This window comes from Clostridium sp. UBA4395 (assembly GCF_002390995.1).
Classification (GTDB): Bacteria; Bacillota; Clostridia; order Clostridiales; family Clostridiaceae; genus Clostridium_J; species Clostridium_J sulfidigenes.
In genome coordinates this window covers 57,672-144,051 of the sequence record NZ_DGRF01000016.1, presented here as the reverse complement: position 1 = coordinate 144,051, position 86,380 = coordinate 57,672, and the positions used below count along the sequence as shown (strand labels likewise).

The window sequence follows — 86,380 nt, the reverse complement described above, 5'->3', positions numbered from 1 at the left end:
AAGTTAGTTTTTCATTCAACGGTTTTAAGCTTAAATTTTATAATTCTCAATTAAACTTTAATATTAAAATAATATTCAAAAATGATAATATTAGAACCATTGTCCATAACTTGATATAATAATATACTAATAAATTTCCATATTTTCTTAATGTACAAATAATTTTAACTCCTGCGTTTCTATTAACCTTTACTCATGATTAATATAAGTAATAAATAGTATATTATTTTTATCAAAAAAGAAAACGCCGCTAAATTACCTTTAGCGACGTTTTTATTTTTTACAATGTAATTAAAATCCTATTTTGCAACTTCTTTAGAAGATGGAAGAATTACTTCAACCTCAGAATGTGGACGTGGGATTACGTGAACTGATACTAATTCTCCAACACGTTGTGCAGCAGCAGCTCCAGCATCTGTAGCAGCTTTAACAGCTCCAACATCTCCTCTAACCATAACAGTTACAAGTCCGCCTCCAACATATTCTTTACCTATTAAATATACGTTAGCTGCTTTAACCATAGCGTCAGCTGCCTCAATTGATCCTACTAAACCTTTTGTTTCTATCATTCCTAATGCATCGTATTTCATTTTATAATCCTCCTAAATATCTTTTATTTATATTATAATTTTTAATTATAACCACTTATTTTGTTACTTTTTTACTTTACAATTGTTATTTTTGATTTTGAGTTAATGCCCATTGCATTAGCTTCTTCTATATCAAGATGACATTCAAGTTTTGAAGCATCATTAGCTCTAATAGCTACATTACTATATATTCCGCCTCTTAAATCGTCAAATTTTATAGATACTATATCTCCATCACAAACTCCTAAGTTTTTAGCATCTTCAGGTGTCATGTGAATATGTCTTTGAGCAACTACTAAGCCTTCTTCAATTTGAACTGAACCTTTTGGTCCTACTAATGTAATTCCAGGTGTTCTACTTAAATCTCCAGATAGTCTTACATTTGATGCTGCTCCAAGTTTAATGCAATCTCCATTTAATACTTCAACTTGAGTCTTACTTCTTACAGGTCCAAGGATTCTAACTTTCTCGATTGCACCTTTTGGTCCGCAAATTGTTACAAGTTCCTTGCATGCATATTGACCTGGTTGAGATAAGTCTTTAAGTTTTGTAAGACTGTAATCTGCACCAAAAAGACTCTCTAAATCCTTTTGTGAAAGATGTACATGTCTATTGGAAACTCCTACTGGAATCTCAGATGAATTTCCCTGACATGCAGTTTTTTGTCCATCGTTTTTCACAGCTTCTAGTAAAAGCTTTAATACTGCTTCACAATTATCCATTAGTTTGCCCCTTTCATAGCGGCAACTATTTGGTTAACTAAGTCTAAAATCTCTTCATTTTTTGTGCTATCAGTATTGCATTCAGTGCAAGTATTAGTATTGTTAACGCAAGCGTTATCTTTATTTAAAGCCGCTGCAGCTGCTGCAATTTGAGCTGGACTCATATTCATAAGTTGATTTTGTACGCTGTGACAATTCTCAGCAGTTTTTATACAGTTGAAAGTTGGGTCATTAGATGCTAATGTTGCGCAATCTTTTAAACCATAAGCAACTCTCTTAATGTTTATAAGGTGCTCAGGAGTAACATTTTCAGATACTGAGCTTCCTCCCCATGTACCACAACCTAAAGTGAATGAAGGATTAAGACCTGTGCTTGCACCTGTTCCACCTTGTGTTCCACCAGTGTTAACAAGGATACGAGAAGCTGGCTTTTTAGCAAACTTCATAACTATATCTTTATTTTCAGTATGGATACTCATTGTGTGACCAATTCCATTTTGAAGTAATTCAATACTTAAATCACATGCTTGGTAACAATCTTTTACTGTATAGAATCCAAGAACTGTTGTAAGTTTTTCAAATGATAATGGATTACCTTCACCTACTCCATTTTGTCTTCCTATAAGTACTTTAGTTCCTTGAGGAATTTCAATTCCTGCAGCACTTGCAATAACTTGTGGACTTCTTCCTACAAATTTAGCATTCATTGCATGTCCATTTTTGAATAATAATTTACAAACTTTATCAGTTTCTTCTTTAGTCATGAAGTATCCACCATGCTTTTTGAACTCTTGAATAACTGCAGCTTCATTACATTCTTCACAGATTATTGATTGTTCTGATGCACAGATTGTACCATTATCAAAAGTTTTACTTGCCATAATATTTCTAACAGCTTGTTCTATGTTGGCAGTTTTTTCTATGTATGCTGGAGAGTTTCCTGCACCAACACCTAGAGCTGGTTTTCCTGCACTGTAAGCAGCTTTAACCATTCCTGGACCACCTGTAGCTATTATTATAGCAACTTCTTTGCTTTTCATTAACTCATTTGTAGCTCCAATTGAAGGTGAAGTTACACATGTTATAACATTCTCTGGTGCACCAGCTTCAACAGCTGCATCGTGCATTAATTGAGCTGCTTCAATTGTACATTTTGCAGCAGATGGGTGTGGTGAGAATACTATAGCATTACGAGATTTAATTGAAATCATAGCTTTAAAAATAGCAGTAGAAGTTGGGTTTGTTGAAGGTACTATACCCATAACTAAACCAACCGGCTCAGCAATCTCTATTAGCTTGTTTACCTCATCTTCTCTAATTATATCGATAGTTTTCATATCTTTAATTGATTCATATAGTATAGTAGCTGCTAAATGGTTTTTAAAAGTTTTATCTTCAACTTTACCAAAACCAGTTTCTTCAACTGCCATTTGTGCTAAACAAACTGCATTTTCTTCTGCAACTCTAACCATGTTACGTAAAATTTTGTCGATTTGCTCTTCAGTATAATCAGCAATTTTATTAGCTGCTACCTTTCCAAGTCTAGCAAGATCTCTCGCTTCTTGTATTGAACGTAAATCTTTATCAAAGTTCTCCATTGGTCATTACTTCCTTTCGTAAACCTTACAATATCTAATTTTTCTCGTAATACAACTTGAATTTAGCAAGTAATTGATTTTTACCTGCTTTTGAAATTACTCTACCTGTAATTCCAAAATCTTTATATTCACGAGCTAGATTTCTAAGCTTAACTACCTTTAGCTTAGATAATATTAAAACGGTTTTTTCAATACCATTTTTAATAACTAAATTATCTACATCATCTTTATGTAGATTCTCTAAACTCCCTTTATGAAGTTTATCTAAATCATTGTCTAAAGCATCACTATTTTGAATTTCTTCTACAACTTCTAAGTCTTCTGCATCTTGGATCTGCTGAGTCTCTTGAATCTCTTCAGGTTCTTCAACTTTTTCATCAGATACTAAAGCCTCTTGAGTTTCCACTGAAGATTTAGATCCAATTATGCTTTCCAACTCCTCATGAGGACGTGGAATTACATGTTCTGATACTAAAGCTTCTTCATTAAGATTTTTAACAGCTGCTACTCCAGCTTCTATAGCTGCTTTTACTGCACCTACATCACCTGTAACTGCAATTGTAACAAGACCGCCACCTACATAGGTCTTTTCAATAATACTTACATCTGCGGATTTCACCATTGTGTCAGCTGCCTCAATAGATGCAAGTAATCCTTTTGTTTCTATTAAACCAAGTGCTTGCATAGGTCAATCCCCCTAATTTATAAAAGATCTGCCCAGTTAGCTGGATATGTTGTGTAGAATACCCTTGCTTTATCTGGAGAACCCCAAACTACTTTAGAACCAGATGGAACAAATAGCACATCTCCAGCATGAGCTGTATATGTTTTTCCATTGATTTCAACTGTTAAAGTTCCCTCGATAACATAGTCAATCTCTTCATAAGTTAATTCCCAATCAAATTTTGAATTTTCAATAACTAAAAATCCAGCACTCATTTTTGATTCTTCTTTGCTTACTAACTCTTGAAAATAAGCTTTTGCATTTGGATTTCCAGTGTCGAATACGTCCATTTTTACTGTTTTTCCTCTAACAACTTTAAGTCCATTAGGATCACTTTCAGCTTCAAATAGAAGATTCTTTGGTTTTAAGCATTCAAGCATTTCTTGTAAAAGACCCTTGTCCATCATTGCTCTGAAGAAATTAAGCATCATTTCACTATCCATACCTTCTATGCTTGGGACCTTTTTAGCTTCTAAAGTCTCTACCTTAGGTGCAGGAGCTTCTGTAGTAAATAGTATTTCATTGTTCTTTGCAAGATCCTTAGCTGATGGTGTAACTATTTCACTACCATCTATATAAAATACTTTTTCACCCTTTAATATTAATTGTTCAATATCTTTTGCACAGATTAATTTTTTCATATTTTCACTTCCTTTCAAATAATATTGGTATCTATAAAAAACCTAAAATCCTATGATTATTTTTAAGAAAGATTGTGTTTAACCAAAGTTACAATCATTATCAACTATTCCAACAACAACTGCATCTACAGGTATATTATCATCGCCTAACATTCTACGAGCAGATGATCCAGTACTAACGATAACTCTATCACCAATACCTGCACTGATATTATCAACAACAATAAATCTACGTCCTTCATCTACTCCACCAATTTCCTCAGCAAGCATAAACTTAAGTCCGTTAAGTGATTCAGCTTTTCTAGTTGCCCATACATTATCAATAAGTCTTGCTACTATCATATTGTTTTTCCTTCTTTCATTTTCAGTTTAATCTCATTTATTGCAGATTCAACTGATGATGTGTCGCCAAAAATTCCAATTAAAACCATATGTTGGGGACATGTGCCCTTTATATCTTCAACAGTGACACCAGCACTTTTCTCAGCAATATCTGTAGCATATATCATATCGATAAGTTTGCCTTGAACAAGTCCTATTGCATCAACACCGTCTAATTTGGTTTTACAATTTCCACCAATTCGTCTTATAAGAATATCTTTAGTGCTCTGGGAAGGTGATTTTATAATTCTAAAATCCACTTTTAAACACTCTCCTTATTATTCCATAATATCTTGTGTACAACTTAATGCTATTCCAAGTGGTGTAACAAACATAGGATTCTTAGGTTTGTGAGTATAAACTCCAGTCTGTTTCTGAATAATCTCTTCAATTCCAGTCAAACAACAAGTACCACCAACTAAAGAAATTTCATTCACATCATGATTCTTGATATGCTGGTTAATAATTGATGACACCTTTTCAACTACTGGCTTTAACACAGGTAAAATTTCCTTGTGGTTTTCATTATCTCTTTTAAACTTATCTGCCTCTTTAAAGGGCATTCCATAAGCACCAGAAATAACTAATGAGAAATGAGTACCTCCTGTTGGTTCATCAACAACATAAACAACCTTTCCATCTTTTAAAATTGATATTCCAGTTGTACCACCACCGATATCAACAACTGCACCATTTTCAATTTTAAGTACAGCATTGGCAGCAGTAGGTTCATCTAACAGATTTGTCAATTCAAATCCTGCTGACTGAACTACGTTTTTAATTGCTCCAGAATCTAAAGCATCCGTTCCAGGTGGAATTGCAGCAGCTGCATAAAGAAGCTCTGTATTCAATTTTTCCTCAATTTCCTGCTTAAGTTCTCTAACAATTCTTATGGCACCAATATAGTCTACAACCATACCATCACGAACCACATCTGCATACCTATATGCACCAGCCACTGGCTTATAGTTTTCATCTAAAACAGCCAATACTACACAAGCAGTACCTAAGTCCACACCTGTATAATAAACAGAAGATCCATTAAGGATTGGCTTTTCTATAACCTCTTCAAAATCTTGAACCATCTTATCACAATATTCAAAAGTTAAGTTTTTCTTTGACATTCTTTTCCTCCTACTGCTGAACAAATCAATTGAGACAGCGAATTAATTATTGAATTAGTGTTCTCCATAATTCTATTTTTTAAACCGTCATCATCATTTTTGTAGGTATCAATTATATCAAATTGTAATTCTCGCATATCACAACGTAGTGCGTTCATTTTTAAAATTGCATTGCTTTTTTCAAGCTGCATATGAAATTCTGTTATTTCAAAACAATCATCAAGGTCAGTCATGAAATTTAATGGATTAATTCCAGTGCATTCTTTGCAGCAAATAGGCTCAAGAACACCTTTTCCTTCCACAACATTTCTGATGTTTGATATTTTTCTACCTAAATTCATAACATTTTGTGCTAAAATGATATCTTCTCTTAATATTTCACTACTAGTAACAAGAAATACTGCCTCCATAGATTTCAACTTACAACAAAGTTTCTTCAAATATAAATTAGTGTTTCTCTCTGGTTTTACTGCTTCAGTCTTATTTTCTTGAGAAACATTTTTATCTTTTTTAGAATCATTATTATTCATTGTTATTCTCTTATCAGACAAATATTGAGCTGCTCCAGGTGTAAGGCGCTGTCCTTGCTGTAACTTGTAGGTATTAAAAGGTTCTTTTCGATATAAATCTCTCAAATACTCTTCGGTAATAAATTTCATCATTGACCTTTACTCCTCACCTTTTTCAAATAAACAGAGTTCTTAGTTTCAGGTGGAGTTTTTTCGCTCCACCTGAAGCTTAGAAATCGTTATCCAGGGACGTAGCCGCCCTTATCTCCCACTTTGATAGAAACTGGGAGTATTAGAGCGGGTAGTCATCGGATAAATACTTTTTCAAAGCATCAATTCCTGTTCCCATTGGAAAACTAATATTAAAATATGGCTTTGATACTCCTATGTTCTTCAACTGTCGTAAACATTTTTCTTCATTTTCAGGTATCAAGTCACATTTTGTAATAACTCCAATCACCGGGCATCTAAAAGACTTTGCAAATCCATGGGAGTATATTTCATTGCAATTAGACTGATCAACCAATATAAGCACATGAGATGCATCTTGAGCTGCTGCTATTATATGCTTGTACATCCATGAATTTTCTAAATAAGCACTTGGAACATCAATAGTGTTTTTACCATAAATTAAATCTGGTGTTCGTTTTAGCGGACCATCATAATTATTTAGAGTATTAACTAATGTGGTTTTACCACATCTTGAAGGTCCAATTACCATTATGCGCTTTTTTCTCATGTCCTTGTAATGGGTGCCGGAGTAAATCCAAGCATATCTCTTAACGTATCGTTTACTGCTCCAAGTGCTGTTTCCACACTTTGAACATCGCCATTTATTACAACAGAACCTGTAAAACGATCAAGAAACCCAATTTCAACATTAGAAGACTTTGTAGCAATATCTGCTGCTATTATTGCAGTTTCATATGGAGAAAGAGTTAAAATCCCTATAGCTCCTTTTTCATCGATTCCAAGACGTTCATATATATCAGACATAGGTGACGCAATGATATGTGCTATTGTAATCTGCTTTCCTGGCACTGACTCTTGTATAACACGCTGTATGTTTCTATCAAGAAAATCTCCCATAAACCTTACCTTCCATCTTATTATCTATTTGAAAATTATTTAATGACGGATTACTTTTACATGTAAATCGTACTTTTTAATCCATCCTTCTATTCTATCTAAATCTTCATTCTTTAAACTTGGATCATCCTTTATAGGATATTCCATTCCTAATTGATTGTATTTATTTACCCCCATTTTATGATATGGAAGTAAGTCAATCCCTTTAAAATTTTTATAATCTTTGTATGGTGTTAAAAACTCCATAGTCTTTTCAATCTCATCTTGAGAATCATTTATACCTTTAAGTAAAGGCATACGAATCTTAACATTATATTTGCGGCGAAGTAGTTCTTGCAGATTTTCTAAAATCTGTTCATTCCTCACACCTGTTAACTGAAAGTGTCTATCAGAATTAATATGTTTAACATCAAATAGGAATAAATCTGTAAACTCCGCAACCTTAAGTACTGATTCAAGTTTTGCATAACCACAAGTTTCAATTGCAGTATTTATCCCTGATTGCTTACATGCCATTAACAGGCTGCAAGCTGCTTCAGGCTGCATTAAAACTTCACCACCGCCTAATGTAACACCACCACCAGAAACTTCATAAAAAGTTCTATCTTCCTCTACAATCTCCAACAGTTCAGAAATAGTTTTTAATTCTCCAACTATTGTTAAAGCAGATTTAAGACAAGCTTCTTTGCACTTACCACATCCGATACAATCAATATCACGATTAACTTCATGCTTTAAAGTTTCATTAGATATGGTATGTATTCCAACAGGACAAACAGAAACGCAAGCCCCACAATTAACACATGAATTACTTTTAAACATAACTCTATGCTTTTTAACTAGGCCTTCAGGATTTGCACACCATTTACAACGAAGAGGACAACCTTGAAAGAATATTAAAGTTCTTACTCCATCTCCATCATACATGTTATATTTCTGTATATTAAAAATCGTCGCTTTTCGTTCGATTATACCTAAGTTTTCATTACTCATATTTTTCATTCTCCAGTTTCATTACCTTGATTTTTAATATATATCTTATTTATAATCTGTAATCTACAGAACACTGCTGCAGATTACAGATTTTATACAATTCTTTAATTAAAAGTGTGTAAGCACAGTTCTGCTGATAATTTCATCTTGAACGTCTTTGCATAACTCAACAAAGAATGCACTGTATCCAGCAACACGAACAATTAAATCACGGTATTGCTCTGGGTGTTTTTGTGCTTCAAGTAATGTTTTGTTATCTAAATAGTTGAACTGCATTTCTCCAAGCTGAAGGGCACATGCACTACGTAGTAATGTAATGATTCCATTTTCACCTTCAGGTGTATCAAGAAGACCAGCTACTAACTTGAAGTTATGAACCATACCTATATTCATATCCTCGCAAGACATTTTAGAAACAGATTTAATTATAGCAGTTGGTCCTTTAAAGTCAGCTCCTTGAGTTGGACTTATACCATCTGATAAAGGCATCCATGCTCTACGTCCATTTGCTGTAGCTCCTGTAAGTTGTCCAAATGGAGTGTTGTTTGAGATTGATAAAGTACCATGGCTAAGAACTGAATATAATGTCTTATACTTACGATGTTCTTGCTCAGTAAAGTTAATTAAATCAGCGGCAATTAAATCTGCATAATCATCATCGTTACCATACTTAGGTGCTTCTAAACAATCCTTTTTAAGTTGTTCATATCCAACGAAATCCGCTTTTAAAGCTTCATTCATTTCTTGTAGCGTATATTTTTTATCTTCAAATACTAATTTCTTTATAGCTGCCATAGAGTCTGCATAAGTAGCAAGACCACTCCATACTACTCCTGGTCCGAAGTTATACATAGCTCCGCCTGCTTCTACTCCTCTACCATTTTCCATACATCCTTCATACATCATAGACATAAGTGGTTTTGGTGCAAGGTCTCTGTGAACACGTTGAGAAATTACTGTAGCAACACTTGTCCATTTAGTAATGAATTTAATTTGCTCTTTAACAGCTGCTTCAAATTGCTCGTAAGTTTTGAAGTTGCTTAGATCTCCCATATCTGGGCATACTTGCTTACCATACCATAGTGGTACACCATGGTTAAGAGTAAGTTCTATACATATAGGCCATTGAGTATATCCTGTAGAAGTCCATTGATATAATCTTCCTGACTTCTGTGGCTCAACACATCCCATTAAGCAGTAATCTCTTGCATCTTCTATAGAAACTCCCTTAGCTAACATCATTTTTATATGAACGTCATCAAAGTGACATGCTGGGAATCCCATACCTGCACGGATAACATCAACTATCTTTTTAAGATATTTTTGAGGTGATGCTTTGTGTATACGACAAGCTAATGTTGGTTGATATATCTTAACATGACGAACTGCATCCATTAGAAGGTATGTTAATTCATTTGTAGCATCTCTTCCTTCTCTAGTAACTCCACCTAAACACATGTTAACAAATGGTTGGTAACCTGCGAAGAATTTAGAAGCTCCTTCACTTGTAAGCCACATCATCTCAGACATTTTTATAAGCATACAACCAGATAACTCAAATGCTTCAAAATCAGTCATACGACCAGCTTCAATATCCGCTTTGTAGAATGGGTACATATATTGGTCAACACGTCCTATGGACATACCTGTTTGGTTTTCTTCAACTACAAGTAATGATTCTATAGTCCAAACTGATTGAATTGCTTCCCAGTAAGTGCTTGGCTTATGAGCTGGAACTCTAGCATTTACTTCTGAAATTTTTAATAACTCAGCTTTACGAGTAGGATTAGTTTCTTTTGCAGCTAATTCTGCAGCATAATCTGACATACGTTTAGCATATATCATAACACCCTCTGCAGTATCGATTAGAGATTTATAGAAGTATATTTTCTCCATATCTTCTGGTCTTTCATAGCTAAGGTCAGCTAATTTCTCATTACATTCCTTTACTATGTCAAGCATACCTTTTTTCATTAAGATAACGTCATATCCTGGGTTAGAGTCTCCTCCTCCGTTTAATGCATGGTATGAACAATCTGATACGAAAGATTCTCCAGAAAGTTCCCATACTCCAGCTTCTCTGTATTGACTCTCACAGTATTCATCAATTGATTTACCTTCCCAGAATGGGAATAATTCTTCACGCATGATCTTCTTATCTTCTTCTGATACGTAGAATGGGTCTTGAGCACGAGTTCCTATTGTATCAAGTTCGTCTCTCATCCATCTCCAAGATATATCAGGAGAGAAAGATCCAGCACGTGGTTGTCCATTTGGTGCACCAACGATAAGCTCATTATCTTGAATTACTAATGGTGCAGTTTCACAGCAACGCTTGAAAGACTTACCACGTAAAATTGCCTTAGGTATACCAGGGTTTTCTCTTGCAATTTGAGTAATAACTCTTGCTTTGTGAGTAGTGATTGTTGGTACATGAGTTAAGTATTTTTCCTTTAACTTAACTAAACGTTCTGTTATTCCATCTGGAATTTGACCATTATTGTCACACACAACACAGCTAGTAGTTGGTTCTTCCTTTGTTATTTCTTTGGAAACACTAGAAAACATCTTCATTAAACTAGCACGTTCTTCATCAGACATATTTTGAGTTGCTTCCATAAATTTATTTGAAAATTCACGAATATCCAATTTATTCCCTCACATTCTTTAATATATTTCATACATTTAGTATGATCTATTATTTTAAGTCATTTAAAACTTTTTTCAAAATATTCTCTAATAGCTTAACACTATCAATTTCATTTGCATTTAATTTATCTTTTAAAACTTCATAGTTAGAATCCTCTTTATTGTCCATCATGCCAACAATTTCATCTGCCTTACGAACCCCATATCCAACTTTACGTACATATATTAAGTTCATAGGTGAAACATTATCTGAAGTCATTCCATGCCCTGCAGATCCACTGCCTAGAGTCATTGATGGAAACAAGTTTGTGGTTGCTCCCATACTTCCAAAAGTTCCTGGAGTGTTAACAAGTACTCTTCCAACAGGTTTTTTTAATGCAAATTGACGAATAACCTCTTCATCCTTTGAATGTATAATAAGTGTATGTCCATGTCTCTCACTAAGTAATAATTCTATACACTTTTCACAAGCATGCATCCAGTCATCTTCTATATAAAAAGCTAAAACAGGACAAAGCTTTTCTCTTGAATAAAGATTTTTTTGAGATACAAATTTTTGCTGAGAAATAAGAACTCTTATATTTTCAGGAACACTGAATCCAGCCTTTTTCGCTAAAAATTGTGGTGATCTTCCGATCATATCCATGTCAGAACTTCCATCTTTGTAATATAAGATTGATGCCAATTTTTCAGCTTCTTCTTCTGTCATAAAGTATCCACCATTTTTAATAAGTTCTTGTTTTACTTCAGCTACTATACAGCTATCCACAACAATTGATTGCTCAGCAGCAGATACAACTCCATAATCGAAGCTCTTACTGTCAATAATATCTTTAGCAGCTTGCTCAATATCAGCAGTACGTTCTATAAATGCTGGACCATTTCCATTGCCACCATAAATTACTGGTTTGCCGGATTTATAAGCTGCATCAAGCATTTCTGGAACTCCTGTATTCATTATAAGTGATGTATCTTTATGATTCATAAGTTCTAATGAACCACTTGACGTCACTGTATGCAAATATGCAAGTGCACCTTCTGGAAGTCCTACCCCTTCTGCAGCTCTAATTAAAATATCAATTGTTTTAGAAATTGTATTTTTAGCTCTTGGATGAGGTGAAAATATAATTGCGTTTCCTGACTTAATTGCAATTAACGCCTTATATATGGTTGTAGAAACAGGACTCATTGATGGAGAAAAGGCTATAATAACCCCCATTGGTACTCCTATATCCTTTGTCTTATTCATTTTATCTTCACTAATGATACCTACACAATTCATACCTTTAAGTCTGTTTTTCAGATACTTACATACAAAGTGATTTTTAATATGTTTATCTTCCCACTTTCCATATTCAGTTTCCTCATTAGACATTTTTGCAAGTTCTTTTAAATGTTTTTCAATCTCTTCGGTCATACGTTCAACTATCTCATCAAGTTTTTCTTGTGGGAAAGCTGCTAATTTTCTTTGTGCCTCACGAGCATTTTCAACAAGAATTCTCGCTTCCTGCATGGAGAGTAAATCATTATCAATAATATTCATTTTTCTCTCTCCTTTTCCTTATAAAAAGTTTTTCTATTTATTATTCTGTTACAAGATTTGTAATTGCATAACGTTTTATTATTTTTTCTAGATCTTGGTGTGGTCTTGGAATAACTATTGAACTATAAAGGCTTCCACCTTCCATTCCTTCAACTGCTGCAACACCAGCATCTACTGCTGTTTTGCAAGCACCAACATCACCACGAACTAAAACAGATATATAACCTGACGCAACGTTTTCATATCCTATTAGTTCTACATCTGCTGCTTTGCACATAGCGTCTGCTGCTTCTAAAGCAAAAACCAGACCAAAAGTTTCGATTAATCCTAAAGCTTCATATCTTGACATATGTAAATCATTTCCTTTCTATGCTTTATGCGTCGATATCGTGTACTGAAACGATATCTCCAACTTCTCTAATTGGACGTGGCATAACATTGTGTGCTGTTAATTTACCAATTGCTGCTGCTGCTTCAGCACCTGCTTCTACAGCAGATCTTACTGCACCAACATCACCTTTTACCATAATAGTTACAAGTGTTGAACCAATATTTTCATATGAAATTAATTCAACATTAGCTGCCTTAAGCATTTTGTCTGCAGCCTCAAGTGCAGGAACCAATCCTATTGTTTCTACAAGGCCTAAAGCCTCATCTCCATAATATCTCATTACTAATTCCTCCTTCCTATTTTTAGCTCAATATACTTTAGCTTAACTACATAACTTCTATATATTATATCTATTTTTGCATGCATCTTTTGTTTGTTATTATATATTGATTATATCCCTTACCCTTTGGGGGAAAGTCAATATATTTCTTGCATTAAAATTCTTAAATATTTTTACAAGAAATTATGCTGTTAAGAGTAAAGTCTTTTCTTAATGTTTAATAAGAATAACTATTTTACTAAATACATAAGAGATTTTTCCTTATAAGCATTACCCTATGGGTAATGTTAAAAATTAATCTCTTATGTATTTGTTAATTGTTGCTGCACCATCTTCATGGGCATGATAATAAACCTTTAATTGGTTGTTTTTATCTAATTCAAATCTTGTTTCCTCAATAAGACCATTTGCTTCTGCTGTCATTAACGCAGTAATTACAGCGTTCTTTTTTAAAGCTTTAAAACTTCCATATTGTCCCTTTAACGCTTCTATAACGTCATCTGCGCAAGCTTCTTCTACTTTAGTGAAATATTTTAATATTGCATAATTAAGCGGCTTCATCTATTTTATCCCCCTCTTTTTTTCCTCTTAATAAATCAAGTGGATTCATAGATATTGTAAGGATACCAAACATCATTATTACAGCTCCAATCCAAGCAACTGAAGGTAATGACCATCCATCCATTCCACCATATACTCCTAATAACAATAAGCAGAATAATGGTCCAAAGAATGAATATGTACCGTTACATGCAGTTCCAAGCCCTGCTCCACACATACTGTTTCCAGCATACCATGTCATAAATGTGATAAATGATAAAAGACCACTTAATGCAAACCAAATCATTGCAGGACCACTTGTAAATGCTTGTATAGCAAGGTCAACAGAAATGTTCATTCCACCAGCCATAACTCCAAAAACAGGAACTAGGATGAATAAATTTGCTATACCTGATGTAACTTGACGAATACAAATACCAATTTCAGGATCGATCATTGATGTACCATATCCAGCTACACAACCTTCAAATCCCCATGCAAGAGCTGCAATAATAGCTATTAAAATACCGATTAAAGTATTCGCTGAAGCTCCACCACTAAAGCCTGTACTACCAATTAAAAAACTAGCAAATACACATACCGCAATACCTAAAGCCATACGTTTATTTAATTCCTGCTTATATAAAATTTTTCCTAATATAGCAGCAATAGCAGGGCAAAGAGCTGATATTGGAACAACTATTGGTCCAGCCATTTGAAGAGCTATAACATAAGCAGTACCAGCTATAGGTCCTCCAATAAGAGCTGCTAATATCATAATTCGTCCCGGAGTAGTGTTAATACATCTTACAAAGTCTTTAAATTTACCTTTTACTAATGCAAATGAAATAGCCCAAACTGCACTACATGTATCATTTATTGCATTACCAAGTGCAGCAAGTAAGTATGCTATAACAAATGCTGATAAACCTGCTGAATTAATGCCATACCAGTCACCCCATACTCCTTTTGTCATACCCATAGTCAGGAATGCTGTATATAACCCATAGGTAAGTCCTGAAAATAAAGCTAGAGATATACCCTTTTTGAAGAAATCACTTGATAATTTCTTCTTTGCAGCCATAGCTTGTGGGCTTACTGCTTTTGAAACTTCCTTCATAAAATAAAACTCCTTTCAATTAACCATATCTTTTGTATATTAATAAATAATTATGGCTCATCCCTATGAAACATAAATTATAGCAATGAGCCTTTTAATTAATTAATTCAAAAATTTTTCTTAGTCTTTTATATATTTGTTGATTGTAGCAGCACCATCTTCATGGGCTCTATAATAAACTCTCAACTCACCATTTTTATCTAATTCAAATCTTGTTTCTTCAATGAGACCATTTGCCTCCGCTGTCATTAACGCCGTAATTACAGCTTTCTTTTTCAAAGCTTTAAAGTTGCCATACTCACCTTTTAGAGCATTTATAACATCATCAGCGCAAGCTTCATTAATTTTTGTAAAATATTTTAATATTGCATAATTAAGCGGCTTCATTATCTTATACCTCCTTCTTTTTAAACAAATCCATTGGATTCATAGCTATTACAAGGATACCGAACATCATTAATACCGCAGAAATCCATACGATTGGAGGTAATGCCCATCCGTCCATACCACCTATCACTCCAAGAATTATCCAACAGCAGAATGGACCCCAGAAGGAATATGTACCATTACAAGCCATACCAAGAGCAGCACCACACATACTATTGCCGTTATACCAACTCATGTATGAAACAAAAGCACAAAGACCACTTAGTGCAAACCATATCATTGCAGGACCACTTGTAAATGCTTGACTAACTAAATTAGTTGAAAATTTAATCCCATCTCCAAATATCATTCCAAATAAAGGTACTAATATTATTAAATTTGAAAGCCCAGATGTAGCTTGACGAATTGTAATACCAATCTCTGAGTCAATCATAGATGTACCATATCCAGCTACGCAACCTTCAAATCCCCATCCAAGAGCTGCAATAAATGCAATACAAATTCCAAGGAACATTCCAGCTGGAGCATCTCCACCAATACTAGTACTTCCAATCATAAAGCTAGATACAACACAGATGAATATACCAAGCATCATACGTTTGTCTAGTTTTTGTTTGAATAATATTCTTCCTAAAATAGCACCAATAGCTGGACAAAGAGCTGTAATTGGAATAACAATTGAACCTGCCATTTGTAAAGCCACAACAAAAGCTGTACTTGAAATTGGTCCTCCGATAAGAGCTGCCAATATCATTACAGCACCTGGTTTGGTTTTAAGACATCTGAAGAAATCTCCAAGTTTACCTTTAACAGTTGCATAAATTACTGCCCAAACAGCACTACATGTATCGTTTACGGCACTACCAAGGGCACCAAGCACATATGTAATAGCTACTGCTGATAAACCTGCTGTATTAGCACCATACCAGTCACCCCATACTCCTTTAGTCATTCCCAATGTTAAAAATGCTGAATAAAATCCATACATAAGACCTGAAAAAAGAGCAATTGAAATACCTTTTTTAAGGAAATCAGATGATAATTTGTTTTTTGCAGTAATGGCTTCTAAACTAACCGTTTTCGAACCTTCCTTCATAAAATAAATCCCCTCCACTTATTTGATAATAACTTTTAAATTTATATTACTAAATAAAAATTTACAATGAGTACGTTTTGCGATTGTTATAATTTGGGATATTTCATTTTAAAACTATTGAATAACTTTTCATTTGATATCTTGTGGTTATTTTATTAACAATTAAATTATATGCCTTTCCCTATGGGGTAAAGTCAACATGTATTTGTCATCAAAATTCAAAAAAAATTAACACAACTAACTTAATAAATAATTATAAGTTAGTTGTGCCAGTTGTTTTAAGTGCTAAATACTAGTTTCCGTCAATATCATAGAGTAGAAATTTTATTTTATAAAAGAAATATATGTATTTTTTTTAAAAGATATATTTGTATTTTTTTACAAACCGAGTTTTATCGACATTTTATCCCTTACCCTAAGGTCAACGTTTTCAGTATTTTCAGTTTAATGAATCTATCTCTTTCTTCTAATTTTAATCAAAATTTCCGTTACAAACTTGTCAGTGTTTTTAGTTGTCCAATAATCTGTTACATATCTTTCATAAGATTCTTCAGAACATATGTAATCATGTTCCTTAGCCCATTCTTTTATTTTTTTATATGTTTCATTAATTGTTTCATGAGTACCTATATGATAGCAAGAAGCTGCTAACCATCCACCAAATTCAATACTTTCTTCGTCCTTACACTTTAAAATAGTCTCTTGCATTATTTTCATCTTACTACATTTCCCATTAATCTTATCCTCAAAAGATGGAAAACATATAATTACAGGACCTGTTATTGCATTATTTATACTATCAATGTAATTGTTAAACTCTATGTTAATTATACACTCCATATAATCATAATTAAAATTTTGATTTAAGAAGATTAAATTGCGCTCATCAATATATTTTATAGAGACATCACAAACATTATTTTCAATTACCATCTGTGCCTCAACTATAAGTGTATGCCAATCTCTTACAGATCTTATCTTTAAATTTATTTCCTTTTCAAGTTCTCTTAATTCATCAATTTTTGTTCTAAAACTTTTATCAAAAAAATCATAAGTTGTTCCTTGTAAAAAAGCTCTCATTTCTTCTAGCTTAAATCCACTTTGCTTATAATATTTTATTACTGGTACAGATAGTAAGTTTTTCTTGCTGTAATATCTATAGCCACTTTCATCAGCTACTTTATCAGGTGATAATATACCCATTTTATCATAATATCTCAGTGCTTTTTTTGTTATTTTACATATCTCTTCCACTTTTCCTATGGAATATAATTCTTCTCCCATACTAAGTTCACCTCTTTTATAATATTTTTAGCCGTTTTTAAAATCTAAATCATTTTATTCCAAAGATTTTAAAACTTTATTAAAAAGAATTTCCCCCACTAAATGTAAAGAATATAATGAGGAGTCCTTATAAGCATTAAAAAACAACTTCACCTTTATAATATTTATAAACATTTTAAATTTATTCTAAGAGCCACGAACTCTTTGCAATTTTCAAAATGTTTATCATAAACTTATATATAATAAAAATCCTAATGAAATTTTATCTAATTGTTATATCGAACTTTTTGTATAAATAAATGGATATTATTACGATTATGATGAGAATTATAAATACTTAATTATGTGATTTTGAATAAACAGAGTTTTATAATATTCAAAAATAATTGAAGAATAATATTTAACCTTAAAATGAATATTTTACCATGTAAAATTAAAGAAAAAATATATTATTCGTATAAATAATATTACATATTATAGTCAAACTGTAAAGAGGAAATTTATTACATCAAGTTAAATGTATAACATTTCAGCCTAAATTTAAGGAATTTAACAGAACCAATAAAAAAACCACCCATTAATGAGTGGTATAAAATACAAAATTTTATCCAAAAACTTTTTCTAAAATTTTTGATAAATCTTCTCCCGTTACTTCTTTAGGATTTGCTGTTGTACATATGTCATTAAGAGCTGCTTTAATGATTTCTTCTTTTGATGCTTCAGCTAGCTCCATATCAGCGCCTTGTTCTTTTAATGTTGTTGGAATCATCAAAGTCTTTTGAAGTTCTACAATACTTTTAATTAAATTATTAACACCAATATTTACATTTGGCGCATGCAACTTCAATAATTTTGCAACTCTTTGATACTTTTTAGATGCTATGTCATATTCTACATTGAAAGCACCCTTATTTAAATTGGCATTATATTCTATTACATAAGGAAGTATCATTGCATTACTTCTTCCATGAGAAATATGTAATTTCCCACCTACAGCATGAGCTAAACTATGAGTAATTCCTAAGCCAGCAGCATTAAAAGCCATTCCAGCAAGACATGATGCATTGTGCAGCTTTTCTCTTGCCACTACATCATTTCCATCAGCATAAGCTAGTGGTAAAAATCTAAAAGCTAAAGTAAGTGCTTTCTCTGCAAGAGCATCTGAAAAATCAGTAGCATTCTTTGAAACATAAGCCTCTAAAGCATGTGTAATAACATCCATTCCTGTATCAGCAGTTATAGCCTTAGGTACAGATTTTACTAGTTCCGGATCAAGAATTGCAACTGTTGGAAGAAGAGATTTATCTGCAAGAGCATACTTTAATCCTTCTTGTTTATTAGTGATTACCGCATATTCAGTTACTTCAGACCCTGTACCACTTGTAGTAGGTATAGCATAGAATTCTTCTATAGAAGAAACTCCTCCAGTAATTTTTTTTGCATATTCTCTCATAGCTTTAGCTCCATCAATTGATGAACCTCCACCAAGAGCTATCATAACCTGAGCATCACAATTTTGTAATTTCTGAATGCCTTCAGCAATAACTTCTACAGATGGATCAGGTACAATATCACTAAATACAGCTACTTGACAATCAATAAGCTTTTGCTTTACTTTCTCAGCCATACCTGATGTTTCCATGAATTTATCACATACAATTAGCACTCTTTTATTCTTGATTTCATTTAGTTTTTCTAAAGAGCCTTGTCCAAAATAGACCTTTGTGTTGATACTAAATTCTTTCATATACAATCTCTCCTATTTTAAAAATATTCAAGATATGAATGAATTAGTTTTCTTTACTTTAAAATAAAATTAACCCACAATTATAACAATCAAAAAAGTTTATAATAAACTTTACTTGATTCATTATATCAATAATAAAATACTATTGCAACAGAAGGTTCGGTCAGTTTCAGTAAAGTAAAGTTTTTCAAGTTAACTTCTTAAAAATATATTAAAAATTATACTTTTTAATTATATAAATATAAAATAATAACAATTATATTTCTACCGATTTAACATTAAAAAACAAACTTTTTTAATTTGTTATTTACTTTATTTAACGTAGATACAAGAATTTTTAGGATACTTGGTAAAAATAAAGAAACTACAAAGCCCACAGCACATAATACAAATATCTTATATTTAATAGCATGTCCAATATAAATTTGATATCCATGGATAGCACATATAGCTATAGCTGCTATTATTATAATCTTAGATGCAATCCAAGATATTATATTTAATATTTTACATAGAAATATTATTATGGATAATATAACTACCACAGGCATGAGCAATATCTTAAGTGGCAATTGAGTAAAGGAAGATTCACTACTCTTTTTATTACTTCCTGCTTTTCTACTACTATCCCTTTTGCTTTGTTTTTCAGATTTAATATTGTCTCTATCTTCTGTATACTTCTTTTTAGATTTTTTTTGTTTTCTTATTGATGTACTCTTTGAAGATGATCTCTTCTTTTCTTTACTAACTGTAGATTCTTGTTCATATTCATTAAAACTTTCATAGCTATTACTATCATTTTTATGAAAATTATTATTTAAATCTTTCACTTGATTATCTATAATCACAGTTTGCTGACTTTTATTTTTTTCTCTCTCTTCCTTTATTTTTTCATAAGCTTCATCAAATACTTTTATAAAGGATTTTGCTCTTTTTTCATCTTCTATCTCTTCTTTAAATTTATTTATCCTATCTTCATACGCCTTTGTTATCTCTTCCATAGATGCATTTTTATCAACACCTAAAATTTTATAATGTTCCATATCTCTCCTTCTCCAACTATAAGTTTAATTTTTTCATTTGTAATCTAATATTTCAAAATCGAAGTAGTCTAAATATTACTTAATTATCTAATACCTTATTTTTAGTTTATTAGTATATTTATAATTCTATCTTCTTTAAATACAGGATTTGTTTTAAAAATCTCTGCCAAAGTGTCTATATTCTCCTCTAAATGTTCAACGTCTTTAGAATATGTATGACTTATATCTACGATATCCTCATCACTAAGCTCTCCGCTTTCTACCCATCTTGCTATACATAACTGCTTAATTACTAAGTAACTCACCACGGCAGTCTTCACTTTAGCATCCACATCATAATCAAAGACAGCCTTCATAAAGTATCTAAACACAAAATAAACTAATATATTTTCAAACTTATACATATTATCTTTATAAAAATTGTTAAATTCCTTATATTTATCTAGATAAATATCTTTATTCTCAACACTACTCTTAATAAAAGATAACACCTTATCTAAGCCTAAGGGATCATTGTTATTTATATGCTTTAAGCCTTTAAATACATAAAAATACTCTTCTATATCAGTATACCATTGTTCTTTATCTCTAATAGTTTTATTAAGATCATCACTAGTCTTGTTTATAAAGTTTTTATCCATATATCTTTCTTTAATGGTCTTTAAACTAGTTAGATCGTCCTCATCTATCTTATCCTGAACTTCCTTTGCAAAATCAAGAATTATAGCAGCTCTTATATTTAAATCAATACTACGATTCTGAAGTATATTAAAAATTATACTTCTGCACTGCATAAGGTCGATAAATAACATGGCATCAATATCGTTATAAGAAGTTATAAACTCATCATTTTCACTTAACTCAAATTCAACCTTATTAGAATCACTTAGTATTATCCTTGCTGCCTCTGGACAGGAAAGTGATATACCTATTTCTCGTAAGTTCCCAAACTCCTCCATATACCTAGGATACTTCTTGCAAGTATAGCAAAGGCTATCTTCTCCAAGTTCATTATATATATCACATAATTTGTTTTCATTTAGAAATGCACAGTTGCCATTTTTCAATACAAATATATTATCTTCTCCATCATTAACCATCTCACTTCTTAGTCTTTCTCCAAAGCCACCACTAAGATTTTCATAGTAATCATAAGTTTCTTCATCAATAACAATTTCCCAACCAGCACAACATGTATCCTCGCACTTATCTGCTATACATTTGAATTTATTAAGATATTTCGGTACTCTTATTTTCATTTTTCACCTCAAAGTTTTTGTTATATATTTAAGGTATCTGAAAATAAATAATAAGTCAAAGATGAGAAGTATATTTTGAGTTAGACAAGGAAACAGGTTCCGCAGATAGTAGCACTATCTAAGGGTTCTGTTGACACAGTATAGCACAAAACAGACGAACATTCTGACTTATTTATTTTTCGAAGATGCCTTATATTAAATTCCATTTTATCATATTCTCATAATTTTATATTGTAAATATACTTTTACTTATTCTAACATCATTTTTTTCTTCTCCCACTCTTACTTTTTTTGAAAAACTATATGCTTTACCCTAAATTATTCATATAAAAATAAAAACCACGCATAGCTTGATATCTACCATTTAAACTATGCAGTAGTTGTCCTTATAAAAATAATTTCATTGAATAATTCAAGTTAATATATTAAAATATCTTATTAACTGATTAAAAAATAAAGTTATAAATAACTATAACAAATAAAGTACTAAATAATGTTCCAATTAAATAATACTCACCAAATTCCGCATCCTCAGAAATCTTATTATATCTAGCAATTGACTTTGCTGTTAAAATGAATCCTATAGCTGAGTATTGATTACTATATAAAAACATAGCAATTATTATACGTTCTAAAAAACCTATAATTGCACCATTATTACTACCATTATTAGCAACGCTGTTATTGATGCTATTATTAACTACCGAATTATTACTACTAGTAACTAAGTTTCCCTTAGGCTTACATCCTGAAAATATTATTTTAAAAGTTATATTTGCCGGCTTATGCATACATAACACCATCAATACCCATTTTAAAACCATTAATCCATTGATACCTAATATACTATATCCAATATACAATGTATCTATTGGATAATATAAATTCTCCCTAAAACAAACTATTACGGCTATAAGTAAAATTATATGTACCACTTGATCAAATATATATATAATCCATGGTTTAATATACTTCTTTACTTTATTCTTTTTACATGCAGTATGAAATATTTTTAAATATCCCTTATATAAATAATATTTTACTACATCTATCAATAAATGAGCTAAGCATAATAATAGTATTAATCCTGTTATCTTATAACTTTTTTTAAACAAAAGTAAAATTAAAATAAATGGAATGCTATAGAATACTGAATGTTTAAATACGCCACCTATTTTTTCCTTCTTTAGCTCTGACATTTCATCATCTTGCAAATAATAATCCCCAACTACATGTGCTATCAAGCACAGTACAATAAATTTAATCTGCATATTTATATTCTCCCCACACTTCTATCAAAACTCTATTCAAACTATGTTTTACATAAATATAATTATAATATCCTGAGCTTTTTAATCTCCTTTGTACGCTTGATTGAGCTAAGTTTAATTCATTAGCAATTTCTCTTTGAGTTTTATTTGAAAACATTATTTTTTCAATAAGTTCTCTTTGCTTATCTGTCCACTTCTCTTCTATAAAGTAACATAAACATAAATTATTATTAATTAAACTAACTATATCCGTTTTATAAATTGAACTAACCCCTATATCTGTATTATATTGTGATTTACTGTTTATTTTATTTAATATTTTAATCTCCTCTATCATTTTTCTAGCATAATGATATGCTGGACCGTCAGCCCCTAATGCCATCTCTTTATTTATATTAGTATCAATATTACCAATCCCAACTCCAAATCTAATTTTTATAGGATACATTTTAAACTTAATTTTATCAATAATATCAAATAAATGAATAGGATTACTTAATAAGCCTTGAAATTCATCTCCTAATGTAATAATAAATTTTGCAGCAATGTTTCTTTCATATTCAATATTTATATCTTTTAATATATGATTTAATTTTTCCTGAGCTTCGTTTCTATTTAATATCTTTTTTGACTCAACTATATCACCTATAATTGCAAAGTACATGCTTATTACCTCATAATTTCTTAAATATTTCTTTAATTTTAACATTTATTAGATACTTTTTCAATGATGATGCATTTACAATAGCATCATTCCTTTTGATGCATTCATAATAGCATCATCACCTTTGATGCACTTATAATAGCATTATTACTTTTGATGTACTTATATTATATTCTACATTTTTCCTTTTTGGGTCCACTAATTTTACTTATTCAATATTTTAAAATTTAAAAAAATGAGGTGTAAAATAACACCTCACCCAACAACATAACTTTAAATATGCATTATACAATCTTCGTCGTCCAATCCTCACAATTCCATATATCAGTTACTACATCTTTATAAAACTCTGGTTCATGGCAAACTAGTAATATAGTTCCTTTATACTCTTGTAATGCTCTCTTTAACTCATCCTTTGCTTCTACATCTAAGTGATTGGTAGGCTCGTCTAGGATTAGTATATTGGTTTCCCTATTTATAAGCTTTGCAAGTCTTACTTTTGCAGCTTCTCCTCCTGATAGTACCATAACCATACTTTCTATATGCTTAGTAGTTAAGCCACACTTAGCTAATGCCGCACGGACTTCATATTGAGTACAGCTAGGGAATTCCTTCCAGTATTCTTCTATACAAGTATTTTTATTTCCTGATTCACCTTCTTGCTCAAAGTATCCTATTTGTTGATAATCACCTAGGGTAACTTCTCCACTTATAGGTTTTATGTCTCCCATAAGGCTCTTAAGTAGAGTTGTCTTTCCAAGTCCATTGGCTCCTACAAGGGCAATCTTTTGTCCTCTTTCCATAGAAATATTAAGAGGCTTTGTTAATGGACTATCATATCCTATAACTAAATCCTTAGTTTCAAAAATAACCTTACCTGATGCTCTTCCCGTTTTGAAGTTAAATGTTGGCTTTGGTTTTTCCTTAGAAAGCTCTATTCTATCTATTTTATCCAACTTCTTCTGCCTTGATTTAGCCATGTTAGATGTGGCAACATTGGCTTTATTTCTCGCAACAAAATCTTCAAGTTTTGCAATTTCAGCTTGTTGCCTTTCATATGCTCTTTCAAGCTGTTCTTTTTTTGCTTCATATATTCTCTTAAACTCTTCATAGTCTCCTACATATCTACTTAACTTTCGATCTTCCACATGGTATATAAGATTAATTACAGAATTTAAGAAAGGAATATCATGAGATATTAGAATAAAGGCATTTTCATAGCTTTGCAGATATCTCTTCAGCCACTCTATATGTGCTTCATCTAAATAGTTTGTAGGCTCGTCTAAAAGTAATATATCTGGAGTTTCAAGTAGAAGCTTTGCAAGTAAAACCTTAGTTCTTTGGCCTCCACTTAAAGCCGTTACATCTTTATCTAGCCCTACATCTAAAAGTCCTAATCCCTTAGCAACTTCTTCAACCTTTGCATCTATAACATAAAACCCATTATTATCTAGCATATCTTGAATAACAGCAGTTCTTTCTAATGCCTTATTCATTTGTTCTTCATCCATTTCACCCATTTTCCCATAAAGTTCATTCATTTCAGTCTCTAAATCAAATAGGTATTTAAATGCATCTCTTAGTACATCTCTTATAGATAATCCTTGTTCTAAAGCTGCATGTTGATCCATATATCCTACTCTCACATTATTAGACCAAATTACTTGACCTTCATCAGGCATAAGTTTACTAGTTATTATATTCATAAAAGTAGATTTACCCTCACCATTAGCTCCAATTAAACCTACATGTTCCCCTTTTAATAATCTAAAGGATACATCTTCAAATATTGCTCTATCCCCAAAACCATGACTTATATTTTTAACTGTAAGTATACTCATACATTTTCCTCCTATATCCTTCTGACTATCACCATTAAATGGTATGCGTTAAAAAATTCAAACCAAGAATATTATACTTTACTAACAAAGATTTTTCTATGGTAAAAATTAAATAATTTATTTGCAAAATTCTCTCTATAAATTTATACTATAAGAGGTCTAAATAAAGTTTAGTAAATTTATTTTTTATATAGAACAATTTTAAATTTGACAATATAAATTATTATTAATAATTTATTGTTTTGATAATAGGAGGATGTAAATGGCTTGTAAATTCTATCTACTAAAGGGAAAAGGAAAAAGTGTGGAGAATGGTCACCTTTGGGTTTACTCTACTGATATAGAAGAATATGATGGTGAATATGAAAATGGAGACATTGTAGAAGTATATAATTGCAGAGAGGAATTCATCGGAAAAGGTTATATTAATGATGTTTCTAAAATTACTATAAGAATTATGACTAGAGATATTGATGAAGAAATTGATGAAGAATTTTTTAGAAAAAGGCTTAGAGCTGCATGGGAATATAGAAAAAAGATAATAGATACTTCTAGCTGTAGGTTTTTGTTTGGCGAAGCTGATTTTGTGCCTGGACTTATAATTGATAAATTAGAAAATTACTACGTTATTCAATCTCTAGCTCTAGGCATTGATAAATATAAAGATATCATTGTAAAAATTCTAGTAGAAGAATATGATGCTAAAGGTATTTATGAGAGAAGTGACGCTAAGGTTAGAATCCTTGAAGGAATGGAACAGATTAAAGGCTTTTTAACCGAACCCTTTGATACTATGATTCAGATAGTTGAAAATGGCGTTAAGTACTATGTTGATGTTGAAAATGGTCAAAAGACAGGATTTTTCTTAGATCAAAAGGAAAATAGAGCTGCTATACATAAGCTTTGCAAAGATGCCACTGTGCTAGACTGCTTTACTCACACTGGTTCCTTCGCATTAAATGCCGGTGTTGCTGGTGCTAAATCAGTATTAGGAGTAGATATATCAGAGCATGCAGTAGAATTCTGTAGACGTAATGCAGAGCTTAATAATCTACAAGATGTAGTTAAATTTGAATGTCACAACGCCTTTGATGTACTTCGTGAGTGGTCTGATGAAGGCAGAAAATATGATGTGGTTATCCTTGACCCACCAGCCTTTACTAAATCTCGTTCTACTATTAAAAGTGCTACAAGAGGCTATAAAGAAATAAACCTTCGAGGAATGAAATTAGTGAATAAAGGTGGTTATTTTATAACATGTTCATGTTCTCACTTTATGAATCCTGAACTGTTTAGAGATACCATTGCCAGTGCAGCTAAAGATGCAAGGGTTACCCTAAGACAAGTAGAATTTAGAACTCAAGCTCCTGATCATCCAATTCTTTGGAATAGTGATGAATCATACTACTTAAAATTTTATATCTTCCAAGTGGTTTAATTATTTACAAAGAGCTATATAATTTATAATCTTAGTTGATTTATAAATTATATAGCTCTTATATTTAAATCTTCTTTACTCTTTCTTTTGACTTTGTTTTACTAGTTGGTTAGCATATACACTAGCCCCAGTGACTAAAACACCCTGAATTATTGCATCAGCACTAAAACTGTGCATAACTCCCATAGATAACAGTATGCCTACAGGAAGCAAGATTACTGGTATATATTTATCATTTATCTTCTCTATTCCTTTTAAAATCATACCAATTATATATAGCACTGGTATTAGTATCAATGCATTCTCTGTAATATAACTAAAGAATTCCATAAATATTCCCCCTTTATATATTTTATTCATTTTATCCTTACATGAGTACATTATTTTATATAAATTCAATAAAATTTTAGTTATTTACTACTAGGTATACTTATGCATATCATTTAACATTTCCCTTATTTTTACATAATGTAATTTTATTCTTTTATTTTTTTGAATTATAAGGATAATGAGATATAAATTTGTTGTACAGATTTTATTGAATATTAGTTCTAAAAGTGTAACAATAATAATATAGTAATATTTGGTAAAAGGTGATGTTATGAAAGGCTTATCCATTCTAAGATTTGTTCAGATTGTTTTTTGTTTCCCTATAATAATATTGTTTGCTACCTCTAAAATGAATGGTATTGAGCAAATCATTTTCATAGCACTCTTTACCTTATATACTGTAGTATATGAAGTCATATTTTTAACTTTAGCTAAAAGAAAAAGAACTACTAAAAACAGCAGTTTTTAAAATAGAGTTCTTTGCTTCAGTAGGAGTAAAACTCCCTCTGAAGCAAAGAACTCTGTTCATTAATATACCTTTATTTCTCCATCCTTGTATTCTGGAACTATATTTATTAAATCTTTTGAAAGACAATATCTTAAATCTTCATTATACCTAAGATCCTTCATCCTTTTATAATGAAGTGCATCTTTTACAAAACTTATTATACTAGGATTATTTATATATACATATTCTGAAGTTTTTGCTATATCTGTTAAGGTGCAATGGTTTTTCATTATATCTCTTAAACAGTTGATTATATACCCACTTGTTATAAAGTCATCCATAGAAAACTCTCCATCGGTTCCTGCATTTACAAAGGTTACATCCTTATTTAACTTAGCTAATTTTTCTGCTACTACTCTTCCATTTATTAAAGCACCTATAAATATCTTCTCTGCTTCCTCACTATTTTTAATAGCTCTAGTCCCATTTGTGGTAGTCATTATAAGACTCTTACCTTTTACTATATCCTCAATGTAGTCTAAAGGTGAATTGGAAAAATCAAATTTATCTATTTTTATCCCCCCTCTTTCTCCTCCTAAAAGATATTTATTTTTATCTTTACTTGCAATATCTATAGCTTCTTCTATCTCTTTTACAGGAATTATTTTATCACAACCATTATTTAATGCTGTAACCATTACTGAAGTTGCTCTTAAGACATCAATAACAACCACTATCCTATCTTTAAATTTTTCTGGCTTAATATGTTGTGCAGATATAACTACATCAATATTCATGTACTATTCCCCCTGATTATACATTTAATTAAATTAATATTCTTTATAATATTTTCCTTGATATAGGTCTTCAGTGACTAACTTATTATCTATAGCATTTAAGACTTCCCACTTTTTCAAACTCCACATAGGACCTACTAATAAATTTCTTGGAGCATCTCCTGTAAGTCTATGAATTACTATATCCTGTGGTAACATTGTTATAGCCTTAGTTACAAGGTCAATATATTCATTCATTTCTAGTAATGTAATCTTACCTTCATCTAGCAGCTTTTCTAGCCTTGTATTTTTCATTACATGAAGAAGATGAATCTTAACACCTTTTATGGGAAGCTTAGAAATATACTTAACAGTTTTTAACATATCCTCTTTACTTTCTCCTGGAAGTCCAAAGATTATATGTGCCACCACATCTATTTTCCTTTTATGTAGTTCCTCCACTGCTTTTTTAAATATTTCTAACTTGTAGCCTCTATTTATTAGGGTAGCTGTAGTATCATTGCTAGTTTGAAGTCCAAGTTCTACCCAAGTATATACCCTTTTTGAATAGTCTTCTAATAATTCTAACACATCCTCTTCTAAACAATCTGGTCTTGTAGCAATGGCAAGTCCAACCACATCCTCTTGTGTTAATGCTTCATCATACTTTTTCTTTAATACTTCTACAGGCGCATAGGTATTTGTATAGGCTTGGAAATAAGCTATATACTTACCATCTTTCCACTTTTTATTCATCATTTCCTTTATATCAATAAACTGCTCAGTTATAGACGATAACCTATCTCCAGCAAAATCTCCTGAGCCACTCTCAGAGCAGAATATACACCCACCTTTTGATAATTTTCCATCTCTATTAGGACATGTAAATCCACCATCTAATGATATTTTAAAAGTTTTTTGCCCATTAAACTTTTTTCTTAAAAAATAATTTAAACTATGATATCTCTTTCCATTAAAATCTTTTCTCATTTCTAATCTTCCTATCCTATTCTTCTGTTATCTATTTTAAATATATCCATATAGTAATCTTCTATATTCAATTATAGTTTAACTCTTTTATCTTTCAAAATCCACTAACAATACTTTAAAAAGTTTTCCACATATTAATAGTTTTCCACATATTCTTGTGTGGACTTCAATATAAATATACAAGCTATCATAATTTTTGGGGGGATAACTTTGAAGAATCTTAAATTAATTTTTCAAGCTGCCACTGTTTTTATTGGCACCATTGTAGGAGCAGGCCTTGCTTCTGGTCAAGAAATAACTCAATTTTTTTCTACCTATGGGTTTTCAAGTTTTTATGGACTTCTACTCTGTGCAGTATTTTACATAATAATAAGTTCCATTATAGTGTCTATAAGTTTAAAATATGACTTAAATTCTTATACTGATTTTATAACCCTTGTAAGCCCTGGTTTCTTTGGAAAAATAACAGATTATCTTACTAGCTTCTTTTTAATCTCAGGAGCTGCTATAATTCTTGCAGGTAGTGGTGCTTTACTTTATCAACACTTTGGAATTCCAAGACTTGTTGGAGTGTTTCTAATGGCTGGAATTGCACTTATTACCTTATTAAATGACACTAAGGGCCTAATAGCTATTAATTCCATAATAGTACCTAGCCTCACTACTATAATTATTACTATATTTGTCCTTTATCTTCTCTTTTCAAAGGATACTATATCTATGGACTATATGAAACAAGTACCAGTATATAAAAACCTTATTATAGATAAACAGTGGATTATATCATCACTTCTCTATGCAGGATTTAACATGTTATCCTGTAGCGGAGTTCTTGTACCAATTAGTAAGGAAATTAAAAATAAGCGTCTTATTATTTCTGGATTAACCATTGGCGCTCTTGTCCTTACTCTACTTGCTTTCTTAATTAATTCAATGTTAATGGCAAATATACCTGAAATATTTAAATATGAAATTCCACTACTCTTTGTAGCTAGTAAGTTTATCTCTTTAATGCAAATTCTTCTTTTATGTATTATTTGGTGTGAGATGTTTTCTACGGAAGTTTCAGATATATATAGTGTTGGTAAAACCCTTGAAAATAAATACAACATCCCTTATAAAAGAGGTGTTGTACTCATTCTTTTAATAGCCATTCCTATATCTCAAATAGGCTTTAAACAGCTTATAACTTTCTTATATCCCGGTTTTGGAATAGTTAGCTTGGTATTTATAGCTCAATGCATTGGGTTCTACTTTAAAATGAATAAGGTAAAAAAATAATTAAAACTTATATATGCTACTTCACTTTTTGCTCCTCTTTAATTATACTGATATTATATAAGATGAACACTACTATGTTAGTAGTGTTTATTTACTTTGAAATATAAATATAATATTTGCTATGTTTATTATGTAAGGAGATAATTAATTATGAAAGATTTGACTTCTCTCAATAATTGTAATATATGCCCTCGTAATTGCAGTATAAATCGAAACTCTGCAAAGGTAGGCTTTTGTAAAAGTGGAGCTAAAGTAAAAGTTGCTAAGGCCTATGGTCATATGTGGGAAGAGCCCTGTGTGTCTGGCACTAATGGTTCTGGTACGGTTTTCTTTTCAAATTGTAACCTTAGATGTGTATTTTGCCAAAATCATGATATTAGTCAGTCTGACATAGGTAAGGAAGTTTCTATAGAAAGATTAAGTGAAATATTTTTAGAGCAACAAGCTAAAGGATACCATAATATAAACTTAGTTAACCCTACTCACTATATACCTCAAATAATAATTGCTTTGGATAAAGCTAAAGAAAATGGACTTAATATCCCTGTAGTCTATAATTCCAATGGCTATGAAAACGTAGAAAGCATTAAAGCTCTTAAAGGATACATAGACGTATATATTCCTGATTTAAAGTATTTTAATGATAAATATGCAATAAAGTATTCTTCTGCTCCTAACTATTTCACCATAGCATCAAAGGTTATTGAGGAAATGGTGTATCAAGTAGGTATTCCAATATTTAATGATGAAGAAATTTTAATTAGAGGTGTTATTATAAGACATCTAATGCTCCCTGGACTTTTATTCGATTCAAAAAAAATAGTAGATTACATATATAAAACCTTTGGAGATTCAGTATACTTAAGCCTAATGAATCAGTATACACCTATGTTTAAAGCAGCAGAATATGATGAAATTAATAAAACTCTTAACCCTAGTCATTATGACTCTTTAATAGATTACTGTATAGATTTAGGCTTTAAAAATGCCTTTATCCAAGAATGTGGATCTAACTCAACAGTTTATGTCCCAGATTTCAATCTGCAAGGCATTTAAAACTCTAATATTATAAAGCTCTTTAACCGTAATAAAACTAAACAAATAAAAAGCATTCTTAGGTAAAATCTCATGAACTTTACCTTAAGAATGCTTTTATCATTAATTATACATCTAGTGTACTTCTAAAATATTCTGTAATTCTTTGAACCTCACCTATAGCTTCTGTAAGTTTAATCATTTCATCAGTATAGGTATTTACACTGGCACTAACTTCTTGAGATGATGCAGAATTTTCTTCTGCAATAGCTGCTAATGATTCCACATTGTCATACATTCCTTCTATAGCTTTAACTTCTCTACCTAAATCATTGATTGTAGTAATCATTGATTCTGATACTTTATCAACAGCAGTAGTCGTACCCGCACTTATATCTCTAATTCTTTCTAATCCATCAGTTTGTTTTTCAAGAGCTACATACTGTTCATCTATGCTATCTACAGTATATTTAATATCCTCTGCAAATTCTTTAAGATTTAAATTAATTTCTTCAACAGCATCTTTAGTTTGTTCTGCAAGCTTTCTTACCTCTTCTGCAACAACAGCAAAACCTCTACCATGTTCTCCAGCTCTAGCTGCTTCTATAGAAGCATTTAATGCTAAAAGATTTGTCATGTCGGAAATTTGAGCTACTATTGATACTATATTAGTAATATCACTAGCTTTATTGTTTAACTTTATTCCAGTTTCTTTTACTTCTTGGAACTTGTCTAATGTTTTTTGAATATTATTACTTACAGTCTTTATCTCATCAAACCCAGCAGTAATTTTCGTTATAGTATCTTCCATAGCTAATTTATTTTCATTTTCACTGTTTACTAAGTTATTTAAAGCTCTAATATTATCATTCAATCCTGATGCTACTCTTTCTGTATTGTTGGCTTGGTCCACACTAGTTTCTGACATTTGTTCTACTACTGTAGATATTTCTTTAGATGAGCCTTCCATTACATTTGAAATAGCTTTAACCTTATTAAGATATTCTACCATCTCACTAACATTAGCATCAAACTCTGTCATATCCATTGAAGATATATTAGTTCCTGATTTTATAACTTCATATAATCCTTCAAGCTCGTCCTTGGTGCTAATAACATCATATGACCTTTCCTTATCTTCTTTTAATCTAGTCATAGCTTTAACAGGTCTTAATAATAAATATGTACCTATAAAGGTTACTACTGTAGCTACAGCTGTAATTTCTAAAGCTGGAACTATGCTTTTAACTCCAAGTATTAATGTTGATCCAATAAGAGTTAATATAAAAGTAAATATGGATGCCTTAACTGATAATGATTTTATAAATCCAAGGTATAAGATTTTATTAAATCCATAACTTTTTTTGCTATTTATTTCTTTTTCAAAAGTCACTTCCACTTTCATCACATCTCCAGACTTTTCTAAAATTTCATACTCTAATTGTTCATTAAAATATTCAAAAGTTCCTTCAAGCATACCTAAGAAATAGTCAAACATCTTTCTTTTAGATGAATAAGTCATAACCGCTTTTCTTTTAGATGTCTGAACAATATCTACTGCTGGAGGCTTAGCTCCTGAAATTTTCTTAGTTATTGCTATATGTATATCGTTTAGTGATTTTAAAAATTCATATGCACTTCTCTTTTTAAAGTATACTGGATATACATTAACAAAGGATTGTATATTGTCTTTTCCTATATCATTCCATAATTTCTCTTTAGTTAAACTTCTAGCTTCTGATAGCTTTGAAATAAACTTAGCTATTACTTTGTCGTCTACTTCTTCTAGTGGAGAAAATATTTTATTTGTCTCCCATCCAGCATGGTTCATAGCTTCATTTACTTGTGAATCATTATAAAGTTTTCTACAAGTATTTAGCCATATTGATACAACTGTACCCTTCATAATTAATACCCCTCTTTTCTATGGCTATAGTATATTAGCACTGATTTGGCAATTCAAAATAGAATCTTACACCTCTTTTGGTATTTTCAACTCCACATTTACCTTGGTGCAAATCTACTATATTTTTAACAATTGATAGTCCAAGTCCTGTACCACTATCTTTCCTATTTCTTGACTTATCTATCTTATAAAATTTATCCCATATCTTATCAATTTCTTCGTTATTAATAAGCTCACCTGTATTTTCAAAAGATAACTGAGTCATATTCCCCTTTGTGTACATTCCAACAAATATACTTCCCTCACAGGGAGTATGCCTTATTGCATTCGTAAGAAAATTGGTTATTACTTGTTCTATCTTAAATGCATCCCCATAAATTTGTTTCTCATATAGATTCAAATCTATTTTTACATTCTTATTATCGATACTATGATGTAATTTCTTTACAACATTTTTCACTAAATTATCAATAAAAAATAATTCTTTATTAAGGATTACCTTTCCACTTTCCAAAGATGATATTTGAAGCATATCTCTAACTAAATTACTCATCTTATCCGATTCTTCTATAATTACATTTAATGATGAATTAATATTGTCTTCTAAAAATACTCCATCCTTAATACCTTCTGCATATCCTTTTATTAAAGTAATAGGCGTTTTTAATTCATGAGATACATCTGCTATAAACTCTTTTCTCATAATCTCAATTTCTCTTTCTCTGTGGATATCATTTTGTAGTTTTCTATTAACTTCTTTTAATGAATTTAAAGAACTATCCAAGTTTTGTCCTAAAAAATTTAATGTTTCCCCAAGGTTTCCAATTTCATCTTCATATACCATAGTGCATCTCTGACTAAAATCCAAATTACTCATTCTTACAGCCACTTTATTTATTTCTCTTAATGGCTTTGTAATAAATTTCGAATAAATTAATGCTAATATAACTATTACTACTATAGCTCCTAAGTAAAAATACTTATAAAATATCCCTATAACCCCCATGGCTTCTTTTACATATTGTAAAGATGTAAATCCTACTATTATATTATTGTCATGTAGAAGTGCAGACGCTAAATATTTAGTGTTCTCGCTGTTCTTAAATGAAATAGTTACCTGTTTTTTATTAATCATCTCGTTTAATAGTTCCGGATCTGTCTTTATAGTTTTAATAACATAATTAAAAATTTCTGTATTTTTACTATCTATAGTTTCTGAGTCAGTTTTAAAGGTCACTATAATATTATTTTCTGTGTTTACCACTCCTATAGATGTGTTATAATTATTCTCAAACTTCTTAATACTCTCTATTATTTCCCTTTCATCCTTTGGATTACTTAGAGTATCTCTAAACTTTATCACATTGCTTTTAATATCATTTTCCTTTTTATCATTATATATCTTTTCAAACAATATTCTCTGACTTAAAAGAGTAATAGTCAAAAATGCTATAAATACCACAATAGTTACAACAAACATTTTCAATGTAATGCTTCTTTCTATATTTCCCTTTATCTTTTTATAATAGTTAATTATTTTATTCATACTAAACCTCTATCTTATAACCAAAGCCTCTTACTGTTACTATCACTTTATTCATGTGCTTTAGCTTCTCTCTAAGTCTCTTAATCGTAGTATCAACCACACGTATATCTCCTTCAAAATCATAACCCCATATTTTTGTAAGAATTTGCTCTCTAGTAAGAACTATATTTTTATTTTTCAAGAAATATATAAGTAAAGAAAATTCTGTTGGTGAAAGATTAATTTCTTCATCACTTACCATAACTCTATGACCTTCTTCATCTATATAAAGATTCCCTATCACAATTCCCGTACTTTTATCTATACTACTTCCATAGCTCCTCTTTATTAATGCTTTAATTTTAGCTACTAAAACCTTTGGACTAAAGGGCTTTGTTTCATAATTATCTGCACCAAATCCCAATGCTAAAAGCTTATCTTCTTCCTCTTCCTTTGCACTAAGCATTATTACTGGTATATTCCATCTATTTCTTATAGCCTTTAATGTCTCAAACCCATCCAAAACAGGCATCATTATATCTAGTACCACTAAATTTACTGATTCATTCTCTATAATCTCAATAGCTTCTTTACCATTAGAGCTATGTAATGTTATAAACCCTTCCTTTTTTAAATAAGCTTCCAACAAGTTTCTAATATTCTCTTCATCATCAACTAATAATACCTTTATATTATCCATATCCGTAACTCCTTGTATTTCTCTTCTTAACAATAATTATACCTTATTTTATACTCTATAATTATTTACTTGAATATTTTATTAAAATATTTTTTGCATGTTGCTTTTATACGCAAAAATGAACTCCGAGATAACTTCGAAGTTCATTAATAGATTATATACTCAATTTTTAGGATATTTAATTCTAGGTAAATCCGGCGCATCTTTATATGGCCAATGTGGAATAAAGTATGAATATTCAATTTCTTCCTCATGAACACTTCTTAATTCTGCAATTTTAGTTACTCCTGTATATATAGCCGAAATCTTATACCATGTAGCATAATCTACTTCACCTGTCTGTGGAAGCCCAAATACCTGTTGAAATACTCTTACTTGATTAGCAGTGGCTGGTCCATATCTTCCATCGATAGCCACTCTAGGTATTAGAGGATAATTTTGAGATATCCTATTTAAAAAGGTTTGAGTGGTTCTAACGGGCTCTCCACTACTCCCCTGTTTCAAAGTAAACCCTGGATAAGACCTTGGACTTCCAGAAACCTTAGTAGCTCTTTCAAGAACAATATCCCCTCCATAGAAATTTCTTAATATATCATATGGAATCCATCCTTGATCCCCTAAAGCCTTACTGCCCCATTGAGTAAGCCATCCTGGACACTGAACATTTCTACCATCACAGTATTGGGTAAGTAAAGGTTGTTTAGCTCCTGACCTCTTTACATAGGTTGCAAATATCTCATCTACTATCCTACTTATGTTATCAAATATGTTTCTTCCGTAAACAAAAGCTTGATCATAAGCTGTAGAATTTGTTACGTCAAAATTAAACCCCTTACTTCTATACCATTCTGTGTATATTCTATTTAAAGTAAATGAAATGATACAGTATACATTAGCTCTTATAGTTGCCTCTGGCCAAGTTGCATAAATTTCACAGCTGGCTACATTTTTTATATAGTCTGTATATGGAACAGTATAATTTGGTGCTGCTGTATTAGTTGGTGCCCCTGCATGTACGATTATAAACTCTGGTACAACTGGCTCTGGCAAAACTACAAAACCACTTGGTGGAGGTGGCAAAGCTTTATTGGGGTCCTCAGGTATCTTAGGTGGAAAATCACCAAATTGAACATTAGGTGGAATCTCTATAACCCTGACTATCTGTACATCTTCATCCTCTGTGATCTCTCTATTAAGACTTGTTGGAATCAGATTACATATCTGTAACGCTGTTTGTCGCGGCAACACTTGGCATCCTCTTATATTTATTTCATCAAAGCCTTCTGCCGTTACATCTATATCATAAAGGGCATAAGGTATAAGGGTATTATCTGGATTTAATGATCTTTCTATTTCTGGAGTTTCTAATTCTATAGTCTCCGTTTGTCCCTCTGGATTAGTAGTTAGGGTAGTAACTTGCTCTCTAGTTTCTCCATCTGTTCTTGATACCGTAATATTGGCATTACTTATTGGTATAGCTGTATTTACTCTATACACTTGAACCTGCAACCTACCTATGTCTGCCATAAATTTCTCCTTAAAATAATACTTCAATATATATATTATGATGACTATCATAGAAAAGTTACATATTCTTTATAGGAAAATTGTAATTTATTCCTACCTTGAGGCTACTTCGTTATTCCATACCCTAAGAGCTCCTGAAAGACATAAAGTACCATATCCCCAACTATTATTAGGATACTGTACATCTACTCTACTTCTATTGGCTCCTTTTAATAAAAAGTATTTTACTCTTTCTCCATACAAATAAGGATCATTTCCTCTTATAATTCCAAATTCCATTAAAAGTCCACATGCCCCTGCCACCTGAGGTGTAGCCATTGATGTTCCTGACCGTGGCTCAAATCCACCTCCCGGAGTAGATGATTCTATATTTTCTCCAGGTGCTACTAAATCAGGTTTTACAGGGTTTAGTTCAGCATTTCCTCTTCCAGAGAATGGTGATATAGTAACGTTTATAAAATTATAACTACCAACGGTTATTACATCTGCTACAGTTCCCGGTATACCTAATGTATTAGCAGTACTAGGTCCTAAGAATCTTGTAGCAATATTTAATCCTTCTGCAATAGGTAACCACATGTCATAACTACCTCGAACATTTTCATTAGTAGTCATGTCCATAGTCCATATTCCACTAGCTATGCTTCCTTCTCCTACCCCTGAAAGTACAATTATTATTTCCCCATCTATACTAAAAGGTGTAGGGCCTGTATTAAATACAAAATACTCAGTATTACCTATTCTTCCTTGATTTAATGCCTTTATTAACCTTAATTCGCCACTACTAGTCCCACTTGGTGATATAAGATTTAAATTAATATCCTTTAAAAAGGACTTAAATAACTGTATTATTAGTATTCTCTCATCTATTCCAACATTAAATCGTATTTCTTGTGATCTACCCAATTCACCACCAACATGGTGTGCTCTATCCCCTTCATTCCCTGCTGCTACTACTATGTTAACTCTTTGCACTGTAGAAACTATACCTATATATTGCTCTAACAAACTATTTCCAGTATGCGCTCCATCATTTGTGCTAAAACTTATGTTTATAACTAGGGGCTTATTTAATTCATAAGCTTTATCAATTAAGAATTTAATTCCTCTCATTAACTGAGTACTTTTTGCTCCCTGTCCTCCTATCTCTCTTGTCATTTTAACCATGGCTATAGAACTTCTAGGAGCTACTCCATAAAACCTCCTTGGTATATTCCCTCCAGCACAAGCTATACCAGCTACATGAGTACCATGGCCTGCTCTATCAAAGTGTGGTACTAATGAGTATGGATCTGGACTTCTTAAAGCTGCATTTATCTCTTCTCTTGTATAAATTCTTCTATTTTCATACAAATCATAAATAAAATCAATCCTTGTATCTCCATTGTCAAGTCTAAATGATTGGTTTACATAATCTATTCCAGAATCTATAAACCCTATAAGTACCCCCTCCCCCTCTAATCCATAATTAGTATTTACTTCTATTATACATGAAGCTCTATTACTAGGTTCAAAGGATAAAAATAAATTTTTAGGTAACTCTATATAGTTGATTTCTCTTATTCCTATTAACTTTTCAATATCCTCTCTAGGTATAGTTATAATTCCATAACCAAAAGCTAAATCTTCAAAGGTACCTCCAATAGCATTTATTTTCTCTTCCATTACCTCTGGAGTCCCACTATAAAGTATAATTAATTCAATGTTAGTTTCTTCAACATCTTCAATTCCATACCCATATCCATATATAATCTCATTTCTTATGCTCTCTGGTACATTTATAAGTAAATTTAATAACCCATCAGCCTTTTGCACACCCATACCTCCAAATTCTTATATAGTTATAGTATGAATGTATATTAAAAATGTTATTAAATTGATTATAGTTGAACTTCTAATCTATTTAATTTTGCAATAACCTTTATACCTTTAGGATGAGCTGTTTCTGTACGAACCATATTTTTGTTACTTATTATTAAAACCTTATTACTATCTAGCTTCTTTAACTGTCTTATCACTCTTTCTCCATTTACATCCATGAGATATATCTTATTATTTTCTATTTCAGAAGTAAGGTTAGCAAATGCCAAATCTCCCTGACAAATTCTAAATCCTAACAAATCATCATTTTCAATTTTAATATATAACACCTTATCCTGAGCATATCCTTCTATTTTATTTGATATAACAGGCAACTCTTTTTTTCCTATAGGCTTGTTTAAATCATAGCTATAAATTCCTACTGACTTAAGAACAGAACTAAATGCATCATTCCATACTTCATTTATAGTTTCTTTTACTTTATTAGCCTTAGTTGCATTATGCGTCTTTAAATTACTTTCTGAAGATTTTCTTTCTTCATAAGCTATATTATCAAACAGCGTAGTCATTTCTGCAAGATCTCCACCTAAAACCTTACCTACTCTTTCTATAAATTTTTCTTCTACAACTTTTCTTCCATTCTCAACATCATTTATATAATTTTCTGATACTCCAAGCTTCTTAGCAAGTTGCTTTTGAGTCATTCCCTTAGCATTTCTTCCTTGTTTAATTCTTTCTCCAACAGTACTCATTCTTAATTATCCTCCTTGTATCTCCTTAATCTAAATAGAAATCCTCTAGTCCTAGAGGATTTCTAAATTATTAGACTTAAAAATTATTTTTGATAATATTGTCTCTCTTTTACTAAATGATCTATCAATTCATGAAGAGTCATTTTAACAGAATTGGGTGTAGTAGACGCTAATATTGGTTTTGCACCTAAAACTTCTCTAACCTTTTTAACAGCTTGTTGAAGATAAACACCTAAAAATCCATTAAATATAATAACTTTTTCTTCAGGTAGTTTAGTATCACTATCTGATAAGCTCTCTTCTTTTAATATATGCTCTAAAGTATATTCTCCCATATTTTCATTTATTGATACACATGGTTTTATACATATATCTTTGAATTTTATATTTAATTTATCTATCTCTTCATCATTAAGCCCATAAGCTATGATTAATCTATCTTTAAGTATATTCATATTAAATACCTTCCATTATAATTTTTCTGGTTCTCCGTAGTTTACATCAAAAGTTTCTACAGTTACAGATTTTATAACTTGATCTTCATATGGTCTATCTCTTCTATCTGTTTGAGAGCTTACTATTTCATCTGCTACATCTTGACCGTCTATTAATTTACCAAAGGCAGCATAACTTCCATCTAGGTGTGGTGCATCTGCAACCATTATAAAAAATTGAGAACCTGCTGAATCTGGATGTTGAGCTCTAGCCATTGATAAAACACCCTTAGTATGTTTTAAATCATTTTTAAATCCATTTCCACTAAATTCTCCTTTAATTGAATATCCTGGTCCGCCCATTCCTGATTTTTCTGGGCAACCGCCCTGAATCATAAAACCTGGTATTACTCTATGGAAAATTAATTCATCATAAAATCCCTTATAAGCCAAGTCTATAAAGTTTTTTACTGTATTGGGAGCTATTTCAGGATATAATTCTGCCTTCATTATTTTTCCGTTTTCCATTTCAAAAGTTACTATTGGATTCATACATCTTCCTCTTTTCTTTCTTTATATTATTTATTCTTTAATTATTTTTATGTAATTTATTATACTGATGATAAACAGAGTTATTTGCTGTTTTTATCTGCATCAAGCAACTTATATGACAATTCTATTAAATTTTTATCATATTTGGAATTATATATTTTAACAGTTCCTTGTTCATTATTAGTATTTAATAAACCTTTTTGATCTAACTTACGCTTCAATTGTTTTACTGTTCCTAAACTACCATCTATAATAGCAACATCATCATTTATAACATTCACTAATGCTTCTTTAATAAATGGATAATGAGTACATCCAAGAACCACAGAGGACACTCTCTCTTTAGGTACATCTTTAAACCTATTTCTTAAATACCCCTCTACAACTTCACCCTTAATATTTCCATCTTCAATGATTTCCACCAGACCATCACATGGCATTGAAATAATATCAGAAGCCTTATTATATCTTTCTCTTAGTTTACTAAATTTATTCTCAGATAAAGTCATTGGTGTAGCCATTATTACTATTATTCCATTACCATAATTCTCTACTGCCGGCTTTAAAGCTGGCTCTATTCCAATTATGGGGATTTCTTTATAACTCATTCTTAATTCATCGATTGCGATACTAGTAGCAGTATTGCATGCCACTACTATAGCTTTCACATTCATAGAAATAAGCTTATCTACCATATTAAAGGTTAACTTTCTAACTTCCTCTGGAGTTTTCACTCCATAGGGTGCATTTAAAGAATCTCCTATATATATGTAATTTTCTTTAGGTAGTAGCTTCACTGCTTCCTTTAGGACACTAATACCTCCAACCCCTGAATCAAAAAATCCTATACTAAAATTAGTTTTGTCCATACTTCATTACACCACACTACTTAGTTTTTAGATATTTCTTCATATATCCTATAACTATAATACTACAGGTAAAAGATTATTAAAAGTATGAGACATGCATTATGTAAAAATATAGTTAAAAAAGAGTATTGTTTATGACTTATTTAGGTCATCTTACAACACCCTTTCTTTAATTATTTTACAGTACTCTCACTATTGTAATACTTCCTTAATCTTTTCTTTAATATATTCTATTATTTCTATATCTCCAATAGTTGCTTTACCATCCATTAAATCAATCTTTATTCTAAAGAAATTTATAACTAACTTATTTCCTGAGATTATATATTCATCAGAGTGTAATGGTGAGAAAATAACTTCTACTTCATCATAATTATATTTATTTTCTACCTTCTGAAATTCACTTGCTAATGAATCTAAATTTAATATTTTTAGTGGTGCTGCCATTGCATGTGTAAATTCTAAGTCTTCCATCATCCACATATTGTTGTTCCAGAACTTCTTTTCTTTTTTAGTTCCATCAAAAGGTTCTCTATTTTTTATAGCGCTTAAAGCACGTCTTACAGATTCTCCATTAAATTCATCATCATAAGCAACAGTTAATCCCGGCATTTTTGCTACATCATAGAAAAATGATTCTGCAATGTTATCCTTTTCAGATGCTGCTTGCCAATAATAAAGCATTGCTTCTACTACTTCTAAATTTAATCTCACTCTACTTAACATAAAATCTCTCCCTCTCATAATCAGATTAAACCAAACTTCACAGATAATTATACACTATGGCTTAGTAAGTTTCTATGGTTTACATTTTTCTTATTCCCATTACCTAAATGGCTTTTTAAGCATATATTATATTAAACTCTTATAATTCATTTTCAAGCGAGGTGAATTTCATGAAAAATACATCAGTAAAAATCACTTTAAAGCTATTTATCTGTGGTGTGTTGTGGAGTATTATAACTTTAGCTATAGCAGGGATATTTACACCACTAACTAACTTTTTTTTTTAAAGACATTATATTTGTAGAAGGCTTAATCATGTTATTAATGTCTATTACATCAGCTATAAACAGTAAATCTTTAGGTATGTCCTATTATATTTTAAATGAAATATATTCTAAATATATGGACAATAAAGCTTTTACAAAAGATAACATTTTTAATACCCTTAATAATATAAATTTCCATCTTTTCTTAAATTGGATTTCTATAGCTATAGGTGGCTTTATAGACATTCTGTTGATCTTTATTTTATGAGCATTATTGAGACTATAAAATAAAAAGGTAGAGTAAACTTAAATAAATTATTTACTCTACCTGTATTTATAAAAAATTTGTTACTATTTTAAGACTTACATAGATGTTAGCTAGTAGACTTAATTAACCCTACAGCCTTGCCAATAATATAAGCATTATCCTCTTTAATCTCTATAGGATAGTATTTATCATTTTCTGGCATTAATACTGCCTTATTTCCTTTTAACCATAGCCTCTTAAGGGTAGCTTCTCCATCTATACTTACAGCAACTATCTCATTATGATTTGCCATAGTTTGCTTATTTATAACTATATAATCTCCATCTTCAATATTAGCATTAATCATACTATCCCCTTTAACCTTTAATATAAAAGGTTGTTGTACACCTTTAAGCCAATATATAGGAACATTAAATTGACCTTCTATTTCATCATTAATAGAAATAGGTTGCCCCGCAGCAATCTCATTGTACACTGGAACTTTATTTATTTCCTTATCTCCGATTATCTCACTAGTAGTGTTAGGGTTTAAAATAACTTCATTATAACTACTAGTATCTATGGCAAAATCATGAGATATATTATGTTTTAAATCTACATATTTATAGGTTTCAATATATTCATTGTTTTTAACCATTTCATCTGCCTTCAACTCTTTATTAATTTTGTCTTTGATAGTTTGTTCTATAACTTTTTTAGTCACATTTTTCTTTGATACTTTACTACAATTTACAACCTTATATTTATTACTATCAAAAATAGTAACATCCTTATTCCGTTTAAAGTATTGAAGCCAAGGTTTTGGTGTGTTAATAGGATTAATATTTTTCACCAAAATAAAGTTACTATAAGTAAAATCTTTTAAAAGTCCACGAATAAATTTTACTTCTTCAATGGTTAACTGTTCTACATTATCTATTATTATATGTGCATACTTTAAATCTTTAAGCTTATCTATATTATCATAAACAATTTTAAACTCATCTATATAATCAATTAGCCTATTTTCTTCCATATAATTGCAATACCATGAATATAATTTATAAATAGCTTCTCTACTATTAGAATTCTTTCTTAATGAAAACCCTCTTTTTTTTCTATTTAAATTTTGATATTCTTCAAGGGAGCTTATATTCAAATGTTTTATATAGAAAATTTCATCAAATAAAAAATCTATATTTTTTGTTAATATAATTTTATTTATTCGTCTTTCCTTCTGTCGCAATTCTGCAATTCCTTCTAAAATAAAAGCCTTTGCCACATCCTTATTGCAAAACCTTTTACCTTTCAAAGTGTTGCGTGATGTTATATACTGGAAACATTTGTTTATTAATTGTTTTTTACTGCAGATCTCAACATTATTATTTAAATATGAAAAAAACGTATTATTTCTATTTACATCTTGCTTTACCTCTTCTAATGTATCCCCTAAAACCTCATTAGATATAAACAATATATTTTCATTTTCTCTAATACAATAATTATCTTGTAAAAAGATGGCTCTTGATAAAGCTGCTCTAGTTTTCCCTATATCTTCTTTGCCATTGATTATAAAAAACCTATGCTTCTTATCCTCTTTAAATTTACTTAAAGTCTGTTTAATATCCATAAAATCACCTCCATTCACTGTATATTCTACTAAAATATATAATTAATATATCTTCTTTTACTACATTTATAATATACCTCATATTATATCATAAACTCTCATATTCTTCCTAAAAAAATAGTAGGTCATCCCTACTTGTTAGACTAAAATATAATAATGAGTTATAATGTTAAATAATAACATGTATTGGAAGTGATATATTGTCTAAAATCAAACCTAACTATATTAAAGAAGATTCTAAACGAGATAATGAAAGGGTACGTAACTTCAAGTCTATTAGACGATTATTTGATATCAGGCCTAAAACTGAATATTTTCTAGATGAACAAAGTTTCAATGATCTAGATATGAATAGAGTTTATGAAAAATTCGATAGGACCTATAGTAGTGCAGGAGAATCTGCTTTATATTCTATGATAAGGAATATTATTATAGATGAAAAAGAACTTAACAGAAGAAATAATGTAATTAGCTTCTTTAAAGATAATGAAGATAAAAAATGCCAGGTTCAAGTGCATTTTTTCAATATGGGATTTGATAATAAAGACTGCTTTATAGAAATGCTAGAAACATATCTTAAAGTTAATAAAAGTAAATATTACCTTTATACCTTCTTAGGAAAACTTTTACCAATATTAATAATACTTATATCTATAATTACCAAAAATCCTAAGTATATGCTTGGTTTTGCTGCAATTTTATGGATTAATGGATTTATAAATATGGTTGAAGCTAAAAATATCAAAGATAAAGGATTATTATACCTACGAAAAATAATTGTTGCTGCAAAAAAGTTGAAAAATCTTAATATTTCCGAACTTAAGGACTATAAATTGCAAATAACCAATATCCTAAACAATATAAAATCTATAGATAGAGGAACTAGACTTGTTGGATTTACCACTATGTTTGAAGGTTTCTTTGAGTTCATCTCTGTACCACTTTTATTAGAAGAAGCCGCTTACTATAAACTTAGTAGTGAACTTAAGGAGAAAAAGAATTACCTCTTAGACTTATATTACATAATTGGAGAAATTGAAGCTTTAGCATCTGTAGCAAGCTACCAAAGTGGACTTGATACACCATATACTAAGCCAAAATTTTATCAGGAACTAAAGTTAAACATTTCTGAAGGATTTCATCCCCTTGTTAAGAATCCTGTTGCAAATTCCATTAATATTAATAAACATGGTATCATTCTTACGGGTACAAATATGTCTGGAAAATCAACTTTCTTAAGGATGCTGGGAATTAACATAGTATTTGCACAAAGTTTCAATTTTGTACTAGCTGAAAATTACGAAGCTAGCTTTTTCAATGTTGTATCTTCAATTAGTCCAAGTGATGATGTAAATGCAGGAAAAAGCTATTACATGGCAGAGGCTGAATCCATCCTTAGAATTATAAAAGCTACTGAAAAGCCTCTTCCTATTTTCTGTGCCATAGATGAAATTTTTAGAGGTACAAACCCTGTAGAAAGAATTGCTTCTTCCGCTGAAATTCTAAAATATATTAACTCTAAAAAAGCAATTTCTATAGTTGCTACCCATGATAGGGAACTAGCTGATATTCTTAAAGATTACTATGATTTCTTTTATTTCAGTGAAGATGTAAATAGTAGCGAAGGACTTTCCTTTGACTACAAACTGAAACAAGGAGTATCTCAAACAAAAAATGCAATAAAACTTTTAAAATATATTGGATATCCAGATGAAATCATAGAAAATTCCTTTGAAAGAGCAGAATATATAGAAGGTTTTATATAACAATAAAACATGGGAGGCCGCTAAAAAGTGACCTCCCATAAAATTTACCTTACTTTACGTTTTATGTATATACTTATTTAATAATTGTAAATCTGCTTATCTTGTCATCTTTCTAACTAAAGTAGATGTCAAAATTCCTATCATTATAATTCCTATAAGTATTTCTATGCTGCTTAGTATAACCCCCATCATATTATATGGCAATAAATCACCATATCCTACTGTAGAAAATGTAACTAAACTAAAGTGAATACAATAAATTATATTTTTAAATAGCATTTTAACAGAAAAATCACCTGCTAATCCACTAATTCCAATTACTCCGCTGGAGCAGTTTATACCAGTAATCATGTATAATAAAGCAAATATCAAAATTATAATTAAAGATAACATAAAGCTTCTATAAGGCTTTTCGCCATAACCACATACTATATTGGCCACAGAAGAATAAAATTTCTTTCTACCTTTAAGCGTCCTATGAAAAGCTAATTTACTTTGATAAAAACACCTACCATATCTTCCGCCTACATGATTTCTTAAATATTGTTCACCAAAATCCATGTAACTAAAACTAATGTTTAGATAATTACAATTACATATGCAATTACTTGATTCTTCATTATTTCTACAGGTATTATTTTTTTTCATATCCTTATAGTTGAATTTTCCTATATAAGAACCATAATTAAGCTTAGTATAAGATTTCTCATTAATAAACTTTATATCCATGGTTCCTTCCATATCTTTTATTATGCAGTCCATTAAATTACAATTATCTATAAATCTAACCTCATCATAACTATTTCTTACAAAATTACAACCTTTCATAAAGCTATTTTTAAAATCAACCTTATATAATGAACATTCCTTTATATATAAAGATGAAAAATTACAATTATTAATATATATTTTGTCTAAAATACAATTATTAAACTCCAAAAAATTTCTTAAATTTATCTTTCCTCTAATAAATTTACAATTTATGAACTTGCAATTAATAAATATAACATTTGAAAAACAATTATTTTCAAAATTCATATTTTTAAATTCACAATTACTATAACTTACATCCTCTAACTTAATATTAATATAATCTAATTTCGTATTCCCATTAAGTTTTAAATTTTCATAATTAAATTTTAAGATTTTATCGTAATCAACATATTTACTACATTTCACAGTATAATAACTACTCATATATACTCCCACCACAATTTTAATAGTATTATTTTATGGAAATGTATTTATTATATTCTCTAAGATAATAATAAATATATTAATAATTAATACAATGTTAAAAATATTCTATTATCTATCTAATTTTCATGATATAATTATTATGTCGATATATATACTTTCTTGGGATACTTACTCAAATACTTTATTCCAAGTCAATTAAATATATTTTAAAATCAAGTATAGATATGTTAGGTGATTTGTATGAATGATAAATATGTACTCTCCTGCCAAAGAAATAAATTTATATATGTGTTAGTTAATTTAGTTTTAGGCATAGTTATGTCCTTTAACTCTATCACAGTTTTTGCTACGCCATCAAGTGATACTGATCAATCCCTTTTAAAGTATAAAGAGGTATTAATTTTATCTTCTCAAAGTGAAAATGAACTGTGGGAATCTTATCTTCTCGATAATCTCAAAACTTCACTAACTTCAAGCGACTTAAATATTCATACACGAATAGAATTCCTATCTATAACAAATGATGACAACTCCTATTTAGATAAGCAAGCTGACCTTTGGTCATTAAAATATGAAAATACTAAATTTGATTTAATTGTTACTCTTGATGATGAATCTTTAAATTTTGTAGGAAATTATTACACTACTCCCATGTTTAAAAATGTACCTGTGGTATATGGCGGTATTAATGATGTTAGCAAGCTGTCTTCCTATCCATTTAATAACTTTACTGGAGTAATGGAACCAGTTAATGTACGTACCCTAGTTGATTTGATTTTACATACAAATCCAAATACTTCTGAAATAAATATTTTATTGGATAATACTATAGCATCTAAGTATATAGAAAACCAAGTAAGAGATACTATTCCCTATTATACTAATGTGTTAAGATTTAATTTTATAAAAAGCGATTATATTGATGATCTATGCTATAAAGTATCTCAATACCCTAGCAATACACCTTCAATAATTGTTGGTAATTTCAAAGATACTTCCAACATTATAATTTCACCTAAGAATACAACACATATTATAAAAAACTATTCTAATGGTCAATTATATACTTTTAAGGAAACTTATGTTGGAAATGGAGCTATCGGTGGACATATATTATATGCAAAAAATCACAGCAAAATCATTTATGAAACTGCTATTCGTGTACTAAATGGTACAAAACCAAATGATATCCCAAGTATATACGATCCTGGTAGTACCTTGTTATTTGATGCATCAGAAGTAACAACAAATAATATATCTCGTTCTTCTCTTCCCGAGAATGTTGTATTTATAAATGATAGTTGGATAAATAAAGGCGTCTCTCTAGGTATAGTATTTCTTTTACTTCTAATTTTGCTAGTATGCATGATAATGTTAGCTATTCAAACAATCCAAAAAACAAATAATGCAAAAAATATGATTGCTGCAAAGAAAAGATATGATGAACTTCTGATAAGTGATAAAATTAAAACTGAATTTTTAGCTAACTTTTCTCATGAAATACGTACTTTGCTTAATGTTATACTATCCGGGCTACAACTTTTAGATATATATAAAGATAACGGCAAACTTACTTTTGCTAATAAAGATGATGAAGTTAAACTAATATATATACGTCAAAATGGATTTCGACTACTTAAGCTTATAAATAATCTAATTGATATGACAAAAATTGATTCTGGGTTTTATCATGTAGAGTTTGAAGTTAAGAATATAGTAGAAGTAGTAGAAGATATCACTATGTCTGTACTTGAATATGCATCTGCTAGAGGAATTTCCATAGTATTTGATACTAACGAAGAAGAGGTTTATATGCCACTAGATTCTGAAAAACTAGATAGAATTATATTAAACCTTCTTTCAAATGCTATTAAATTTACACCTAAAGGAGGACGTATATACGTAACTTTAAAATGTTTAAAACAATCCATATCTGTTTCAGTAAAGGATACTGGAATTGGAATTCCTAAAGATAAGCAAAGAAGCATCTTTGAAAGATTTACTCAAGTTAAAAATGAAAAATCTAAAAGTAAAGAGGGTAGTGGTATAGGTCTCTCTTTGGTAAAATCTCTAGTAGAACTTTTAGATGGTTCCATTATCCTTAAAAGTGAACCAAACAAAGGTTGTGAATTTATATTTACCCTTCCTATAAAGGAAGTTGATCGGGCCACTTTAGATGTGGAAAATCATATATCACAAAATATTACTAATAATAGCGAGAAACTCATGGTAGAATTTTCTGACATAGACTCTAACATAAACATATAATAATATCATAGATTAAAAAACTCAGTTAATGTAATTATCATTATATTAACTGAGTTTATTTAATTTGAATAATATTTCAAATTACCTTACTCTATTTATAACATCTTGCACTGCAGAAGGATTTATTCCTCCTCCTATCTCGTATACTAAGGATGCTTGTTTTGTACTTAAAACCTGTTTTTGATTGTTACTTAGTTCAGTGTCTACAAGCACTATAGGTGTCTTTAATTTTGCCGCTAATGGACCTGCTGTTAATGCATCTGCTAATACGTATCCCTTAGTAACACTAATCCCAGATTGAACTGAGTTAGTATAAAACTTTTTAATCACAGCTGCATTTGTATCATATCTATTAATACCTGCAACTCTATTTCCACTTACATCTGAAGATGTTATGGCGTTCACCTTAGATATTACAGAATCACCTATAATCCCCGTACCACCTATAAAATATGCATTTTGAAGTTTCTCTCCTTTTAACCATTCAAAAGAAGAATCTTTTAAAGAATTAGTTTCTGATAAAATTATTGGTTGTCTATCTTCTCCAGCCTTTGCTGATATAGATAGGGCATCTGCTTCTCCATATCCATAACATATATAAGCTTTATTTGTATCAATTATAGTATCTAATCTTTTTGCTACTAAAAGAGATGTGTCATATCTAGTTGAACCACCTAATCTTTCAACTGTTATGCTAGATTTTATACTTTTGATTTCATTAATTAGCTTATCATAAAGTACTCCTTTCCCACCAATTAAAATTACTTTAGATGGATTTAATCTCTTTAATTCAGTTTTTGTACTTTCAGGTAAAGTGTCAGCACTTGATAAAAGTATTGGAGCTCCATAAGCCGATGCTAATGGAGTTGCTACAAGGCCATCAGCATTTGCATAACCATTTACTAATAGTACAGTATTTGCGCTACTCCAACCTTCTTTACTTACCTTTACTGATGTTTCATATCTATTTATTCCCTTAAGTTGTTTATGTGTAACTTTATTTAATTGTTTTAATTTTGATTGAAGTGTACTATTTTCAGATATAAATTTTGCTCTAAAATATATATTTCCATCTACTTCTGAATTAGCTCTACTATAATTTACTTGTTTTTCTATTTGACTCGCTACCTCAGTTTTAGAAACATCATGTCCAATATAAAGTTTAACATTAGTTCCTTTAACTTGCTTTGCCCACCAATCTACAAGGGTTCCATAGGGAGCTGCACTATTTTCAAAAGTCCAATATATCTGAGGATTTATATAGTCAACCCATCCATTCTTTATCCATGCTACAGAATCACAATATATATCATAGTAGCTTTGTCCACCATTTGTAGCTGAACCAGCTGGATCAGTAGATGCATTTTTCCATATTCCTCTTGGGCTTACTCCAAAGGATACTGATGAGTTTATACTATTAATTTTAGTATATACCTTCTGAATTAATGTGTTGACATTAGCACGTCTCCAGTCATCTTTATTAATTCCATTACCATACTTACTGTAGCTAGTATCATCATTAAAAGATTTACTTGGATAGAAATAATCATCAAAATGAATTCCATCTACCTTGTAATTTTTCACCACTTCAGCTACAGTTTCCACTAAATAATTTACTACATCTGGATTGCCTGGATCATAATATAATGCATTGTTATAAGCTATAGCCCAGCTAGGGTTCTTCCTAGCCATATTATTTGATGCCAATGCATTTACGTCTGTACCAGAAGTCGTTATTCTATAGGGATTAAACCAAGCATGAAACTCCATTCCTCTTTTATGAGTTTCTTCAATCATAAATGCTAATGGGTCATATCCTGGATTCTTGCCTTGAGTTCCAGTAAGTATGTCAGACCAAGGATTAAGACTAGAATTATATAAAGCATCTCCCTTAGGTCTTACTTGTACTATAACACTATTTAATCCTGTTGCTTGTAGCTTGTCCAATAGTGTTATAAACTCTTGCTTTTGTTGAGCCTCATTGTTTCTAGCACCAACAGTTGGCCAATCAAGGTTCCAAACAGTGCTAATCCATGCGCCTCTCATCTCTTTAGTATCTGCAAAAGCAGTTGTGTTCATAACAGCAAATACTAAAAACATGCCTAGCAAACCAGTTAATATCTTTTTCATACTTCCTCCTTTATTCTTATATACAGTTTTTATACTTGTCCATATATTATTATTAACGCCCTTATACTCTTAAAGTTTATATTAACTCCTAAAAAGTAACAGATAATTCATATATAAACAGCTTATGAATTTAACATTAGACTTTATAAAAAATACTACCTCTTAATTTTAAAATTAAGAGGTAGTGTTTTTATTTTATTTTAAAAGAACTTTTTAAAGATACTATTCTGTTAAATACAGGTTTATTCTCTGTAGAATATTTAGAATCCACATTAAAATATCCATGTCTAAAGAACTGGAAACTTTCACCTTGTTTTACGCCCCTCACATTATCTTCAACATAACCCAGTAATACTTCTAAGGATTTTGGATTAACACATTCTAGGAAAGTTTTGTTTTCATCAATTTCTTCATCTTTTATTAAAGGTTCATATAGTCTAAATTCTGCTGGTATAGCAGAGCTAGCATCTACCCAATGTATTGTTCCCTTAACTTTTCTACCTGTAAATCCTGTTCCACTCTTAGTTTCCTTGTCATAAGTACAATGAATCTCAACAACTTTTCCAGATTCATCTTTTATAAAATCATTACACTTTATAAAGTATGCTCCCTTAAGTCTAACTTCATTTCCTGGGAATAATCTAAAGTACTTTTTAGGCGGTTCTTCCATAAAATCTTCTTCTTCAATATATATTTCTCTAGAAAATTGTACCATTCTTTTCCCCATGGATGGGTCATCTTGATTATTTTCAATCTCTAACATTTCAACTTCACCCTCAGGGTAGTTAGTTATAACCACCTTTAAAGGCCTAATAACTCCCATGGTTCTTGGTGCTTTAGTACTTAAATCTTCTCTAATAAAATGTTCTAATAATTGTTCATCTACAGTACTATCATTTTTTGCTACCCCTATTTCTCTACAGAAGTTTCTTATAGACTCAGGAGTATAACCACGTCTTCTTAATCCAGCTATAGTTGGCATTCTTGGATCATCCCATCCATCAGCAATACCTTCATCTACTAAAGCTTTAAGTTTTCTTTTACTCATTACTGTATTAGTAATATTTAGTCTTGCAAATTCTATTTGTCTTGGAGTACTTTCCATTTCACACGCTTCTACTACCCAATCATAAAGTGGTCTATGATCCTCAAATTCTAAAGTACAGATTGAGTGAGTTATGCCTTCTATAGCATCTTCTAGGGGATGTGCAAAATCATACATTGGATATACACACCATTTATCTCCTGTGTTATGATGTGCTGTATGAGATATACGATAGATTATAGGATCCCTCATATTTATATTAGGAGAGCTCATATCAATTTTAGCTCTTAAAACCTTCTCACCATCCTTAAACTCACCTTTTCTCATACGATCAAACAAGTCTAAGTTTTCTTTAACGGTTCTATTTCTGTAAGGACTTTCTTTTCCTGGTTCTTTTAAACTACCTCTATATTCTCTTATTTCATCAGGAGTTAAATCACATACAAAGGCTAATCCTTTTTTAATTAAGAGTACTGCCCTATTATACATTTCCTCAAAATAATCTGATGCAAAGTATAAATCATCCCAGTCAAACCCAAGCCATTTTATATCTTCTTTTATAGATTCAACATATTCAGTATCCTCTTTAGTAGGATTTGTATCGTCAAATCTTAAGTTTGTCTTTCCATTAAACTCATCTGCTAACTCAAAGTTTAAAACTATAGATTTTGCATGTCCTATATGTAAATATCCATTTGGTTCTGGTGGAAAACGAGTAATTATATTGTCATGTTTGTTGCTCTGTAAGTCATCCACCACTATTCTTTTAATAAAATTTGAAGATGTATTTCCTATATTTTCTCCCATAATAATCACTTCCTCTTATTATATTTTATTTAGGTTATTATCAAATAATTTAATAATATAATGGCATTCATATACCTTCATTATCGAAACATAATTCGTATTATCAATAAATTATCTAATTATTTTGACTTACACAACCTTAAATATATCATAATTTGCACTTTTTTTCTATTACCTTTAAAATTATAGTACAATAACTTCTATTTTAAACTATAACCTATTATTCCTTAGTGCAACTATGCTTATACCTATACAAGTAAAGAAGAAAGCACTCCATTATACATTACATATTGAAGATGTAATGCTCTAGTTAAAGCCACATATAGTAACTTTTTATCTAAGGCTTCATTGCTATACATATCTTCATTACAATTATAAACAATAGTTGCATCAAACTCTAACCCCTTGGTCATATAGCTAGGTATAATTAACTTATCTATATCTAATTTACTTTGACTCTCTTCTATAAGTTCCCATTTATATTTTGACTCCTTCTCAAGCCTTTTATGTAGTTCCTTGCACTCAGTATAGGTTTTGCAAATTATAGCTACAGTTTTTTTATTCTTACTATATATTTCTTCTAATAAAGAATCAATAACTCTTATTTCTTCATCTTCTCTAGCATTAATAACCCTAGGTTCATCTCCATGTCTTAATATAGGAAGAGCAGGTTTTATATTTAACTCTTGCTTTTCTAATACTCTGTTTGCAAACTCTATTATTTCTACTGTAGACCTATAGCTTTGGGATAAAGTTATATAAGTGGCATCTTCGTTAAATACCTTTTCTATTAAGCTTTCCCATGAGTTAATTCCTTTATAATTATAGATTCCTTGTCCTAAATCCCCTACTATAGTCATGGAGTTATTCTTTGATATCTCCTTCAATACACTAAACTGCATAATGCTATAATCTTGCGCTTCATCAATGACAGTATGAATATAGCTCTCTCCCACGACCCCTTCTAACTTCAATTGTAAGTACGTCAACGCCGTTAAATCATCACAGTCTATATTTTTAGCGGCAATATTTTTATTTATTTCATCTCTCATGTAATCAGCTAGCTTTTTAGGTAAGCAATTATCTGTTACATACGAAAATGCTTCTTCATCGTTATATAGATTTATATAGCTATCCACTACACTTATCTTCTTCCAATTACCAAAGAACTCTTTTAATGCCTTACTACCTTTAGTTTTTAGTCCTGCTATAAGCTCATCTCGTTCATCATAGGTTTTTATTATTTCTTTTCTCTTATCTTCCTCTGATATGGCTTTCCTATCTTTAATATCTTTTATCTTAAAAAAGTATAAATTTTCTATCTTTTCTTTAATTTCTTCTATTCGGCTTTTTAACTTACCTTTAAAATATTTATTTATTTCATCTTTTCTCTTGTTAATAGGTAAATTTTCTAAATCCTTTATATATAGTCTTTTTATTTCCTTTGCTGAAAATAAAATGTATTCATCAACTAATATATCCTCTACTTCAGAACTCTTTCTTTCTAAATATTTAATAAACCTATCCATGATGATTTTATAGGTCATTGTACCTTTTATCTTACTGGATGCAGTAATGTATTTAATTTCTTCCTCATCCTTACACTCCATTATGTGTGCAAGCTTTTTATCCTTAGTTATTATTTTATATTTAATGTTTAAAATTGCACTGCAAAGTTCTTCAAAGGTTGACTGTTTTACATTACTAACTCCTAAGTTTGGTAATATATCTGAGATATAGTCTAAAAATAACTGGTTTGGTGCAACTACTAGTATGTTCCTATTATTCATTTCATCTCCATAGGTATACACTAGGTAGGCTAATCTATGTAATGCTACCGTAGTCTTTCCCGAACCTGCAGAACCTTGAATAATTATAGGCTTATTTTTATATGCTCTAATAATTTCATTTTGTTCCCTTTGAATAGTATTTACTACATCCTTAAGCTTTTTACTCATATTTTCTTCTAAATTTATCTTTAAAAACTCATCTACTAGTTCTTCTCCATCTTCTGATACTGGAACTATTAACTCATTTACTCCCTCATCAAAGATATTTACTATTTTCCCATCCTTAACTTTGAATTTCCTTTTTAATAATAGGTCTCCTTGAATTTCTCCCATGGGGGCAGTATAAGATGCTGCTCCAAAAGTTCCACTATAATATAAATTGGCAAGAGGTGCTCTCCAATCAATGACAACCTCTTCGTTTTTAACTTCATCTATAAGTCCAAACTTACCAATATAAAAGCTCTCTACATCTCTTATCTTTTCCTTGAAATCAATTCTTGCAAAGTATGGATTATCTTTACTTTCATTATACTTATGCAAATCTTTATTTGCGAAGTCTTGAATATTTTGGGCTAAAATTAGTTCTGTACTAAAAGTACCCCTTGAAGATTTTTTAAGGGTTGCTACTTTCGTTTCATACTCTTCACACTTTTTCTCAGCGTTTAAAAGTTGCTTTTCTATCCATTCCTTAGTACTACTGAATTTCATTTCTTCCTTCAAAGTCTCTTTTCTATTAATTGTCATTGTTTTTCACCTCTCACTTCTTATATTTTTGAAAAAATATAGAGGAAAAATCCTTTGGATTCTTCCTCTTTGCTTATAATGTAATATTATTTTGTACATTAATTGTATAATTTTCTAAGAGCATATCATATCATAATGAAATATTTCTTTATTTATGAGTTGCCTATATATTATACATTAAAATTTTACAAATTCATAGAAGTTTTTTAATATTTGTTATCTATTTAAGCCTAAATGTCTTAGGTGCTAATTTATACACTAATGTTAATGCTATAATCATATATATTACAGTGAATATGATTACTCCTAAACTAAATATATAGGAAGAGCTATCAATTCCTGAACACATATAACAAACTACATACATTACTGTATTAATTCCTCTGAATAGTGGGCTTTTGACCTCTAAGTTAGCAGTATATGGCTGAATTATATAATATACCGCTAAATGATGTATGGAAAAAAAGCAAGCCAAGGCTATTATACTTAAAAATAAATAACTTAATTCTAATATTGCCTTAGGGTCTCCAGATGCTATTAGTATGAAAATTATACAACAGCAAATTACTAAAGCAGGAAGAATATTAAAAACAACTACCCTTTTTAACCTAGATTTAAAATTAGAAAATATAGCTTCTCTTTGTCTATAGTACCCATATCTAAGTAAGCTTATATCACAATTAAAAAACATAGCTTTACAAATTCTTTCTGTAGTAGATAAAAAGTACATTACAAATATCCAACTAGAAGTTTTATTCTTGAAAAAATCTGTAATACCTACTTTATCACTTGGCTTCCACAATATAAATCCAATGGCAACCATTGTTACTATAAGACTTCCTATAATTATATATTTTGAAGACTTTGATAAAAGTTTTTTGTATCTTTTGAAAAATATAGCATTAAGATATTCATAGCCTTGCTTATTTTCATAGATATTGGAATTCAAGTCTTCTACTTTTATCTTCTTCTCATTTATTTCTACATCTTTAAACTGAACATCTTTTACTAATTTTTGTTTCTCTAAAACATTATCCTTAGTGCATATAATTTTACCAATATCCTTAAATCTTTTGTATTTAAAGATATATCTAAGAGATAAAACTGACAATAAAAATAATAGGATAATAATCCTGTAATCATATATCCACCTATGAAGTCCTATATTAACATGAAAAAATAAAGGAACATAAGCTAGTAAAGGACAAATAATCACCAATGTCCCAATAAATATATCCATATTTGATATCATCTTGTTAAATCTACTAAATACAAATAAATGAATAAACTCCCATATGAATCTAATGAGTATAAACTCAAAGGTCAAAATTAATCCCTTTACTGGAGAAAACAGTACCATCATCACGGGAGTAAAATGTATAAAAGCTAAAATTCTGGTATAAACCATTTCACTTATAAAGTACTTTTTAGCATCCACCCTCATTAATCTTATCATGTTGAAAGGTTTTTCATCTCGTGGCATTAAAGTAGTATTTATAATAGGTCCTAGAATAAAGCTTAAAATAAAAAATATTTGAAGAGCTACTTCCTGTAAATTTCCGCTTTCCTTTGAGAGGTACAGAGCAGGAAGTGCTATCATCACACCTATATAAACAGCTTTTTTAATAAAGCCAAATAAAAAAGACATTACTTCAAATATAATTCCAAGAGTAACTTTAGCCTTTGTTTTACTGTAAAGACTCTCTGGAACTTTTTTACCTATTAGTGGAATCCTCTTGATGAAATATATGAATGTATTTGCACCTTGTGCAAAGGAGAATTTGTATGTATTAGTAAAAGTTCTAATCATAACTGTCCTCCTTTAAAATTTCCATGATGCTTTCCTCAAACTTTCCACTTCTTATAAGTTCACTTGGAACTTGCTCTAATATTCCATGATTAAGAACTACTATTTCATCACATAAATCCATGGCAAGTTGTAATATATGGGTTGAAAATATAATTATATGCTCACTCTTTATTTCCTTTAATAAATTTTTAATTTCTAGTGCCACAATTACATCAAAAGAACTTAATGGTTCATCTAATAAAATTACCGGAGGTCTACTTATTAAAAAGCATAACATCTGGAGCTTGTTCTTCATTCCATGAGAATAGGTTTTAATTAATCTATGACTATCAGCCTTAGATATTTTTATGATATTTAAATATTCCTCTACGGTCTTAATGTCATTAATCTTATCCTTATTTATATCTATATAGAATTTAACAAACTCATAACCTGTTAAAAACTCTGGTAATACTGGATCTGCAAAAACAAATCCTATATTAGAATAATCTAACTCTGCTTCATTACCCACTCCATTCTCTAAGATGACCTCCCCTGAATCTTTGCTTACCTCTCCACTTATACAATTAAATAAAGTAGTTTTACCTGCACCATTTCTTCCTAATAGGCCATATATCTTTCCTTTTTCAAAGGTAAAAGATGCTTCTTTTAACACCACTTTATTTTCAAAACTTTTTTGTATATCCTTTAATATTAACTCCACTTTTCTCCCCCTAATCTTCTCAAACCCGCATGGGCAGAACAACTATTTAACTAGTTAAATAGTTAAATAGTTATATTTATAAATATTAAACTAGTTTCCTATATAAATATTTATATAGGAAAATTTTTTCATATATCCTATTAACTATTAAATCACATATTTTACAAATTATCTATTTAAAATAGTAGGTTATTATGAAATAATAGGATAAAGGTTATTCTTATATTATAATTTTCTAAGTAATAACTTAGAATCAAGAATAAATGTTAACTAAGCTCGTTTATGAACATTTTACTTTTAAGGAGTTGTATTAAATGGAGAATTTAGAGAAATTTCGAAACTTTATGAAATCTAGCTTTTCAACAGAAGAGGATGAAGGGGAGTACGAGTTATCTGATCAACAAAAAAATTACCTTACTTTAATTTATTAACTACTAGAGATAATTTCCTATTAATTAATAGCATTTCTTCAATATTTATAAATAGTATGAAATACAAACACCAATTTATATAAATAGTCATATAAATTGGTGTTATATATTCTTATATATTCATACTATCCATTAAATTATACATATCATATAAAATTAAGTATTTATAAAGTTAATGGCTTATTGTATTTTGGAAGGTGTAGTCTCTTTTATATATATTAATCCATCAAACAAATTTTTAGGTATATATTGAAAGCTTTTTGGAATACTCTCATCATAAAATGCATTACTAAAATTAAAAATTTGATTCTTTGATAGTATTTCTGATAACTCCTTATTCTCAGATGCTGAATTAAAATCTAAAAATGATATAGGTACCTGGGTTTTATCAAATTTGTACGCTAAATATTCAGAAGCACTAATATCTATATCTGATTTTGTAAAACTATTAGTAGACATACCATCATATACATTAAAACTTCCTCTAGAAAATTCAAAGCCTATAGAATAATATTCATCTCCATACATTTCCTTTAAACTTTTACCCATATATTTATAAATATCATCCATAGATGAAACATGTATATTGTGTGCCCATAGCATAACTTTATCATTTCCTAATTTACCTTCATGCTCTTGTATCCATTTAACATTGGTCGCCATATATTTATCTCGTAAATTACTTGCTGCAACTGATAGGACAAATGGATGTATACTTTTATTAGCTTCTATGCGATATTCTACACATTGGGATAGAAGATTTAGATTCCATATAGCTAACTCATACTCATTCTGTAAGTTGTTATTAAAGTACTTTTCTTTTGAATTCTCCATATCTTTCTTAACTTCATTTATATTTAATAGAATACTATCAAGTTGTTCAGCTGTAAGAGCTTTAATATCATTTCTATATATTGTGTTTAAAGTATCTTCTTCCACCTTAGTCTGTAGCTCTTTGTCTAGTTCCCCTAAATAATAACTAAGTTTAGGAAGTGTATCTAATATATCAACAATATCCATCCCATAGAATTTAATCTTTTCTTTATGAGATGGATCATTATTATATTCCTTCATCCACTTTATCATGTTTTTTATTTCTTCCGTTCTATATAATTCAGGTAAAGAATCCTCTACATTACCTTCTCCCTTTAAAATATAATCATTTATTACTTGTCCAGCTCCACCATTACATTCCATAACAAAGACTCTATAGCCCATCTCTTCTACTAAAAATTCAAAGAATCTATGTTTCATCTTAAAGAATTCACTAGTGCCATGAGTTGCTTCCCCCATAGCAACTATTTTTTTATCTTTTAATATGTCCTTAAGCGGCATTAAATCTTCAAATCCATTACCAGCTTCCACTGTACTTATTGGTATTACACTTTTTTTCAAAGCCTTTACTTCTGGATTTTCATTTACCTTTGAACAAGCTGTTAAACAAAGAATAGAGATTAAACACGTTGATATAAGTTTTAGTTTCTTTTTCATATTCATTATCCCCCCATTAAGCTATTATTTTAGTATATGAGCTTAGACTCTGTAGTTTCTTTTATATATTAATCCATCAAATAAGTTTCTAGGTGAATACATAAAAGAATGTGATACTTCACTACCTAAATAATTATCTCCAAATACATGAATATATGGTCTGTTTGATAAAAATTCAGATACGTCACTGTTTGTAGAAGCAGATTTGAAATCCAAGAACGAAATAGGTATCTTTGTTTTATCAAAAGAATAACATAAGTAATTAGAGTCATTATTATCTATATGAAAGGCCTCATAAATTCCAGAGCTTTCACCACGTGAAGTAAAATATCCCCTTGAGAACTCAAATCCTATAGAGTAATACTCATCTTCATATTTATCCTTAAGTCTTTTTCCCATATATGTATACTCCTCATCATTGTGAGTAACAAGTATATTATGAGTACATAACATAATCGTATCATTTCTTTCATCCATTCTATAATATTTTTTATTTCTTCTGTTCTACTTACAGCAAATTTAGTATATACTAAAGCCTCTTCTAAACCTCCTTTACCAGCTACTACTGTAATTATTTGTATTTCACTTATTCTCCTTTAATAATTAACTTTAACAATTTGTCCACCTTCTAATTTATAAATACTATCACATATTGAAAGAGCTGCCGGTCTATGAGTTATTATTATACATGTAGGTTTATAGGATAATTGACTTAAGTAAGAAACAATTTTACATTCTGTAACCTCATCTAAAGATGACGTAACTTCATCCAATAAAAGTATAGGCCGTTTTCTTATTAATGCTCTAGCAATAGCTATTCTTTGTGCTTGTCCTTCAGAAATACCTATACCATTCTCTCCAATTAAAGTATCAAATCCATTCTCTAACTTATCAATAAATTCTAGTGCACAACTCTGAATAGCTGCCTCTTTTAATTCACCAAAAGTTGCATTATTATTTCCATATCTTATATTTTCTTCTATAGTTCCTGAAAAAAGGGTGTTTCCTTGAGGAATATAGGAGATTAATTCTCTATAATTAGTCTTTATACTTTCATTCATATTTATATTTGTTGGTATACTTACATTTACTTCACCTTCACTACATTCTAACAGTGAAAGCATTAATTTAGCTAAAGTTGTCTTTCCAGACCCTGATGGTCCTACTAGGGCTATTATTTCCCCTTGATTTATACTTAAATTAACCCGATCTAATATCTTAGCTTTATCATCATTGTAATTAAACGTTACATTTTTTAATTCTATAACTGAGTCTGAAGAAACTACTTCTTTAACATGTACGTTTTTATCTTCAATTGATATATTCTCAATCTCTCTAACCCTTTCTACAGCTGCTATGCATTGTGCAAATGTGGGAATTATTTCTGCAATTGATGATATAGGATACTGTACATTACTATAAAGCTGAAGTATCGCAGTAAGTGTACCATAAGTAGTTTTTCCACTACAAATATTAATTACTCCCCAACTAAATACTATAAAATAAATAAATGTTGAATAAAAGTTTATAGAAAGTCCTGACAAAGAACTTATTTTAACATTTTTTATATATAAACTTAATTTATTTTCTTGTATAATTTTAAGTTTACTAATACTTACTTTTTCTTTGCAAAATGACTTTACTACAAGTATATTTTTTAATGTTTCCTGAATAAATGAATTATACTTTACTTCTTCATTTTGAATTTCTTTATAAACTTCTTTTAACCTAATACTTATCTTGGAATTAATTATAAATAGTAATGGTCCAGAAACTAATGCAATAATACCTATTTGAAAAGATAACCTTATTAATACTAATAATGAAATAACAAATGTTATAATTAATGAAATTAAATTAGGAATAGTCTCTAAAATAACATCAGATATAATATTTATATCTGATGTTATTCTTGTCAATAAATTCATACTATGATACTTCATTATACTTCCATATTTACTATAACAAATATGTTTAAAAATTTTATTTTGTAATAAATTTTTAAATTTTAGGGAAGACTTCGCTGTAAGAATTGAAATTAATGGATTTAAAAATACTTTTATAAATGTAATAACTGAAAATATTATAAGACATATCCACATATTCCCTACATCCCTGTTTATAGCGTAATCAATAAGCGATTTTGATAATAAAGCTGCATATATTCCAGCAATTGACATAAAACAATTAATTATGATTATTATAATTTGATATGGAATTATAGGTATTGACTCCATTAATAACCACTTAATACACCTAAATGATTTTTGTTTAACTTTTCCTTTCTCATTATTTTTTGAATAAATAATACCTTTTTTAGATATCCTTACATCATTCATAATTACTCTCCAGTCTTCTAATTATTATAAACTTACTATTTATCTAAATTAATCCCATATGTCTTAGCCAGATAGGTTTGTCCCATTTATAAGTTACTAATAAAGCTAATGCTATTCCTACATTCCCTTCTAAAAAGTTAACTTTATCTTCTTTAATTATATTATTATTGTATTTATCAATAATAATATCTTGAAATCCATATTTATTATTTGTATTAAAATAACTAACAATAGTATTAGAATATTTAAATATAGCATCTTTAAATATTTTATTTTTCGTATCTAAATACATTGTATAAATACAAGCTAATAATCCAGCATATCCGTGGCATACTATAGGCGAACCTAAATTTAATTGATTATAACTTGTATTACATATATTAATCATAACTTGAGTAGCTAAATCTTTTCCTTCATTATCCCCTAATTCATTAGCTGCTAGAAATACCGCTCTTGCAATACCTGGAGTTCCATAACACCAACTGGCTCCATTACTAAACCTTCTATAATTATGATTAACATAATCTTTCAAATCTAATATTCCAGGCCAACAATATTTTTTATTTTCAATATATATATTATTTTTTAATAAATCCAGTATCTTTTTCATGCATTGTCTTTGTCCTTGAACTTCAATTTCTTCCTTTAGGCAAATTGATAAAGTAGCCAATACACCAGCTATTCCATGTGATAAACTAAAGTTTAAACTACCATTTGGAAATAAGTCTTTATTAGGGTAATGCTGATTTTCTGATTTTATATAAAACATAGGTACATTGTATCCATCTACATTTACTTCATCCATAAGCAAAATTAACCATTCTATGATCTCAAGAATAGTTTTTTTTATATGTTTATGTGATTTAAATTGTACTAAATATAAACATATTCCAGACAGTCCACTAATTAAATCGTAGTCTTCCACTAATATTTCTTTATTGTTCTGTTTTAAACTTTTCAATTTAACTTTAGTTTGTTCTAGAATCAAGTTATTTAATCCCTTTAAAAAAACATCATAGTATGTAGTTTTTTTAGCTAGTGCATATATACTAAAAGCTACATCAGAGTTCCCTTCAAAGTTGCAAGGCATTATATAATATCCCATTTCATCAAGTATATTTTTTACTTTCTTCATGTTATCAAGAACTAGGCCATCCCAATCAATATCTTCGTCTAATACATCTTTAATTTCTGCTAATAATAAACATATTGCAGAATAATTAAATAAGTTAGTATACTTATCTTTAAAAGTTAAACCTGAGTTAGAATCTAACTCACTCATTAATTTAGTAGTTATGAAATTAATTATATCTAATATTTTCTTATCATATTCATTTTTACTATATAATACAGATTTAATATAATTCACGGCTTCACCTCATGTTTCAAAATTTATCATTTATAATAATCATTAAATGTTTACCATTATATTCATTAAATGTAACTTTTAAAATTAACACATCATTTTTAGGACTTTAAAATATGTACATTTTCATGCATAGTATATTTATTTAATTTGAAACTTACTAATAATTTTATCCAAACTCTTATTTTTGCTTAAAAATATTATTATGTACCTTTTCACCTATAAATCTTATATTACTTATATTTAATAACTTAAAATACTCAACTTCCAGTGTACACACTATTAAAAAAATACTAAATCTTAAACTCATTGTTCTAATTTAATATTGAAAAGAGATTCATATATATGAATCTCTTTTTTAGTTTTTGTTTTAAAACTGCCCACATTTCACAAATATGCTATTTTTAGTTATAGATTGAGTTGAAGGTGCAGGACAGTTACCAGTAGGCATCGGAGGTAAAGTTATAAAACCACTACCACCACCAATTCCACTTGAATCTTGAGTTGGTTTTGTATAATTAATTCCACTTCCTTCATTCTTTTGTAAATCTAAACTGAAACTATTATTATTCATTTAATCACCTCCTTTCAATATATAATTATGTAAACCTTTCCTTTGCAATACAGTCCTATAAAACAAAGTAAGGATACAGTTAAAATAGTTAATATCATCAGAAATTTATTATTAATCTATTTATTGTTAATATTCTGTATATTGTTAAGATAATTACTTAGTTAATATATCCATATAATCTTTACCACCTATCAATACTCTTAATATCTTAATACCCTTACCCTTATGCATTAGCTTGTCCATAATCACCTTATTAATACCACCACTTTATAAATAATACTCTATATTCTTAAACACAATTTCTTAACACACTTTTTTAACTGTTAATTGTCTTCTACAAGTTACATTATATATATAATTTCCATAAATGTAAATACAATTATTTGAAATTTTACAAATAAAATTTTGTAATACGATTATTTACAAATATTTTTTTTTAATATATAATGTTGTTTAACTATTTATAATTCTCTATATTTCTTAAATATATTTAAATTAAACACTAATTTTCTGTAATTTTAATTATTCATATATAAATTTCATACATGAGGTTCATTTATATATAAAATTCAATATAAATATAGAAAGAAGCTGAAAACATGAATTTAGAATTATTTAAAGCTGCAGACTTTTTTATGATTAGAACACCGTTATATCCAATAGACTTATATAAAAATTTATTCAGAATTAATGAATTAAATTATAATGAATTAAATTATCTTTTTAGTAATAAAATTATCATTGAAGCTATTGACGTATCTAGCTTGTCACTCTATGAATCAATGAAAAATTCAAATGTATGCATTGACAATAAATGCAAGAGTAAAATCGTAGATTCTTTTATCAAATATTTAATAAGGATGAGTACAAGAACTACTCCATATGGTCTTTTTTCAGGAATTAATGTGGGTTTTTTTGATGATTCCTCTGATATTAAATTAAGTCAACAAGAAAATTTTATTAAAAGTACTAGAATAGATATGGAATGGTGTTATAAAGTTATTAAAATGATAGAAAAAGATGAGTCAATAATGCAAGAATTAAAACTAACTAAAAATAATATAGTTTATGAAACAGGTTCCAGACTTAAAATCCCATACATTAGTAATATGGGAGATTATGTAACAGACAAAAAAACAAGATCCCACACAAGTTCTATTACGAATTCAAATATGGTGAAATATTCAATGAGTTTATGTGAAAATCCTATAAAGTTTATAGATTTATTCAATCATTTAAAAGACTTAAATAAAGATGTGGAAGATAGCACAATAAAAAATTTTATATATCAATTATTAGAAAATGAATATCTCATATCCGAACTAAGACCTCCTATAGTGAATACTAATCCCCTAAATTATATCCTTGATATTTTAAGTAAACTTAAATTTAACCCTAATATATATTTTAAACTTATAGAAATTAAGGCTCTTATTGAAAAATATAATAAAACAAGTGTTGGACAAGGGGAAGATATCTATAATGAATTAATAACTAAAATGAAGCTAATTATTGAAACTAAAGACTATGTTCAAGTTGATATGAAATCAGTTTCTAAAAATGATATTAAGCTTAATAAAAAAATTAAGCAGTCAATAGAGGAATTTGCATCTTTATTCTACTTAATTAGTGAAGATTCTAGCAAAAAAAGTCTCATGGCTTATAAGCAGTCTTTTGAAGAGAAGTATGGAATATATAGAGAGGTTCCATTACTGGAGCTTATGGATTCTAATATAGGTCTAGGTTTTTATGACAAATATGCAAACATTGAAAATATACATGATTCCCGTTATTATATCTCCGTTGGAAAAAAGAAGTCTATAAATAAGTATTTGTATGATAAGATTATAGACGCCTTAAAGAAAAATATAAATGAAGTAAAAATTGAAGCTTTAGAACTAGAGACTATATTAGATAAGTATGAATTAAATAGATTTACACCTATTCCCTCATCTATGGAAATATATGTAAACATAATTGCTAACTCTTGTTCAGACATTGATAACGGAGATTTTTTAATATGTTTAGGTCCCACAATAGGTTCTAATGGAGCTGGAAAAAGCTTTGGAAGATTTTCAGAGTTACTAGATGATAGTATTCATCATTTAAAAAAGTTAAATGAAATGGAATCAGACTTAAATGATAATGAAATACTAGTAGCAATTAATGAAACTCCAATGTATGGCAGACATGGAAATGTAACTACTGTATCTTCAAATAGAAAATATGAAATTAGTCTTTCTACCAATAATTCTAATGATATAAAATCAATAGCGTTATCAGATTTATATATAGGTATAGATAATAATAGATTTTTTGTTAAATCTAAAACAATGAATAAAAGAATAAAATTCAAATCCGAAAGTATGATTAATCCGATATTCTGCAGTGACATCACCAAGTTCTTAATTGAAATATCAGATTGTTCTTCAAAACAATTATTTTCATTTTTATTAGATGATGATTTCTTAGAACTTAATTATATACCTAGGATATCATACAAAAATATAGTATTGATTCCAGAGCAATGGAAACTTTCTCTAAATGCATTAAATCTTGATTATAAAAGTGTAGATAAACATAACTTTCATACTAAAATAAACGAATGGATTTCTAATAATAAGATTCCTCAATATATATTTATGAAAGAAAGTTCATATTCAGATAATAGATTATTATTAAATTTAGATGTCTTAGAACATCTAGATATATTATTTGAAGTATTAAAGAAGGATGCTAAAGAAATTATAGTTACTGAAACCTTAGAAATGGAAAATAATCTAATTGCACAAGGAAGTGATGGAAAATACTTTTCTGAATTTATAATTCCTTTAGTAGTAAATAAAAATTCACAACCTAGCCATAAAACATTTTTAAACTATTCTACAAGTTCTAACTATATAAACAATAGAGCTAATACTCCGACATTTAGTCCTGATAGATGTTTTCTACCAGGTAGTGAATGGGTATATATGAAACTATACGGATTAGGAGATAGAACAAATGAATTTATAGGATTTGAATTATTACCTTTCTGTGAAACATTAAAAAGCAATAATGAGATCGAAAAATTCTTTTTCTTAAGATATAGCGACAACGGTGGAAGCTTACGCCTTAGATTAAAATTAAATAAATCACATAAAAAAAATGATTTATTAGATAAATTAAATATATGGTTTAACGAATTGATTAATAAACAAATAATATCTTCAATAGACTTTGATTCTTATTTTAGAGAAATAGAACGCTACGGAGGTAATCAACTAATAGATTATGCTGAAAATATATTTTGTGATGATAGCATATTTGTTTCTAATATTATAAAACTCATAAGAACTAATGCTTTAAATCTAGAATTGGAAGAAATTGCCGTTATAGGTATACTCAGTATATTAAATGAATTAGGTCTAGACTATTATACTCAGAAAGATATTTTCATAACTTTATATGATAAAAATGAATATAGAGACTTGTTTAACCAAAAAAGAAACCTTTATTTACAAATATCAGATTTTAATATTACTTTACCATTTAGAGATGAATTTACTGATCGTTCTCTTATTATAAAATTACTAGAATTAAGAAAAAAAAGTTTAAATTCTTTTGCTGAAAAAATGAACTCTGTTGATAACTCTGGTAACTTAACTAATAGTAAATTGGATATAGTGCTAAGTATTATTCATATGTTTTGCAATAGATTAAATGGTAATCTTGAGTTTGAAAATAAAGTAATGTGTTTAACAAGGCATTGTCTACAATCATTACAATTTTGGAAAGATAAACAAAATAATTTAAAATAAACTATAAATAAAACATCTAATCTTATACTTTGTGTATAATTAGATGTTTTATACTTTATACTTGAATCTATGCAATTTATATATAAGTTCCTTAAATTAATTCAAGCCTGTATTACCGAAAATACATTTAACATAAATTATATTAATACGTTCACTAATTGCGTATTTAATTTCCTTTTATTTCAAATAATTATTTATACATCTTTCATACTTATTACAAGCATAAAATTCCTCCATTTTACCTAAGTAAAATTTAAGGTGTCCTTTTTATATGAATTAACCATAATTATTAATCATAATTGACATTTATAAGGTGGCATTAATACTTTCTTTCTACATATAAAATGTATCACAATTTAGTATATTAAAATAATTCTATATTTTCTTTTAATATATTCAAAGATATTTAAATAAAATTCAACTTATATTTGACATAAAATTATTATGATGATAACATTTATTAGTACTAATAAGATTTAAATTGTATTTAAATACATATTTATTAACCATTTTAATTTAAAATGGCTAATTTTTCTGCTTGATATATTATACTATTTTTTGTATCATATACAAGGTTAATACATAGGACAAATCCAATTGAAGTCTAGGTTAAACCCTTCACTTCAATTGTTAAATAAAATTAAATAAGAATATATAGGGGGACTTTATTATGAACAATCTTATCTATGTTTGTATAGTTGCTGGATTGCTTGCTTTAATCTCTGCCTTTTTACTACTATCAAAAATTAATAAAAGTAGTGAAGGTACAGATAAAATGAAAGAAATCGCTTCAGCTATAAGTGAAGGTGCTGCTGCTTTCTTAAAGGCAGAGTACAAAGTATTAATCATTTTCTGTGCAATTATTTTTGTATTAATTGGTGTAGGAATAGGTAGCTGGGTTACAGCTGTTTGCTTCTTAGTTGGAGCATTATTCTCAACTCTAGCAGGTTATGTTGGTATGCATACAGCTACTAAAGCCAATGTAAGAACTGCTGAAGGTGCTAGAACATCTGGTATGAGTAAAGCACTTTCAATTGCGTTCTCTGGTGGAGCTGTTATGGGTCTATGTGTTGTAGGTCTTGGACTTCTAGGAGTAAGTGTAGTTTACTTTTTTACAAATAATATAGAAGTACTTACTGGATTTAGTTTAGGAGCTTCTACTCTAGCTCTTTTTGGACGTGTTGGTGGTGGAATATATACTAAGGCTGCTGACGTTGGAGCTGACCTTGTTGGTAAGGTTGAAGCTGGTATACCTGAAGATGATCCACGTAACCCGGCAGTAATCGCTGATAACGTTGGTGATAACGTTGGTGATGTTGCTGGTATGGGTGCAGACTTATTTGAATCATATGTTGGTTCTATCATATCTGCTATTACTCTAGGCGTAGTTGCTTTTGGATTAGATGGAGCTATTTTCCCACTTATAATATCTGCAACTGGAATTTTCTGTTCTATAATAGGTATTGTGCTTGTAAATAATAGTAAAAGCCAAAATCCACATAAAGCTTTAAATAGCGGAACTTACTTAGCTAGTATATTAGTTGTTATATCTTCTGCTATACTTAGTAAAAAATTCTTTGGAGATTTCTTACCATTCTTCGCAATAATTTCTGGAATTATAGTTGGTTTATTAATTGGTAAGTTAACAGAGGTATACACTTCAAGTGATTATAAATCAGTAAAGAAAATTGCTGAACAATCTGAAACTGGTTCTGCAACAACAATAATATCTGGACTTGCTGTTGGAATGGAATCTACAGCTTTTCCTATAATATTAATTGCTATTGCTATACTAGTTGCTTATTCATTCGCTGGATTATACGGTATTGCTCTTGCAGCCGTTGGAATGCTTTCAACTACTGGTATAACTGTTGCAGTTGATGCTTACGGTCCAATTGCTGATAATGCTGGTGGTATTGCAGAAATGGCAGGACTTGATTCATCAGTTCGTAAGATTACAGATAAATTAGACTCTGTAGGTAACACTACAGCTGCTATGGGTAAAGGATTTGCTATTGGTTCTGCTGCACTTACAGCATTAGCATTATTCGCTTCTTACTCTCAAGCTGTTGGATTAACTACTATAGACTGTTTAAATCCTAAAGTAATTGTTGGTTTATTAATTGGAGGTATGCTTCCATTCTTATTCTCAGCATTTACAATGCAATCAGTTGGTAAAACTGCTAACAAAATGATTGTTGAAGTTCGTAATCAATTTAAAAACATTCCTGGTATCTTAGAAGGTACAGGAAAACCTGATTACAAAAGATGTGTTGAAATTTCAACAGCTGCAGCATTAAAAGAAATGATGCTTCCTGGAGTTATGGCTGTAGCTATGCCACTAGTAATTGGTATATTACTTGGTACAGAAGCTTTAGGTGGACTTCTAGTAGGAGCTCTTGTTTCTGGAGTTATGCTTGCTATCTTCATGTCTAACTCTGGTGGTGCATGGGATAATGCTAAGAAGTACATTGAAGAAGGTACTCACGGTGGTAAAGGTAGCGATGCTCATAAAGCCGCTGTTGTTGGAGATACAGTTGGTGATCCATTTAAGGATACATCAGGTCCATCAATCAACATATTAATAAAACTTATGACAATTGTTTCTTTAGTATTTGCTTCACTATTTGTTTCAATAGGTGGACTTTTATAGAAATCTAATTATAAGTTAAAATATTAAACCTCTTATTTTAGAATTGTAATTCTAAAATAAGAGGTTTCCTTTTATATAGTATTTATCTCACATGTAATTACTATGTAATCTTTTAGTAAATCAATTAAGCACCTTAATTTTTAATCTAAAAATTCTCCATCATATTCTTCTAAGAAAGAATGTTTTTGTCCATCCTTTTGCCAACCTAAAATTGCATCCATATTAACATTTTCAGCAGCCTTAAATATAGACTTATCCACATCTTTAAAATTCTTTTTCATTTCTTTTATCATATCCTTTATTTCATGTCTCTTGTTCCCAATCTTCTTTGCTGCTACCATGCATGCACAGTTAAGAGGCCATATACCACTGCTTTGTATAAAGTTTTCTATGTAGCTTTCCTCAACATAATAAAGAGGACGTATAAGCTCTAATCCTTTAAAGTTGGTTGCTTTAAGTTTTGGAAGCATAGTTTTAAAAGTTCCTCCATAAAGCACATTAAGCATTGTAGTTTCAATGACATCATTAAAGTGATGTCCTAGAGCTAGCTTATTACATCCAAGCCTTTCAGCTTCAGAATATAATGCACCCCTTCTCATCCTAGCACACATATAGCAAGGATAATCCTTTGCTATCTCATCTATAATGTCAAATATTTTTGAATCAAAGGTATGTATTGGTATATTTAAATAATTACAATTATCCAATAAAAGCTCCTTAATCTGTGGATGATATCCTGGATCCATAGCTATAAATTCTAATTCGAAATTCACTTGACCGTGACGTTTTAACTCTTGGAATAATTTAGCCATTATTATACTATCCTTACCTCCAGATATTCCAACAGCTATCTTATCTCCTTCTTCTACTAGGTTGTATTCTCTAATAGCCTTAATAAACTTAGACCATACTGATTTTCTATATTTTTTAATTAAACTTCTCTCTATTTCTTCTAATGGCTTTCTCTCATTAAAAGGAACTAATATTTCACAACCTTCTCCTGCTACACCACTCATTTATTTCACCTCGTATATTTTTTAATATATGCACTTTACATAATTCTATTATTAAGTTTACATCTTTACATTATAAACTTACTTTGATATTATAGCACCTTTATAAATTTTTGTCATACTACCATTTGTTCTTCCCTCCATAGATCAATTAAAAATTGCAGTAATAAAATATACTATTTGTAACTACTTTAACAACTATAGAATACAATAAATAGATAAACACTTTCTGGAGATGTAAGTTTTTATGGATAACGTAAGTTCATTTAAAGAGGCCTATCTAAGTGAAGATTATGTGACTCTATTCATTTTATCTACAAAAGATCTTGTTAATATTCTCAAAGATGTAGACTATGCTTATGCTTACAAGCTATCTGATACAATATACTATGTTTCTGTTATAGCTAGGGAGTACCGTCCTTTTGTTCGTAAATTCAGAGAAATATTTAGAGTAGATGTTAGCTATCCCTATACTTTATCATCTATAGAACCAATTAAATCTTCTTCCATAGCTCCTTTTCATGGAGATACCTTCTTAAATCTTAAAGGTAAAAATACTGTAGCTGCAATTATAGACACAGGTATAGACTATTTAAATCCTCAATTTCAAAATGATGATGGAACCACAAGAATTATAGGTATATGGGATCAAACCATTGAAAATACTAAAACAATTGATATTCCTGCTGGATTTTTTGGTACCTTTTATACTAGGGAAGAAATTAATAAAGCTATTGAAGCTTTTAATAAAGGTGAAAATCCTTATGATATAGTTCCTTCAAGAGATGTTATAGGACACGGTACAAATATGGCAGGTTTAATTGGGGCTAAGGGCTTAAATGGAGTTACAGGTAGTGCTCCTGAATGTGATTTCCTTGTTATAAAACTTAAAGAAGCAAAAACCAGTAATCTTAGATTAATTGGTATCAATGACAGAAAAAACATACCTATATTTGAAGGTCTTGATATACTACTTGCTATCATATTTGTTATGAATTATAAGGATTCTAACCCTTTAGCACCTATGAGTATTTTACTATCTACAGGAACCAATTGGGGTGGTCATGAAGGATTAACCTCTATTGAGCAAGATATTGATTATTTTTCTTCTATGAAGGGTCTAATTTTTGTAACTAGTTGTGGAAATCAGGGTGCTAATGCTACCCATTCTGAGGGAAGGTTCCTTAAAAGTAATTCACAGAATATTATAGAATTTATTGTAGGTCCAAAGGAAAACAATCTAGCTGTTATGCTTTGGATTCAAAGACCAGATAAAATATCCATATCTATAGTTTCTCCCGGTGGTGAGGTTTCACAACCTATACAGCCTAAATTAGTAGCTACAGAATATGAAGAAATTATTTCTGTGGTTGAAGATAGCACAATTAGTATTCTATTTTCAAGTTCAGAATTTACAACTGGAAATCAAGTTGTATATATAGCGATTAAAAATCCTAAAGAAGGTCTTTGGCAATTAAGACTTAAAGGTGATTTTATAGTTAATGGCAAATATGATGTATGGCTTCCTCAAAGACCTTTAATAGAACCAACTACTAGAATAGTAAGCTCCACTCCTTATAACACAATACAAATACCCGGCAATGCTAAAAAAGCTATAACTACCGCTTTCTATAATCAAACTAACAATACAGTGGTTGTAGATTCTGGTCGTGGTTATACTGCTGATAATAGAATTAAACCAAATTTAGCTACAGGTGGTATCATGGCATTAACTACTGGTTTAAATAATGAGAATACTATAATTTCTGGTAGTTCCGTGGCTGGAGCAGTATTATGTGGTGCTACTCTACTTATGCTTGAGTGGGGTATTATACTAGGAAATGATCCCAATATGTATGGTCCTACTATTATATCTTATTTAACTAGGGGAACTAATAAAAGAGCTGGAGACATATATCCAAATCCTGAATGGGGTTATGGCATGCTAAATCTTCAAGGTTCCTTTGAAAATCTAAGATCAACCTCATTTTTTAGAAACTACAATAAGTGTAATACTAAAACAAAAAGCCATCTACCTTCTATATTTTTTATAAATATGCCTAAAGAATTATATAGAAGAATAGATGATACCATAGATATGGAGGAATAATTTATGAATTTGTCAGATTTAAGAAAAATAACTAAGCAAATAGATGATCCATCCAAATATAATAGCTATATTGTTTATTATACTGGTGATATAATTACTCCTATTAGCACCATTTCCCAAGCTACAGTTATATTTTTAAGCCCATATATTGCAGTTATATTTGTAAAAGTTGGCTATGAAAACTTAATTACTTCTATTCCTAATATTAATATAATTGAACCAGATAATTACTTCATGCTTTCTCAAATATCACCTTTACAGACTTCTAATATAATTCCATTTTCTGAAGGTATCCCAATGGAATTAACTGGTACAGGAGTCGTTGTTGGTACCATTGATACAGGCATAGACTATTTAAATAGAGAATTTATTAGAGAAGATGGTTCCTCTAGGATATTATCTATTTGGGATCAAACAAATAATGACGGCCCTAGCCCACCTAGTATTAATTACGGTACTGTATATTCGCAAGAACAAATCAATGCAGCTATTTCACTTAAAGCTGAAGGTGGTGATCCATATTCCATAGTTCCTGAAATTGATACTGATGGTCATGGTACTCAATGTGCAGGTATAATTGGTGCTAGAGGTTATGGTGAAGTTAAAGGCGCTGCTCCTAACTGTGATTTTATATGTATAAAATTAAGGCCTTGGAGAAAAATAGGTGATGCTATGAATTCTTCCCAAGATGGTACTCCTGTTTATCGTAATTGTGATATAGCTACAGCTATACTTTATCTTATACAACAGCATTATATCTATGAACTTCCTATGGTAATATTTATACCCATTAGTGGTAATCTAGGCTCCCATGATGGTACTAATGTTATTGAAGAACTTATAGACTACTATTCTTTTAGTAATAAAGTCTCATTTGCTTTAGGCACTGGTAACCAAGGTAATTCGGGAACCCATGCCTCTGGTTATATAAATAACACTGGAGAAACTGCCTCTATTGAATTTTCCATAGCACCAAATCAAGGAGAATTTCACTTAGGTATATGGTGTTCCTATCCCGATAAAATTTCTTTAGGCATAACTTCCCCTAGTGGCCAAGTAATTTCAAGGATTGCTGTAAAACTTGGAAAAAAAGCAGTGGTTAATTTTTTGTATGAAAAAAATACCGCTATTCTAACCTATTACTTCCCTGAAACCATATCTGGTAACGAATTAATTTACTTGGAATTTCCTGATATTGCCCCTGGCATATGGACTTTAAATTTATACGGTGATTATATAGTTAATGGCTTATATAATATTTGGATTTATCCAAAACCTATATCCAAACCTGGAACTGAACTCTTAAATCCTGACAACTTCACAACTCTTACAATTCCATCTACTAGCAACTTAGCTATTACCACTGGATTTTATAATCAAAATACTAATGCTATAGCTTTAAATTCTGGAATTGGATTTACAGCAAATAATAAAATTAAACCTGACCTAGTTTGTGGTGGTATAAATGTATTAACTACCTCCCTAAATAATACTACTACAACTGTATCCGGCTCTAGCATCGCTACTGCAGTATTGGCTGGAGCAATATCCTTAATTTATCAATGGGGAATAACAAATGGTAATTTGAATATGTTATCCTCTGAAAATATAAAATCCTTACTAATTAGAGGCACAAAAAAGAGAGCTAATGAAGCATACCCTAATGAATTTTGGGGTTATGGAATTCTTGATATCCGTGGAACCTTTGATGCTATTAGAGGTATTTATTCTCACCCAAATTTGTTAGCAATACCTATAACTTCAGGAAATATTAACTTCTCTAGATATTGCAATGATAATATTGAAACATATATCCCTTATGATTTATTTAGAAGGCTAAACCTTACCAAGAACTTTTTATTTTAAATGTAACTACTTTATATTCTTTAGAATAATATAGATAGATAAGCAAGTTTTAGGAGATGTAAATTTATTAATGAATAATTTAAATACATCTAGACAAATTGATTCATGTAAAGAAGCCTATCTTAGTGAAGATTATGTAAGCCTATTTGTTCAATATGATAGGGATCTTGTTAGCATACTTAATGATATAGATTATGCCTGTGCCTTTAAAGTTTCTGAAATAGATTATATTGTAGTGGTTCGTGCTGGTAATTACATGGACTTTATTACCAGGTATTCAGGAATAACAGATAATCTAATTATAGATGTTAGCTTTCCATATACACTTACAGCTATTCAACCAGTAGATGCTGCTAACATAACACAATTTCATGGAGAAACTTTTTTAAATATTACAGGAGAAGGCACAATAGCTGCAATTATTGATACTGGCATAGATTACTTAAACCCACAATTTCAATATCCAGATGGAACTACAAGAATTGCGGTAATATGGGATCAGACTATTGAAAGTAATACAAATACTAATGATGATATAGCCTTTTTTGGCACAATTTATAGCCGTGATGATATAAATAGGGCTATCCAAGCTTCTACTGAAGGTGGTAATCCCTATGATATAGTCCCTTCAAGAGATGAAATAGGCCATGGTACAAATATGGCTGGTTTAGTCGGTGCAAGAGGGCTAGATGGTATAATCGGAAGTGCTCCTGAATGTGAATTTATAATTGTTAAGCTGAAGGAAGCAAAAAACAGCAATCTTAAATTGATTGGAATTAACAATAGAAGAAGCACCCCAATTTTTGAAGGTATTGATATTTATTTAGGTGTAAGGTTTGTAATAAATTACAATGATATAAATTTATTGCAACCCATGAGTGTTTTATTATCTACAGGAACAAATTGGGGTGGACACGAAGGTTTATCTTCCATAGAACAAGATATTGATTTCTTCTCATCTCGAAAGGGGCTTGTATTTGTTACTAATACTGGAAATCAAGGTTCTAGTTTAACCCATGCCTATGGTAGATTTTCAAAGACTAACTCCTTAGAAATCATAGAATTCATTGTAGGGTTAAATGAAGATAATTTAGTTCTTATGCTATGGCTTCAAAGACCTGATAAAATATCTATATCTATAGTTTCTCCTAATGGTGAAATTGCGGAACCTGTACAACCTCAACTAGTAGCCTATAAGTTTGAGCAAATTACTCTTATTCTTGAAAAAAGTGTGATTAGTATTGCCTTTACCAGTGCCGAATTTTCCACTGGAAATGAGGCTGTATATATAACTATCCAAAATCCCAAAGCCGGACTTTGGCAACTGAGACTCAGAGGAGATTATATAGTTAATGGGCAATATAATATGTGGCTACCTCAAAGACCTCTTATACAGTTGACCACTAGAGTAATTAACCCTAACCCATACACAACTTTACAAGCTCCTGCAAATGCCAGAAAAGCGATAACCACATCTTTCTACGATCAAAATAATAATACTATAGCCGTGGAATCTGGTAGAGGCTTTACTGCTGATAATAGAATTAAACCTAATTTAACTACTGGTGGTGTTATGGCATTAACTACAGGGCTAAATAATGAAACTAATATAATATCTGGTGGTTCTGTAGCTGGAGCTGTACTTTGTGGCGCTACACTTCTTATCCTAGAATGGGGCATAGTCCTTGGTAATGATCCTAATATATATGGTCCCTCTATTATTTCTTATTTAACTCGTGGAACTAGTAAAAGATCTGGTGATATATATCCAAACCCTCAATGGGGCTATGGTATGCTAAATCTTCTTGGTTCCTTCGAAAATCTTAGATCATCAAGTCTATCTAGGAACTATAGCGTTAATAATTCTTACTATGAAAATTATTTGCCACTTAATTCGTCTATAAAAATGCCTATTGAATTATATAGACGAATAGATGATATCTATAAGGAGGATTAATCCATGAATCTAAAAGATTTAAGAGAAGTAACCCAGCAATTAGATGACCCTTTACAATATAATAGCTTTATAATTTACTATACTGGTAATATAGCAGCTTCTATTGCTGAAATACCCCAAGCTAGTGTTGTAATACTAACTCCATACATTGCTGTTATATTTGTAGAAATTGGATACGAAAACTTAATTGTATCTCTACCTACTGTTAATATAATTGAGCCACCTAATGATTTTATACTTACGCAACTGTCCCCCTTAGAAACTTCTAACATAGTTCAATTCTCGGAAGGTAATCCTATAGATTTAACAGGAACTGGTGTAATTGTAGGTACTATTGATACCGGCATAGATTACTTAAACATAGAGTTTACTAGAGAAGACGATACCTCTAGGATATTATCTATTTGGGATCAAACTGATACTACTGGACTTGCACCATCTGGTATTGGTTATGGTAGTGAATATTCACAAGCACAAATAAATGAAGCTATTTCCCTAAGCAAATCAGGCGGTAATCCCTATTCTATAGTTCCACAAATAGACACTAACGGCCATGGAACTAAATGTGCAGGTATAATTGGTGCTAGAGGATATGGAGATATAAAAGGAGCAGCTCCAAACTGTGATTTTATATCTGTTAAACTAAGACCTATAAACGAGATAGAAGATACAGTAGATCCATCTACTCCTAGCACTCCAGTTTATCGTAATACAGACATAGCTACAGCTATGGTTTATCTTTTACGTCAACGTTCTATATACCTACGACCTATGGTTATATTTCTACCTGTTAGCAGTAACCTAGGTGCTCATGATGGCACTAATGCTCTAGAGGAACTCATTGATTACTATTCTTTTTCTACTACAGTGACCTTTGCTTTGGGCACAGGTAATCAGGGTGGTTCTGAAACTCATGCTTCTGGATATATATCTAATACTGGAGAAACTCAATCTGTGGAATTTTCAGTAGATCCAAATCAAGGTAATTTAAGTATAGCAATATGGTGTGCCTACCCAGACAAAATGTCTTTGGGTTTAACTTCTCCTAGTGGACAGGTAATTCCTAGAATTCCTGTAAAGATTGGTCAAAGTGCAAACATTAATTTTTTATATGAAAATACTACTACTAGAATAGTCTACTATTTCCCTGAAATTGTATCCGGTAATCAGCTAATATTTTTAACTTTTTCAAACATTGCTCCAGGTGTATGGAATATAAGTTTATATGGAGATTATATAGTAAATGGTTTATTTAATGTTTGGATTGATCAAAGACCTTTATCTAAGCCTGGTACAGCACTATTAAATCCAGATAACTTTACAACTCTCACTATACCTTCAACTAGTAATTTAGCTATTACTACTGCATTTTATAACCAAAATACTAATACCATAGGCTCAAATTCTGGAGTTGGCTTTACCTCAAACAATAAGATAAAGCCTGAAATAACCTGTGGAGGAATAAATGTATTAACTACTGGATTAAATAACACTATAACTACTATATCAGGTTCTAGTGCTGCCACAGCAGTACTTGCTGGTGCTATAGCTCTTTTTTATCAATGGAGTATAACTGAAGGAAACATTCCTATATTATCTTCTGAAAGCATAAAAACTTTTTTAATTAGAGGAACTAGAAAAAGACCTAATGAGGTATATCCTAATGAATTCTGGGGCTATGGTATTCTGGATATGCGAGGAGTCTTTGATGCTATTAGGGGAATTTACTCTCAACAAAGTCAGCTAGCACCACTTATCAGTCCAACTTCTCAACCTTCTAATCTTTCTAGGAAATTTGATGATAATGTAGAAACTTTTCTACCAGTAAGTCTATTAAGTAGATTAAAGTATAATGAGTAGGCTAAAATTAATAAAATACTTAGTGTCCATCACTTTTTATTTCCCAGTGAATAACAAAGGTTAGTATAGCTCTAAGTAATATTATTGCAGCTAATATGTACATCTCATCAAAATTTCTTACTATTACAGTTTTTAAAATCTCTGCAGCCAATTTAAACTCAAGTGCAAGTGCTAATGCTTGTGCAAAGTCTACCTTTATAGAATAATTAATTGGTTTAAATAAGCTTAGAATATATCTATAAAAGGCCTTCATTCCAGCTACTAGAATTACTGTAGTTCCCATTAATTCTAACAATGAAATAACTCTAGGTATTATTATTGTCGTAATAATATGTTCCAATGTTAAAAACCCCCTTATCAATTTACTATTACTTGTATATTATTATATAAATAGTGACTTGTCCATTTATTAATAACTAGAATATTAAAGAATAAATAGGAAGTTATGTAACTGTTTGCTATTAACTTGAAAATTTTAGCCCTAGACTCATATAGCTTTCTCTATATAGGTCTAGGGCTATTTTTATTTTAAAATATATGGCTTTTTATTAACTTCATATCACCTATTAAAATGTATTCACCTAAATATGCTGGTATTAGAAAACTTTCCAAAATAGATATGTCAATAAATTTTCTAAGCCCTTCATCAACAAAGCTAATTTTACCTTTACCTTCTACACAGGTAAATATAAAAAACTTGTTTTTATCACTAGTTTCACTATAGCTTCCTTTTATATTGTATATATCTATATTAAATTTTTCTGAATTCATATGATTTTGTATTACTAAATCATTGTTTATACATAGGCTCTTTGGTGTGCCATTAAAATTAACTACATCCAATGCTTTGTCAATATGAAGTTCTCTTCCTCGGTTATAATCATAAACTCTATAGGTAATATCACTATTTTGTTGTATTTCTGCTAATAATATGCCTTTTCCTATGGAATGAAGTAATCCAGGTTCTATTAAAAATAATTCTCCAGGCTTAATTGATATCTTATTCATGCAATCTTCCACAGTACCATTCTTACAACTTCTTTTGAATTCTTCCTTTGTACACCCTGTTGTACCAACAATTATTTCTGCTCCCTCTTCGCAATCTATAATATACCAAGCCTCAACCTTACCATTATCATTTTCTACTCTATGAGCATACTCATCATTGGGATGTACCTGCACAGATAGATTCTCATTAGAATTTATAATCTTTATAAGTAGTGGAAAATCCCTTTCTGTAAATTTATCTATATATATCTTATCTCCTAAAATTAAGTTTTTATATTCCTTAATTGTATCAACAAGCGCTTTTCCTTTATATTTTCCATTACTAATAATACTCATTCCATTTTTATGACAGGCAATTTCCCAGCTTTCTCCTATGTTTCCTTTAGGAAGATTTGTTCTATAATCTTCTAGCTTTCTTCCTCCCCAAATTTTTTCATAATATATATTTTCAAATTTAATAGGATACATATTGCCCTCTAATATAAATGTTTATATTTTAAGGTATGCTATGTATCCTAATAAGGTTAATTAAATATTTTTAATAATGAACTCTTATAAGCCAAAATTTAATATTTTTATCACTCCAACCCAAGTCCCAAGGCACATCATTTCTATCAGTATTGTGACAAGTAACTAAAGCATAACCTCTAGAATCTGCATTGGTCACAGTAGATATATGTTTAATATCGCCTTTTTTTTCATAAGCAACAAAATCTCCTGGCATAAGCTGATAGGAGGCTTTATATACCTTATCATAGGTTCCATGAGCTATTACTGAAGCTCTTCCACTATATACCCAATAGCTCTTAAATTTATCTGCATTTACCCAAGATGCTGTAGCTTCTCCTTTAGAATAATTCCATGATGAATTTTTCTTAAATTTACCACCTTCATGCAATATCTGTGAAGCAAAGTTAGCACAATCTCCACCTTCAGGATTAAAATTTCTATAATCTTTATTGTATTTATAACCAAATTCTTCTTCAGTAGCTGCTCCACAATATTTATTGGCATATTCTACAGATGCTTTCCTTCTTTCATCTAAATTTGAGAAATCTTTAGGTTCTTGAGCTAAAATAAATTCTTTTACATCATCTACTTTTAATTTTTCTAGATTTAAAGAATCTGCAAAGGGATCTGTATACCACTCCTTATTTATCAAGAAATTGTCCCCTTTATTTATTAAAGTAAGTACATGATAAGTCCCTATCCTAGCTGCATTAACCTCTTCTGGTCTATCTTCATAAACATATCTATATTCTGTAGAACATGTAAAGTTAATTTTGAATCCATTATCCTTTTCACTTATACGATTTACAACCACCTTAGGAAGTATTTCTGTAATTTTAACCCCTTGTTTCTGTTCCCAATTGTGAAGATAAATCATCTTTTTCTCTTCATTTTCATAGGCCCATATACCATACTTAGTCCCCATATCATAAACGGACTTAATGCTTTCTTCTTCTCCAGTTACAATGGCTCTATTACGCTTTGCAATAGTTTCTTCAATGAAGTTTTTAATTTCTAGCTTTACTTCTTCATCTACATCTTCAGCATTTGCTCTAGAAAAAAAAATATTTGCAATAATAATAGCTAGTAATATTCCAAATATCAACTTCCATGTAAGTATCTTTTTTATGGATCTTATAATATTCATAAAGGTCCTCCTCATTTTAGCTCTTTAGTTAATTATTAATTTAAAGTTCCTTCAATAATGTTAATATAATTATCTATTTTTATATCTCTTGGTACTTCACCAAACCAATCCATATCTTCCTTAAAGGTTTCTCCAAAGTATTTTGCCTTTATTAATACCTCTGGTCTATATTCAAAATGAAGAATATCGAAATGACCCCATTTTCCACCCCATACAAAGTTATTTTTTTCAAAAGTATCTACTAATTCCTTAGGATAGGATAACATCCTCTTTTCTCCAGCATCTCTAGATGCCCACTTCCAATAATCACTAGGATTACTATTAATATCAATAGCTATTCCATAGGCATGAGGACTCAGCTTTCCTGTACCTGATATAACTCTATAATTAAAAGTTCCATTAATAGGATTTAAAAGGGATGATACAGCTCCATTTCCTAGCGATAATTGTTTTAAATCCTCCATAGCTTTCTTTAAACTTTCTCCAGCTCCATTATTTTTATTAAATTGATAGTTTTTATAGGGTGCAGGAACACTTATAAGGTTAGATGATACTTCTCTTTCACTACCTCCATAAACTTCATTTAAAAGATTATAATTTCTAAATCTACCTGGATCTCTATTTATATCTAAAAGCTTATCAGGCATAGTAAGAGGATAAATATCTTCTAGTATATCTTGAAGGTCTGCATTATCCATTTTTCCGTTAAAATCCTTAGATTGTTTATCATCATAGAGTATTTTCTTTCCTGAATCTGTTATTATAAATACCTTTCCTTCTTCACTTTTCTCAACTCCAGTTATGAACTCCGGATATGCCATCATTAAAGTTAGAATATCTTGTTTCATTGTAGTATTATAATTAATTTCATTATTCTCTTCTATATCATCTGCAAATACTTTCATATTATTAATGAAAGTAACTAATATAGTTAAAATTATAATTCCATATAAAAAAAACTTTTTCATATATATCCTCCTAGCAAAGAACCTAACACAAAAACGACTTACGGTCTTATTTAAAATAAAAAATAGGCTAAAATATCCTTTAGCCTATTTTGTGTAAATATACAATTATTTATGACTGGTAAATTAATGAGTTTTTTTTAATAAATTATCCTTATTATTTTTTTCAAATTCTAAAAGCTTACTTTTTATATCCGTATGATTTCCTGCATATCCTACTAATTTTCCACTTTTTCCAATTACTCTGTGACATGGAATTATTATAGGAAATTCATTTGCTCTATTGGCCCCACCTATAGCTCTTACACCTTTAGGATTTCCAATTGCTATAGCAATATCGCTGTAACTTCTAGTTTCTCCATAGGGTATATTTATAAGCTCCTGCCAAACTTTATTTCTAAATTCTGTAGTCCTTACTGACAATGGTAAGTTAAAATCTTCCCTTTCACCATTAAAATATTCCTTTAATTGAGTTATAGCCCCTAAGCACCTCTCTTTATTATGTTCTAAACTTCCCTTATTAAGGTTATGGTATTCTTCCCATCCATCTTGAAAAATCTCTATCTTCACTACGCCCTTTTCATCCATAACCACATATATAGTTCCTATAATAGAGTCAAAGTAATCATACCACATAAAATTCCCTCACTTTCGTTATAAACAGAATTCCTAGCTTCTTTGAAGCTTTACTAACATAATTCTTAGTGTCAGTATTTTTGATACTTAGAAATCATTGTCCTTTAGGTCAAATCCTTATCCAGGACTAGTCGTCATCGGATAAAATTAAAAATAACATGTTTTATATAATTATAGTCCTGATTGTAATCTGATTTCTTCTTCTACTTCGGTTTCTATGAGGCATAAATCTAATCTAGAGTTTATATACTCAGTTTTTAATTTCATATAGTTGCCCCAGGTACATATACTACAATCTAAAACATCTATAAGCTCATCTATTAAGCAACCAACTTCCTGTGCTCTTTTAAGGGCATCTTTAATATCCCTTTTGTTAGCAATGGTAATACAGTTCACGCTGCTTGCTGTATCAACTAAGATTTTATAGGAACCTATAAGTCTACATAATTGATCTATAGTAAAACCTAGATCTCTTCCATAACTTTCAATAATTCTTCTCTGTGCCATAAACTCCTACCTTAAAAATGCTTCATTGTAAATATATTATTCCAACCTATAAATTATTATTCTAAATCTCTATTATTTTTAAAATATATTTACTATCCTACTCTATATTCTTCTTTAAGTTTCTAGTAGCCACCACATCTACTCCAGTGCCTAGAATGTCCTTCACTATGATATCTCCCATAGAAATTGGAGCCTCTATTTCTATAGAATTTAATACTTCCATAGCTTTAAAATTTAACTCTTTAGGAATAGGTGTTTTTGTTTTTACTGGTATAACAGGGAGCTCACCATCTTTAACTTTTACTGTGGTAGTTATAACTCTTACAGGATTAGTTACTTCATTTATCCCGTAAATTTCACCTCTTTTGCAAGTGTTTCCTGTAACCTCTTTTGTTTCAGTATTTACCTTTAAATGACATCCCATAGGACAACTTATACAAATTAATTCTTTTATCATATTATTCACCATCCTCTAGAGAAATTGTTATATCTCCTGTAATCTTTTCTAATTGAGTTTTATTAAGTAAAATCTTTTCCATTTCCGATGGTGCTAAGTGATTTCTTTTAAAGCTAGAGATTATATCCTCACCACATCTAACCACAATCCTCTTATTATGATATATATTATTTACCCTCATAAATATGGTTAATTTATCTTCTACAGCCTCTACATTTAATCTTTGGGGAACAGTATAATTAATTCTTTCACCATTTATTATATTTATATAATTCCCCTTGTCATCTTTACCTTTAATATATTTGGCAGCACAAAATCCAGCATGTTTAGATTCTGCACTAACAAAGTCTACTAAATCATGAACATGCACTACATTTCCACAGGCAAATATTCCTTCTACAGAAGTTTCCATGCTTTCATTCACTATAAGTCCATTTGTTCTTCTATCCTTATCAATACCAGCCTTAGAAGATAACTCATTTTCTGGTATTAGTCCTACAGATAATAATAACGTATCACAATGAAACTCAATTTCAGAACCTTTTATTGGCTTTTTGTTTTCATCTACTTTAGCAATTACCACCTTTTCTAATCTCTTTCTTCCTACAACATTAGTTACAGTATGTGATAAATAAAGGGGAATATCATAATCATTTAGGCACTGAACAATATTTCTATTAAGTCCGTT

72 protein-coding genes (1 of these 72 running past the window's edge) are annotated in these 86,380 nt (G+C 30.0%); 11 read left to right on the top strand and 61 right to left on the bottom strand.

Annotated elements, in window-relative coordinates; translation table 11 throughout:
- Positions 1-299: 299 nt before the first annotated feature.
- The 27 genes from eutM to B2694_RS01465 form a co-directional block, all read right to left on the bottom strand.
- Positions 300-590: an ethanolamine utilization microcompartment protein EutM gene (eutM, locus tag B2694_RS01595; RefSeq protein WP_003358305.1), complete on the bottom strand. Its 291-nt coding sequence runs from the start codon at positions 588-590 to the stop codon at positions 300-302.
- Positions 591-661: 71 nt separating this feature from the next.
- Entirely contained in the window at positions 662-1,312 is a 651-nt protein-coding gene (locus B2694_RS01590; RefSeq protein ID WP_346884271.1) for a phosphate propanoyltransferase, read from the bottom strand.
- On the bottom strand, positions 1,312-2,910 hold the full coding sequence (locus B2694_RS01585; protein WP_346884270.1) for an acetaldehyde dehydrogenase (acetylating): 1,599 nt from the start codon (positions 2,908-2,910) through the stop codon (positions 1,312-1,314). Before B2694_RS01585 ends, B2694_RS01590 begins: the two co-directional genes overlap by 1 nt.
- A gap of 34 nt (positions 2,911-2,944) precedes the next feature.
- Entirely contained in the window at positions 2,945-3,595 is a 651-nt protein-coding gene (locus tag B2694_RS01580; RefSeq protein WP_346884269.1) for a BMC domain-containing protein, read from the bottom strand.
- Between the two features lie 17 nt (positions 3,596-3,612).
- On the bottom strand, positions 3,613-4,275 hold the full coding sequence (locus B2694_RS01575; protein ID WP_346884268.1) for a cupin domain-containing protein: 663 nt from the start codon (positions 4,273-4,275) through the stop codon (positions 3,613-3,615).
- Positions 4,276-4,353: 78 nt separating this feature from the next.
- On the bottom strand, positions 4,354-4,617 hold the full coding sequence (locus tag B2694_RS01570) for a EutN/CcmL family microcompartment protein (RefSeq protein ID WP_035134869.1): 264 nt from the start codon (positions 4,615-4,617) through the stop codon (positions 4,354-4,356).
- The gene (locus B2694_RS01565; protein WP_035134867.1) at positions 4,614-4,916 is read right to left on the bottom strand and encodes a BMC domain-containing protein; all 303 of its coding nucleotides are present in this window, start codon (positions 4,914-4,916) and stop codon (positions 4,614-4,616) included. Before B2694_RS01565 ends, B2694_RS01570 begins: the two co-directional genes overlap by 4 nt.
- 18 nt (positions 4,917-4,934) lie before the next feature.
- On the bottom strand, positions 4,935-5,780 hold the full coding sequence (eutJ, locus tag B2694_RS01560) for an ethanolamine utilization protein EutJ (RefSeq protein ID WP_346884267.1): 846 nt from the start codon (positions 5,778-5,780) through the stop codon (positions 4,935-4,937).
- A complete protein-coding gene (locus tag B2694_RS01555; protein ID WP_346884266.1) occupies positions 5,762-6,442 on the bottom strand; it encodes a cobalamin adenosyltransferase in 681 nt (226 codons plus the stop codon). Before B2694_RS01555 ends, eutJ begins: the two co-directional genes overlap by 19 nt.
- A 139-nt stretch (positions 6,443-6,581) precedes the next feature.
- Entirely contained in the window at positions 6,582-7,028 is a 447-nt protein-coding gene (locus B2694_RS01550; protein ID WP_346884265.1) for a EutP/PduV family microcompartment system protein, read from the bottom strand.
- Positions 7,025-7,378, bottom strand: coding sequence for a BMC domain-containing protein (locus tag B2694_RS01545; RefSeq protein WP_035134859.1), 354 nt, complete (start codon positions 7,376-7,378; stop codon positions 7,025-7,027). Before B2694_RS01545 ends, B2694_RS01550 begins: the two co-directional genes overlap by 4 nt.
- Positions 7,379-7,417: 39 nt before the next feature.
- Positions 7,418-8,371 carry a choline TMA-lyase-activating enzyme gene (gene cutD / locus B2694_RS01540; protein ID WP_346884264.1) on the bottom strand — a complete coding sequence of 318 codons (954 nt, stop codon included), beginning with the start codon at positions 8,369-8,371 and terminating at the stop codon, positions 7,418-7,420.
- Between the two features lie 108 nt (positions 8,372-8,479).
- Positions 8,480-11,020 carry a choline trimethylamine-lyase gene (cutC, locus tag B2694_RS01535; RefSeq protein ID WP_346884263.1) on the bottom strand — a complete coding sequence of 847 codons (2,541 nt, stop codon included), beginning with the start codon at positions 11,018-11,020 and terminating at the stop codon, positions 8,480-8,482.
- 49 nt (positions 11,021-11,069) lie between these two features.
- On the bottom strand, positions 11,070-12,563 hold the full coding sequence (locus B2694_RS01530) for an aldehyde dehydrogenase family protein (protein WP_346884262.1): 1,494 nt from the start codon (positions 12,561-12,563) through the stop codon (positions 11,070-11,072).
- Between the two features lie 40 nt (positions 12,564-12,603).
- Positions 12,604-12,912: a BMC domain-containing protein gene (locus B2694_RS01525; protein WP_035134854.1), complete on the bottom strand. Its 309-nt coding sequence runs from the start codon at positions 12,910-12,912 to the stop codon at positions 12,604-12,606.
- Positions 12,913-12,937: 25 nt separating this feature from the next.
- Positions 12,938-13,234, bottom strand: a complete 297-nt coding sequence (locus tag B2694_RS01520; RefSeq protein WP_346870054.1) for a BMC domain-containing protein — start codon at positions 13,232-13,234, stop codon at positions 12,938-12,940.
- Positions 13,235-13,528: 294 nt separating this feature from the next.
- On the bottom strand, positions 13,529-13,795 hold the full coding sequence (locus B2694_RS01515) for a hypothetical protein (RefSeq protein ID WP_150843637.1): 267 nt from the start codon (positions 13,793-13,795) through the stop codon (positions 13,529-13,531).
- Positions 13,782-14,894 (bottom strand): hypothetical protein, encoded by a 1,113-nt coding sequence (locus B2694_RS01510; RefSeq protein ID WP_346884261.1) that lies wholly within the window; start codon positions 14,892-14,894, stop codon positions 13,782-13,784. Before B2694_RS01510 ends, B2694_RS01515 begins: the two co-directional genes overlap by 14 nt.
- 120 nt (positions 14,895-15,014) lie before the next feature.
- Positions 15,015-15,281 carry a hypothetical protein gene (locus B2694_RS01505; RefSeq protein ID WP_035134846.1) on the bottom strand — a complete coding sequence of 89 codons (267 nt, stop codon included), beginning with the start codon at positions 15,279-15,281 and terminating at the stop codon, positions 15,015-15,017.
- Positions 15,282-15,285: 4 nt separating this feature from the next.
- Entirely contained in the window at positions 15,286-16,377 is a 1,092-nt protein-coding gene (locus tag B2694_RS01500) for a hypothetical protein (protein WP_346884260.1), read from the bottom strand.
- A gap of 453 nt (positions 16,378-16,830) precedes the next feature.
- A complete protein-coding gene (locus tag B2694_RS01495; RefSeq protein ID WP_346879857.1) occupies positions 16,831-17,661 on the bottom strand; it encodes a MerR family transcriptional regulator in 831 nt (276 codons plus the stop codon).
- Between the two features lie 604 nt (positions 17,662-18,265).
- The gene (locus B2694_RS01490; protein WP_346884259.1) at positions 18,266-19,408 is read right to left on the bottom strand and encodes a 1-propanol dehydrogenase PduQ; all 1,143 of its coding nucleotides are present in this window, start codon (positions 19,406-19,408) and stop codon (positions 18,266-18,268) included.
- A gap of 278 nt (positions 19,409-19,686) precedes the next feature.
- A complete protein-coding gene (locus tag B2694_RS01485) occupies positions 19,687-20,451 on the bottom strand; it encodes a molecular chaperone DnaJ (protein ID WP_346884258.1) in 765 nt (254 codons plus the stop codon).
- Between the two features lie 101 nt (positions 20,452-20,552).
- Positions 20,553-21,710 (bottom strand): flagellin lysine-N-methylase, encoded by a 1,158-nt coding sequence (fliB, locus tag B2694_RS01480; RefSeq protein ID WP_346884257.1) that lies wholly within the window; start codon positions 21,708-21,710, stop codon positions 20,553-20,555.
- Between the two features lie 446 nt (positions 21,711-22,156).
- Positions 22,157-22,981, bottom strand: a complete 825-nt coding sequence (locus B2694_RS01475; protein WP_346884256.1) for a DUF3307 domain-containing protein — start codon at positions 22,979-22,981, stop codon at positions 22,157-22,159.
- Positions 22,971-23,645, bottom strand: a complete 675-nt coding sequence (locus B2694_RS01470; protein WP_346884255.1) for a SatD family protein — start codon at positions 23,643-23,645, stop codon at positions 22,971-22,973. Before B2694_RS01470 ends, B2694_RS01475 begins: the two co-directional genes overlap by 11 nt.
- A gap of 284 nt (positions 23,646-23,929) precedes the next feature.
- Entirely contained in the window at positions 23,930-25,486 is a 1,557-nt protein-coding gene (locus B2694_RS01465; RefSeq protein ID WP_346884254.1) for an ABC-F family ATP-binding cassette domain-containing protein, read from the bottom strand.
- 262 nt (positions 25,487-25,748) lie between these two features.
- Between B2694_RS01465 and B2694_RS01460 the strand changes: the two genes are divergently transcribed.
- Entirely contained in the window at positions 25,749-26,924 is a 1,176-nt protein-coding gene (locus B2694_RS01460) for a class I SAM-dependent rRNA methyltransferase (protein WP_346884253.1), read from the top strand.
- Positions 26,925-26,999: 75 nt separating this feature from the next.
- On the opposite strand, the gene B2694_RS01455 is transcribed toward B2694_RS01460, so the two are convergent.
- The 3 genes from B2694_RS01455 to B2694_RS01445 all read right to left on the bottom strand — a co-directional run bounded on the left by B2694_RS01455 (position 27,000) and on the right by B2694_RS01445 (position 29,468).
- Complete coding sequence (locus B2694_RS01455; protein WP_035134826.1) at positions 27,000-27,254, bottom strand: phage holin family protein; 255 nt, start codon at positions 27,252-27,254, stop codon at positions 27,000-27,002.
- A gap of 528 nt (positions 27,255-27,782) precedes the next feature.
- Complete coding sequence (locus tag B2694_RS01450) at positions 27,783-28,499, bottom strand: 2-phosphosulfolactate phosphatase (RefSeq protein WP_346884252.1); 717 nt, start codon at positions 28,497-28,499, stop codon at positions 27,783-27,785.
- A gap of 33 nt (positions 28,500-28,532) precedes the next feature.
- The gene (locus B2694_RS01445) at positions 28,533-29,468 is read right to left on the bottom strand and encodes a TIGR01212 family radical SAM protein (RefSeq protein WP_346884251.1); all 936 of its coding nucleotides are present in this window, start codon (positions 29,466-29,468) and stop codon (positions 28,533-28,535) included.
- A 204-nt stretch (positions 29,469-29,672) separates the two neighbouring features.
- Here B2694_RS01445 and B2694_RS01440 point away from each other — a divergent pair, with 204 nt between their 5' ends.
- Together B2694_RS01440 and B2694_RS01435 are read left to right on the top strand one after the other, a co-directional pair.
- The gene (locus B2694_RS01440) at positions 29,673-30,749 is read left to right on the top strand and encodes a transporter (protein ID WP_414632699.1); all 1,077 of its coding nucleotides are present in this window, start codon (positions 29,673-29,675) and stop codon (positions 30,747-30,749) included.
- Positions 30,750-30,908: 159 nt separating this feature from the next.
- Positions 30,909-31,805, top strand: a complete 897-nt coding sequence (locus tag B2694_RS01435; RefSeq protein WP_346884274.1) for a radical SAM protein — start codon at positions 30,909-30,911, stop codon at positions 31,803-31,805.
- Between the two features lie 106 nt (positions 31,806-31,911).
- On the opposite strand, the gene B2694_RS01430 is transcribed toward B2694_RS01435, so the two are convergent.
- The 11 genes from B2694_RS01430 to lexA all read right to left on the bottom strand — a co-directional run bounded on the left by B2694_RS01430 (position 31,912) and on the right by lexA (position 44,739).
- Positions 31,912-33,690 carry a heme NO-binding domain-containing protein gene (locus B2694_RS01430; RefSeq protein ID WP_346884249.1) on the bottom strand — a complete coding sequence of 593 codons (1,779 nt, stop codon included), beginning with the start codon at positions 33,688-33,690 and terminating at the stop codon, positions 31,912-31,914.
- A 34-nt stretch (positions 33,691-33,724) separates the two neighbouring features.
- The gene (locus B2694_RS01425) at positions 33,725-35,236 is read right to left on the bottom strand and encodes a HAMP domain-containing sensor histidine kinase (RefSeq protein ID WP_346884248.1); all 1,512 of its coding nucleotides are present in this window, start codon (positions 35,234-35,236) and stop codon (positions 33,725-33,727) included.
- A gap of 1 nt (position 35,237) precedes the next feature.
- On the bottom strand, positions 35,238-35,915 hold the full coding sequence (locus B2694_RS01420; RefSeq protein ID WP_346884247.1) for a response regulator transcription factor: 678 nt from the start codon (positions 35,913-35,915) through the stop codon (positions 35,238-35,240).
- 162 nt (positions 35,916-36,077) lie between these two features.
- Complete coding sequence (locus tag B2694_RS01415; RefSeq protein WP_346884246.1) at positions 36,078-37,442, bottom strand: peptidoglycan-binding protein; 1,365 nt, start codon at positions 37,440-37,442, stop codon at positions 36,078-36,080.
- A 93-nt stretch (positions 37,443-37,535) separates the two neighbouring features.
- A complete protein-coding gene (locus B2694_RS01410) occupies positions 37,536-39,257 on the bottom strand; it encodes a S8 family peptidase (protein WP_346884245.1) in 1,722 nt (573 codons plus the stop codon).
- 65 nt (positions 39,258-39,322) lie between these two features.
- A complete protein-coding gene (locus B2694_RS01405) occupies positions 39,323-40,015 on the bottom strand; it encodes a helix-turn-helix domain-containing protein (protein WP_346884244.1) in 693 nt (230 codons plus the stop codon).
- Positions 40,016-40,098: 83 nt separating this feature from the next.
- On the bottom strand, positions 40,099-40,470 hold the full coding sequence (locus tag B2694_RS01400; RefSeq protein WP_035134810.1) for a DUF3783 domain-containing protein: 372 nt from the start codon (positions 40,468-40,470) through the stop codon (positions 40,099-40,101).
- Between the two features lie 15 nt (positions 40,471-40,485).
- On the bottom strand, positions 40,486-41,001 hold the full coding sequence (locus B2694_RS01395; protein ID WP_346848787.1) for a peptidylprolyl isomerase: 516 nt from the start codon (positions 40,999-41,001) through the stop codon (positions 40,486-40,488).
- Positions 41,002-41,081: 80 nt separating this feature from the next.
- Positions 41,082-41,870 (bottom strand): glutamate racemase, encoded by a 789-nt coding sequence (gene murI / locus B2694_RS01390; protein ID WP_346884243.1) that lies wholly within the window; start codon positions 41,868-41,870, stop codon positions 41,082-41,084.
- Positions 41,871-42,062: 192 nt separating this feature from the next.
- A complete protein-coding gene (locus B2694_RS01385; RefSeq protein ID WP_346884242.1) occupies positions 42,063-42,596 on the bottom strand; it encodes a hypothetical protein in 534 nt (177 codons plus the stop codon).
- Positions 42,597-43,236: 640 nt separating this feature from the next.
- Complete coding sequence (lexA, locus tag B2694_RS01380) at positions 43,237-44,739, bottom strand: transcriptional repressor LexA (RefSeq protein ID WP_346884241.1); 1,503 nt, start codon at positions 44,737-44,739, stop codon at positions 43,237-43,239.
- A gap of 197 nt (positions 44,740-44,936) precedes the next feature.
- Between lexA and B2694_RS01375 the strand changes: the two genes are divergently transcribed.
- Positions 44,937-46,505 (top strand): MutS-related protein, encoded by a 1,569-nt coding sequence (locus B2694_RS01375; RefSeq protein WP_414632698.1) that lies wholly within the window; start codon positions 44,937-44,939, stop codon positions 46,503-46,505.
- Positions 46,506-46,601: 96 nt separating this feature from the next.
- Here the strand turns inward: B2694_RS01375 and B2694_RS01370 are convergent, their stop codons facing one another.
- Positions 46,602-47,702, bottom strand: coding sequence for an ion channel (locus tag B2694_RS01370; protein ID WP_346884239.1), 1,101 nt, complete (start codon positions 47,700-47,702; stop codon positions 46,602-46,604).
- A gap of 243 nt (positions 47,703-47,945) precedes the next feature.
- On the opposite strand from B2694_RS01370, the gene B2694_RS01365 reads away from it, so the two are divergent.
- The gene (locus tag B2694_RS01365; protein ID WP_346884238.1) at positions 47,946-49,973 is read left to right on the top strand and encodes a HAMP domain-containing sensor histidine kinase; all 2,028 of its coding nucleotides are present in this window, start codon (positions 47,946-47,948) and stop codon (positions 49,971-49,973) included.
- Between the two features lie 81 nt (positions 49,974-50,054).
- Here the strand turns inward: B2694_RS01365 and B2694_RS01360 are convergent, their stop codons facing one another.
- From B2694_RS01360 to B2694_RS01315, 10 genes are all read right to left on the bottom strand, one after another.
- The gene (locus B2694_RS01360; protein WP_346884237.1) at positions 50,055-52,103 is read right to left on the bottom strand and encodes a family 10 glycosylhydrolase; all 2,049 of its coding nucleotides are present in this window, start codon (positions 52,101-52,103) and stop codon (positions 50,055-50,057) included.
- Positions 52,104-52,293: 190 nt separating this feature from the next.
- On the bottom strand, positions 52,294-53,955 hold the full coding sequence (locus tag B2694_RS01355; protein WP_346884236.1) for a glutamine--tRNA ligase/YqeY domain fusion protein: 1,662 nt from the start codon (positions 53,953-53,955) through the stop codon (positions 52,294-52,296).
- A gap of 248 nt (positions 53,956-54,203) precedes the next feature.
- On the bottom strand, positions 54,204-56,489 hold the full coding sequence (gene helD / locus B2694_RS01350) for an RNA polymerase recycling motor HelD (RefSeq protein ID WP_346884235.1): 2,286 nt from the start codon (positions 56,487-56,489) through the stop codon (positions 54,204-54,206).
- Between the two features lie 220 nt (positions 56,490-56,709).
- Positions 56,710-58,299, bottom strand: a complete 1,590-nt coding sequence (locus tag B2694_RS01345; RefSeq protein WP_346884234.1) for a hypothetical protein — start codon at positions 58,297-58,299, stop codon at positions 56,710-56,712.
- Positions 58,292-59,002 carry an ABC transporter ATP-binding protein gene (locus B2694_RS01340; protein ID WP_346884233.1) on the bottom strand — a complete coding sequence of 237 codons (711 nt, stop codon included), beginning with the start codon at positions 59,000-59,002 and terminating at the stop codon, positions 58,292-58,294. Before B2694_RS01340 ends, B2694_RS01345 begins: the two co-directional genes overlap by 8 nt.
- A 611-nt stretch (positions 59,003-59,613) precedes the next feature.
- Positions 59,614-60,924 (bottom strand): erythromycin esterase family protein, encoded by a 1,311-nt coding sequence (locus tag B2694_RS01335; protein WP_346884232.1) that lies wholly within the window; start codon positions 60,922-60,924, stop codon positions 59,614-59,616.
- Positions 60,925-60,966: 42 nt separating this feature from the next.
- Positions 60,967-61,377, bottom strand: a complete 411-nt coding sequence (locus B2694_RS01330) for an erythromycin esterase family protein (protein ID WP_346884273.1) — start codon at positions 61,375-61,377, stop codon at positions 60,967-60,969.
- A gap of 143 nt (positions 61,378-61,520) precedes the next feature.
- Positions 61,521-63,263: an ABC transporter ATP-binding protein gene (locus B2694_RS01325; RefSeq protein ID WP_346884231.1), complete on the bottom strand. Its 1,743-nt coding sequence runs from the start codon at positions 63,261-63,263 to the stop codon at positions 61,521-61,523.
- 43 nt (positions 63,264-63,306) lie between these two features.
- A complete protein-coding gene (locus tag B2694_RS01320) occupies positions 63,307-64,632 on the bottom strand; it encodes a lanthionine synthetase C family protein (RefSeq protein ID WP_346884230.1) in 1,326 nt (441 codons plus the stop codon).
- Between the two features lie 367 nt (positions 64,633-64,999).
- Positions 65,000-65,203: a hypothetical protein gene (locus B2694_RS01315; protein WP_346884229.1), complete on the bottom strand. Its 204-nt coding sequence runs from the start codon at positions 65,201-65,203 to the stop codon at positions 65,000-65,002.
- Between the two features lie 599 nt (positions 65,204-65,802).
- Here B2694_RS01315 and B2694_RS01310 point away from each other — a divergent pair.
- Positions 65,803-69,003, top strand: coding sequence for a lantibiotic dehydratase (locus B2694_RS01310; RefSeq protein ID WP_346884228.1), 3,201 nt, complete (start codon positions 65,803-65,805; stop codon positions 69,001-69,003).
- Positions 69,004-69,673: 670 nt separating this feature from the next.
- On the top strand, positions 69,674-71,656 hold the full coding sequence (locus B2694_RS01305) for a sodium-translocating pyrophosphatase (RefSeq protein WP_346884227.1): 1,983 nt from the start codon (positions 69,674-69,676) through the stop codon (positions 71,654-71,656).
- Between the two features lie 140 nt (positions 71,657-71,796).
- Here B2694_RS01305 and B2694_RS01300 read toward each other — a convergent pair whose 3' ends face one another.
- Positions 71,797-72,672 (bottom strand): tRNA 2-thiocytidine biosynthesis TtcA family protein, encoded by an 876-nt coding sequence (locus tag B2694_RS01300; RefSeq protein WP_035134780.1) that lies wholly within the window; start codon positions 72,670-72,672, stop codon positions 71,797-71,799.
- A 244-nt stretch (positions 72,673-72,916) separates the two neighbouring features.
- On the opposite strand from B2694_RS01300, the gene B2694_RS01295 reads away from it, so the two are divergent.
- From B2694_RS01295 to B2694_RS01280, 4 genes are all read left to right on the top strand, one after another.
- On the top strand, positions 72,917-74,779 hold the full coding sequence (locus B2694_RS01295; protein ID WP_346884226.1) for a S8 family peptidase: 1,863 nt from the start codon (positions 72,917-72,919) through the stop codon (positions 74,777-74,779).
- A 3-nt stretch (positions 74,780-74,782) separates the two neighbouring features.
- On the top strand, positions 74,783-76,645 hold the full coding sequence (locus tag B2694_RS01290; RefSeq protein WP_346884225.1) for a S8 family peptidase: 1,863 nt from the start codon (positions 74,783-74,785) through the stop codon (positions 76,643-76,645).
- Between the two features lie 70 nt (positions 76,646-76,715).
- Positions 76,716-78,602, top strand: a complete 1,887-nt coding sequence (locus B2694_RS01285) for a S8 family peptidase (RefSeq protein WP_346884224.1) — start codon at positions 76,716-76,718, stop codon at positions 78,600-78,602.
- A 3-nt stretch (positions 78,603-78,605) separates the two neighbouring features.
- Positions 78,606-80,462, top strand: a complete 1,857-nt coding sequence (locus tag B2694_RS01280) for a S8 family peptidase (protein WP_346884223.1) — start codon at positions 78,606-78,608, stop codon at positions 80,460-80,462.
- A 19-nt stretch (positions 80,463-80,481) separates the two neighbouring features.
- Here the strand turns inward: B2694_RS01280 and B2694_RS01275 are convergent, their stop codons facing one another.
- The 8 genes from B2694_RS01275 to B2694_RS01240 form a co-directional block, all read right to left on the bottom strand.
- On the bottom strand, positions 80,482-80,802 hold the full coding sequence (locus B2694_RS01275; protein ID WP_346884222.1) for a DUF1622 domain-containing protein: 321 nt from the start codon (positions 80,800-80,802) through the stop codon (positions 80,482-80,484).
- Positions 80,803-80,990: 188 nt separating this feature from the next.
- The gene (locus B2694_RS01270; RefSeq protein ID WP_346884221.1) at positions 80,991-81,938 is read right to left on the bottom strand and encodes a type I phosphomannose isomerase catalytic subunit; all 948 of its coding nucleotides are present in this window, start codon (positions 81,936-81,938) and stop codon (positions 80,991-80,993) included.
- A 70-nt stretch (positions 81,939-82,008) separates the two neighbouring features.
- The gene (locus B2694_RS01265; protein ID WP_346884220.1) at positions 82,009-83,127 is read right to left on the bottom strand and encodes an amidase domain-containing protein; all 1,119 of its coding nucleotides are present in this window, start codon (positions 83,125-83,127) and stop codon (positions 82,009-82,011) included.
- Between the two features lie 35 nt (positions 83,128-83,162).
- The gene (locus B2694_RS01260; RefSeq protein ID WP_346884219.1) at positions 83,163-84,095 is read right to left on the bottom strand and encodes a M15 family metallopeptidase; all 933 of its coding nucleotides are present in this window, start codon (positions 84,093-84,095) and stop codon (positions 83,163-83,165) included.
- Between the two features lie 123 nt (positions 84,096-84,218).
- Entirely contained in the window at positions 84,219-84,728 is a 510-nt protein-coding gene (locus tag B2694_RS01255) for a methylated-DNA--[protein]-cysteine S-methyltransferase (RefSeq protein ID WP_346884218.1), read from the bottom strand.
- A gap of 171 nt (positions 84,729-84,899) precedes the next feature.
- Complete coding sequence (locus tag B2694_RS01250) at positions 84,900-85,235, bottom strand: hypothetical protein (protein WP_346848764.1); 336 nt, start codon at positions 85,233-85,235, stop codon at positions 84,900-84,902.
- 97 nt (positions 85,236-85,332) lie between these two features.
- Positions 85,333-85,692: a DUF1667 domain-containing protein gene (locus B2694_RS01245; protein WP_035134767.1), complete on the bottom strand. Its 360-nt coding sequence runs from the start codon at positions 85,690-85,692 to the stop codon at positions 85,333-85,335.
- 1 nt (position 85,693) lies between these two features.
- Positions 85,694-86,380, bottom strand: partial view of an FAD/NAD(P)-binding oxidoreductase gene (locus B2694_RS01240; RefSeq protein ID WP_346884217.1) — the 3' portion only. The gene runs 564 nt beyond the window's last position; only the last 687 of its 1,251 coding nucleotides appear in the window; the start codon falls outside the window, past its right edge; the stop codon is at positions 85,694-85,696.

Coding starts and splice junctions, on each gene's coding strand:
- B2694_RS01455 (WP_035134826.1), bottom strand. CDS start 27,254: ATGGAATTCTTTAGTTATATTACAGAGAATGCATTGATACTAATACCA.
- B2694_RS01260 (WP_346884219.1), bottom strand. CDS start 84,095: ATGAAAAAGTTTTTTTTATATGGAATTATAATTTTAACTATATTAGTT.
- B2694_RS01290 (WP_346884225.1), top strand. CDS start 74,783: ATGAATTTGTCAGATTTAAGAAAAATAACTAAGCAAATAGATGATCCA.
- B2694_RS01420 (WP_346884247.1), bottom strand. CDS start 35,915: ATGGATAATATAAAGGTATTATTAGTTGATGATGAAGAGAATATTAGA.
- B2694_RS01305 (WP_346884227.1), top strand. CDS start 69,674: ATGAACAATCTTATCTATGTTTGTATAGTTGCTGGATTGCTTGCTTTA.
- B2694_RS01270 (WP_346884221.1), bottom strand. CDS start 81,938: ATGTATCCTATTAAATTTGAAAATATATATTATGAAAAAATTTGGGGA.
- B2694_RS01495 (WP_346879857.1), bottom strand. CDS start 17,661: ATGGGAGAAGAATTATATTCCATAGGAAAAGTGGAAGAGATATGTAAA.
- B2694_RS01255 (WP_346884218.1), bottom strand. CDS start 84,728: ATGTGGTATGATTACTTTGACTCTATTATAGGAACTATATATGTGGTT.
- B2694_RS01425 (WP_346884248.1), bottom strand. CDS start 35,236: ATGAATAAAATAATTAACTATTATAAAAAGATAAAGGGAAATATAGAA.
- B2694_RS01545 (WP_035134859.1), bottom strand. CDS start 7,378: ATGGGAGATTTTCTTGATAGAAACATACAGCGTGTTATACAAGAGTCA.
- B2694_RS01370 (WP_346884239.1), bottom strand. CDS start 47,702: ATGAGTAGTTATTATACTGTGAAATGTAGTAAATATGTTGATTACGAT.
- B2694_RS01550 (WP_346884265.1), bottom strand. CDS start 7,028: ATGAGAAAAAAGCGCATAATGGTAATTGGACCTTCAAGATGTGGTAAA.
- eutM (WP_003358305.1), bottom strand. CDS start 590: ATGAAATACGATGCATTAGGAATGATAGAAACAAAAGGTTTAGTAGGA.
- B2694_RS01485 (WP_346884258.1), bottom strand. CDS start 20,451: ATGGAACATTATAAAATTTTAGGTGTTGATAAAAATGCATCTATGGAA.
- B2694_RS01265 (WP_346884220.1), bottom strand. CDS start 83,127: ATGAATATTATAAGATCCATAAAAAAGATACTTACATGGAAGTTGATA.
- B2694_RS01465 (WP_346884254.1), bottom strand. CDS start 25,486: ATGAGTATACTTACAGTTAAAAATATAAGTCATGGTTTTGGGGATAGA.
- B2694_RS01575 (WP_346884268.1), bottom strand. CDS start 4,275: ATGAAAAAATTAATCTGTGCAAAAGATATTGAACAATTAATATTAAAG.
- B2694_RS01360 (WP_346884237.1), bottom strand. CDS start 52,103: ATGAAAAAGATATTAACTGGTTTGCTAGGCATGTTTTTAGTATTTGCT.
- B2694_RS01405 (WP_346884244.1), bottom strand. CDS start 40,015: ATGAGTACTGTTGGAGAAAGAATTAAACAAGGAAGAAATGCTAAGGGA.
- B2694_RS01445 (WP_346884251.1), bottom strand. CDS start 29,468: ATGAGAAAAGATTTTAATGGAAAGAGATATCATAGTTTAAATTATTTT.
- fliB (WP_346884257.1), bottom strand. CDS start 21,710: ATGAAAATAAGAGTACCGAAATATCTTAATAAATTCAAATGTATAGCA.
- B2694_RS01585 (WP_346884270.1), bottom strand. CDS start 2,910: ATGGAGAACTTTGATAAAGATTTACGTTCAATACAAGAAGCGAGAGAT.
- B2694_RS01245 (WP_035134767.1), bottom strand. CDS start 85,692: ATGATAAAAGAATTAATTTGTATAAGTTGTCCTATGGGATGTCATTTA.
- B2694_RS01570 (WP_035134869.1), bottom strand. CDS start 4,617: ATGATAGTAGCAAGACTTATTGATAATGTATGGGCAACTAGAAAAGCT.
- B2694_RS01280 (WP_346884223.1), top strand. CDS start 78,606: ATGAATCTAAAAGATTTAAGAGAAGTAACCCAGCAATTAGATGACCCT.
- lexA (WP_346884241.1), bottom strand. CDS start 44,739: ATGGATATTAAACAGACTTTAAGTAAATTTAAAGAGGATAAGAAGCAT.
- B2694_RS01555 (WP_346884266.1), bottom strand. CDS start 6,442: ATGATGAAATTTATTACCGAAGAGTATTTGAGAGATTTATATCGAAAA.
- B2694_RS01300 (WP_035134780.1), bottom strand. CDS start 72,672: ATGAGTGGTGTAGCAGGAGAAGGTTGTGAAATATTAGTTCCTTTTAAT.
- B2694_RS01250 (WP_346848764.1), bottom strand. CDS start 85,235: ATGGCACAGAGAAGAATTATTGAAAGTTATGGAAGAGATCTAGGTTTT.
- B2694_RS01530 (WP_346884262.1), bottom strand. CDS start 12,563: ATGAATATTATTGATAATGATTTACTCTCCATGCAGGAAGCGAGAATT.
- B2694_RS01295 (WP_346884226.1), top strand. CDS start 72,917: ATGGATAACGTAAGTTCATTTAAAGAGGCCTATCTAAGTGAAGATTAT.
- B2694_RS01460 (WP_346884253.1), top strand. CDS start 25,749: ATGGCTTGTAAATTCTATCTACTAAAGGGAAAAGGAAAAAGTGTGGAG.
- B2694_RS01315 (WP_346884229.1), bottom strand. CDS start 65,203: ATGAATAATAATAGTTTCAGTTTAGATTTACAAAAGAATGAAGGAAGT.
- B2694_RS01345 (WP_346884234.1), bottom strand. CDS start 58,299: ATGATTAGAACTTTTACTAATACATACAAATTCTCCTTTGCACAAGGT.
- B2694_RS01520 (WP_346870054.1), bottom strand. CDS start 13,234: ATGAGATATTATGGAGATGAGGCTTTAGGCCTTGTAGAAACAATAGGA.
- helD (WP_346884235.1), bottom strand. CDS start 56,489: ATGACAATTAATAGAAAAGAGACTTTGAAGGAAGAAATGAAATTCAGT.
- B2694_RS01500 (WP_346884260.1), bottom strand. CDS start 16,377: ATGAAGGAAGGTTCGAAAACGGTTAGTTTAGAAGCCATTACTGCAAAA.
- B2694_RS01400 (WP_035134810.1), bottom strand. CDS start 40,470: ATGAATATACTTAAAGATAGATTAATCATAGCTTATGGGCTTAATGAT.
- B2694_RS01310 (WP_346884228.1), top strand. CDS start 65,803: ATGAATTTAGAATTATTTAAAGCTGCAGACTTTTTTATGATTAGAACA.
- B2694_RS01590 (WP_346884271.1), bottom strand. CDS start 1,312: ATGGATAATTGTGAAGCAGTATTAAAGCTTTTACTAGAAGCTGTGAAA.
- B2694_RS01355 (WP_346884236.1), bottom strand. CDS start 53,955: ATGGGAGAAAATATAGGAAATACATCTTCAAATTTTATTAAAAGAATA.
- B2694_RS01515 (WP_150843637.1), bottom strand. CDS start 13,795: ATGAAGCCGCTTAATTATGCAATATTAAAATATTTCACTAAAGTAGAA.
- B2694_RS01450 (WP_346884252.1), bottom strand. CDS start 28,499: ATGAATATTGATGTAGTTATATCTGCACAACATATTAAGCCAGAAAAA.
- B2694_RS01475 (WP_346884256.1), bottom strand. CDS start 22,981: ATGCAGATTAAATTTATTGTACTGTGCTTGATAGCACATGTAGTTGGG.
- B2694_RS01395 (WP_346848787.1), bottom strand. CDS start 41,001: ATGAATCCAATAGTAACTTTTGAAATGGAAAACGGAAAAATAATGAAG.
- B2694_RS01325 (WP_346884231.1), bottom strand. CDS start 63,263: ATGAATGATGTAAGGATATCTAAAAAAGGTATTATTTATTCAAAAAAT.
- B2694_RS01415 (WP_346884246.1), bottom strand. CDS start 37,442: ATGGCAGACATAGGTAGGTTGCAGGTTCAAGTGTATAGAGTAAATACA.
- B2694_RS01580 (WP_346884269.1), bottom strand. CDS start 3,595: ATGCAAGCACTTGGTTTAATAGAAACAAAAGGATTACTTGCATCTATT.
- B2694_RS01285 (WP_346884224.1), top strand. CDS start 76,716: ATGAATAATTTAAATACATCTAGACAAATTGATTCATGTAAAGAAGCC.
- B2694_RS01490 (WP_346884259.1), bottom strand. CDS start 19,408: ATGAAAGAATTTAGTATCAACACAAAGGTCTATTTTGGACAAGGCTCT.
- B2694_RS01430 (WP_346884249.1), bottom strand. CDS start 33,690: ATGAAGGGTACAGTTGTATCAATATGGCTAAATACTTGTAGAAAACTT.
- eutJ (WP_346884267.1), bottom strand. CDS start 5,780: ATGTCAAAGAAAAACTTAACTTTTGAATATTGTGATAAGATGGTTCAA.
- B2694_RS01470 (WP_346884255.1), bottom strand. CDS start 23,645: ATGTACTTTGCAATTATAGGTGATATAGTTGAGTCAAAAAAGATATTA.
- B2694_RS01330 (WP_346884273.1), bottom strand. CDS start 61,377: ATGTTATGTACTCATAATATACTTGTTACTCACAATGATGAGGAGTAT.
- B2694_RS01505 (WP_035134846.1), bottom strand. CDS start 15,281: ATGAAGCCGCTTAATTATGCAATATTAAAATATTTTACAAAAATTAAT.
- cutD (WP_346884264.1), bottom strand. CDS start 8,371: ATGAGTAATGAAAACTTAGGTATAATCGAACGAAAAGCGACGATTTTT.
- B2694_RS01385 (WP_346884242.1), bottom strand. CDS start 42,596: ATGTTAAGTAGAGTGAGATTAAATTTAGAAGTAGTAGAAGCAATGCTT.
- B2694_RS01365 (WP_346884238.1), top strand. CDS start 47,946: ATGAATGATAAATATGTACTCTCCTGCCAAAGAAATAAATTTATATAT.
- murI (WP_346884243.1), bottom strand. CDS start 41,870: ATGGACAAAACTAATTTTAGTATAGGATTTTTTGATTCAGGGGTTGGA.
- B2694_RS01510 (WP_346884261.1), bottom strand. CDS start 14,894: ATGAAGGAAGTTTCAAAAGCAGTAAGCCCACAAGCTATGGCTGCAAAG.
- B2694_RS01525 (WP_035134854.1), bottom strand. CDS start 12,912: ATGTCAAGATATGAAGCTTTAGGATTAATCGAAACTTTTGGTCTGGTT.
- B2694_RS01335 (WP_346884232.1), bottom strand. CDS start 60,924: ATGAAAAAGAAACTAAAACTTATATCAACGTGTTTAATCTCTATTCTT.